114 protein-coding genes, 2 tRNA genes, 1 other RNA gene and 1 pseudogene (2 of these 118 only partly in view) are annotated in these 108,844 nt (G+C 60.6%); 71 read left to right on the top strand and 47 right to left on the bottom strand.

Annotation, left to right across the window (positions count from 1 at the left end; translation table 11 throughout):
• The 4 genes from ACOQOQ_RS15080 to ACOQOQ_RS15065 all read right to left on the bottom strand — a co-directional run.
• A protein-coding gene (locus ACOQOQ_RS15080; protein ID WP_420567808.1) for a di-heme oxidoredictase family protein crosses the window boundary here: on the bottom strand, nt 1-807 show its 5' portion. Its footprint begins 681 nt before the window's first position; only the first 807 of its 1,488 coding nucleotides appear in the window; its start codon is at nt 805-807; its stop codon lies beyond the left edge, outside the window.
• Nucleotides 808-903: 96 nt separating this feature from the next.
• Nucleotides 904-2,175, bottom strand: coding sequence for an imelysin family protein (locus ACOQOQ_RS15075; RefSeq protein ID WP_420567807.1), 1,272 nt, complete (start codon nt 2,173-2,175; stop codon nt 904-906).
• Nucleotides 2,176-2,205: 30 nt separating this feature from the next.
• Entirely contained in the window at nt 2,206-2,367 is a 162-nt protein-coding gene (gene hemP, locus ACOQOQ_RS15070) for a hemin uptake protein HemP (RefSeq protein ID WP_420569781.1), read from the bottom strand.
• A 5-nt stretch (nt 2,368-2,372) separates the two neighbouring features.
• Nucleotides 2,373-2,534: a hypothetical protein gene (locus ACOQOQ_RS15065; protein WP_420567806.1), complete on the bottom strand. Its 162-nt coding sequence runs from the start codon at nt 2,532-2,534 to the stop codon at nt 2,373-2,375.
• A gap of 200 nt (nt 2,535-2,734) precedes the next feature.
• Here ACOQOQ_RS15065 and mnmH point away from each other — a divergent pair, with 200 nt between their 5' ends.
• Nucleotides 2,735-3,787, top strand: coding sequence for a tRNA 2-selenouridine(34) synthase MnmH (mnmH, locus tag ACOQOQ_RS15060; protein ID WP_420567805.1), 1,053 nt, complete (start codon nt 2,735-2,737; stop codon nt 3,785-3,787).
• On the opposite strand, the gene selD is transcribed toward mnmH, so the two are convergent.
• The 12 genes and pseudogenes from selD to ACOQOQ_RS15000 all read right to left on the bottom strand — a co-directional run bounded on the left by selD (nt 3,768) and on the right by ACOQOQ_RS15000 (nt 20,614).
• Nucleotides 3,768-5,942: a selenide, water dikinase SelD gene (gene selD / locus ACOQOQ_RS15055; RefSeq protein ID WP_420567804.1), complete on the bottom strand. Its 2,175-nt coding sequence runs from the start codon at nt 5,940-5,942 to the stop codon at nt 3,768-3,770. The two genes, mnmH and selD, sit on opposite strands and share 20 nt — an antisense overlap.
• A 108-nt stretch (nt 5,943-6,050) precedes the next feature.
• The gene (locus ACOQOQ_RS15050) at nt 6,051-8,711 is read right to left on the bottom strand and encodes a molybdopterin-dependent oxidoreductase (RefSeq protein ID WP_420567803.1); all 2,661 of its coding nucleotides are present in this window, start codon (nt 8,709-8,711) and stop codon (nt 6,051-6,053) included.
• 90 nt (nt 8,712-8,801) lie between these two features.
• Nucleotides 8,802-10,043, bottom strand: a pseudogene (locus ACOQOQ_RS15045) (NAD(P)/FAD-dependent oxidoreductase); the annotation flags it as partial.
• Between the two features lie 53 nt (nt 10,044-10,096).
• Complete coding sequence (locus ACOQOQ_RS15040) at nt 10,097-11,797, bottom strand: ABC transporter ATP-binding protein (RefSeq protein ID WP_420567802.1); 1,701 nt, start codon at nt 11,795-11,797, stop codon at nt 10,097-10,099.
• Nucleotides 11,798-11,802: 5 nt separating this feature from the next.
• Nucleotides 11,803-12,897: an ABC transporter permease gene (locus ACOQOQ_RS15035; RefSeq protein WP_420567801.1), complete on the bottom strand. Its 1,095-nt coding sequence runs from the start codon at nt 12,895-12,897 to the stop codon at nt 11,803-11,805.
• A 75-nt stretch (nt 12,898-12,972) separates the two neighbouring features.
• Nucleotides 12,973-14,340 carry a CmpA/NrtA family ABC transporter substrate-binding protein gene (locus tag ACOQOQ_RS15030; RefSeq protein WP_420567800.1) on the bottom strand — a complete coding sequence of 456 codons (1,368 nt, stop codon included), beginning with the start codon at nt 14,338-14,340 and terminating at the stop codon, nt 12,973-12,975.
• A gap of 261 nt (nt 14,341-14,601) precedes the next feature.
• Nucleotides 14,602-15,774 (bottom strand): CmpA/NrtA family ABC transporter substrate-binding protein, encoded by a 1,173-nt coding sequence (locus ACOQOQ_RS15025; RefSeq protein ID WP_420567799.1) that lies wholly within the window; start codon nt 15,772-15,774, stop codon nt 14,602-14,604.
• Nucleotides 15,771-16,355, bottom strand: a complete 585-nt coding sequence (locus ACOQOQ_RS15020; protein WP_420567798.1) for an ANTAR domain-containing response regulator — start codon at nt 16,353-16,355, stop codon at nt 15,771-15,773. The genes ACOQOQ_RS15025 and ACOQOQ_RS15020 overlap by 4 nt, the downstream gene beginning before the upstream one ends.
• Before the next feature lie 134 nt (nt 16,356-16,489).
• The gene (gene nadC / locus ACOQOQ_RS15015; RefSeq protein WP_420567797.1) at nt 16,490-17,341 is read right to left on the bottom strand and encodes a carboxylating nicotinate-nucleotide diphosphorylase; all 852 of its coding nucleotides are present in this window, start codon (nt 17,339-17,341) and stop codon (nt 16,490-16,492) included.
• The gene (locus ACOQOQ_RS15010; RefSeq protein WP_420569780.1) at nt 17,338-18,912 is read right to left on the bottom strand and encodes an L-aspartate oxidase; all 1,575 of its coding nucleotides are present in this window, start codon (nt 18,910-18,912) and stop codon (nt 17,338-17,340) included. Before ACOQOQ_RS15010 ends, nadC begins: the two co-directional genes overlap by 4 nt.
• Before the next feature lie 30 nt (nt 18,913-18,942).
• Nucleotides 18,943-19,995 carry a quinolinate synthase NadA gene (gene nadA, locus ACOQOQ_RS15005; protein WP_420567796.1) on the bottom strand — a complete coding sequence of 351 codons (1,053 nt, stop codon included), beginning with the start codon at nt 19,993-19,995 and terminating at the stop codon, nt 18,943-18,945.
• 136 nt (nt 19,996-20,131) lie between these two features.
• Nucleotides 20,132-20,614: a MarR family winged helix-turn-helix transcriptional regulator gene (locus ACOQOQ_RS15000; protein ID WP_420567795.1), complete on the bottom strand. Its 483-nt coding sequence runs from the start codon at nt 20,612-20,614 to the stop codon at nt 20,132-20,134.
• A gap of 145 nt (nt 20,615-20,759) precedes the next feature.
• Between ACOQOQ_RS15000 and ACOQOQ_RS14995 the strand changes: the two genes are divergently transcribed.
• From ACOQOQ_RS14995 to rnd, 7 genes are all read left to right on the top strand, one after another.
• Nucleotides 20,760-21,797 carry a cupin domain-containing protein gene (locus tag ACOQOQ_RS14995; RefSeq protein WP_420567794.1) on the top strand — a complete coding sequence of 346 codons (1,038 nt, stop codon included), beginning with the start codon at nt 20,760-20,762 and terminating at the stop codon, nt 21,795-21,797.
• A complete protein-coding gene (locus ACOQOQ_RS14990) occupies nt 21,794-22,492 on the top strand; it encodes a fumarylacetoacetate hydrolase family protein (protein WP_420567793.1) in 699 nt (232 codons plus the stop codon). The genes ACOQOQ_RS14995 and ACOQOQ_RS14990 overlap by 4 nt, the downstream gene beginning before the upstream one ends.
• Before the next feature lie 89 nt (nt 22,493-22,581).
• Complete coding sequence (locus ACOQOQ_RS14985) at nt 22,582-23,013, top strand: hotdog fold thioesterase (RefSeq protein WP_420567792.1); 432 nt, start codon at nt 22,582-22,584, stop codon at nt 23,011-23,013.
• Between the two features lie 33 nt (nt 23,014-23,046).
• Nucleotides 23,047-23,436, top strand: a complete 390-nt coding sequence (locus tag ACOQOQ_RS14980) for a carboxymuconolactone decarboxylase family protein (protein WP_420567791.1) — start codon at nt 23,047-23,049, stop codon at nt 23,434-23,436.
• A gap of 70 nt (nt 23,437-23,506) precedes the next feature.
• On the top strand, nt 23,507-24,553 hold the full coding sequence (purM, locus tag ACOQOQ_RS14975; RefSeq protein ID WP_420569779.1) for a phosphoribosylformylglycinamidine cyclo-ligase: 1,047 nt from the start codon (nt 23,507-23,509) through the stop codon (nt 24,551-24,553).
• A gap of 41 nt (nt 24,554-24,594) precedes the next feature.
• Nucleotides 24,595-25,143 (top strand): phosphoribosylglycinamide formyltransferase, encoded by a 549-nt coding sequence (gene purN, locus ACOQOQ_RS14970; protein ID WP_420569778.1) that lies wholly within the window; start codon nt 24,595-24,597, stop codon nt 25,141-25,143.
• A gap of 96 nt (nt 25,144-25,239) precedes the next feature.
• Nucleotides 25,240-26,397 (top strand): ribonuclease D, encoded by a 1,158-nt coding sequence (gene rnd, locus ACOQOQ_RS14965; protein ID WP_420567790.1) that lies wholly within the window; start codon nt 25,240-25,242, stop codon nt 26,395-26,397.
• An 18-nt stretch (nt 26,398-26,415) separates the two neighbouring features.
• Here the strand turns inward: rnd and ACOQOQ_RS14960 are convergent, their stop codons facing one another.
• Nucleotides 26,416-26,922 (bottom strand): hypothetical protein, encoded by a 507-nt coding sequence (locus ACOQOQ_RS14960; protein ID WP_420567789.1) that lies wholly within the window; start codon nt 26,920-26,922, stop codon nt 26,416-26,418.
• Nucleotides 26,923-27,061: 139 nt separating this feature from the next.
• Between ACOQOQ_RS14960 and ACOQOQ_RS14955 the strand changes: the two genes are divergently transcribed.
• Complete coding sequence (locus ACOQOQ_RS14955; protein ID WP_420567788.1) at nt 27,062-27,469, top strand: SufE family protein; 408 nt, start codon at nt 27,062-27,064, stop codon at nt 27,467-27,469.
• Nucleotides 27,470-27,579: 110 nt separating this feature from the next.
• On the opposite strand, the gene ACOQOQ_RS14950 is transcribed toward ACOQOQ_RS14955, so the two are convergent.
• Together ACOQOQ_RS14950 and ACOQOQ_RS14945 are read right to left on the bottom strand one after the other, a co-directional pair.
• Complete coding sequence (locus ACOQOQ_RS14950; RefSeq protein ID WP_420567787.1) at nt 27,580-28,218, bottom strand: DUF1638 domain-containing protein; 639 nt, start codon at nt 28,216-28,218, stop codon at nt 27,580-27,582.
• A 38-nt stretch (nt 28,219-28,256) separates the two neighbouring features.
• Nucleotides 28,257-28,958 carry a corrinoid protein gene (locus ACOQOQ_RS14945; protein WP_420567786.1) on the bottom strand — a complete coding sequence of 234 codons (702 nt, stop codon included), beginning with the start codon at nt 28,956-28,958 and terminating at the stop codon, nt 28,257-28,259.
• A gap of 208 nt (nt 28,959-29,166) precedes the next feature.
• Between ACOQOQ_RS14945 and ACOQOQ_RS14940 the strand changes: the two genes are divergently transcribed.
• Entirely contained in the window at nt 29,167-30,255 is a 1,089-nt protein-coding gene (locus ACOQOQ_RS14940; RefSeq protein WP_420567785.1) for a PA0069 family radical SAM protein, read from the top strand.
• Here the strand turns inward: ACOQOQ_RS14940 and ACOQOQ_RS14935 are convergent.
• The 3 genes from ACOQOQ_RS14935 to ACOQOQ_RS14925 all read right to left on the bottom strand — a co-directional run bounded on the left by ACOQOQ_RS14935 (nt 30,237) and on the right by ACOQOQ_RS14925 (nt 32,184).
• Entirely contained in the window at nt 30,237-30,668 is a 432-nt protein-coding gene (locus ACOQOQ_RS14935) for an ester cyclase (protein WP_420567784.1), read from the bottom strand. The genes ACOQOQ_RS14940 and ACOQOQ_RS14935 overlap by 19 nt on opposite strands.
• 2 nt (nt 30,669-30,670) lie before the next feature.
• Nucleotides 30,671-31,693, bottom strand: coding sequence for a betaine--homocysteine S-methyltransferase (bmt, locus tag ACOQOQ_RS14930; RefSeq protein WP_420567783.1), 1,023 nt, complete (start codon nt 31,691-31,693; stop codon nt 30,671-30,673).
• A 176-nt stretch (nt 31,694-31,869) separates the two neighbouring features.
• Nucleotides 31,870-32,184, bottom strand: coding sequence for a DUF1476 domain-containing protein (locus tag ACOQOQ_RS14925; RefSeq protein ID WP_420567782.1), 315 nt, complete (start codon nt 32,182-32,184; stop codon nt 31,870-31,872).
• 178 nt (nt 32,185-32,362) lie between these two features.
• Between ACOQOQ_RS14925 and purC the strand changes: the two genes are divergently transcribed.
• From purC to ACOQOQ_RS14895, 6 genes are all read left to right on the top strand, one after another.
• On the top strand, nt 32,363-33,121 hold the full coding sequence (gene purC, locus ACOQOQ_RS14920) for a phosphoribosylaminoimidazolesuccinocarboxamide synthase (RefSeq protein ID WP_420567781.1): 759 nt from the start codon (nt 32,363-32,365) through the stop codon (nt 33,119-33,121).
• A 26-nt stretch (nt 33,122-33,147) separates the two neighbouring features.
• Complete coding sequence (gene purS / locus ACOQOQ_RS14915; protein ID WP_420567780.1) at nt 33,148-33,378, top strand: phosphoribosylformylglycinamidine synthase subunit PurS; 231 nt, start codon at nt 33,148-33,150, stop codon at nt 33,376-33,378.
• 20 nt (nt 33,379-33,398) lie between these two features.
• A complete protein-coding gene (purQ, locus tag ACOQOQ_RS14910) occupies nt 33,399-34,067 on the top strand; it encodes a phosphoribosylformylglycinamidine synthase subunit PurQ (protein WP_420567779.1) in 669 nt (222 codons plus the stop codon).
• Nucleotides 34,068-34,102: 35 nt separating this feature from the next.
• Complete coding sequence (locus tag ACOQOQ_RS14905; protein WP_420567778.1) at nt 34,103-35,872, top strand: sensor histidine kinase; 1,770 nt, start codon at nt 34,103-34,105, stop codon at nt 35,870-35,872.
• Between the two features lie 7 nt (nt 35,873-35,879).
• Nucleotides 35,880-37,217, top strand: a complete 1,338-nt coding sequence (locus ACOQOQ_RS14900) for a sigma-54-dependent transcriptional regulator (RefSeq protein ID WP_420567777.1) — start codon at nt 35,880-35,882, stop codon at nt 37,215-37,217.
• A gap of 167 nt (nt 37,218-37,384) precedes the next feature.
• Nucleotides 37,385-37,963 carry a hypothetical protein gene (locus ACOQOQ_RS14895; RefSeq protein ID WP_420567776.1) on the top strand — a complete coding sequence of 193 codons (579 nt, stop codon included), beginning with the start codon at nt 37,385-37,387 and terminating at the stop codon, nt 37,961-37,963.
• 94 nt (nt 37,964-38,057) lie between these two features.
• Here ACOQOQ_RS14895 and ACOQOQ_RS14890 read toward each other — a convergent pair whose 3' ends face one another.
• Nucleotides 38,058-39,263, bottom strand: coding sequence for a glycerophosphodiester phosphodiesterase family protein (locus tag ACOQOQ_RS14890; protein WP_420567775.1), 1,206 nt, complete (start codon nt 39,261-39,263; stop codon nt 38,058-38,060).
• 547 nt (nt 39,264-39,810) lie between these two features.
• On the opposite strand from ACOQOQ_RS14890, the gene ACOQOQ_RS14885 reads away from it, so the two are divergent.
• The 4 genes from ACOQOQ_RS14885 (at nt 39,811) to ACOQOQ_RS14870 (ending at nt 46,255) form a co-directional block, all read left to right on the top strand.
• On the top strand, nt 39,811-42,723 hold the full coding sequence (locus ACOQOQ_RS14885) for an Rne/Rng family ribonuclease (RefSeq protein ID WP_420567774.1): 2,913 nt from the start codon (nt 39,811-39,813) through the stop codon (nt 42,721-42,723).
• A gap of 114 nt (nt 42,724-42,837) precedes the next feature.
• Complete coding sequence (locus tag ACOQOQ_RS14880; protein WP_420567773.1) at nt 42,838-43,587, top strand: cytochrome c biogenesis CcdA family protein; 750 nt, start codon at nt 42,838-42,840, stop codon at nt 43,585-43,587.
• A 50-nt stretch (nt 43,588-43,637) separates the two neighbouring features.
• Entirely contained in the window at nt 43,638-44,900 is a 1,263-nt protein-coding gene (locus ACOQOQ_RS14875) for a hypothetical protein (RefSeq protein ID WP_420567772.1), read from the top strand.
• Nucleotides 44,897-46,255: a cytochrome P450 gene (locus ACOQOQ_RS14870; RefSeq protein ID WP_420567771.1), complete on the top strand. Its 1,359-nt coding sequence runs from the start codon at nt 44,897-44,899 to the stop codon at nt 46,253-46,255. Before ACOQOQ_RS14875 ends, ACOQOQ_RS14870 begins: the two co-directional genes overlap by 4 nt.
• On the opposite strand, the gene ACOQOQ_RS14865 is transcribed toward ACOQOQ_RS14870, so the two are convergent.
• The 7 genes from ACOQOQ_RS14865 to ACOQOQ_RS14835 form a co-directional block, all read right to left on the bottom strand.
• Nucleotides 46,252-46,470, bottom strand: coding sequence for a ribbon-helix-helix domain-containing protein (locus ACOQOQ_RS14865; RefSeq protein WP_420567770.1), 219 nt, complete (start codon nt 46,468-46,470; stop codon nt 46,252-46,254). The genes ACOQOQ_RS14870 and ACOQOQ_RS14865 overlap by 4 nt on opposite strands.
• Nucleotides 46,467-46,640: a DUF4169 family protein gene (locus ACOQOQ_RS14860; RefSeq protein WP_420567769.1), complete on the bottom strand. Its 174-nt coding sequence runs from the start codon at nt 46,638-46,640 to the stop codon at nt 46,467-46,469. Before ACOQOQ_RS14860 ends, ACOQOQ_RS14865 begins: the two co-directional genes overlap by 4 nt.
• The gene (gene fumC, locus ACOQOQ_RS14855) at nt 46,640-48,034 is read right to left on the bottom strand and encodes a class II fumarate hydratase (RefSeq protein ID WP_420567768.1); all 1,395 of its coding nucleotides are present in this window, start codon (nt 48,032-48,034) and stop codon (nt 46,640-46,642) included. The genes ACOQOQ_RS14860 and fumC overlap by 1 nt, the downstream gene beginning before the upstream one ends.
• A gap of 53 nt (nt 48,035-48,087) precedes the next feature.
• Complete coding sequence (locus tag ACOQOQ_RS14850) at nt 48,088-48,645, bottom strand: class I SAM-dependent methyltransferase (protein WP_420567767.1); 558 nt, start codon at nt 48,643-48,645, stop codon at nt 48,088-48,090.
• A 74-nt stretch (nt 48,646-48,719) separates the two neighbouring features.
• Nucleotides 48,720-49,190, bottom strand: a complete 471-nt coding sequence (locus ACOQOQ_RS14845; protein WP_420567766.1) for an SspB family protein — start codon at nt 49,188-49,190, stop codon at nt 48,720-48,722.
• Between the two features lie 130 nt (nt 49,191-49,320).
• Nucleotides 49,321-49,667: a transfer-messenger RNA gene (ssrA, locus tag ACOQOQ_RS14840) on the bottom strand.
• Nucleotides 49,668-50,387 (bottom strand): FadR/GntR family transcriptional regulator, encoded by a 720-nt coding sequence (locus ACOQOQ_RS14835; protein WP_420567765.1) that lies wholly within the window; start codon nt 50,385-50,387, stop codon nt 49,668-49,670.
• 137 nt (nt 50,388-50,524) lie between these two features.
• Between ACOQOQ_RS14835 and ACOQOQ_RS14830 the strand changes: the two genes are divergently transcribed.
• From ACOQOQ_RS14830 to ACOQOQ_RS14790, 9 genes are all read left to right on the top strand, one after another.
• Nucleotides 50,525-51,040, top strand: coding sequence for a DinB family protein (locus tag ACOQOQ_RS14830; RefSeq protein WP_420567764.1), 516 nt, complete (start codon nt 50,525-50,527; stop codon nt 51,038-51,040).
• A gap of 23 nt (nt 51,041-51,063) precedes the next feature.
• On the top strand, nt 51,064-52,056 hold the full coding sequence (acuI, locus tag ACOQOQ_RS14825) for an acryloyl-CoA reductase (protein WP_420567763.1): 993 nt from the start codon (nt 51,064-51,066) through the stop codon (nt 52,054-52,056).
• Between the two features lie 63 nt (nt 52,057-52,119).
• On the top strand, nt 52,120-52,542 hold the full coding sequence (locus tag ACOQOQ_RS14820; RefSeq protein ID WP_420567762.1) for an HIT family protein: 423 nt from the start codon (nt 52,120-52,122) through the stop codon (nt 52,540-52,542).
• Nucleotides 52,543-52,633: 91 nt separating this feature from the next.
• On the top strand, nt 52,634-54,052 hold the full coding sequence (locus ACOQOQ_RS14815; protein WP_420567761.1) for a cryptochrome/photolyase family protein: 1,419 nt from the start codon (nt 52,634-52,636) through the stop codon (nt 54,050-54,052).
• A 77-nt stretch (nt 54,053-54,129) separates the two neighbouring features.
• Nucleotides 54,130-55,341 carry a class I SAM-dependent methyltransferase gene (locus tag ACOQOQ_RS14810; RefSeq protein ID WP_420567760.1) on the top strand — a complete coding sequence of 404 codons (1,212 nt, stop codon included), beginning with the start codon at nt 54,130-54,132 and terminating at the stop codon, nt 55,339-55,341.
• Nucleotides 55,341-55,784: a TrgA family protein gene (locus ACOQOQ_RS14805; RefSeq protein ID WP_420567759.1), complete on the top strand. Its 444-nt coding sequence runs from the start codon at nt 55,341-55,343 to the stop codon at nt 55,782-55,784. Before ACOQOQ_RS14810 ends, ACOQOQ_RS14805 begins: the two co-directional genes overlap by 1 nt.
• A 15-nt stretch (nt 55,785-55,799) precedes the next feature.
• On the top strand, nt 55,800-56,924 hold the full coding sequence (locus ACOQOQ_RS14800) for an NUDIX domain-containing protein (RefSeq protein WP_420567758.1): 1,125 nt from the start codon (nt 55,800-55,802) through the stop codon (nt 56,922-56,924).
• A gap of 51 nt (nt 56,925-56,975) precedes the next feature.
• Nucleotides 56,976-58,007 (top strand): cysteine synthase A, encoded by a 1,032-nt coding sequence (locus ACOQOQ_RS14795; protein WP_420567757.1) that lies wholly within the window; start codon nt 56,976-56,978, stop codon nt 58,005-58,007.
• A 7-nt stretch (nt 58,008-58,014) separates the two neighbouring features.
• The gene (locus tag ACOQOQ_RS14790; protein ID WP_420567756.1) at nt 58,015-60,345 is read left to right on the top strand and encodes a DUF3772 domain-containing protein; all 2,331 of its coding nucleotides are present in this window, start codon (nt 58,015-58,017) and stop codon (nt 60,343-60,345) included.
• Here the strand turns inward: ACOQOQ_RS14790 and ACOQOQ_RS14785 are convergent.
• The gene (locus ACOQOQ_RS14785) at nt 60,342-61,475 is read right to left on the bottom strand and encodes an AI-2E family transporter (RefSeq protein ID WP_420567755.1); all 1,134 of its coding nucleotides are present in this window, start codon (nt 61,473-61,475) and stop codon (nt 60,342-60,344) included. The two genes, ACOQOQ_RS14790 and ACOQOQ_RS14785, sit on opposite strands and share 4 nt — an antisense overlap.
• 142 nt (nt 61,476-61,617) lie before the next feature.
• Here ACOQOQ_RS14785 and ACOQOQ_RS14780 point away from each other — a divergent pair.
• Nucleotides 61,618-61,707 (top strand) — tRNA-Ser (locus ACOQOQ_RS14780).
• 986 nt (nt 61,708-62,693) lie between these two features.
• Here the strand turns inward: ACOQOQ_RS14780 and ACOQOQ_RS14775 are convergent.
• From ACOQOQ_RS14775 to ACOQOQ_RS14730, 10 genes are all read right to left on the bottom strand, one after another.
• A protein-coding gene (locus ACOQOQ_RS14775; protein WP_420567754.1) for an IS3 family transposase occupies nt 62,694-63,781 on the bottom strand; the annotation gives its coding sequence in 2 pieces (ribosomal slippage) (nt 62,694-63,532 and nt 63,532-63,781; 1,089 coding nt in all).
• Between the two features lie 181 nt (nt 63,782-63,962).
• A complete protein-coding gene (locus tag ACOQOQ_RS14770; RefSeq protein WP_420567753.1) occupies nt 63,963-65,117 on the bottom strand; it encodes an NYN domain-containing protein in 1,155 nt (384 codons plus the stop codon).
• Nucleotides 65,118-65,654: 537 nt separating this feature from the next.
• Nucleotides 65,655-66,650: a 2OG-Fe(II) oxygenase family protein gene (locus ACOQOQ_RS14765; protein ID WP_420567752.1), complete on the bottom strand. Its 996-nt coding sequence runs from the start codon at nt 66,648-66,650 to the stop codon at nt 65,655-65,657.
• The gene (locus ACOQOQ_RS14760; RefSeq protein ID WP_420567751.1) at nt 66,641-67,690 is read right to left on the bottom strand and encodes a radical SAM protein; all 1,050 of its coding nucleotides are present in this window, start codon (nt 67,688-67,690) and stop codon (nt 66,641-66,643) included. Before ACOQOQ_RS14760 ends, ACOQOQ_RS14765 begins: the two co-directional genes overlap by 10 nt.
• Nucleotides 67,691-68,172: 482 nt before the next feature.
• Complete coding sequence (locus ACOQOQ_RS14755; RefSeq protein ID WP_420567750.1) at nt 68,173-69,177, bottom strand: HIT domain-containing protein; 1,005 nt, start codon at nt 69,175-69,177, stop codon at nt 68,173-68,175.
• A 445-nt stretch (nt 69,178-69,622) separates the two neighbouring features.
• Nucleotides 69,623-70,948, bottom strand: a complete 1,326-nt coding sequence (locus ACOQOQ_RS14750; RefSeq protein WP_420569777.1) for a recombinase family protein — start codon at nt 70,946-70,948, stop codon at nt 69,623-69,625.
• A complete protein-coding gene (locus tag ACOQOQ_RS14745; RefSeq protein ID WP_420569776.1) occupies nt 70,948-71,355 on the bottom strand; it encodes a DUF2924 domain-containing protein in 408 nt (135 codons plus the stop codon). Before ACOQOQ_RS14745 ends, ACOQOQ_RS14750 begins: the two co-directional genes overlap by 1 nt.
• Nucleotides 71,356-71,431: 76 nt before the next feature.
• A complete protein-coding gene (locus ACOQOQ_RS14740) occupies nt 71,432-71,680 on the bottom strand; it encodes a hypothetical protein (RefSeq protein WP_420567749.1) in 249 nt (82 codons plus the stop codon).
• 126 nt (nt 71,681-71,806) lie between these two features.
• On the bottom strand, nt 71,807-72,538 hold the full coding sequence (locus ACOQOQ_RS14735; protein ID WP_420567748.1) for a hypothetical protein: 732 nt from the start codon (nt 72,536-72,538) through the stop codon (nt 71,807-71,809).
• Between the two features lies 1 nt (nt 72,539).
• Nucleotides 72,540-73,217 (bottom strand): XRE family transcriptional regulator, encoded by a 678-nt coding sequence (locus ACOQOQ_RS14730; RefSeq protein WP_420567747.1) that lies wholly within the window; start codon nt 73,215-73,217, stop codon nt 72,540-72,542.
• 987 nt (nt 73,218-74,204) lie between these two features.
• Here ACOQOQ_RS14730 and ACOQOQ_RS14725 point away from each other — a divergent pair.
• The 15 genes from ACOQOQ_RS14725 to ACOQOQ_RS14655 all read left to right on the top strand — a co-directional run bounded on the left by ACOQOQ_RS14725 (nt 74,205) and on the right by ACOQOQ_RS14655 (nt 85,421).
• Nucleotides 74,205-74,414 carry a helix-turn-helix transcriptional regulator gene (locus tag ACOQOQ_RS14725; RefSeq protein ID WP_420567746.1) on the top strand — a complete coding sequence of 70 codons (210 nt, stop codon included), beginning with the start codon at nt 74,205-74,207 and terminating at the stop codon, nt 74,412-74,414.
• The gene (locus ACOQOQ_RS14720) at nt 74,414-74,725 is read left to right on the top strand and encodes a hypothetical protein (RefSeq protein ID WP_420567745.1); all 312 of its coding nucleotides are present in this window, start codon (nt 74,414-74,416) and stop codon (nt 74,723-74,725) included. Before ACOQOQ_RS14725 ends, ACOQOQ_RS14720 begins: the two co-directional genes overlap by 1 nt.
• Nucleotides 74,726-74,753: 28 nt before the next feature.
• On the top strand, nt 74,754-75,242 hold the full coding sequence (locus tag ACOQOQ_RS14715) for a hypothetical protein (protein ID WP_420567744.1): 489 nt from the start codon (nt 74,754-74,756) through the stop codon (nt 75,240-75,242).
• Nucleotides 75,242-75,988 carry an ATP-binding protein gene (locus ACOQOQ_RS14710; protein ID WP_420567743.1) on the top strand — a complete coding sequence of 249 codons (747 nt, stop codon included), beginning with the start codon at nt 75,242-75,244 and terminating at the stop codon, nt 75,986-75,988. The genes ACOQOQ_RS14715 and ACOQOQ_RS14710 overlap by 1 nt, the downstream gene beginning before the upstream one ends.
• 23 nt (nt 75,989-76,011) lie before the next feature.
• Nucleotides 76,012-76,512 (top strand): DUF669 domain-containing protein, encoded by a 501-nt coding sequence (locus tag ACOQOQ_RS14705; RefSeq protein ID WP_420567742.1) that lies wholly within the window; start codon nt 76,012-76,014, stop codon nt 76,510-76,512.
• A gap of 64 nt (nt 76,513-76,576) precedes the next feature.
• Nucleotides 76,577-76,939 (top strand): hypothetical protein, encoded by a 363-nt coding sequence (locus tag ACOQOQ_RS14700; RefSeq protein WP_420567741.1) that lies wholly within the window; start codon nt 76,577-76,579, stop codon nt 76,937-76,939.
• Nucleotides 76,939-77,883 carry a hypothetical protein gene (locus tag ACOQOQ_RS14695; RefSeq protein ID WP_420567740.1) on the top strand — a complete coding sequence of 315 codons (945 nt, stop codon included), beginning with the start codon at nt 76,939-76,941 and terminating at the stop codon, nt 77,881-77,883. The genes ACOQOQ_RS14700 and ACOQOQ_RS14695 overlap by 1 nt, the downstream gene beginning before the upstream one ends.
• On the top strand, nt 77,877-79,616 hold the full coding sequence (locus ACOQOQ_RS14690) for a DEAD/DEAH box helicase (RefSeq protein WP_420567739.1): 1,740 nt from the start codon (nt 77,877-77,879) through the stop codon (nt 79,614-79,616). Before ACOQOQ_RS14695 ends, ACOQOQ_RS14690 begins: the two co-directional genes overlap by 7 nt.
• Nucleotides 79,613-79,837: a DUF6511 domain-containing protein gene (locus tag ACOQOQ_RS14685; protein WP_420567738.1), complete on the top strand. Its 225-nt coding sequence runs from the start codon at nt 79,613-79,615 to the stop codon at nt 79,835-79,837. The genes ACOQOQ_RS14690 and ACOQOQ_RS14685 overlap by 4 nt, the downstream gene beginning before the upstream one ends.
• Nucleotides 79,837-82,107: a PriCT-2 domain-containing protein gene (locus ACOQOQ_RS14680; RefSeq protein WP_420567737.1), complete on the top strand. Its 2,271-nt coding sequence runs from the start codon at nt 79,837-79,839 to the stop codon at nt 82,105-82,107. The genes ACOQOQ_RS14685 and ACOQOQ_RS14680 overlap by 1 nt, the downstream gene beginning before the upstream one ends.
• A gap of 393 nt (nt 82,108-82,500) precedes the next feature.
• The gene (locus tag ACOQOQ_RS14675; protein WP_420567736.1) at nt 82,501-82,989 is read left to right on the top strand and encodes a crossover junction endodeoxyribonuclease RuvC; all 489 of its coding nucleotides are present in this window, start codon (nt 82,501-82,503) and stop codon (nt 82,987-82,989) included.
• Nucleotides 82,986-83,183, top strand: a complete 198-nt coding sequence (locus tag ACOQOQ_RS14670) for a hypothetical protein (protein WP_420567735.1) — start codon at nt 82,986-82,988, stop codon at nt 83,181-83,183. The genes ACOQOQ_RS14675 and ACOQOQ_RS14670 overlap by 4 nt, the downstream gene beginning before the upstream one ends.
• On the top strand, nt 83,176-83,556 hold the full coding sequence (locus ACOQOQ_RS14665) for a DUF6362 family protein (RefSeq protein WP_420567734.1): 381 nt from the start codon (nt 83,176-83,178) through the stop codon (nt 83,554-83,556). The genes ACOQOQ_RS14670 and ACOQOQ_RS14665 overlap by 8 nt, the downstream gene beginning before the upstream one ends.
• Nucleotides 83,557-83,964: 408 nt before the next feature.
• Nucleotides 83,965-85,197, top strand: a complete 1,233-nt coding sequence (locus tag ACOQOQ_RS14660) for a DNA modification methylase (protein WP_420567733.1) — start codon at nt 83,965-83,967, stop codon at nt 85,195-85,197.
• Nucleotides 85,194-85,421 (top strand): DUF7220 family protein, encoded by a 228-nt coding sequence (locus ACOQOQ_RS14655; protein ID WP_420567732.1) that lies wholly within the window; start codon nt 85,194-85,196, stop codon nt 85,419-85,421. Before ACOQOQ_RS14660 ends, ACOQOQ_RS14655 begins: the two co-directional genes overlap by 4 nt.
• Here the strand turns inward: ACOQOQ_RS14655 and ACOQOQ_RS14650 are convergent.
• Nucleotides 85,418-85,636, bottom strand: a complete 219-nt coding sequence (locus ACOQOQ_RS14650; RefSeq protein WP_420567731.1) for a hypothetical protein — start codon at nt 85,634-85,636, stop codon at nt 85,418-85,420. The two genes, ACOQOQ_RS14655 and ACOQOQ_RS14650, sit on opposite strands and share 4 nt — an antisense overlap.
• A gap of 5 nt (nt 85,637-85,641) precedes the next feature.
• A complete protein-coding gene (locus tag ACOQOQ_RS14645) occupies nt 85,642-85,854 on the bottom strand; it encodes a hypothetical protein (RefSeq protein ID WP_420567730.1) in 213 nt (70 codons plus the stop codon).
• A gap of 115 nt (nt 85,855-85,969) precedes the next feature.
• Here ACOQOQ_RS14645 and ACOQOQ_RS14640 point away from each other — a divergent pair, with 115 nt between their 5' ends.
• Both ACOQOQ_RS14640 and ACOQOQ_RS14635 read left to right on the top strand, forming a co-directional pair.
• Complete coding sequence (locus ACOQOQ_RS14640) at nt 85,970-86,566, top strand: terminase small subunit, Nu1 (protein ID WP_420567729.1); 597 nt, start codon at nt 85,970-85,972, stop codon at nt 86,564-86,566.
• A complete protein-coding gene (locus ACOQOQ_RS14635; RefSeq protein ID WP_420567728.1) occupies nt 86,481-88,421 on the top strand; it encodes a phage terminase large subunit family protein in 1,941 nt (646 codons plus the stop codon). Before ACOQOQ_RS14640 ends, ACOQOQ_RS14635 begins: the two co-directional genes overlap by 86 nt.
• Before the next feature lie 10 nt (nt 88,422-88,431).
• Here ACOQOQ_RS14635 and ACOQOQ_RS14630 read toward each other — a convergent pair whose 3' ends face one another.
• A complete protein-coding gene (locus ACOQOQ_RS14630; RefSeq protein ID WP_420567727.1) occupies nt 88,432-89,046 on the bottom strand; it encodes a plasmid pRiA4b ORF-3 family protein in 615 nt (204 codons plus the stop codon).
• A 47-nt stretch (nt 89,047-89,093) separates the two neighbouring features.
• On the opposite strand from ACOQOQ_RS14630, the gene ACOQOQ_RS14625 reads away from it, so the two are divergent.
• From ACOQOQ_RS14625 to ACOQOQ_RS14590, 8 genes are all read left to right on the top strand, one after another.
• Complete coding sequence (locus tag ACOQOQ_RS14625; RefSeq protein WP_420567726.1) at nt 89,094-89,309, top strand: phage head-tail joining protein; 216 nt, start codon at nt 89,094-89,096, stop codon at nt 89,307-89,309.
• 5 nt (nt 89,310-89,314) lie between these two features.
• Entirely contained in the window at nt 89,315-90,823 is a 1,509-nt protein-coding gene (locus tag ACOQOQ_RS14620; protein WP_420567725.1) for a phage portal protein, read from the top strand.
• Between the two features lie 4 nt (nt 90,824-90,827).
• Nucleotides 90,828-91,808, top strand: coding sequence for a head maturation protease, ClpP-related (locus ACOQOQ_RS14615; RefSeq protein WP_420567724.1), 981 nt, complete (start codon nt 90,828-90,830; stop codon nt 91,806-91,808).
• 6 nt (nt 91,809-91,814) lie between these two features.
• Entirely contained in the window at nt 91,815-92,186 is a 372-nt protein-coding gene (locus tag ACOQOQ_RS14610; protein ID WP_420567723.1) for a head decoration protein, read from the top strand.
• Nucleotides 92,187-92,210: 24 nt separating this feature from the next.
• The gene (locus tag ACOQOQ_RS14605; protein WP_420567722.1) at nt 92,211-93,224 is read left to right on the top strand and encodes a major capsid protein; all 1,014 of its coding nucleotides are present in this window, start codon (nt 92,211-92,213) and stop codon (nt 93,222-93,224) included.
• Nucleotides 93,224-93,535 carry a head-tail joining protein gene (locus tag ACOQOQ_RS14600; protein WP_420567721.1) on the top strand — a complete coding sequence of 104 codons (312 nt, stop codon included), beginning with the start codon at nt 93,224-93,226 and terminating at the stop codon, nt 93,533-93,535. Before ACOQOQ_RS14605 ends, ACOQOQ_RS14600 begins: the two co-directional genes overlap by 1 nt.
• The gene (locus tag ACOQOQ_RS14595) at nt 93,532-94,173 is read left to right on the top strand and encodes a DUF6441 family protein (RefSeq protein ID WP_420567720.1); all 642 of its coding nucleotides are present in this window, start codon (nt 93,532-93,534) and stop codon (nt 94,171-94,173) included. Before ACOQOQ_RS14600 ends, ACOQOQ_RS14595 begins: the two co-directional genes overlap by 4 nt.
• A gap of 157 nt (nt 94,174-94,330) precedes the next feature.
• A complete protein-coding gene (locus ACOQOQ_RS14590) occupies nt 94,331-94,816 on the top strand; it encodes a hypothetical protein (RefSeq protein WP_420567719.1) in 486 nt (161 codons plus the stop codon).
• A 95-nt stretch (nt 94,817-94,911) separates the two neighbouring features.
• Here the strand turns inward: ACOQOQ_RS14590 and ACOQOQ_RS14585 are convergent.
• A tRNA-Ile gene (locus ACOQOQ_RS14585) sits at nt 94,912-94,988 on the bottom strand.
• A gap of 43 nt (nt 94,989-95,031) precedes the next feature.
• Between ACOQOQ_RS14585 and ACOQOQ_RS14580 the strand changes: the two genes are divergently transcribed.
• The 7 genes from ACOQOQ_RS14580 to ACOQOQ_RS14550 all read left to right on the top strand — a co-directional run bounded on the left by ACOQOQ_RS14580 (nt 95,032) and on the right by ACOQOQ_RS14550 (nt 100,752).
• The gene (locus ACOQOQ_RS14580) at nt 95,032-95,448 is read left to right on the top strand and encodes an acyl-CoA transferase (protein WP_420567718.1); all 417 of its coding nucleotides are present in this window, start codon (nt 95,032-95,034) and stop codon (nt 95,446-95,448) included.
• 25 nt (nt 95,449-95,473) lie between these two features.
• On the top strand, nt 95,474-96,415 hold the full coding sequence (locus ACOQOQ_RS14575; protein ID WP_420567717.1) for a phage tail tube protein: 942 nt from the start codon (nt 95,474-95,476) through the stop codon (nt 96,413-96,415).
• Nucleotides 96,415-96,777 (top strand): hypothetical protein, encoded by a 363-nt coding sequence (locus ACOQOQ_RS14570; protein WP_420567716.1) that lies wholly within the window; start codon nt 96,415-96,417, stop codon nt 96,775-96,777. The genes ACOQOQ_RS14575 and ACOQOQ_RS14570 overlap by 1 nt, the downstream gene beginning before the upstream one ends.
• A gap of 167 nt (nt 96,778-96,944) precedes the next feature.
• A complete protein-coding gene (locus ACOQOQ_RS14565) occupies nt 96,945-97,109 on the top strand; it encodes a DUF7697 family protein (RefSeq protein WP_420567715.1) in 165 nt (54 codons plus the stop codon).
• 48 nt (nt 97,110-97,157) lie between these two features.
• Nucleotides 97,158-99,599 carry a phage tail tape measure C-terminal domain-containing protein gene (locus ACOQOQ_RS14560; RefSeq protein ID WP_420567714.1) on the top strand — a complete coding sequence of 814 codons (2,442 nt, stop codon included), beginning with the start codon at nt 97,158-97,160 and terminating at the stop codon, nt 99,597-99,599.
• Nucleotides 99,596-100,192 carry a hypothetical protein gene (locus ACOQOQ_RS14555; RefSeq protein ID WP_420567713.1) on the top strand — a complete coding sequence of 199 codons (597 nt, stop codon included), beginning with the start codon at nt 99,596-99,598 and terminating at the stop codon, nt 100,190-100,192. The genes ACOQOQ_RS14560 and ACOQOQ_RS14555 overlap by 4 nt, the downstream gene beginning before the upstream one ends.
• Nucleotides 100,192-100,752 carry a hypothetical protein gene (locus ACOQOQ_RS14550; protein WP_420567712.1) on the top strand — a complete coding sequence of 187 codons (561 nt, stop codon included), beginning with the start codon at nt 100,192-100,194 and terminating at the stop codon, nt 100,750-100,752. The genes ACOQOQ_RS14555 and ACOQOQ_RS14550 overlap by 1 nt, the downstream gene beginning before the upstream one ends.
• A gap of 2 nt (nt 100,753-100,754) precedes the next feature.
• Here the strand turns inward: ACOQOQ_RS14550 and ACOQOQ_RS14545 are convergent, their stop codons facing one another.
• On the bottom strand, nt 100,755-101,138 hold the full coding sequence (locus ACOQOQ_RS14545) for a hypothetical protein (RefSeq protein WP_420569794.1): 384 nt from the start codon (nt 101,136-101,138) through the stop codon (nt 100,755-100,757).
• Between ACOQOQ_RS14545 and ACOQOQ_RS14540 the strand changes: the two genes are divergently transcribed.
• From ACOQOQ_RS14540 to ACOQOQ_RS14515, 6 genes are all read left to right on the top strand, one after another.
• A complete protein-coding gene (locus ACOQOQ_RS14540; RefSeq protein WP_420567711.1) occupies nt 101,050-101,466 on the top strand; it encodes a DUF6950 family protein in 417 nt (138 codons plus the stop codon). The genes ACOQOQ_RS14545 and ACOQOQ_RS14540 overlap by 89 nt on opposite strands.
• A 5-nt stretch (nt 101,467-101,471) precedes the next feature.
• Nucleotides 101,472-104,036: a phage tail protein gene (locus tag ACOQOQ_RS14535; RefSeq protein WP_420567710.1), complete on the top strand. Its 2,565-nt coding sequence runs from the start codon at nt 101,472-101,474 to the stop codon at nt 104,034-104,036.
• Nucleotides 104,036-104,266: a hypothetical protein gene (locus ACOQOQ_RS14530; RefSeq protein ID WP_420567709.1), complete on the top strand. Its 231-nt coding sequence runs from the start codon at nt 104,036-104,038 to the stop codon at nt 104,264-104,266. Before ACOQOQ_RS14535 ends, ACOQOQ_RS14530 begins: the two co-directional genes overlap by 1 nt.
• Before the next feature lie 27 nt (nt 104,267-104,293).
• On the top strand, nt 104,294-104,605 hold the full coding sequence (locus tag ACOQOQ_RS14525; RefSeq protein WP_420567708.1) for a phage holin family protein: 312 nt from the start codon (nt 104,294-104,296) through the stop codon (nt 104,603-104,605).
• An 81-nt stretch (nt 104,606-104,686) separates the two neighbouring features.
• On the top strand, nt 104,687-105,619 hold the full coding sequence (locus ACOQOQ_RS14520; protein ID WP_420567707.1) for a TIGR02594 family protein: 933 nt from the start codon (nt 104,687-104,689) through the stop codon (nt 105,617-105,619).
• 195 nt (nt 105,620-105,814) lie between these two features.
• Complete coding sequence (locus tag ACOQOQ_RS14515; RefSeq protein WP_420567706.1) at nt 105,815-106,018, top strand: hypothetical protein; 204 nt, start codon at nt 105,815-105,817, stop codon at nt 106,016-106,018.
• A gap of 16 nt (nt 106,019-106,034) precedes the next feature.
• On the opposite strand, the gene ACOQOQ_RS14510 is transcribed toward ACOQOQ_RS14515, so the two are convergent.
• Nucleotides 106,035-106,718 carry a UPF0149 family protein gene (locus ACOQOQ_RS14510; protein WP_420567705.1) on the bottom strand — a complete coding sequence of 228 codons (684 nt, stop codon included), beginning with the start codon at nt 106,716-106,718 and terminating at the stop codon, nt 106,035-106,037.
• A gap of 87 nt (nt 106,719-106,805) precedes the next feature.
• On the opposite strand from ACOQOQ_RS14510, the gene ACOQOQ_RS14505 reads away from it, so the two are divergent.
• The 3 genes from ACOQOQ_RS14505 to ACOQOQ_RS14495 all read left to right on the top strand — a co-directional run.
• Nucleotides 106,806-107,153: a hypothetical protein gene (locus ACOQOQ_RS14505; RefSeq protein WP_420567704.1), complete on the top strand. Its 348-nt coding sequence runs from the start codon at nt 106,806-106,808 to the stop codon at nt 107,151-107,153.
• 229 nt (nt 107,154-107,382) lie between these two features.
• Nucleotides 107,383-108,498, top strand: coding sequence for a head decoration protein (locus tag ACOQOQ_RS14500; protein ID WP_420567703.1), 1,116 nt, complete (start codon nt 107,383-107,385; stop codon nt 108,496-108,498).
• Between the two features lie 45 nt (nt 108,499-108,543).
• Nucleotides 108,544-108,844: the 5' portion of a hypothetical protein gene (locus tag ACOQOQ_RS14495; protein ID WP_420567702.1), read on the top strand. It continues 533 nt past the right edge of the window; only the first 301 of its 834 coding nucleotides appear in the window; its start codon is at nt 108,544-108,546; its stop codon lies off the right edge, out of view.

Here is a 108,844-nt window from a genome sequence, read left to right as displayed (position 1 = left end):
CACCATATTCGCACGTCCGCTGATGCCATCGCCGTTAGCGTCATCCGGGTCGGCCCCGGCCAGAATATCAGCGACGCGGATGGCGTCGATCAGGCCCATCCCCTGCAAGCTGGGTGCCAGACGGGGGCTGATCAGAATGTCCCTGGGCAGAGTCTGAACCTGATAGAGCGGCCTTCGCATGGGAACTTGGACCCCGTCTGCCAGCGTGACCGAGTGGTGCGTGTACCGGACCTCGGGCCTGCCCTCAGAGGTCAGTCCAGCGGTGGTTTCAGGCTGCAACTGGCCTCCGAATTTCGGATGGTCCTGAGTGGCCAGATAACCCTCGATCTCGGCGCGGTCAGGTCCGCCGTGCACGGACAGGCGCAGCACAAGGCCGACGGGCAGGGGGCCGTCCCCATCCGGGCCTTTTGCACGCCCTTGGCCCGGATGGCAGGCGGCGCAGTTGCGCGCGTTGTAAAGCGGGCCCAGCCCGTCCGAAGCCTTGGTCGAGGAGGGTGATGATACCCACAGCTTTTCGAAAACGGCCTGTCCCAGCGCAAGGTCCAACTTCGCCTCGGGCGTTAGGCCCGGCATGGGATGCGACAGGGCACCCGCGCCCAGATCGCCATGCACGGTGAGTTTACCGCCGGGGTTTGCCTCGAACCTGTTCACCTGACCGGGTGTGATCTTCATCGCCGTCGCGATCCGAGCGGTATCCTGATCGTTACGCTGGCCCTGACCCGCCCCCCCGACCGAGGGCACCGTCAGCACCGCCCCGAAAAGGGCGAACGCACCCCAAAGGGTGCGAAGGGCAAGGGAACAAGGCATGATGCAGGGCGTCTTTCGTCTGGGGCAGCCAAAGGGAAATGTGTCACCCCCGGCCGGTTGACAGACACGGGGTTCCGGGGGTGACGGGGCGCCTTGTTATTCGAACACAGCGTTGGGGTTATCCAAGCTGTCCGATCCTTCGACCGCCAGCGCATCCAGACCTAGGGCAACGACGACGCGCTCGATCGATTTGGTCTGGTCGATCAGGCCGTTCACGCCTCCCATGATCAGGGCCTCGCCCTTTGCGTTGCCGCGTTCAAGCATCTGGTCATAGGCAAATCCGCCGTCTGCTGCCGATTTCAGCGCGCCAAGGGCCTGCATCGTGGTGGCCAGTTTGGTCTTCATCTCGGTGTCCAAGGCCGCGTCAGTGGCGGCAACCAGATCGGTCAGCGCGGGGCCTTCGACGACAGAGCCATCGATGCGGGTATAGCTGCCCAAATAGACATTCTGGATGCCCTGACCATCATAGAAATGGCTGTTGTGGGTGTTGTCCGAGAAGCAATCATGCTCTTCCTCGGGGTCATTCAGCAGCAGGCCCAGACGCATCCGCTCGCCGGCTTGTTCGCCGTAAGAGAGGCTGCCCATACCGGTCAGGATGGCGCTGAGACCAGCGGTTTCGTCGGCCAGAACAGTTTCACGCGCAGCGCCCCCTTCGGACCACTGAGCCACCATCCATTCCAGATCGCTAACCAGCAGGTCGGTTGCGGCGGTCAGGTAGGCGCCGCGGCGGTCGCAATTGCCGTTCGTGCAGGCGTCACCCACTGCGAAATCCGTTGCCGGGCGGTTGCCGGCTCCGGGGCCGGTGCCGTTAAGGTCTTGCCCCCACAGCAGAAATTCAATCGCGTGATACCCGGTGGCCACGTTGCTTTCCACGCCGTCCGCCTCTTGCAGGGCGTTTTCCAGCAGCGCAGGCGTGATGACCCGCGCATCGACCTCCTTGCCACCCAATGTGAATTTCGGCGTGGCGATGACGTTCAGTACGGCATATTCGTTCTCATCCGTGGCCCCGCCATAGGACGCATCCACATAGTCGATCAGGCCCTCGTCCAGCGGCCAGGCGTTCACCTTGCCTTCCCAGTCATCAACGATTGCATTGCCGAACCGGAACACCTCGGTCTGTTGATAGGGGTTGCGCGCGGCCAGCCAGGCGGCGCGCGCCGCGGCCAGTGTCTGATCCGAGGGGGCAGCGATCAGCGCCTCGATGGCGGTTTGCAGCGCCTTCGCGGTGGTCAGGCTGTCCTCGTACTTGGCATGGGCGATGTTCGCGTAGGTGGTCAGAACCGCCGAGGCCGAAGGAGTTTCGGCGACAACGCCGGTTGCACTGAAGCTTACTGCCAGCGCCGATGCGGCCTGGATGGAGCGTTTCATGGGAATGTCTTTCTGTTCGCTAAGTGTTGGTTACTTGGTCAGGATCAGTTTGCCCGCGCGGGTGATCCGCAGGCTGTAAACCTGATCGCCCAGAATGATCCGGGCCTGCGTGCCGCCCTTGGTCAGATCCTGGGCATAGTGCACGGGTAGTCCATCAAGGATGTCGGTCGCGCCTTCGCGGTTCATGCACATGTCTGTCATCGTCCGGCCTCTGAATGTTCAAAGCGGTCAAGCAGCCATTCCAGACAGATGCCAGCGGACATGCCGGCCTCGGTCATCAGGCGACGGATGGATTTTTCATTGGCCAGCCCGCTGGAACGCGGGGGGTGTCCGGCCACAAAGATTTGCGCGTTTCTCATAACGGACGTCCCATTTGTAAGTGTGTCACATTCGGGCTGACCGCAGGCGCGGCTGGCTGGATGGCATTTATCTGACTAAATAAGTCGGAATAGTCAAGTTGAGTTTTTTGATAAGTTATTGAATTCCGCGATTGACGTTGGGTCCTGTCCGAAAATCGGGCGCTCTGGTCTGTGGGCGCGCGCTGGCGTAGAACAAGGGGATGAAACAGACGCTTGCCTCGCTCAAAGACCTGAAAACGCTGCCTTTTGATGACATCATTGACGTGCGCGCCCCGGCCGAATTCGCCGAGGATCACGTGCCCGGCGCGATTTCACTGCCGGTTTTGTCGGATGCCGAACGCGCCGAGGTTGGCACGGTCTATGTGCAGCAGGACCCGTTCCTAGCCCGCAAACTGGGTGCAGCGCTTGTTGCCCGCAATGCCGCGACTCACCTGCAAGGCCCCCTGGCGGACCGCCCCGGATCGTGGCGCCCATTGGTCTATTGCTGGCGCGGCGGGCAGCGGTCAGGCTCGTTCGCATCGATCCTGGCGCAGATCGGCTGGCGGGTTGGGTTGATTGATGGTGGTTACAAGTCCTATCGCCGCTTGGTGGTGCGGGCGATGTATGACGATCCTTTGCCGCTTCGCGTGATTTTGCTGGACGGGGGAACCGGCACCGCCAAGACCCGGATTCTGGGGCATCTGGCCGAGATGGGTCAGCAGGTGCTGGACCTGGAGGGGTTGGCACAGCACCGAGGCTCGCTTCTGGGTGGCATGGCCGGAGGGCAGCCCTCGCAAAAGGCTTTCGAATCGCGGATCGCTATGGCGCTGGTGGATATGGACCCCGCGCGCCCCGTGTTCATCGAGGCCGAAAGCTATAAGATCGGTGCCAGAATCCTGCCGCCGAGCCTGTGGCGGGCCATGCTGGGGGCGGCGCATGTGCATGTCAGCGCGCCGCTTCAGGCTCGCGCCGACTATTTGGTGGAGGCCTATGCGGACCTGATGCAGGACGCTGCGGTACTGGATGACAAGCTGGGCGTTCTGGCACAATTCCATGGCCATGAAGCGATCGCCAAGTGGCGCGAATTGTCTGCCAAAGGCGCCTTTGCCGATCTGGCTGCCGACCTGGTGCAGCACCACTATGATCCAAGTTATCGTCGGTCCTCGCGCAGGGCCGGGGCGCCGCTGCTAGGGCTGAACTTGCCCAGCTTGAAGACGCCCGACCTGAAGGACGCGGCCGCGCAGATCGCGGCGCTTAGCGACAAACCAGCCTGACGGGTGCCTCGATGATCCGTCCGATGCGGGCGGCGTGAATGTTGTGGGCCTGCAGATCGGACAGCAAACGATCGGCCTGATCTGCGGGCACAGCGGCCAAAAGCCCCCCGGCCGTTTGTGGATCATGCAACAGGGTCGCCTTGGGTCCGGTGGCGTTCAGCACTGGGGAGGACTTTAAGTTGCTTTCGTAGAGTGTTGATTTTACGCCGATTTCAGACATTTGAATCGCACCCTCATACGTCAGGATACCGTCCAGATCCAGCTCGGCTCCGACGCCCGAGGCCGCGCAAATCGCCTGCAGGTGCCCGGCCAGACCAAAGCCGGTAACGTCGGTCATCGCGTGGGCTTTGTGCAATATCAGAGCGGCTTGGGTCTGCGGTTGCGCCATGGCCTGCAGCATCCGCGCGACATGGCGGCCATTGGCGCGGGCCTGCATCTCGGCGGCAAGCAGTACGCCGGTGCCCAGCGGGCGGGTCAGGATCAACGCGTCCCCGGGCTGTGCTCCGGCTTGGGTGATCGCGTGCTGAACCAAGCCGGTGACAGTGAACCCGATGGTCATCTCGGGCCCTTGGGTCGAGTGCCCGCCAACAATCTCGGCTCCGACCTGCGCGAACATGTCCGAGGCCGCCCCCATGATTTCGGCCATGGTCCGCGCCTGTAAATCTGGCGACATGCGCGGCAAGATCACGTTGGCCAGCACCGCTTGGGGCTCTGCGCCCATCGACCAGATATCCCCCAGCGCATGTACGGCCGTGATCCGCGCCATCAGGGCCGGATCTTCGGTAAACGCCTTAAGGTGGTCGGTGGTAAGAACTTGTTTTTGCGACCCAATCTGCAGAATGGCTGCGTCGTCTCCGCGCCCGGTCAGAACGTCGGGGCGCTTCACTTGGGGAAGGGCGGCCAATGCACCGGCCAGCGTCTGCGCCCCCACTTTCGAGCCGCAGCCCCCACAGATCGGCTGTCCGTCACCAACCGTCTCGGCAACGCCCAACGTGGTGAGCGACGGCAGCTGAGGCGCCGGCATTTCCGGCAAATCACGGAACATGGTCATGAATTTCTGGTCGATGCGGTTTTTCATGCGCCACAGCCACGGGCCCTGCCAGACGCGCCCCCATTTTTCGGCCAGTGCGGATTTGCGGCCCAGCGAGATCAGCTTGAGGTAATCTTTCTGAGGTTTGAAAGGCCGCATCTGGTGTCCGGTCAGCGCGGCGCGCAGGTTTGCCAACAAGATCGGCGCGGCCCGTACGGCATAGACCCCGGCCTTGGGGCGCGGCGCATGGTCCAGGTGGGCGCAATCGCCCACGGCAAAAAGGTCCGGGTGGCCGCGCACCTGAAGCGTAGGCTCGACGATGACAAAGCCTTCGTGCAAGGGCAGACCGGTGTCCTGCAACCAAGGTTGCGGCAGCGCTCCGGCGACCCCAATGGTCAGACCCGCCGGGATGATCTTCCCCGAAGAAAGCTTGGGGCCTTCGGGTGTAACCTCTGAAATAATAGTTTTGGTGCAGATGGTTACGCCATTTTCTTTAAGTGCTTCTTCAAGTTTCGGCCGCGGCGTGGGATCGGCGGAAAGGATGGTGTCCCCGGCCTCGATCAGTGTGACATCGGCGGTGCCGGTGGCTGCGCGCAAAGCGTGGGCCATAGCCATCGCCAGCTCCACCCCAGCGACGCCCCCGCCGATCACCGCCACCGGCTGGGCATGTCCGTCCCGCTGGGCGGCGTCGATATATTGCGCCCAGGTCTCGGCATAGATATCCAGCGGCTTGGCGCCAATGGCATGCTGGGAAAACCCCGGCAGTTGCGGCAATTCCGAGGTGATGCCCACGTCGATCGAGGCAACATCATAGGCAATTTCCCGTCCGTCCTGCAGGGTTATCGTCTTGGCAGTGGCATCCAGCCCGACCGCGCGGTCCAGGATCACGCGCGCTCCGGCGAAGCGGGCCAGGCGAACCAGATCAATCTCAAGCTCATCGCGCGAGTAGTGCCCGGCGATATGGCCCGGCAGCATCCCCGAATAAGGCGCTGTGGGTCCGGGATTGATCACCGTGACCCGCGTGCCGGGCAGCGGCTGCATTCCCCATTTCAGCAGCACCAGCGCATGAGAGTGTCCGCCGCCGATCAGCACCAGGTCTCGGGTCAGTGGGGTTTGCGTCTGCATGAGCGGCATCCTTGGGTCCGGTGGCGAATTATTCCATTCCCAAGATGTATCGCGCCCCGCTGCGGGTGGCTATGGGGCGCGTGGATTTTTCGGCTCACATGTCTGCGATTACTCGGCGGCTTCCTGCACCTTGACCGAGGCCAGCAGCGTGGCCAGTTCGGGCCGGCACGAGCCGCAGTTGGTGCCTGCGTTCAAGGCGGCCCCGATCTGTTCGACACTAACCAGTTTCTGGTCGTTGATCGCGGTCAGGATGGTGTTCACGCCGACATCGAAACAGGCGCAGACGATCGCGCCCGGATCGGGACGGTCGGCCGAGGGGCGGCCCGCCAAAGCGCCGTTTGGCGGCTCTCCGATCATGCTGGCCATGTGGTTGCGGGCGACCTCGACCGGTGTGCGCGCGGCGAAAAGCGCGCCGACAAGGCGACCGTCTTCGATCAGGGCGATGCGGGCAGTACCCTTGGCGGGGTCCAGCACCGACTGCACCTGGGCGTCGGGCGCGTTCAGCAAGGCGCGGGCGTAGGTATCCCAATCGTCCGGGGTCTGGGATGCTGCCAGCTCGATCCGCCAGCCGGTGTTACTGCGGGCGCTGGCCCAGTATTCGGTTTGCGATTGTGGCTCGTCCAGCGACACGGCAAAGCCGTACCATGCCGCCTGAAAACGGGTCACCTTGGCCACCGAGGCCTTGGATTCAGGCTGACCTGACACCGGGTCAGTGATGGGCGCCACCAGCGCATCCACACGCCCGGCCGAGGCATATTGCGCAGTCCAGTGCATGGGCGCGAAAACCTGTCCGGGTTGCACACGGTCCGTGATCAGCGCGCGCAGCAGCGCGGTACCATGGGTGGTTTCAGCGGTGACGATATCGGCCGGGGACAGGCCAAGGTCTTTGGCGTCATCAGGATGGATCTCAAGATAGGGCTCGCCCATGTGCTGCGACAGACGCGCGGATTTCGCGGTGCGGGTCATGGTGTGCCAGTGGTCGCGCACGCGGCCGGTGTTCAGCCGGAAGGGGTAGTCCGCAGTCGGTATCGACTGCGGATCGCGATAGTGAATGGGCAGCATACGCCCCTTACCCGAAGGAGTGAAAAACTTGCCATCGCCAAAGAAACGGCCCCCGACGCGCAGGGCGGTAACAGGCCAATAGGTGGGCTGCAGGCTGTCGTATTCCTCGTCGCTTAGATTGCTGAGGCCCGAGATATCGAAATCCTTGCCCAACTGGCCGGCAATGCCCGACAGGGCCGCATATTCGCGGAAAATCTCGGCCTGAGTGGAATAGTCGAATGCCTCGGTCCAGCCCATGCGGCGGCCCACTTCGGCCATGATGTCCCAATCGTGGCGCGCTTCGCCGGGGGCTGGTAGGAACCCGCGCTGACGCGAGATGCAGCGTTCAGAGTTGGTGACCGTGCCGTCTTTTTCGCCCCAGCCCGTGGCGGGCAGCACCACATGCGCCAACTTGGCAGTGTCCGTGTCGGCGGTCAGATCACTGACAACAACGAAGTCGCAGCCCTCGATCGCGGCCTTCACCGCGTCGGCATCGGGCATCGACACGGCGGGGTTGGTGCACATCACCCAGAGCGCCTTGATCCGCCCGTCGCCCACTGCCTGGAACATGTCCACGGCCTTGAGCCCGGCAGCCTCGGGCATGTCCGGCGCGTTCCAGAAGGTTTTCACGGCCGAGCGGTGCTGGGGCACCTCAAGATCCAGATGGCAGGCCAGCATATTGGCCAGACCGCCCACCTCGCGCCCGCCCATGGCGTTGGGCTGGCCGGTCACGGAAAATGGCCCCATTCCGGGCTGGCCGATCCGGCCGGTGGCCAGATGACAGTTCAGGATCGCGTTCACCTTGTCCGCGCCCGCGCTGGATTGGTTCACGCCCTGAGAATAAACGGTGACGACCTTTTCGGTGCCAATCCACATATTGCAGAATTTCTGAATCTCGGCCTCGGACAGGCCGGTGACTGCGCTGTCGCAGCTGGAGGCCGCGTCGATGGCTGCCTCGAACCCTTCGACATGGGTGCTGACAAAATCGCTGTCCACGGCGCCTTGCTGGTGGATTTCCACCAGCAGACGGTTGAACAGGGCCGCATCCCCGCCGGGGGCGATCGACAGGTGTAGGTCGGCCAGATCCGAGGTCGCCGTGCGGCGCGGGTCGATATTCACGACCTTCATCTTGGGGTTGGCTTTTTTGGCGGCGACGATGCGCTGGTACAGGACCGGGTGGCACCACGCCAGGTTTGATCCGGTCAGCACCACCAGATCGGCGGTTTCCAGATCGGTATACTGGCCGGGCACGGTGTCGGTGCCAAAAGCACGTTTATGACCGGCGACCGAGGACGCCATGCAAAGGCGCGAGTTCGTGTCGATATTGGCCGAGCCGATGAAGCCTTTCATCAGCTTGTTGGCGACATAGTAATCCTCGGTCAGCAATTGCCCCGAGACGTAAAAGGCCACGCTATCGGGTCCGTGTTCGGCGATGGTGTCCTTGAATTTCTGCGCGACCAGGTCCAGTGCGCTGTCCCAATCGGTGGGGGCGCCGTTCACCTGGGGGGCCAGCAGGCGGTCATCCAGCCAGGTCGTCTCGCCCAATGCCGTCCCCTTGGAGCACAGCCGTCCCAGGTTGGCAGGGTGATCGGGGTCAGGCTTGGCCTGCACGCCGCCCGTGCCGTCTGGGCTGATCAACACGCCGCACCCTACACCGCAATAGGGGCAGGTGGTTTTGCAACTGGGGGTGTTTTGATCCAGAGCTGGCAAGATCCGCACGGTAGTCATGTGTCATTCCCCTTGGCGTCTGGCCGGGTGGGTTGCATGGGCCGACCCGTCGAAGGGCCGGGATGAGTTCGCGCGACCGCGTCAGCCGGTCAGGCTGCAGCGACCGCCATAGGGATCGGCCTCGGGGGTGCCCTGAAAGCCGGGGCCAAAAATCAGCATGTCCCGGATCGCGGTCACGTCCTGTCCGTCACGGATCAGGTTGTAGAACCAGCCCCCATCCGAGGTGTCGCCATACATCACGGCGCCGATGATCTTGTTTTCCTTGAGAATAAGCCGCTTGTAGAAGCCCGAGGCATGGTCGTGCAGGACGATGTCCTCGCGGCCCTCACCGCTGGCGAAATCGCCGGCGCTGAACAGATCGCAGCCTGTGACTTTCAGCTTGGTCGAAACTTGCTTGTTCACGAAGCGCGCCTCAATCCCTTGCAGGGTCTTGGCGACGACCTCGGCCTGATCATAAAGCGGGGCCACCAGACCAAACAGCTGGCCGTTGTGCTGAACGCATTCGCCGACGGCCAGAATATCAGGGTCCGAGGTGACCATGTGGTCATCCACCACCACGCCGCGTTCCACGGTCAGGCCCGTGTCCACAGCCAGCCCGGTGGCCGGGCGGATACCCACGGCCATAACCAGCAGATCGCAGGGCAGGACAGTGCCATCCTCCAGCTCAAGGCCCGTAACATGGCCATCTGCGCCCAGGATCTGCTTGGAGTTCGCGTTGCACAGGACGGTGATGCCCCGTGCCTCAAGGGCCTGCTGCAGAAGCGCTGCAGCAGCCGGGTCCAGCTGACGTTCCATCAGGTGCCCCATAATATGGACGACGGTCACGTCTACCCCGCGCGAGCTCAGGCCCGCAGCGGCCTCCAAACCCAGAAGACCTCCTCCAATCACAACGGCCTTAGCACCAGGTCTCTCCCCCAGGGCGATCATCCGTCTAGTATCTTCCAGGTCACGATAGGCGATCACGCCGTCCATATTGTGGCCGGGCAGGGGAATCATGAAGGGATTGGACCCCATGCCCAACACAATTTTGTCATAAGACACTTTGCCACGTTCACCAATGACCTGTTTGTGAATCGGGTCAATGGACAAGACTTTTTCACCAAATCGGCAGCAAATTCCGTGTCTTGCGTACCAATCTTCGTCATGAGTGACGATTTCGTCATAGGTTTTTTCGCCCGCCAGAACCGGCGACAGCATCAATCGGTTGTAGTTACCGCGCGGCTCGGCGTTGAAAATGGTGATATCATAGGCATCGGGCGCATCGGCCAGCAGGCGATCCAACACCCGACCCGATGCCATCCCGGCGCCTATGACGACAAGTTTCTGTGCCATCTCAGGCCGCTCCTTGGGCAATTTCGAGGATGTTCCGAGAGGCAACCATCAGCTTACTCCGCCGCGATGGGTTTCGCTTTGGGCTTGGGCTTGGCGCCGTGCTCGTATTCCTCGAGGAAATCCAGAACCTCTTGGCGGAAGTTGTAGTAGTCTGGATGTTCCAACAGGGCCTTACGCGAGCGGGGACGAGGCAGGTCCACGTCAACGATCTTGCCGATGGTGGCTTGCGGTCCGTTGGTCATCATGACCACGCGGTCGGCCAGCAGGATCGCCTCGTCCACGTCATGGGTCACGCAGATTGCCGTCACCTTGGTGCGTTCCCAAACCTCCATCAGAACCTCTTGCAGCTCCCAGCGGGTCAGGCTGTCCAGCATCCCAAAGGGTTCATCCAGCAGCAGCAGTTTCGGCGACAGGGCAAAGGCGCGGGCTATGCCCACTCGTTGCTTCATCCCGTTCGACATGGAATGCGCGGGGCGGTCCATGGCGTCGGCCATGCCCACGCGTTCCAGATAGTATTCTACAACGTCCTGACGCTCGGCGACGCTGGCCTTGGGGTACACCTTGTCCACGCCAATGGCGCAGTTTTCACGCGCGCTCAGCCAGGGAAACAGGTTGGGCGACTGGAATACCACGGCGCGTTCGGGATCGGCACCTTCGACATGGCGGCCATCCAGCTTGATTGCCCCCTTCGAGATGTCGTTCAGGCCCGCAGCCATGGTCAGCACGGTGGATTTACCGCAGCCCGAGTGACCGATCAACGAGATGAACTCGCCCCGGTTCATCTTCAGATTAAAGTCTTCGACCACGGTCAGCGGCCCTTTGGGCGTGGGATAGACCTTGTGCAACTGGCTGAAATCCAAGAAGTTTCGGTCGATCATGCCCTTTTGCGCATCCGACACGGCCGAGGGCAGATTTGGGTCCACATCCAACGCGGATTTGGCGTGGATCGGCTCGACATTGGGCAGGATACGGGTGCCTTCGGCCTTGGCCTCGATGCCCACGTCCATCAAGTAGGTGGTGACCTCAGCGCGCAGTTTCTTGAAACCGTCGTGGTGGTTCATTTCCATCCGGTCGCGGGGGCGGGGGATGTCCACTTTAAACGCGTCGCCCAACGTCCCGTCAGGGTTCAGAGGGATGATGCGGTCGGCCAGGATGATCGCCTCGTCTACGTCATTGGTGATCAGAACGCAGGTTTTCTTGTCGGCTTCCCAGATATGTTCGATCTCGTCGGCCAGATTGGCGCGGGTCAGCGCATCCAGCGCGGACAAGGGCTCGTCCAGCAGCAGCATTTCAGGGTTCATGGCCAGCGCGCGGGCCACGTTCACTCGCTGACGCATCCCACCCGACAGTTCAGCCGGACGACGCGTTGCGGCATGCGGCAGGCCAACCATGTTGACGTAATGGGCGACCTTCTCGGCACGCTCTTTCTTGCTGAGATTAGGGAAGATCGTGTCCACCGCCAGCCCCACATTGCCGTTCACCGTCAGCCAGGGCATCAGCGAATAGCTTTGAAAGATCACACCACGTTCAGGGCCGGGGCCCGTGATGGGCTGACCTTTGAAGGTGACGCTGCCCTTGGTGGGGGTGTCCAGACCGGCCATCAGGTTGATCAGCGTGGTCTTGCCCGTGCCGGAAAAGCCCAGGATGACCAGAAATTCGCCTTCCTCTACCTCAAGGTTGATGTTCTTCAGCACGTGGTGCGCGGCGGTGCCCTCGCCAAAGCTTTTGTGGACGTTTTTGAAGCTAATCGACATGTTGATCACCGGTTATTCGAGAAGGTGAACAGCGACTGCAAGGCGTACATCACGCGATCCAGCAGGAAGCCGATGATGCCGATGGTGAACACGGCCACCATGATCTTGGCCAGCGATTGCGAGCTACCGTTCTGGAACTCATCCCAGACGAATTTGCCCAGACCGGGGTTCTGCGCCAGCATTTCAGCGGCGATCAGCACCATCCAGCCAACACCCAGGCTCAGGCGCAGACCGGTAAAGATCAGCGGCAGGGCCGAGGGCAGTACCAGCTTGGTGATCTTGGTATAGGTGTTCATTTTCAACACCTTGGACACGGCGACCAGATCCTTGTCGATCGAGGCCACACCCAGCGCGGTGTTGATCAGTGTCGGCCACAGCGAACACAGGGTCACGGTGATGGCCGAGATCAGGAAGGATTTCGAAAACAGCCCGTCATTGGTGGCAACGGTGGCCGAAACGATCATGGTCACAATCGGTAGCCAGGCCAGCGGCGAGACGGGCTTGAAGATCTGCACAATCGGGTTCACGGCCGCGTTGGCGGTCTTGGACAGGCCGGCGGCAATGCCAACCGGAACGGCCACGATGGTGGCGATCAGGAACCCGAAGAACACGGTTTTGATCGAGGTCCAGATCTGCATGTAATAGGTGGGTTTGCCGGTATAGGACCGGTACTTGACCTTGTCCTCTTTGCCAGCGGCGATCAGCTTGGCGTTGCGCGCGTCCTGACGTTCGAAGAACGCGGCTTCCTTTTCCTTTTCACGCAGGTGATCGGCATGCAGGTTTTCAACCTGTTCCCAAACCGCAGCTGGTCCGGGGATCGCCCCCAGCGAGGTTTGCACCTTGGGGGCCAGTGTGCCCCACAGCATCAGGAACAGCAGGATGGCCAGCAGCGGAACTCCCAGCAACTGCCAGATTTCCTTGCCCTGGGCGCGGGGATTATCGCCTGCGATGGCTTTCAGGATCGGGGTGATCCATGCAAGGCCCAGTACCTTGAACCAGGCATCCATCTTGTTGATGCGGGTGAACATCCGGGCGCGGCTGGCCTCTTTGGCGGCAGCTTTGTCAGCCTCGGAGAGGGATTGGGGGTCGATTGCGGTCATCAGTCTGATCCTGCGTTTTTACGCGTTGGGGGGTGGGGCCGGGCGCAAGGGGAGCAGCCGCCCGGCCCAAGGGCGTTAGCCCTTTACTTCGTTGCCTTCGACAACCTGAGCGCCTTTCAGGCCGATCGGCAGGCTTTCCAGATAGGCGTTGGGGGCTTTGCCGTCATAGGCGATGCCGTCGATGATATCCTCGGCCGGGGTAGGGGCCTTGTAGCCATCGGTGTCAAAGTCGAACATGTCCTCGGTGGCCAGGCCGTCATCGATCAGGCTTTTGGCAGCTTCCAGATAGATCGCGGGCTTGTAGACCGACTTGGCGACTTCATCGTACCAGCTGTCAGGCTTGGGCTCGGCGATCTGACCCCAGCGGCGCATCTGGGTCAGGTACCAGACAGCATCCGAGTAGTAGGGGTAGGTCGCGTTGTAACGGAAGAACACGTTGAAATCGGGCACGGCGCGCTTGTCGCCTTTTTCGTACTCAAAAGTGCCGGTCATCGAGTTTGCGATCACTTCGTAATCCGCGCCCACATATTCCGAGCGGCTCAGGATTTCCACGGCCTCGGGGCGGTTGGCGTTGTCGTTCTCATCCAGCCACATGGCGGCGCGGATCAGAGCTTTGGTGATGGCGATGGTGGTGTTGGGATTTTCCTGCTGGAATTCCGCCGACAGGCCAAAGACCTTTTCTGGGTTGTTTTTCCACAGCTCATAGTCGGTGATGACCGGAACGCCGATGCCTTTGAACACGGCCTGCTGGTTCCACGGCTCGCCCACGCAGTAGCCATAGATGGTGCCGGCTTCCATGGTGGCGGGCATCTGCGGCGGAGGCGTCACGGACAGCAGCACATCAGCGCCGATCTGGCCGGACACGTTTTCGGGGCTGTAAAAGCCCGGCTCCAGACCGCCAGCGGCCAGCCAGTAGCGCAGTTCGTAGTTGTGGGTCGACACGGGGAAAACCATGCCCATATTGAAGGGCTTGCCCTCGGACTTGTACTTCTCAACCACGGGCTTCAGCGAGGCCGCGCTGATCGGGTGGATCGGCTTGCCGTCTGCGTCGTGGGGGATGTGTTCCTTCATCTGGGCCCAGATTTCGTTCGACACGGTGATGCCGTTGCCGTTCAGGTCCATCGAGAACGGGGTGATGATGTGCGCCTCGGTGCCGAAACCGATGGTGGCGGCCAGAGGCTGACCGGCCAGCATATGCGCGCCGTCCAAAGTGCCCGAGATCACGCCGTCCAGCAGAACCTTCCAGTTTGCTTGCGCTTCCAGGGTCACGAACAGGCCTTCGTCCTCGAAATAGCCTTTTTCATAGGCCACAGCCAAGGGGGCCATGTCGGTCAGTTTGATGAAGCCGAACTTCAGTTCGTCCTTTTCGACGTCCAGCATTTCTGCAGCCGCGGGGGTCACCAGCATGGTCGTGGCTGCCAGGATAGAGGCGATACGTTTCATTCTCTGTCTGTCCTTCATTCAACGCTCCGAAAAGTCGGAACAACAAAAAAGCCGCTGACACACTCTGCCTGTGCAGAGGGTCGAGCGGCTTTGCTCATGGTTTCCCGGGTCATCGGGGAATTCATACGACGTAACGCCCTTGTTACGTCTTGGATTTCAGTCTGAGGGGGATTCGTGCGCTGCAGCAAGGGGCGGTGGTTTGATTTTTTACTGTTTTGCTGCAACGCGGCGATGTGAGCGCCGCGTTTGCATAATTTTTAATCACGCGCCTGGGTCGGGGTCGAAAACGCGACCATCGAAAAAACGATCCGGCGGCAGGATCAACGACCCTGATCGCGTGGCGACAGGGGTATCCACACTTAGCGATCCCTCGATCTTGTCCGAGGCGCCGGGCATTTCCGCCGAGGTGCCGCTTAGATAACTGCGGTACAGGTCGGGTCGGAAAACATCGCGTGCGGTCTGCACGGCCTGGGCACGATCCAGCCCCATGCGCCCAGCGATCTGAGCACCGATCCAGCCTGCCTGGCTTTTCCACGGAAAGGTCGCCGCGCCCGAATGGAAGTCCAGGAAATAGGGGACCTCGCGTTCCTCGCCGCGCGCCGTGATCACCAGCTGCCCGGTCAGGGCGCGGTCGATCACCTCGGGTGCGACGGAAAGATATTCACTGCGCGAAAGAATCTCAGCCGCCGTAGTGCGCGACCCCGGATTGCCCAGCCAACGCCCAGCGCGCCAGATACTGCGAAGCAAGCGGGCCGAAAGGTCTGGATCCGTTTGCGTCCACTCGTGCCGCACAGCCAGAACCTTTTCGGGTGCGAAATGCCAGATGGCGGACATGGGCAACAGCAGCTCTCCGGTGCCGTTCTCGACGGTGATCGAGCCCCAGGGTTCGCCCACGCAAAAGGCGTCAATCTCGTCATTGGCGATGGCATTGGCCATCAATGGCGGCGGCACCGTGCGGATGTCCAGCGATTGCGGCGCCGCAAATCCCAAGGAATTCAGCCAATAATACAGCAGCTCGGCATGCATCGAGAACGGGAAGGGCACCCCGACGCGCAACCGCTTGCCGGCGGCGATCAGCGCTTGCCCGGCGGCCTGCGCGTTATCAAAGCCAAACCCGTGCCCCTGTTCACGCAGTTGCGCGGCCAAGGCATTGCTGACCCCGAACACGTTGCCGTTCATCGACAGGACCGACAAAGCATCCAGCCGGGTTTTCACCCCTCCCAGACCCAAAGCCATGGCCACGGGAACAGGGGATAACATATGTGCGGCCTCGATCTGGCCCAGGGCCAGCAGGTCGCGCAGGGTGGACCAGCTGGGCGCGCGGCGCAGTTCCAGGTTCAGACCTTCTTCTTCGGCGAAACCCAATTCACGGGCGATGATCAGCGGGGCGGCATCGACAAGGGCGATGAAACCGGCAGTTAGAGTGACGCTCATGACAAAAGCCCCGCAGCAGTGACCAGAGATTTGGCGACATCGATCAGCTTTTTACCCTGATCCATCGCGGTGCGGCGCAAGAGAGCATAAGCCTCGTCCTCGGAAATGCCGCGGGCCTTCATCAGGATGCCCTTGGCGCGGTCCAGCGTTTTTCGTTCCTCCAGCGCCAGCTTGGTGGCCTCTAGTTCCGTGCGCATCCGCTGGAACATGTGGAACCGGGTGATCGCGGCGTCAAGAATGGGTTTGATCCGATCCGAGCGCATCCCGTCCACGACATAGGCGGACACGCCGGCCTCGATCGCGGCTTTGGTCAGTGCGTCGTCGCTGCGGTCCACGAACATCGCGACGGGTCGGTCCAGCGGCCCCGAGGCGATGGCCAATTCTTCAAGGGAATCGCGCGAAGGGTTGGTCATGTCGATCAGCACCACGTCGGGATCACCCTGCGCGATGCGGCGGGCAAGGCCGGATTCCTCGGCTATGACCGAGATGTCATAGTCGCCCGACGCCTTCAGGCTGTCGACGATCTGCAAAGCTCGGTCGCGGTCTTTTTCCACGACGATAATGGATAGGCGGTTTGGCACGGTGGCTGGTCCCCAGTCTGTCTGCGCCTTCGGTTAAGACCAGAATGAGGGCGTAAAAAGCGAATCTGCGTGATATTCGCGCCAAAAATCAGCAGAAATTTGGGGGTGGATTAAAATTTAGGCGAAAACTGGGGTCAGAAGTCCAGGCCCAGATCCAGTGTGCGCACCGAATGGGTCAGCGCCCCCGAGGAAATATAGTCCACCCCGGTGGCCGAAACCTCGGCGATGCGGTCCAGCTTCATGTTGCCCGACGCCTCAAGCACCAGCGCGCCGTTCACCATTTCCACAGCCTTCTCCAGCGTCAGCGTGTCCATGTTGTCCAGCAGGCAGACATCGGCGCCGCCGGTTTCCAGAACCTCTGTCAGCTGGTCCAGCGTGTCGACCTCGATTTCAACGCGCACCATATGCGAGGCATTGGCCTTGGTTGCCTCCAGCACGGGGCGGATGCCGCCGGCGGCGGCGATGTGGTTGTCCTTGATCAGGATTGCGTCGGACAGCGAAATACGGTGGTTGAACCCGCCGCCATGCAGCACCGCTTGTTTTTCCACGATCCGCAGGCCGGGGGTGGTTTTCCGGGTGCAGGTGATGCGGGTTTTCGTCCCCTTGGTTTCGGCGACAAAGGCCGCCGTCAGCGTCGCGATCCCGGTCAGACGCCCGGCAAAGTTCAGCGCAACCCGCTCGCCCGACAGGATCGAGGCCGCGCGGCCACGGATTTCCATCAGCGTGTCGCCCTTTTTGCAGGGCGTGCCGTCGGTCAGGATCGTTTTCACTTCCAGCTCGGGGTCGGTCAGGCGAAAGGCGATGGCGGCGACCTGCATACCCGACACAACGCCGTCCTCGCGCGCGTTGATGCGGGCGTTATAGGTGGTGCCAGCGGGGATCACGGCGCGGGTTGTGACGTCTCCGTACTGGCCAAGATCTTCCATCAGCGCGTTGCGCACCATGGGTTCCAGGATCAGATCGGGCAGGGGGGCGAATTGGGTCATTGGTCGCTTTCCGTTGCAGCGGCGGCCTCGGCACGGATGCTCAGCGCCTGGTCCAAGGTGATATGAGTGCGCTCGGCCGTGTCCGACACATCGGGGAAGTCGCGGCGGCAATGGGCGCCACGCGATTCCTCGCGCATCAGAGCGGCGGCGGCGATCAGTGTAGCCGTGGCCGTCATGTTCAAAAAGCACAGGCACTCGGGGTTGTCGGTTTCCAGCTTTTGGATCACGCGCAGGGCGCGGCGCAGACCGGTCGCATCACGGACGACGCCAACGTTATTGGTCATGCAGCGGCGCAGCGTGTCAATTGCCTGCGTCGGCGGGGTGGGGCCACCGGGTTCAAAGCTTAGCTGCAGAGGGGCACCGTTCAGGCCCTTGGGCAGCGCGTCCTTGATGCCTTGGGCGCAGTGGCGGGCATAGACCAGCGCCTCGAGCAGGCCGTTCGAGGCCAGCCGGTTCGCGCCGTGCAACCCGGTCGAGGACGCCTCGCCACAGACCCACAGGTTTTTCAGACTGCTGTGGCCTTCAGAATCGGTATCAATTCCGCCCATGTGGTAATGCGCAGCGGCGGCCACGGGAATGGGTTCGGCCACCGGATCAATGCCGGCACGGGCGCAGGCCTCGGCCACGGCGGGGAAGTTTGTCAGAACCTTTGCCCCCAGCACCTCGCGGGTATCCAGCATGGGGCGGTTGCCCGCCTGGGTCTGGGCATAGATCGCACGGGCGACGATATCGCGGGGGGCCAGCTCGGCGTCGGGATGTTCGGACAGCATGAACCGCACGCCGTCGCGATTGATCAGGGTGGCACCTTCACCGCGCAGGGCTTCGGTCGCCAGCGGGGCCGGGTCCTCGCCCATGTCGATGGCGGTGGGGTGGAATTGCACGAATTCAGGGTCGGCGATAATCGCACCGGCACGGGCGGCCATGCCGATAACCTGGCCACGGATGCGCGGCGGGTTCGTCGTCAGCTTGAACAACCCGCCCGAGCCGCCGCCCGCCATCAGGATCGCGGGACCCTGCAGCATGATAGGGTGCGAGCGTTCGTCCCCCGAGGTTTCGATCTGCACGCCGGTGACAGTGCCGTCCTTAACCTCGAGCGCCGAGGCCATCACGCCCTCGAGCACCTGAACCGACGGCGTGGCCCTGACCTGTGCGATCAGCGCTTTCATGATCTCGGCGCCTGCCTGATCGCCTTTTACCCGGACGACGCGGGCAAAGCTGTGCGCGGCCTCGCGCGACAGGACGTAGCCGCCGTTCTCGTCGCGATCAAAGGGGGTGCCCAGCTGCGTAAGATCCCGGATATGCGCGCGGGCCTCGGACGTGACCAGATCGGCGATCTTGCGGTCAACGGTGCCCGCACCGGCGTTCACCGTGTCGGCGGCATGCGATTGCGGGCTGTCCGCGCCATCCATCGCTGCGGCCACTCCGCCCTGCGCCCAGGCAGACGAGGCGCCTTCGCCCAGTTTTTCGGGCGAGATCATCACGACAGGCGTGGGGGCCAGATCCAGCGCTGCATAAAGCGCCGCCATGCCTGCGCCCACGATGATGACGCGATCAGTTGTGACCACCTGCATTGGACGATCCGCCATTGGCCTAAACGGTCCTTAGATACCCAGCTCGCGCGACAGGTCGATCATCCGGGTGACGGCCAGCTTGGCCTTTTCGGCGACGGCCGGGTCGACCTCGACCTCGCCGGTCATGGTGTGCAAAGCGTACAGCACCTTTTCCAGCGTGATCTTTTTCATATAGGGGCACATGTTGCAGGGGCCGACGAAATCCACCTCGGGCAGTTCATCCGAGATATTCGAGGCCATCGAACATTCCGTCACCAGCATGGCCTTTTGCGGCTTTTCGTCAGTGACGTATTTGATGATCCCGCTGGTCGAGCCCGAGAAATCCGCCTCGGCCACCACATCGGGGGGGCATTCGGGGTGGGCGATGATGCGGGTGTCAGGGTTCCATTCGCGGAAATCGCGCAGGTCCTTGGCGGTGTACTGTTCGTGGACGATGCACGAGCCTTCCCACCAGACGATGTTCTTTTCCGGCACCTGGTTGGCAATGTTCTGCGCCAGGTACTGATCCGGGGTCATGATGATCGTGTCCTCGGGCAGGGCGGCAACGATCTGAGCGGCATTCGACGAGGTACAGCAGATGTCAGACGCTGCTTTGACCTCGGCCGTGGTGTTCACATAGGTCACGACGGGCGCACCGGGATACTTGGCGCGCATCTGCTCGATGCCCTCGGCTGTGACGGATTCTGCCAGGCTGCAGCCTGCCTCCATATCTGGGATCAGAACCGTTTTCGCCGGATTCAGGATCTTGGAGGTTTCGGCCATGAAATGCACGCCGCATTGCACGATCACGTCGGCCTTAACTTCGGTGGCCTTGATGGCCAGCTGCAGGCTGTCGCCCACGAAGTCGGAAATGCCGTGGTAAATTTCGGGCGTCATGTAGTTATGCGCCAGGATCACCGCACCGCGCTTTTTCTTCAGCGCGTTGATGGCCACCACATAGGGTGCATAGATCGCCCAGTCGGCGGGTGTCACCACCCGATCCATCTTGGCGTAAATGTCCATGTTTGCTTCGGCAAGCTCCACGGACGGAGCGAGATCATAGTGCTCTGCCAGGTCGGCACGCACGGTCGTAAGATCGAGCAACCAGCTATCCTCCAGCTATGGTGTGCTGTGACATGAAGCTGCTACATAAGGCGATTTTCTCGTGTTTTCCAGCTAAATGCGGCGCTGCGGCGGATTTTTCCAACGGGCGTCGTCAGATCGTGGCGGGCATCAGGGGCTATGTCGGGCGCCGGGGGAACAGCAGCGGCGCGCGCGAGCGTTGATTGCCCGCATCAGCGGCCTTGCGCATCAGCTGCAAAAGCTGCCGGGTTTCTGTCTCGTCCAACCCCGAAAGGATCTCGGACTGAAGCGCCTGAACAATCGGCAGCGCCTTGTCCAGCGCGGTGCGGCCCTTTGCGGTCAGGCTAAGCACACGCGCACGGCGGTCCTGGGGGCTGACCTTGCGGGTGATAAACCCCTTGTTTTGCAGGCGGTCCAGCACCGCCCCCATGGTCACGCGGTCATGGGCGATCAGCCCGGCAAGGGTGGCCTGGTCCACGTCGGGGTTTTGCGCCAGCGCCGACAGCGCGCCGAATTGCACGGGCGTCAGGTCCAGCCCCGCCTCTTTCATGCGGGTCGTGAACACCGAGGTCGAGATCTGGTGCAGCCGCCGGATCAACAGCCCGGCCATGGAATAGATGTCGTTGGTCGCGTCGCTCAAGTGGCGGGTCCTTTTGCACACAGGGTTTAACCGCGCGGGCGTTGGATTTCACTATCACATTGCCTGGATATTGACGAGTGCACTAATGATAAGTAGACTTCCTAAAATTAGGAATCACCCGCATCACCATAAGGAGGAGGGCCAGATGGGCGAGACACTGGGAACGTTGGAAGAGCTGCCGCAGGAGTATCGCGATGCGATGACGGCGGCAGGCGTGGCCCCGCTGTGGCCGATGATGCGTAACGTGCTACCGCATGACCGGCCCAATCCTGTGACCAAGCCGGGATACTGGAATTACCAGGCGCTGCGCCCCTTGCTGCACCGCGCGGGCGAACTGACGCCTGTGGAAAAGGCCGAACGCCGTGTGCTGGTGCTGTCTGACCCCGGTCGGGGGGCAGGGGCGATGCAGGCCACGGCTTCGATCTATCTGGGGATGCAGCTGCTGCTGCCGGGCGAAGCCGCGCCGGCGCATGTTCATACGCCCTCGGCTGTGCGGATCATTGTTGAAGGCAAGGGCGGCTATACTGTCGTCGATGGCGAACGCCTGCCCATGGAAGAGGGCGACCTGGTCCTGACCCCCGGCGGCGACTGGCATGACCACGGCCATGATGGCGACGAACCTGTCGTGTGGCTGGACGCACTGGACCTGCCGCTGTTTTACTATCTCGAAGGCTCTTATGCAGTCGAAGGCCCGCTTCAGGCGCAGCGCAACCGGCCTGATGCCGGGCAGGTGGAATATCTGTCCTCGGGGCTGGTGCCCAGCCGCAAACGCGGGGCAGGGACGCGGAAATATCCCATGGTCCGCTATCCCTGGACCCGGACCGAGGCCGCGCTGCGCGAGCTGATCAAATACACCGATGACACTGTCGCCGAGCTGGATTTCGTCAATCCCGAAACCGGGGCCGACGTGCTGCCGACCATGGGCTTTACCGCGATGATGATCCCGGCCGGCACCAAGGCCGCGCCGCCGCTGCAGTCGTCCTCGGGTGCCTTTCATGTGGTCAAAGGGCGTGGCAAGACCACCATTGACGGCGAAACTTTTGATTGGGGGGACAAGGACACCTTTACCGCCCCCGTATTTGCAAAGATCACTCATGAGGCCGAGGAAGACAGCTTCCTCATCCGCGTGCACGATCGCCCGCTTCAGGAAAAACTAGGTTACTACGAGGAACGCGCAAGATGAGCAGCTACCTGTTCGAGACCCCCGAAATTCAGTCCATTCCCGTTCAGGGAGAGGACGCAAAATACCCGATCAATCGCATTTTCTGTGTTGGGCGCAACTATGCCGCCCATGCCGCGGAAATGGGTGTCGAAGTGGACCGCGAAGCGCCGTTCTACTTCACCAAGTCGCCCTCGGCCAACCTGGCCAGCGGCGAAACGCTGCCGTACCCTCCGGGCACCGACAACTTCCACTATGAAATGGAACTGGTGCTGGTGATCGGTAAACCCGTGTTTCGCGTGCCCGTCGAAGAAGCAAGCAAGGCAATCTATGCCTATGGCTGCGGACTGGACATGACCCGGCGCGATCTGCAACTGGTGGCGCGATCCAAGCAGCGCCCCTGGGATCTGGGTAAGGACGTGGAAGGCTCGGCTGTGTTTGCCCCGCTGACCAAGGCCGCCGAGATGGGCGAACTGGACGACCAGCGCATCCACCTGGAGGTCAACGGCGAGCTGAAGCAAGAGGCCCAGTTGAAGGACCTGATTCACAACGTACAGGAAATCGTGGCAGACCTGTCGAAGTACTATCACCTTGTCCCCGGTGACGTGATCATGACCGGCACCCCCGCCGGTGTGGGCCCCGTTGTGGCGGGGGACGTGATCACCGGCGGCGTTGATGGGCTTCAGCCGATCTCGTTGACCATTGGCGATCCTGAATAGGGGCAAATGACGCGTGGTCACATGGCCTTGCTCTTGCGGCGCTGTCCCTGTCTGGGGACAGTGACCCGCAAAGAACAAGGAGATCCCGCATGACCGACACGATCTGGACCACCCCCATTGACCTGGAAATCATCGAGGCGCTGGGCAAGGATTGTGCCAACGGCCATATGGGGATCGAGGTGATCGAGGCCGGGAATGACTATCTAAAGGCCCGAATGCCCGTGGATCATCGCACAAAACAGCCGATGGGCCTGCTGCATGGCGGGGCCTCGGTGGTGCTGGCTGAAACGCTGGCCTCGATCGGAGCGAACTTTGTGATCGACCGCGAAAAATACGGCTGCGTCGGTCAGGAAATCAACGCCAACCACATCCGCTCGGCCACGGATGGCTGGGTCTATGGCGTGTCCAAGCCCATTCATATCGGGCGGCGCACCCAAGTCTGGGAAACCCGTATCACGGACGAGCAGGACCGGCTGGTCTGTATCTCTCGGATGACGCTGGCAGTGATTGACCGGCCCTAGTATCGTGCCCCAAATCAGAAGGGGTATCCACAGATGAGCATTTTTGACGAAGACCTGTTCCTGCAAGGCATGGAGCAACGCAAAGGCACGCTGGGCGCGGAATACGTAGAAAAAAACCTTGCCGCCGCAGATGACTTCACCCGCCCGTTCCAAGAGGCGATGACCGCATGGTGCTGGGGCTTTGGCTGGGGCGATGATGTGATCGACGCCAAAACCCGCTCGATGATGAACCTGGCGATGATCGGGGCGCTGGGCAAGATGCACGAATGGGAGCTGCACTGCCGCGGTGCGCTGAACAACGGTGTGACCCCCGAACAGATACGCGCCATCGTTCATGTCGTTGCGATCTATTGCGGGGTGCCGCAGGGGCTGGAGTGTTTCCGCGCCGCCCGAAAGGTGCTGGAAGAGGCAGGCCACCTGTAATGCCCGCGCACCCGTGGACACCGGACGCGCAATGGTCTATCGGAAGCGCGAGAAACTCGGGGATATGCTGATGACCACTGGCAAGAACGGCCTGACCTACGCGGATGCAGGTGTTGATATTGATGCAGGCAACGAATTGGTGGACCGGATCAAACCGGCAGCCAAGCGGACCAAACGCTCGGGCGTGATGTCGGGGCTGGGCGGTTTTGGCGCTTTGTTCGACCTGAAGGACGCCGGGTATTCCGACCCGATCCTGGTGGGGGCCACTGACGGTGTGGGCACCAAGCTGCGGATCGCCATCGACACAGGCAACGTGGACACGATTGGCATTGATCTGGTCGCGATGTGCGTCAACGATCTGGTCTGTCAGGGCGCTGAGCCTCTGTTTTTCCTGGATTATTTTGCCACCGGCAAGCTGGAGCTGGATCAGGCCGCGCGCATTGTCGAAGGCATCGCCGAGGGCTGCGTGCAGTCCGGCTGTGCCCTGATCGGCGGGGAAACGGCGGAAATGCCCGGCATGTATTCCGAGGGCGATTTCGATTTGGCCGGTTTCGCGGTCGGCGCGATGGAGCGCGGCACGGATCTGCCTGACGGCGTGACCGAAGGCGACGTGCTGCTGGGCCTTGGCTCGAACGGTGTGCACTCGAACGGCTATAGCCTCGTGCGCAAGCTGGTCGAAGTCTCCGGCCTGGGATGGGACGCGGATTGCCCGTTTGGCGACGGGACGCTGGGCGCGGCCTTGCTGGCACCGACTCGGTTGTATGTCAAACAGTCGCTGGCGGCTGTCCGCGCGGGCGGCGTGCACGCACTGGCCCATATCACCGGCGGCGGTCTGACCGAGAACCTGCCCCGCGTTCTACCCGAGGGCATGGGCGCGACCATCGACCTGGATGCCTGGGAATTGCCGCCCGTCTTCAAATGGCTGGCTGCCACCGGCGGCATGGAAGAATCCGAGCTGCTGAAGACCTTTAACTGCGGCATCGGCATGATCCTGGTGGTGGACGCAGACCGCGCCGCCGCCCTGACCGAGTTGCTGACCGAGGCGGGCGAGACCGTCACCACGCTGGGCACCATCGGCGCGGGCGAGGGCGTGACCTATAAGGGCGCTCTGCTGTGACCAAACGGGTTGCCATCCTGATTTCGGGCGGTGGCTCGAATATGGTGAAACTGGTGGAAAGCATGGTCGGGGATCACCCGGCCCGTGCTGTTCTGGTCGGCTCGAATGACCCGGATGCCGGTGGTCTGAAAAAAGCGGCCGAAATGGGCGTGGACACCTTTGCCGTGGATCATCGCCCCTTCAAAGGCGACCGCGAAGCGTTTCAGGCCGAGCTTCTGAAACATCTGAAGGCCGCTCAACCCGATATCGTCTGTCTGGCCGGGTTCATGCGCGTGCTGACCGAAAGCTTTGTGCGCGAATTCGAAGGCCGGATGCTGAATATCCATCCCTCGCTGCTGCCCAAATACAAGGGCCTGCACACCCATGCCCGCGCGATCGAGGCTGGCGATACCGAGGCAGGCTGCAGCGTGCATCTGGTCACCCCGGCGCTGGACGACGGCCCGATCCTGGGTCAGGCGCGCGTGCCGATTCTGGCGGGCGATACGCCCGATGCGCTGGCCGCGCGGGTTCTGGTACAGGAACACCAGCTATACCCGGCCGTTTTGCGCCGTTTCGCAGCAGGGCAGACCGAACCTTTGATGCTGGGCTAAGGTGACGCGGCGCACCTGCTTTCCATCGCCCTGCCTTTGGCGTATACGCAGAAAACCGCACAGAACCGCACTTAGGCAGAGACGAAACCCGCCCGCATGAAAACACTGACGACGACGGAAGACCTGGCCGCATTCTGCGCCGAAGCCCGCACCCATGATTACGTCACCTTGGACACTGAATTCCTGCGCGAGCGGACGTATTACTCCAAGCTTTGCCTGATCCAGATGGCCATGCCCGGCGAGACGGACGACAATGCCGTTTTAATTGATCCGCTGGCCAAGGGCCTGTCGCTTGAACCCCTGTACGATCTGTTCCGCGATACCTCGGTCGTTAAGGTGTTCCACGCCGCGCGTCAGGATCTGGAAATCTTTTTCATCGACGCAGGGGTCTTCCCCGAGCCGCTGTTCGACACCCAGGTCGCCGCCATGGTCTGCGGCTTTGGCGAGCAGGTGGGTTATGAAACGCTGGTACGCAAGATTGCCAAGGGCAGCCTGGACAAGTCCCATCGGTTTACCGACTGGTCGCGCCGCCCGCTGACGGATAACCAGAAAACCTATGCGCTGGCGGATGTGACCCACCTGCGTCAGATTTACGAATTTCTGGCCAATCAGCTGCAAAAGAACAAGCGCGCGAAATGGGTGCAGGAAGAACTGCAGGTCCTGACCAACAAGAGCACCTATATCGTTGATCCCGAAAACGCCTGGAAACGGGTTAAGACCCGTACCACCAGTGGCAAGTTTTTGGCCATCGTGCGCGAGCTGGCGAAATTCCGCGAAGACTATGCCCAAGCGCGCAATATTCCACGCAACCGGGTGTACAAAGACGATGCACTGGTCGAGCTGGCCTCGACCAAGCCCGCCACGCCCAACGATCTGGGCCGCTCGCGCCTGTTGCTGCGCGAAGCCCGCAAGGGCGACATCGCCGAAGGCATTCTTAAGGCGGTGGAGGCCGGGCTGGCTTGTGATCCGGCGAACTATCCCAAGGTGGATAACAGCCGCGACAAGCTTCAGGTGAACCCCGCGCTGGCCGATCTGCTGCGCGTACTTCTGAAGGCCAAGACCGAGCAGGCGGGCGTGGCCCCGAAACTGATCGCACCGGCCTCGGATCTGGATGCGATTGCGGCGGGGCAGCGGGATGTGCCCGCGCTGAGCGGCTGGCGCCGCGAAGTCTTCGGCGATGATGCGCTGCGCCTGTGCGAAGGGAAAATCGCCCTGGCCGCCAAGGGCAAGGACGTCACGATCGTAGAACTGTAAGGGATAGGCGCCGCCGGATTAGCGGCGCGATTCCAAAGCGTTACCCTTTGATTCGACGCGGATTTTCCGCACGCCGGCAAGCTCGTTATCCGTCAGGAAAGCCGCAGCGGTCAGCTGCCGGCTGCTGGGTGCACCGACCACGCGGTTGCCCGCAGGGGGAACATAGGCATCAAAGCGATAGCTGATGGTGCCATTCACGGCCTGCCCGTCGTTCAGCGGGGTCAGTTGCACATCAAAGGACTGCTGGTAATGACCGATGCCCGTGGCGCGGACGATGGCGCCGCCGGGGACGCGCTCGACCCGGACCTCGGTGACCTGCGCGATCGGGGCGCCCAGATAGGGGGCCTCTTTGGTCAGCGGGCGACCGTTGCGGCCCAGGGGAATCAGCGGGTTCGTCTCTCCGGAAACGGCCACGGGGGCGGCGGGCTGGCCACGCCCGAACCAGTTAAATGGGTTCAGCCGGGAATTGCCGCACCCGCTAAGCACCAGGGCCGCCACGGTCAGGGTCAGAAGAGATTTGCGCATCGCATTCGCCTTTATCACTTTGCACAACGGGTTACCCTATCCGAGGGGGCTTGAAAAGACGCAAGGCGGGGCTGGACCTTCGGCCAAGGGGGCGCTAGGCCATGGACACGCCAATTACCGCCGCCGGAGAGACATGAAAATGGCCACCGAAGCATTCGAAGCAATCGTCGAGGATTTCGAATTCCTGGAGGATTGGGAAGACCGTTATCGCTATGTCATCGAACAGGGCAAGGCGATGGAGCCGCTGGACGAGGCACTGAAAGTGCCCGCCACCAAAGTGGACGGATGCGCCAGCCAGGTGTGGCTGCACCCCAAGATCGAAGGGGGCGTGTTCTCGTTTGACGGGGACAGTGATGCGCTGATCGTGCGGGGACTGATCGCGGTACTGCGCAGCTTGTTCAACGGGTTGAGTGTGGACGAGGTGACGCGGGTGGACGCACAGGCCGAGCTGGCACGGCTGGGGCTGAATGATCACCTGTCGGCGCAACGTTCGAACGGGCTGCGCGCGATGATCGAGCGGATTGGTCAGGTGGCCGCTGCCGCGTAATCCCGCGGAGTGGCTGCGCCACGCATAGGGAGCTTCGGCCTGCGCCGAAGCGGTTTGGGGCGATGCCCCCTGCGCCTGCGGCGCATTCCCCCAAATCCGGATGGATGGGGTCACGCTTGGTTGGCGAGGGCGGTGCTTAGGTCCCCGTAGCCGGTGAAGCGGCGTTCGAACTGGAGGCCGAGGCGGAGGGCGCAGTCCTGGGCCTTGGCGGTAAGCTGCGGGTCGTCGGTCTGGGCCTGGTAGACCAGTTTGGTGTAATGGCCAAAATACATGTCTCGCAGGTCCGGATGGCGGTCCAGCCCAAGGGGTTTCCAGACGAAGGCGTCGAATTGCCGGGTCAGGAAATCGGTGAGGTAGAAGGCGGTGATTTCGTCCTGATGACCGGCGAACTGGTCGAGCCCTTCAAAGAAGGCATAGCAATGCGGGCCGGCGATCATCTGCACATTGTGGCGGTCGCAGACCTGTTGCAAGGCGCCTCCGGTGCCGCAGTCGGCGTAGGCAACGAACAGGTGATCGTGCGTGTGGCGATGTTTGTTGATGGCCTGGTCAACGGCATCCGCGATCCGCTCGGGGTGGTTGTGCAGGATTGCCGGTAGGCAGGTCAGGTCCATGTGGGACCAGCCATTGAGGCGGATAAGGGCCAGGATTTCATGGGCCAGCGCCCCGCAGGCGATGATCAGAACCCGGCCGCTGGCCTGCGCGGGAGCGAGGCCTTGGGTAGTCAGGCTTTGATCATCGGGCAGGCTCATGAAACGCGGGGGCCCGCGCGAGGCGGGCCGTTCTGGGGTTAGGCGCTGAGCTGGTTGTGCTTGCGCGCGATGAAGTCCTTGGCGGTTTCCACGGCGACAGCCGCGTCACGACAATAGGCGTCAGCGCCAATTGCCTTGCCGAATTCCTCGTTCAGCGGAGCGCCGCCCACCAGCACGATATAGTCGTCGCGTTTGCCCTGTTCGGCCAGCGTATCGATCACCGTTTTCATATAGGGCATGGTGGTGGTCAGCAGGGCGGACATGCCAAGGATGTCGGCGCCTTCGGTTTCCAGTGCGGTCAGGTATTCGTCCGCATCGGTGTTGATACCCAGATCGACGACCTCGAAGCCCGCGCCCTCCATCATCATCGAGACAAGGTTCTTGCCGATGTCGTGGATGTCGCCCTTGACGGTGCCGATGACCATCTTGCCCATGCGCGGCGCGCCGGTTTCAACCAACAGCGGTTTCAGGATGGCCATGCCGCCCTTCATTGCCTGGGCAGCCAGCAGCACCTCGGGGACGAACAGGATGCCGTCACGGAAATCGTTGCCGACGATGGTCATGCCGCCAACCAGGGCTTCGGTCAGGATCTTGTAGGGTTCCCATCCGCGCTCCAGCAGGATGTTCACGCCTTCTTCGATCTCGTCTTTCATGCCGTCATAGAGGTCGTCGAACATCTGTTCGACCAGTTCCTCGTTGTTCAGGTCTGCCAGGATGAGGTCGTCTTGATCTTCCGACATTGCGCGTTTCCTTGATGAGGGCGGGGGCCGCCATGATCCTATCTGTATGAAGACTTGGGCCTAATCGCGCGCGCAAGCTGCGCAAATTGCGACAGGCCGTGTTCTGGTTCCGACTTATAGAGAGGAAAGTTCCAAAGGTGGATTGAAAAATCTTCACGATGATTGTGACGATGATTGCAAATGTTCTTGTTTTGTTCATAATTTGCGGATGAACTGGGATGAAACAGATCAGATTGACCCGGTTCGGCGGAGGGCACGGGGCGCTGTCAGCAATCGAACCGGACGGTTCGAGGGGGTCTCGCATGTGCGGGCCCATGATGGCTGGGACATCCCCGAAGAGCTGCCGCCGATCCGAACCACTGTGCGCATGGAGCGGCCACGCAGCGTGATAAATTACATCCGCTCGCCCGATTTGCCGTTCGATCGCACCCTGAATCCCTATCGCGGCTGCGAGCATGGCTGTATTTATTGTTTTGCCCGGCCCACCCATGCCTTTTTGGGGCTCTCTGCGGGGTTGGATTTCGAAACGCAATTGGTGGCCCGGCCCGAGGCGCCACGGGTTCTGGCTCAAGAGCTGCGCAAGCGGTCCTACAAGGTCGCGCCGATTGCCATCGGCACCAACACCGATCCCTATCAACCGATCGAACGGGATCAGGGCGTGATGCGCGCTTGTCTGAAGGTTTTGCAGGCCTTCAACCACCCAGTGGCGATCGTCACCAAGGGCACGCTGATCGAGCGGGATCTGGACATACTGGCCCCGATGGCGGCTCAGGGATTGGTACGGGTTGGGGTGTCGGTGACCACGCTGGACGCCGGTCTGGCGCGGGTGATGGAGCCTCGGGTGCCTTCGCCCAAGCGGCGGCTGGCGATGATCCGTGCGTTGACCGGGGCAGGGGTGCCGGTGCGGGTGATGACCTCGCCCATCGTGCCGATGTTGAATGACCACGAGATTGAGGCACTGCTGCAAGCGGGCAAAGACGCGGGGGCGGATGCAGCCAGTTGGATCATGCTGCGCCTGCCGTTGGAGGTTGCGCCCCTGTTCCGCGAATGGTTGGAGCAGCATTTCCCCCTGCGCGCGGCCCGGATCATGGCGCGGGTCCGCGAAATGCACGGCGGGCGGGACTATGACGCTGAATGGGGCCGCCGGATGCGCGGCTCGGGCGAGTATGCCCGCATGATCGCCACGCGGTTTCGGCTGGTCGAACGCAAGCTCGGGCTGGATCGGGCGCAACCGTCCCTGCGGTGCGACCTGTTTCGCCTTTCACCTCGAAAAGGTGATCAGTTGTCGTTGCTCTGAGGCGCAGTCAGTTGCTGGTAGACCCCCAGGCGGTCTGCGACCTGCCAGTGGCCACTCAGACGGTTGCCCTGGAAACTATAGACGGTCAGCCCGGTCATCTGGATGCGTTTGCCGGTGGCCGGGATGCCGGGCATATCGCCCAGATGAGTGCCCGTCCATGTCCATGCCAGCGCGATCGTGTCATCTTCTTCGATCATGTGCACAGGCGTAAAGCGCTGATCCGGCGCAAGGCTGCGCGATTTGACTAACCTGTCCGCAAACCCTTGATGTGAAAGGGTTTGTCCCTCCCAAGGGTCGCCGGGATCATTGTGGATTGTATAGCTGTCAGCGATAAATTCAGGAATCGCTGACAAATCTTGTTGCGCCCAGATCCGATCCAGGAAATCGATCAGAGCCTGTTTGCGCGGCGACATGATCAACCCCGGCGGCGGCGCGAGCCGCGACGACCGCTGCTTGGGGCCTCGGCTTCGTCGCCCGTGCCATCAGAGGCAGAGGAAAATCCCCCAAGTTTTTCGGTGATCAGCTCAAGCGAGGGGCGGGGGCCGCGTTCGCGGGTTTCCAGCGCCGCGCGCATGGCCGACAGGTGCTCGGGCATGGTGCCGCAACAACCGCCGATGATCGTGGCGCCGGCATCACGGGCCAGAACGGCGTATTCGGCCATTAGCTCGGGCGTGCCATCATAGTGGATGTGGCCGTCATGGTATTTGGGGATGCCCGCGTTGCCCTTGGCAATGATGGGACGTTCGGTGCCATGAGCGGCAAAGCCCAGCACGGTGCGCAGCAGGTCAGACGCGCCAACCCCGCAGTTCGCGCCAAAGGCCAGCGGTGGGTTGGCCAGTTTTTCGACCATATCCACCATCGCAGCCGAGGTGACACCCATCATGGTGCGTCCGGCGGTGTCAAAGCTCATGGTGCCACACCAAGGCATGTCGGCCAGGGCAAAGGCCTCGGCGGCGGCCTTGTATTCTTCGGGGGCCGAGATGGTTTCCAGCCACAGAACGTCTGCGCCGCCCTCTTTCAGGCCCTCGGCCTGTTCGTGAAAAATCTCAACGGCGGTTTCGTGGGTCATCGGGCCCATGGGGGCGAAAATCTCGCCGGTGGGACCAACGGAACCAGCCACGATCACGGTGCGACCCGAGGCATCGGCGACCTCGCGGCCGATCTCGGCGCTCATCCGCGACAATTCGCGCGCCCGTTTTTCGGCGCCGTGCAGCTTCAGACGCGAGGCATTGCCGCCAAACGAGTTGGTCAGGAACAGATCCGAGCCGGCATCCACAGCGCCCGAATACAGTTTCTTGATGCGGTCGGGATGCTCTTCATTCCACAATTCGGGCGCATCGCCCGAGCTGAGACCCATGTTGAACAGGTTCGTGCCCGTCGCGCCATCGGCCATCAGCCAGTCGCGGGTTTCCAGCAGTTTCGAAAGTGCATTGGTCATTTTCGGTTCCTCAGGGTGGGCGAATTTTGCCGCTTCCTGTCATGTTTGGGGGCAAAGCGCAAATTCATATTGCTCACGAAAGTCTTGAGCGTGACCGCCGCCTTCAAGGGTCAGCGCCAAAAGAAAAACGCGGCCGACTGGACCGCGTTTCCCTTAAGTTTTTGAAATCAAAGCCCTTAGACTTCGTTCATGATCTCTTCTTTCGAGATGGCCAGCAGCTCGGCGCGTTTGGCGCGGATGGTGTCTGCGTCGGCCTTGCCTTCCAGATCGGCGGCAACTTTGCGGATCACGTCCTCGTGGCCGGCTTCTTCGAAGTCCGCGATAATCACCGTCTTGGCATATTCTTCGGCTTCGTCATCCGATTTGCCCAGCAGCTCGGCCGCCCAAAGGCCCAACTTTTTGTTGGTGCGGGCTTCGGCTTTGAAAACCATTTCTTCATCATGGGCAAATTTGGCTTCGAATGCGTGTTCGCGATCGTCAAAGGTGGTCATTCCAGTGTCCTCGGCTGACGTTGGTGTTAGAACTGATATGCCTGTATGACGCGCGCGGCGCAAGGGGCAAGCGGGCATCAAACGGGCATTCCGTGCGCGCTCTCTTGCGACAGGGCCTCCCATAGACTAAGAGGGCGCAAAACCCGGGACTCATCCCGGCCACAGCGATGGAGTGGCCATGGCACGGCGCAAGAAAATCTACGAAGGCAAAGCGAAGACTCTGTATGAAGGCCCCGAGCCCGGGACCATTGTCCAGTACTTCAAGGATGACGCAACCGCGTTCAATGCCGAGAAGAAGGACGTCATCGAAGGCAAGGGCGTTCTGAACAACCTGCTGTCCGAATATTTCATGCTGGGTCTGGCCAACGTGGGCGTGCCGACGCATTTCCTGAAACGGCTGAACATGCGCGAACAACTGGTGCGCAGCTGCGAGATCATCCCGCTGGAGGTGATCGTTCGTAACTATGCCGCCGGATCCATGTCCAAACGTCTGGGCATCGAAGAAGGTACGCAACTGCCGCGCCCGATCGTGGAATATTGCTATAAAGACGATAAACTGGGCGACCCGCTGGTCACCGAGGAACATATCGCCGCCTTTGGCTGGGCCAGCCAGCAGGACATGGACGATATCCTGTCACTCGCCTTGCGGGTAAACGATTTTCTGTCGGGCGTCATGTATGGCGTTGGCATCAAACTGGTCGACTTCAAGATCGAGATTGGCCGCGTTTTCGAAGGTGATTTCCAGCGTTTGGTTGTTGCCGATGAAATCAGCCCCGACAGCTGCCGCCTGTGGGACCTGGAAACCGGCGAAAAGCTGGACAAGGACGTGTTCCGCCGCGACCTGGGCAGCCTGACCGACGCCTATACCGAAGTGGCCCGTCGCCTGGGCGTTCTGCCCAAGGGCGCGACCCCCATCAAACCGACCCTGATCAACTGATCTAGCTGCGAGATAAGGAAAGACTGATGAAAGCTCGAGTTCATGTCATGCTGAAGAACGGCGTTCTGGACCCGCAGGGCGAGGCCGTGCGCCACGCATTGGGCCAGCTGGGCTTTGACGGCGTCGAAGGCGTCCGTCAGGGCAAGGTGATCGAACTGGATCTGGCCGAGGGCACCACCGAGGCCACCGTCAAAGAGATGTGCGAGAAGCTGTTGGCGAACACCGTCATCGAAAGCTACTCGATCGAACTGAACTGATCCGGACAGGAGCCCGCGCCATGAAAGCCGCCGTCATCGTATTCCCCGGGTCCAACTGCGACCGTGATCTTGCCGTTGCTTTCGAGCAGGCCGGCGCCGAGGTCAGCATGGTCTGGCACAAGGACACCGAACTGCCCGGCGATATCGACATCGTCGGCGTGCCCGGCGGGTTTTCGTTCGGCGATTATCTGCGGTGCGGGGCCATTGCGGCCAACTCGCCGATCTGCAAGTCGCTGATCGCGCATACCGAACGCGGCGGCTATGCCATCGGCATCTGCAACGGCTTTCAGATTCTGACCGAAACCGGCATCCTGCCCGGTGCGCTGCGCCGCAATGCCAATTTGAAATACATCTGCAAGACCGTGGGTCTGAAGGTGGAAAACGCTGACACGGCGTTCACCTCGGGCTATGAGGCCGGGCAGGTGATCAACATTCCGATCGCGCACCACGATGGCAACTATTTTGTCACCGATGAAAAGCTGGCACAGCTGAAGGACGAAGGCCGTATCGCCTTTACCTATACCGACAACCCCAACGGCTCGGTCGCGGATATTGCGGGCGTGATTTCCAAGAACCGCCGGGTGCTGGGCATGATGCCTCACCCCGAACGGGCAGCGGATGCCCGCCATGGCGGCACCGATGGGGTGGCAATGTTCCGCGCGTTGATGGATCAGCTTGTCACCGCGTGACTTGAGGCTGCCCGCGCCCCGTCGTACCTTGGGGCATGGCTGCCACCGAAGAGACCCCCAATTTGCCTGAACGCACCGGCCCGATTTCGTGGCGGGTGCGTGTGGCGTTGCTGGCTCTGACGGTTCTGGCCGTGGTCACCGTGGTCGTCACCAATAACCTGCTGACGGATCGCTTTACCCAGAATACCCGCAACCGGGCCGAGCTGCGTCTGGCGCTTTATGGCGGCAACCTTCTGTCCGAGCTGCGCCGAAACGCCATCGTGCCGCAATTGCTGGCACGGGACGCGGCGCTGATCGGGGCGCTGAACTCAGCCGATTACTCGCAATCCACGCAGCGGCTGATCTCCTTTGTCGACGAGATCGGCGCCGCCAGCCTGATGCTGCTGGACAAGGACGGGCGCGCGGTGGCGGCGACCGATCGCAACCGTCTGGGCTCGCAACACCGGCAGGATGCGTATTTTCTGAACGCGGTGCGGGCCTCGGACACGGTGTTTACCGTGCTCAGGCGCGAAAGCGGCGGCTACAGCTTTACCTATTCGCGCCGGATCGACAGTCAGTCCGAAGTGGCTGGTGTGATCCTTGTCGAGGTGGACTTGCAGAAATTCGAGCGGGCCTGGGCCGGGATTTCCGACGCAGTCATGGTCAGCGATAGCACCGGTACCATCATCCTGGCGTCCGAACCGCGCTGGCGTGGCTTGTCCGAGGACGAGGCCCTGCGCGTCGATCCCCCCGAAAGCGCGATCCAGCGGGCCATTCAGGCCACCGCCGATTGGACAGCGATCCCCGCGGATGCTTATGTGCAGGGCGAAGCCGTGATGCGCATGGACAGCCGCATCCCGTTCCGCGGCTGGCGCATAACCAGCTTCACAACATACGATAGCGTCCGGGAAAAGGTGAACGGGTTCCTGGCGCTGGAGATCATGGGATTCGCCATCTTCCTGGCGCTGGCCTTCTACTTTCTGTCCCGCAAGACGGCGTTGCGGATGGCCCTGTTCCAGCGCGAGTCGGCAGAACTTCGCGCATTGAACGCCCGTCTGCGGCGGGAAATCGCCGAGCGTGAGCGGGTGCAGGAAACCCTTGCCGTCGCCGAACAAACCCTTGCGCAAAGCCAGAAACTGGCCGCCTTGGGCGAGATGTCGGCCGCCGTCAGCCACGAATTGAATCAGCCCTTGGCCGCGATGAAAACCTATCTGGCGGGGGCGAAGCTGCTGTTGACCCGTAACCGCCCCGAAGAGGCTCTTTCTTCGTTTCAACGCATTGATGACCTGATTGGGCGGATGGGCTCGATCACCCGTCAGCTGAAAAGTTACGCGCGCAAAGGCGGCGATCAGTTCCAAGAGGTCAACATGGGCGATGCGCTGTCCTCGGCCCTGTCCATGATGGAACCGCAGTTGAAAAACAGGCATGTGCGCATCAGCCGATCCATTCCGGAAACGCCGGTGAAGGTAATGGCGGACCGCGTGCGGGTCGAGCAGGTGATGATCAACCTGCTGCGCAATGCGCTGGATGCAACGCAATCTGTGGACCAGCCGGAAATTGACATCATCCTGGCCGCAGGCGAGACGGCAACCCTGACGGTGCGCGACAACGGCCACGGGATTGACGATCTGGACGAGCTGTTCGAGCCTTTCTACACCACCAAGAAACCGGGCGAGGGCGTGGGGCTGGGTCTGGCCATCTCCTCGGGCATCGTCAGCGACCTTGGTGGGCGACTAACCGCCCGAAATGCCGAGGGCGGGGGGGCTGTATTCGAGATGCAGTTGCCTATTTTAACCAGTGACACAGAAATAGAAGCGGCGGAGTAACCCCCCTATGTCGAAAGTGATGAAAATCGCGATTGTGGATGACGAACAGGACATGCGTCAGTCCATCAGCCAATGGCTGGCCTTGTCGGGCTATGACACCGAAACCTTTGCCAGCGCCGAGGACGCGCTGAAGGCGCTTGGCCCGGAATATCCCGGCATCGTGATCTCCGACATCAAGATGCCCGGCATGGACGGGATGCAGTTCCTGAAAAAGCTGATGGGCTCTGACAGCGCGCTGCCGGTCATCATGATCACCGGCCATGGCGATGTGCCCATGGCGGTCGAGGCGATGCGCGTGGGCGCTTATGATTTCCTTGAAAAGCCCTTTAACCCCGATCGCATGACCGAACTGGCTAAAAAGGCCACCAACGCGCGCCGCCTGACGCTGGACAACCGCGCCCTGCGCAAAGAGCTGTCCGATGGCGGCCAGTTGATGAAGAAACTGATCGGTGCCTCTCCGGTGATGGAACGTCTGAAAGAGGATATCTTGGATCTGGGCCAGGCCGACGGCCATGTCCTGATCGACGGCGAAACCGGCACCGGTAAAACGCTGGTCGCCCATGCCTTGCACGCCGTTGGTGCGCGGGCCGGTAAGAAATTCGTGCTGATCTCGTGTTCCGCCTGGGACGAAGACGCGCTGTCCAAGCGCCTCTTTGGCCCCATGCTGCCTGAAGACAGCCAGTTGCCCGCCATCGAAGAGGCGCGTGGTGGCACCCTGGTGCTGGAGGACGTCGAGGCCCTGTCAGACAGCCTGCAAGCCCGTCTGCTAAGCGTGATCAACGATCAGGGCACTCCGCCCGAAACCCGCATCGTCGCCATCTGCAACATGCAGGAACAGGACCGCACCTGCGAGGACGCCCTGCGCCCCGACCTGTTCTACCGTCTGGCCGCCCTGCGCATCACCCTGCCGCCGCTGCGCCAACGCGGCGAGGATATCCTGACCCTGTTCACCCGCCTGTCCGAGCAATTCTCCGAAGAGTACGGCTGTGACGCGCCCAAGGTCAGCGCGCAAGAGGCCGCGCAGCTGCTTCAGGCCCCGTGGCCCGGCAATGTGCGCCAGCTGATCAACATCGCCGAACGCGCCGTGCTGCAATCGCGCCGGGGCAGCGGGACGATCACCTCGCTTCTGATGGCCGATCACGACGAAATGCAGCCCGTGATGACGACCGAAGGCAAACCGCTGAAGGAATACGTCGAGGCGTTCGAGCGGATGCTGATCGACAACACAATGCGCCGCCACAAGGGATCAATCGCCTCGGTGATGGAGGAACTCTGCCTGCCGCGCCGCACCCTGAACGAGAAAATGGCCAAATACGGCCTGCAACGCGCGGACTACCTGGGATAAGGGCTTTGCGGGTCACCCTGACACGCAGTGCCGCTGATCATGCGCGATCAGTGGTGCCACAGAAGTTCGAATGTCTGGTTTGAGCCCAAACTTACCAAGTGTTGCGACTAGATTTGTAGGCTGATGACTATGCTGCTAAAGACCGTCAAATTGATTTGGAGTATGTAATGGGATTTCGCATTTGCTATCTCGCCAGTGAATCGCCGCCAGAGGAACTGATTGAGAAGTTAGGTCTTAACCAAGGTGATCAGGTAGACGAGATGCCCGATGGCGATTGGTGGGCAGCGAAACTTAAGAGTAGCGGTTGGACTATCCTTTGGTCTGAAGATGAAGGCTTCGGACAAAGCGCAAAAGAACAGGTCGTCGAACTTTCTCAAAAGCATCGAACGTATATATGCGAAGTGAACGAAACATGCATGTGGAGTTCCTCGGAGCTTTGGCAGGATGGACACCAGTTGTGGAAAGTGACCCACGCCGGAGATGGTGAAGACAGATTTGATTTGACCGAAGTTGGCGAACTTCCAGAAGCATTTGCAGAGTTGAAGCAAAGCCATTTCCAGACCCAAAAGAATACAGATGAGAACGTGGACTACATCTTCGAAATCCCCTTAGACCTGCCTGCACTTGAGATAGGCTTCAGGCACGAAGATCATTTAGAAGCTGAGGATGTCGAGGTGTTTAATATCATCTTCCCGAACGAGCCTGAGAAAAAGCCAAGCCTGTTGTCTCGCATTTTTGGCAGGTAACTTGCAACGGCAGCTTCGTCCGCTGAACCGACGTTCCCAAAGAAATACACCCCCGCTGATTTCAGCGAGGGTGCTTTCTAAAGACCAGTAACGCTTAGTTCGCCTGCTGGGCCATGCAAGAGGCGTAGTAGGTGGTGGTCGCGGGCCAGTCCGAGAACATGCCGGCGATGCCGACGTCTTGGGCCAGGACGTCCAGCAGCTCGAAATAGACGCCATCGTTGTTGGTCACGTCCTTGATCGATTGGAAGTACCAGCCGCCGCCGTTTGCCAGCGGGCCCGAGCGTTCCAGGGTCCAGGTGATGATTTCCAGTTCGGCCTCTTTGGCTTTGATCGCCAGGGTCGAGGGCACGATCTGGCCGTTTTCGGTGGTCACCAGCATCCACATCGGCGGGGCGATATAGTTCACGCCCATGGATTTCAGCTCGGCCATGGTGTTGGGCCAGGTGGCCTCGTCCATCGCGGAATAGCCGTCGATGTCGTACTCGTCCATCAGGTACACGGCCTGTGCGCCAAACTCGGGCTCGGCCTTGATCCAATATTTCACCACATCCAGGTCAAAGCTTTGCGCCCAGACGTTTTTGGGGTCCACACCAGCGGCCTTGTATTCGTCGATCATCTTCTGGGCATAGTCGTCCATGGTGAAGCCGTCGAAGGGCATCTGAACCGCGGGCGATTTCAGTTCGGGCGTGAACTTGGTGCCCAGATCCTTGAACAGAGCGATGGACTCGGCGTGGGTCATCACGGTGCCGGTGGTGGCATACAGATCGGTGCGCCAGCCAGCAGTGCCGTCCATGTAACCCGCAACGTCGGTCGCGGCTTTGTTGGCGGCGTCCATTTTACCGTTCAGGGTCTTGAACTGCGCCAGGGTCAGCTCGGAGGTGCGGCACTCGGCCGAGGCTTTGCCGTCGGCAACGGTGAAGGGCTGCACGCAGGTGTCCGCCAGGTCCGAGGCCAGGATGTTGGTGGTGGTGTGCAGGTCGTTCTGGGCGTGACGGCAGACCAGTTCCTTGTCCTTGGTAAAGGTCACGTCGCATTCCAGAATGCCAGCACCCATGCGGGCCGCAGCGGTGTAGCTTTCGACGGTATGTTCGGGGAACATCATCGCCGCGCCACGGTGCCCGATCGAGAAGTCCGAACGGATCGGCTCCATGTCGGCGCAGGAGGCCAGCTTGGTTTTCAGCGCGCTTTCGGGCATCGCGTCGATCAGATAGGCGGGGCGGGGGCCCAGCTCGATCCGGTCGGCAAGGGCAGGGGCGGTCAGGGCTGTCAGGGCCAGAACGCTGAGGCTCAGGGTTTTCATCGGGCAGTCTCCGGGTTGGAAATCTCAATGGCTCAGGGGTGCCCGGCCTGTGTGACGCCCGCGCAAAGCACCTGTAACAGGCGTGAAACGGCCCGATGAAGATCACGCGACAGGCGAAATTCGCGAAATTGGTCAGGGATTAGGACGCAAAGGTATTTTGCATATTGTATTTTATCCCCAGCACCCCTTATGTTGATAGAACGGCGATTGGCATGGTTTTGTTATGCCCGCCGCATGAGATTCGCTGCATGATCGGACGACCGTCAACAAAACCGGTCCCACCTTGCAGACCGATTGGCCTTTGACAAGGCATGATAAACGCCCGCGACCTGAACAAGGCCTGACGGGCAATGAATGGGCGGACCGCATCGACAAAGCGGAACCGTCGGAGAAGAAACGCGATGAGGCGCGCGAGACACCTAAGAGTGAGAGCAGGGGCCGAAACCGGCCTGCCCTGCCGCGCGACCGCATTCGCCCCTGACAGACACCTGCCGCAACGCCCCCGCCCACCGGGTCAGGGGGCTGTGCCGCAGTGCAAACGGATAACATGGCTAAGAAAATGCTCATCGACGCCACCCACGCGGAAGAAACCCGCGTCGTGGTGGTGGACGGAAACAAGGTCGAGGAATTTGACTTTGAATCCGAAAACAAACGCCAGCTTGCTGGCAACATCTATCTTGCAAAAGTAACACGCGTCGAACCTTCGCTGCAGGCAGCGTTCGTGGACTATGGCGGAAACCGTCATGGTTTCCTGGCGTTCTCGGAGATTCATCCCGACTATTACCAGATCCCGGTCGCAGACCGCGAAGCTCTGATGGAAGAAGAGCGTGCCTATGCTGAGGCCCAGAAAGCCGAGGACGAGGAAGAAGATCGCAAACCCAAGCGTCGCCGCCGGTCGCGCTCCAAGGCGGCCTCGAGCAAAAACAATGATGCTGTCGCCACCCGCGAAGTAAGCGAAGAGACTGCAGAGACCAAGGAAGAAACCCCCGCGGCCGAAATCGCCGGGATGGAAACCATCGATCTGGACGAGGGTGAAAACGATACCCAAGCCAGTGAAGAGATCGGCGCCGAACCGTCTGCAGACGAAGGTGTCTCACCGATGGAACGCGTGGCTGAAACGCCTGTGGAAGAGCCTGCCGACGAAACTGCGGAAGACGCAGCCACCGAGGCCGAGCCGGAAGCTGCTGAAGCTGCCACTGCCGAAGAAAACGCCCCCGAAGCGGCCGCAGAAGAAGCCTCTGCTGAGGCTGCCGAGGCCAGCGAAGACGCCGCCGAAAAACCGTCGGACGATGCTGAAGCCAAGGACAGTGCCGAAACTAACGGCGACGAAAACGGCGACGAAAACGGCGAAGACAACGGCGACGAAAACGGTGAAGACGAAGACGCACCGACGCAACCCGTCGATAAGGACACCGACATCGAGGACGTGGCTGAACAGGACGACTCGGAAGAGATCCGTCCGCGCCGCAAACCCCGTCCGCGCCGCTACAAGATCCAGGAAGTCATCAAGGTCCGTCAGATCCTGTTGGTCCAGGTCGTTAAAGAAGAACGCGGCAACAAGGGTGCGGCCCTGACCACTTATCTGTCGCTGGCCGGTCGCTATTGCGTTCTGATGCCGAACACCGCCCGTGGCGGTGGTATCAGCCGCAAGATCACCAACGCCGCCGACCGCAAGAAATTGAAGGAAATCGCGAACGAGATCGACGTGCCCTCGGGCGCTGGTCTGATCGTTCGGACCGCTGGTGCCAAACGCACCAAATCCGAGATCAAGCGCGATTATGAATACCTGCAGCGCATGTGGGAACAGATCCGCGAGCTGACGCTGAAATCCATCGCGCCCGCCAAGATCTATGAAGAAGGCGACCTGATCAAACGCTCGATCCGCGACCTGTATAACCGCGAGATTGACGAGGTCCATGTCGAGGGCGAACGCGGTTACCGCATCGCCAAGGACTTCATGAAGATGATCATGCCGTCCCACGCCAAGAACGTGAAGCATTACCAAGAGGCGATGCCGCTGTTCGCGCGTTACCAGGTGGAAAGCTACCTCAGCTCGATGTTCAACCCGACGGTGCAGCTGCGCTCGGGCGGGTATATCGTGATCGGCGTGACCGAAGCGCTGGTGGCGATCGACGTGAACTCGGGCCGGGCCACCAAGGAAGGCTCGATCGAGGAAACCGCGCTGAAGACAAACCTGGAGGCCGCCGAAGAAGTTGCCCGCCAGCTGCGTCTGCGTGACCTTGCTGGCCTGATCGTCATCGACTTTATCGACATGGACGAGCGTAAGAACAACGCCGCCGTCGAAAAGCGGATGAAGGACAAGCTGAAATCTGACCGCGCCCGCATCCAGGTGGGCCGCATCAGTGGTTTCGGCCTGATGGAAATGAGCCGTCAGCGTCTGCGCCCCGGCATGATCGAGGCAACAACGCAGCCCTGTCCCGCCTGTCATGGCACTGGTCTGATCCGCTCGGACGATAACCTGGCCCTGTCCATCCTGCGCCAGATCGAAGAAGAGGGCACCCGCCGCCGCACGCGCGAAGTGCTGATCAAATGCCCGGTGGGCATTGCCAACTTCATCATGAACCAGAAACGCGAACACGTCGCTCAGATCGAAGCGCGCTATGGTCTGTCGGTGCGGATTGAAGGCGACCCGATGCTGGTCAGCCCGGATTTCTCGATGGAGAAGTTCAAGACTGCCTCGCGTAATATCGTGGTGCGCGAAGAGCCCGTGGTGTCCGTCGACAGCACCCTGATGGACGAGATCGACGAGGACGTGCAAGCCGCCGAAGAGGCCGAGAGCACCGTGCCCGAGCCCGAGGCCGAGGACGATAAGCCCAAGAAGCGCCGTCGTCGTCGCCGTCGTCGCTCGCGCAATTCGGAAAACTCCGACGCCGAGAACAATGGTGAGGCGCAGACCGAGGAGTCCGAAGACGAGGGCGAGGCAGGCTCGAACGAAGCTGCGGAAGATGCCGATGGCGCCGAGGCCGAGGACGAAAAGCCCAAGAAGCGCCGCCGCCGTCGCCGCTCGCGCTCGAAGGACAAGGTCGAAGGCAACGAGACCGAGAACACGTCTGAAGAGGCCTCGGATGAGACCCCTGAAGCTGTGCAAGAGGCGCCGACTGAAGAGGCCGCCGAAGAGGTGAGCGAGGCTGCACCTGCAGAAGCGGAAGCAGTTGAGTCCGTCGCCGAGGAAGCGGCTGCCGAAGAGGCCCCCGCCGAGGACGCGGCTGAGGAAACTCCCGCAGAAGCGCCCGAAGAAACGGCCGAAGCCGAGCCCGAGATCGCCGCTGAACCGGCCGTCGAAGAGCCTGCCGAAGAGCAACCCGCCGAGGAGCCCACAGAAGAGCCCGTCGTCGAGCTGGCCACCGCGGCAGCCGAGCCCGAGCCCGTGGCCGCTGAACCGGCCCCTTCTGAGCCGCCCAAGCCCAAGCGCAAGGGCTGGTGGAGCGTCGGCCGCTAAGCAAACAAATGAAAGCGCCGTCCCATCCTTGGGGCGGCGTTTTTTTATCTCGAAAACGCAGTTGTGAACTCGGTCGCAGTGACCGCGCTCGGATTTTCGCCTAAGCCTACACACATGTTCGGAATCGAAATCATCGACGCGGGCCTTTTGCCTGCCATGCTTGTGGCGCTGGTCGCCGGGGTCCTGTCTTTCCTCAGCCCCTGCGTGCTGCCCATCGTGCCGCCCTATCTGGCCTATATGAGCGGCATTTCTCTGGCCGAGCTGAATCAGGGCGAACGCAGCAGATCGGCCTTGGCGCCGGCGTTATTCTTCGTCCTTGGCCTGTCGACCGTGTTCCTGTTTCTGGGCTTCACGGCCTCGGCTATCGGTGCGGTTTTCCTGGCCTATCAAGGCTGGTTCAACACAATTGCGGGCGTTCTGGTGATGATATTCGGCGCGCATTTCGTGGGCGTCTACCGCATCGGATTCCTTGACCGCGAGGCGCGTCTGGACGCTGGCGATCGCGGTGGCAGCGCCTTTGGCGCCTATATTCTGGGGCTTGCCTTTGCCTTTGGCTGGACGCCTTGCATCGGGCCCCAATTGGGGGCGATCCTGTCCCTGGCGGCCTCAGAGGCCTCGATCACCCGTGGCACGCTGCTGCTGGCGGTCTATGCGGCGGGCCTGGGTATTCCGTTCCTGCTGGTTGCTGCCTACTTGCCGCGCCTGACCGGACTGATGGGCTGGATGAAGCGCCACATGGAGCAGATCGAGCGCGTGATGGGCCTGCTTTTGTGGACCATTGGCCTTTTGATGCTGACCGGCGGTTTCTCAAGTTTCTCGTACTGGCTGCTGGAAAAATTCCCGGCGCTGGCCAGCCTCGGTTAAGCCTTACATCAGTCCAATTCCTGCGCTAGCCTGCCGGACAAGAGGGCGTCATGAGTGCAGTCGAGCAAAACAAACAGGTGCGCAAACGTCGGGTATTCTACATTCCCGGCTATGACCCGATTCATCCGCGCCGCTATCGCGAGCTGTATCGCAAAGAAGGGGCCGCCCAAGCAAAGATAAGCGGTTACCAGATTGACCTGAAACCCAAGACCACCAAGGGCCCCTATGGCTGGCACGTTGCCGGCCAGATGGATGGCGCGCAGGTTGAGGCCGATTTCGAAGTGCTGGTCTGGTCTGACATCGTGCGCGATTCCATGAGCCACGGGATCGCAGCGACCTATCTGCAACTGGTCCGCACAGCTTGGGTTTATATCGGCACGGGCGCGCTGGCGCGGTTGATGCGGCTGCGCAAGGGCCCGGTCATCGCAGCGCTTTACCCGGTGTTGTTTCTGCTGGTGCAGCTGCTTGTATGCCTTGCTGCGGGCCTGGGCCTGGCCTGGGCGCTGGGGCTGCTGAGCCAAGCCTTATTGAGCCTGTTCACAAGCCCCCAGAACGGCGCGCTTCTGGGCACGCTGGTGGGGGCGCTGACCTGGCCCCTGATGACCTGGGCGGGCCTTCGGTGGTTCCGCAAGTTGGATAACAAGTTCTACGCCTATTACCTGATGCACGACTATGCCTATTCTGCGCGCTCTAAGGGGTCCAACCCGCCCGAGCTTGAGGCCCGCATGGCCGAGTTCACCGCCACAATCCGTGCCGCGCTGAACGGGGACGCAGACGAGGTTCTGGTGATCGGCCATTCCTCGGGCGCGCATCTGGCCGTGTCGATCCTGTCCGATCTGTTGCGCGAGGGGCTGCCGGATCGCAGCCCGGCGCTGAACCTTCTGACACTGGGGCAGGTGGTGCCGATGGTCTCGTTCCTGCCACAGGCCTGGAGACTGCGCGCCGATCTGGCCTTTTTGTCCGCGCAAGATCAGATCGCATGGGTGGATGTGACCGCCCCCGGTGATGGTTGCGCATTTGCCCTGTGTGACCCGGTCGGCGTAACAGGGGTCGCCGGGCCCGACAAGAAATGGCCGCTGGTGCTGTCGGCGGCCTTCTCTCAGACCTTGTCCCCGGAAACGTGGGCGCGCCTGAAGCGTCGGTTTTTCCGGCTGCATTTCCAGTATCTTTGCGCCTTTGATCGGCCAAACTACTATGACTATTTCCGCATCACCGCCGGTCCGATGACCCTGCGGGACAGGTTTCGCGGGCAAGAGCCTTCGGTGTCCCGGATTGAACGCGCGGTGTCCAAATTCGTGTCGACGAAACCATGAAGCAGCCTCCAAAACCTCCGGCAAGGCCCGGGAATGTCTCTCTGTGGCGCTATATGAAGCTGTTTCGGCAGGATATTCTCTCGGCGCAGCCCGCGCGTCTGTACCGCGCCTGGATGGCCGAGTTTCGCACGCCGTTCTTCCGCTCGTTCCTGTGCAATCAGCCACATCTTGTGGACATCGTACTGCGCGAACGCCCCGATGATTTTCCCAAGTCCGGCCGAATTGGCGAGGGGTTGAAGCCGCTGCTTGGCAACTCGGTTTTCGTCACAAACGGCGAGGTCTGGAAACGCCAGCGCCGGATCATTGACCCCGCATTCGAAGGGGGGCGCCTGCGAGAGGTGTTTCCCGCGATGGTGCAGGCGGGGCAGGCGGCCGTTTTGCGTCTGGCCCACTTGGCCGACGGCGCGCCGCAGGAAATCGAGGCTGAAACCAGCCACGCGGCCGCAGATGTCATCTTTCGCACATTGTTTTCCATCCCGATTGAACATGATGTCGCCGGGCGGGTTTTCTCGGAATTTCGCGAGCATCAACGCGCACAACCGGTGTTGAACCTGGGGGCATTTTTGCCTCTGCCACGCTGGTTTCCGCGGTTTCACTCGCGCCGAACCCGCCAGACAGCGCGCACCATTCGGCGGTTGATCACCCAGCTGACGGTCGCGCGCGCGCAGGATATCCGGTCGGGCAAGGCCCCGGACGATCTGGCCACCAAGATCATGACCACGAAGGACCCGCAAACAGGCCAGACCTTTGCCCCGGACGAGATGGTCGATCAGGTCGCGATCTTCTTTCTGGCCGGGCACGAGACAAGCGCCTCGGCGCTGGCGTGGGCGCTGTATTTGCTGGCGCTTTATCCCGAATGGCAGGATCGTCTGGCCGCCGAAGCGCAGGGTCTGCCCGAGGTTCCGGACTTTTCGGATATGTCTAAGCTGCAGATATCAAGGGATGTTTTCCGCGAAACGCTGCGCCTTTATCCGCCCGTTCCGATGATGGTCCGCGAAGCGTCCTGCCCTGAACAATTCCGCGATCGGCACGTGCCCAAGGGCAGTCAGATCGTGCTAAGCCCCTGGCATCTGCACCGGCATGAACGCCTGTGGGACCGTCCCGATGACTTCGATCCGGGGCGTTTTCAGACCGAGAATGGCAAGACCTGCCTACGCGAGGCGTTTATCCCGTTTTCCGCGGGTCAACGGGTCTGCACCGGGGCCGGTTTCGCGATGATCGAGGGGCCACTGCTGCTGTCGATGCTGGTGCGCGCCTATCGGTTCGAACCCGTCGCGGATCGCCCGGCCATGCCGGTTGCCCATCTGACCGTGCGCGGGGCCGACGGGATCTGGCTGAAAATCACCAAACGTTAACGATCGCGGTAGTAGCGTAGGACGAACAGGCGGATCGCGGTGGCCAGACCCGTTTCCAGATCGCGCTCGGCGTCCAGCTCGGCGGCCAATACATTGATGGGCTTGCCCTGCTCTTCGGCGATGTCGCGAAAGCCCTGCCAGAAATCATCTTCAAGCGAAACGCTGGTGCGGTGGCCGCGTAGGGTGAGGGAGCGTTTGACGGGGCGGTCGCTCATTCGCGCTTCTTTCCGTCCAGATCGCGAGTGGCCTTGTCCGCTTGCGTGCGGTCCAGCTGTTTTTCGGCCTTTGTCCGGCCGAATTTCACCGCGTTCTGGTCAGCGCGGGCCTTCTTCTCGGCCCGCGCTTTGTTCTTTCGAAACCGGTTCAGGTTGACCGGTTCAGCCATCAGTCCTTGGGGCCGATCATCTGCTCGGGGCGGACAACGGCGTCAAAGGTCGCCTCATCCACAAAGCCCAGGGCGATGGCCTCTTCCTTCAGGGTGGTGCCGTTTTTATGGGCGGTTTTCGCGACCTTGGTGGCGTTGTCGTAACCAATGGTGGGCGCCAGCGCGGTGACCAGCATCAGCGATTCTTTCATCAGCTTTTCGATGCGCGGCTCGTTGGCCTGAATGCCGTTCAGCATGCGCTCGGTAAAGCTGTCGGCGACATCCCCCAACAACTGCATGGATTGCAGCAGGTTATAGGACATCATCGGGTTGTAGACGTTCAGCTCGAAATGGCCCTGGCTACCGGCAAAGGTCATCGCGGCGTTGTTGCCCATGACGTGGGCGGCGACCTGGGTCATGGCCTCGGCCTGGGTGGGGTTCACCTTGCCGGGCATGATCGAGGAGCCGGGCTCGTTTTCCGGCAGGATCAGCTCGCCCAGACCCGAGCGCGGGCCCGACCCCAGGAAACGGATGTCGTTGGCGATCTTATACATGGAACCGGCGACGGTGGCCAAGGCGCCCGACATAAAGACCATGGCGTCATGCGCCGACAGGGCCTCGAACTTGTTGGGGGCGGTGACGAAGGGCAGGCCGGTGATTTCGGCCATGTTGGCGGCGACAGTTTCGCCCCAACCATGCTTGGTGTTCAGACCGGTGCCGACGGCGGTGCCGCCTTGGGCCAGTTCGTAAATGCCGGGCAGGGCGGCCTCGATGCGGGCGATGCCCTGACGGATCATGTGGGCGTAGCCGCTGAATTCCTGTCCCAGGGTCAGAGGGGTGGCGTCCTGGGTGTGGGTCCGGCCGATCTTGATGATGTCCTTGAACTCTTTGGACTTGGCTTCCAGACCTTCGGCCAGTTTGGTCAGGCCGGGCAGGGTCACGTCACGCACCATCATCGCGGCGGCGATATGCATGGCGGTGGGGAAGGTGTCGTTGCTGGACTGACCCATGTTGCAGTGGTCATTGGGGTGGACCGGGTCTTTGGAACCGATCACGCCGCCCAGGATCTCGATGGCGCGGTTGGCGATCACCTCGTTCGAGTTCATGTTCGACTGGGTGCCCGAACCGGTCTGCCAGACGACCAGCGGGAAGTTGTCGTCGAACTTGCCTTCGAACACCTCACCGGCTGCCTGGATGATCGCATCGGCAATCTTGGCGTCCAGACTGCCCGAGGCTTTGTTGGCCATGGCGCAGGCTTTTTTGATCACACCCAGTGCGCGCACAATGGCGACGGGCTGTTTTTCCCAGCCGATGGGAAAGTTCATGATCGAGCGTTGCGTCTGCGCGCCCCAGTACTTGTCGCTGGGGACTTCGAGCGGGCCAAAGCTGTCGGTTTCAGTGCGGGTGTCAGTCATCGGTCAACCTCCTAAAGGGAATTGCCGACTACATACCTGACTGGGCGGTGAAATCAATGCTGTATACGACGGAATACAAAGACTCTGGCCGGCGGCAAATTGGCCCACACAGTGGCGCGTTTTTCGACGCTGATACCCAGTTCAGCTTGCATCTGATCCGAGACCGGCGCGTTGGGGCTATAGGTGATCTGCACGAATTCGCCACCCGGAGCCATCACGCGCAGCGCCCGGCCCACGACCTCGCGTTGGATTTGCGGCCGTGCCAGCACCGGAACGCCGGAAATCACGGTATTGATATTGGTCAGGCCGATCTGCGCGATCTCTTGCGCGGGGCGGTTCAGGACTGTCACACCGGGGAATTTTTCGCGCAGGGTCTGGCAGAAGACGGGGTTCATTTCCATCAGCGTCAAACGCTCGGGCGCGACGCCGCGATCCAGAATGGCCTTGGTAAAGCTGCCGGTGCCGGGGCCGATTTCCACGATCGGGCCGGTGGTGTTTTCCAAGCCTTTGGTCATTGCGCGCGCCACGGTGGCCGAGGAGGGCGCGATTGCCACCACTTCGGTTGGACGGCGGATCATCTGACCCAGAAAAACTGCGAAATCGCTCGCCATGTTGGTATCCCCACTCGAGTTCTGACTTTCGAGCAGCGATGCCACAGCTATGTTTCAAATAAATGTCAGTGCAGCTATTTGCGGAACTGGTCCAGGCTGACAACCTCGGCGTCGTGCTGCCGGGCGCCCTCTTCTTCGGCTTCTACAAGGGGGGCCTCGTGGTCGTCCTCGGTCAGTTCGTCGTCGTCGGGGTCGCTGGATTCAAACCTCAGGCCGAATTCGACCGAGGGATCGACGAAGGTCTTGATCGCGTCATAGGGGATATACAGCGGTTCAGGCTGGTCGCCAAAGTTCAGCGTGACCGAGAACCCCTCGTCGGTGACCTCCAGCCCTTCGTACCAGTGCTGCATCACGACCGTCATATCCGAGGGGTAGCGCTCTTTCAGCCAATCGGCCAGCAGGGCATCAGGGTGCGTGGTGTCGAAAGTGATAAAGAAATGATGCGCCCCGGGCAGCCCGTCGCGTTTCACGTCTTGCAGTACTTCTTGAATCAGCCCGCGCATGGCGCGGTGCATCAGCTTGCCATAGTCGATGGAGTCCGACATCACCAGTTCCTTGCTAGTCCGACCCAAAGCATAGGGGATTCGGAACAAAACAAAAGAGCGGGCGCCGAAAATTTTGCGCTGCGGCACGGGCGCGCGATGGGCCGGTATTTCAAGGTCAAAATGTGGGGAAAGTGCAGGTTTCTGTTGCCAGGTACCTGCGAACCCCGCCTTACGCTGCTAGGCGCAAGGACTTAAGTTTCGGTAACTCCGACTGCTTACGCAGCCATTGCGACCGGAGCACGATTGTCATTTGCAATTGTACATTTTGAACCGATAACGGTGGTATCTCACCGAAGCAAAGCTACATCTTTACGCGTTCGTCGATCCTGTTTCGTCCCCATGATCCCCAAATGAAGGATTTTGGTGGAGACGCCGGGTACCGCCCCCGGGTCCGATCCGTTTATTACATGCGCGTTTATGCCCATAGTCCCGAAGGACAGAAGTTATATAGGCATCCCGGCGGCAAAGGAAAAGCCCTTAGTTCGTGGCAGTGCGTCTGGCGGCCAGTTCCTGGGTATAGGTTTGCAGGTCGTTCAGCAGCGCCGTGGCTGTTTCGCCGTCATGCGATTCCAGCGCGTCGGCGATGCCTGTGTGCAGGGCGATAATCTGCGCGCGCGAACGCTGCGAGAAGGTGATCATGTTCATCAGGGGCTGCATCGCCTCGACCGCGCCGGCCAGTTGGTAGGACAGCACGGGGTTGCCTGCAGCATCCACCAGCGCACGGTGAAAGGCCACGTCAGAATCGCAGAAACTTTCGTCGGACAGGCCCGGTTGGCCCTGGCGGTGAATCTCGGCCCGCATAGTGGCCAGGTGATCAGCCGAGCGACGTTGTGCGGCCAGCCCGGCGCAGGCGCGCTCCAATGCGAATCGTGCCTCGCAGGCGGTGTCAAAGCTGACGTCGTTCATGGTCAGCAACAAGGTCGAGGTCGTGACCTGCTGGCCGTATGCCTCTTGGAAACTGATCCGGTTCACGAAGGCGCCCCCGGTGGCCCCGCGCTGCGTGCGAATCAGGGATTGTGCCGCCAGACGCTTCAACGCCTCGCGCACCGTGGGGCGCGAGACCTGGAATTGATCGGACAGTTCTGTTTCCGAGGGCAGGCGGTCATCCACGATCAATTCGCCGCTGACGATGGCATTGCGAATGGATTCAGCGATTTGCGCGGACAGATCGGCCTTGGACTTTCGGTCGGATTTCATTTGTCTGACATTTCTTCTTGGCGGCGGCGCATTTATTTGTCAGACATTTAAAAGAGCCAGGGCCAAATGCACAAGCCCCAACACTTGAAACCAGCCGGGTAACACCGCTAGCCTGAATGCAAAACAGGAGGACACGAATGATTTCGCCCGACTATTGCGTGATGATGGCGCGGTATAACGCCTGGCAGAACAAGCAGATGAAAGTCGCGCTTGAACAGCTGGACCATGAAACGGTGACTGCTGACCGTGGGGCCTTTTTTGGTTCGATACTGAACACGGTGAACCATTTGATCTGGGGCGACAGGATTTGGATGGCACGGTTCGAAAACACGGCCCGCCCTGAAGGCGGGATCGCTGACAGCACCGGCCTGACGCCAACGATTGCTGCCTGGAGCGCTGAACGGTTTGTTATGGACGCGCGCATTCTGAAATGGGCCGAGCGGCTGCACACGGTGGATCTGATCGGCGATCAGGTCTGGTATTCCCAGTCCGCCGACGCCGAGGTCAGCAGGCCCATCGCGCAATGCATCACCCATTTTTTCAATCATCAAACGCATCACCGGGGACAAATCCACGGGATGGTGACAGCGGCAGGCGGGCAGGGATGGACCTCGGACCTGTTCATGATGCCGCAAGAAGGGCCTTGGCTTTAGGCCAAACATCGGAGGAGCAAGGGATGTTCAACGCACTGATTGTCGACAAGGACGAGGACGGCAAAACCCACGCCGCAGTCAAGCAGATCTCGGAGGCAGATCTGCCCGAGGCCGAGGTGACGGTGGCCGTCGAATATTCGACCGTCAACTACAAGGACGGGCTGTGCATTGGGCCGGGTGGCGGTCTGGTCCGCAAATACCCTCATGTTCCCGGCATCGACTTTGCTGGCACGATCGAAGAATCCTCGGATGCGCGCTATAAACCCGGCGACAAGGTCGTGCTGACCGGCTGGCGCGTCGGCGAAGCGCACTGGGGCGGATATTCGCAAAAGGCCCGCGTGCGCGCCGACTGGCTGGTGCCGCTGCCCAAGGGGCTGAGTACGCGTCAGGCCATGGCCGTGGGCACCGCAGGTTTCACCGCGATGCTGTGCGTGATGGCGCTGGAGGACCACGGGATGGAGCCCGGCCACGGCCCTGTTCTGGTCACTGGGGCTGCGGGCGGCGTGGGCTCGGTCGCCACGGCGATTCTGGCCAATCTGGGCTACGAGGTGGCAGGCGTGACCGGCCGCCCCGATACCGAAGATTACCTGCGCGAGCTGGGCGCCACTCAGATCGTTCCGCGCGAAGATCTGACCGAAGTCACCCGCAAACCGTTGGAATCGGAAACCTGGGCGGGCTGTGTGGATGCCGTGGGCGGTGCCATGCTGGGCCGCGTGCTGAAGCAGATGAAATACGGCACTTCGGTTGCTGCGGTCGGTCTGGCTGGTGGTGCCGCGATCGAGGGCGCGCTGATCACGCCCTTTATCCTGCGCGGCGTGAACCTGCTGGGCATCGATTCCGTGATGCGCCCCTATGCGGACCGGGTGCGCGCCTGGGAACGGATTGCCAAGGACCTGCCGATGGACAAGCTGGAGGCGATGGTAAACCCCGCAACCCTGTCCGATTTGCCTGCTTTGGGGCGTGACATCCTGGCAGGTCAGGTCAAAGGGCGCGTCGTTGTCGATGTAAACGCCTGATCGCGCTGGAACCTTTGAGGGCGGGGCGCTAGCCTTGCCCCAAAGCGATTCAGGAGAGCCCAGATGGCCTATGACAATGACAATATCTTCGCCAAGATCCTGCGCGGCGAAATCCCGTCAGAAAAACTCTACGAAGATGACGAAACCTATGTGTTCATGGACATCATGCCTCGCGCCGAAGGCCATTGCCTGATCATTCCGAAAACGCCCTGCCGCAACATGCTGGACGCGTCCGACGATCAACTGACTGCCTGCCTGCGCACCACGCGCCTGATGGGCCATGCGGTGATGAAAGCGTTCGGCGCGGGCGGCGTTACCGTTCAACAGTTCAATGAAGGCGTCGGCGGGCAAGAGGTGTTCCACCTGCATTACCACGTTCTGCCCCGCCACGAAGGTGTCAGCCTGCGCCCGCCCGGCAAGATGGAGGACATGGCCGTGCTGAAAGCCAACGCTGACAAGATCCGCGCGGCCCTGGCCGGGATGTGATCCAAAACGCCGCCCTATGATCGGGGCGGCGTTTTCTTTGATCCGGGTGGCCGTTCAGCCCGTATTCAGGGGGTACTACCTAGGGAAAATTATGACCAAGGCCCCTGTTACTCTTCTGTGGTTACGCCGCGACTTGCGCCTGTCGGACCATCCCGCGCTGACCGCCGCCTGCGCGCAAGGGGTGGTGATCCCGGTCTTTATCCGTGACGATCTGGTGGATGGGCTGGGCGCTGCCCCGAAGTTCCGGTTGAATTTGGCACTGGAGCACTTGTCGGCCCGGTTGGCGCAAGTGGGTAGTCGCTTGATTTTGCGTTCGGGGCCCGCCTTGGCGGCTCTGAGCGATCTGATCCAAGAAACCGGCGCGGATGCAGTGTTCTGGTCGCGCAATTTCGATCCGGCATTTGTTGCGCGGGACACAGCCGTCAAATCCGGGCTGAAATCACGGGGTATCTCGGCGCGCAGCTTTAGCGGTCAGCTTTTGTTCGAACCGCACACGGTGCAGACCGGGCAGGGCGGGCCCTACCGTGTCTATTCACCCTTCTGGCGGGCGGTACAAAGCCGCCAACCAGGGGCGCCCCTGCCAGCACCACGCACGATCCCCGCCCCAGACAAATGGCCCGCCAGCGAGCATCTGGCGGATTGGCAGCTAAGCGCCTCGATGAACCGAGGCGCAGAGGTTCTGCGCCCCCATCAACGCGTGGGCGAGACGGCGGCCCTGGACCGACTGGCATGGTTCAGGGACACGGCCATGCAACTCTATAAGACGCGCCGGGATCGGTTGGCCGAAGACGGAACCTCGGGGTTGTCGCAGAACCTGGCCCTGGGCGAGGTCTCGGCGCGCCAGTGCTGGGCCGCGGCGCAAGATCGGTGGCATCAGGGCTGTTCCGGCGCCGAAACGTACCTTAAGGAACTGGTTTGGCGCGAGTTTTCCTATCACCTGGCCCACCACACGCCCCGCATGCTGACCGACAACTGGCGAGAAGGATGGGACCGTTTTCCATGGCGCACTGACCCGGGCGCCCCCGAGGTTATCGCCTGGAAACAAGGACGCACCGGCATCCCCGTGGTCGATGCGGCCATGCGCCAGATGTATGTGACCGGCCAGATGCACAACCGCGCGCGGATGATCGTTGCCTCGTTCCTGACCAAGCATTTGATGACACACTGGCGTATCGGGCAAGACTGGTTCTCCGAATGCCTGACCGATTGGGACCCGGCTGCAAATGCGATGGGCTGGCAATGGGTTGCTGGTTCGGGGCCGGATGCGGCGCCCTTTTTTCGGATTTTCAACCCTGAAACCCAGGCCAAGACCCATGATCCAGAGGGTGCCTACGTTAAAACCTGGCTGGCCGAGGGGCAGGATTGCCCGCCGCAAACGGCGCTTGCGTTTTTCCAAGCGGTCCCGCGCAGTTGGAATATCTTGCCTAACGATCGCTATCCAGCGCCGATCATACCCCTGCCCGAGGGGCGAAAACGCGCAGTTTCCGCCTATGAAGCCCGTGATTTCTAAGGGTTTTGCACGAAAAACTTGCCCGAACGCGAATTTCTTGCCAGCCTGCACAGGAGAAACCGCAAGGGGAGATGCGGATGATCCTGACGGAGACGAAAAACCAACCTGACTTGCCGCGATATTTTCCCGCGGTGTTCCAACTGGCCAAGGGCATTCGGCGCGGGCGGCTGGATTTTGTGCTGCCCGACGGGCGTACCTTTCGCGCCCAAGCGCCTGAACCCGGCCCCGTGGCAACGCTGAACATCATTAACACAGACACGTTCACGCGCCTGATCCGCGAGGGCGATCTGGGGTTTTGTGACGCCTACCTAGAAGGCTGGTGGGACAGCCCCGATTTGCAGGCGTTCCTGGATTTCCTGCACTCGGACAATGACGAGCTGTACGAGGGCTTTCCCGGAATGTTCCTTGTGCGGGCCTATGAACGGCTGCGGCACTGGATGAATTCGAACACCAAGAAGCAGGCCAAGAAGAACATCAGCTACCACTATGATCTGGGCAATGATTTCTACGGGCTGTGGCTGGATGACACGATGACCTACTCCAGCGCGCTGTTCAAAACCGGACAAGAAAGCCTGGAGCAAGCCCAGATCCAAAAATACGAATCCATGGTCGACCAGATGGGCGCCATGCCCGGCGATCATGTGCTGGAAATTGGCTGCGGTTGGGGCGGGTTCGCTGAATACGCGGCCAAAGAACGCGGGCTGCGAGTGACGGGGCTGACGATCAGCCAGGAACAGTTGAGCTATGCCCAGGACCGCATTGAAAAGGCAGGACTTTCCGACCTTGTCGATCTGCGCTTGCAGGACTATCGCGATGAGACCGGGCAATATGACGGCATCGCCAGTATCGAGATGTTCGAGGCCGTCGGCGAGAAATACTGGCCCGTCTATTTCAACAAGGTGCGCAACTGCTTAAAGCCGGGAAAGAACGCGACGCTCCAGATCATCACGATTCAGGAAAAGCGTTTTGAAACATACCGTAAGGGTGTGGATTTCATCCAGAAATACATCTTTCCCGGCGGTATGCTGCCCAGTCCCAGTGCCCTGCGCGAAGAAGTGGCCAAGGCCGGTCTGCAGGTGCAACACTCGATCGAGTTTGGCGACAGCTACAGCCAGACCCTGCGCCGCTGGTACGACACGTTCAACGACAAATGGGACGAGGTCGAGGCCATGGGCTTTGACGAGCGCTTCAAACGCATGTGGAATTTCTATCTGACCTCTTGTGCCGGCTCGTTTCAGGGGGGAAACTGCGACGTGACACAGATTACGATTAAAAGGCCCTCTCTCTGATGATGCCCACTGCCGCTCGGCTGATCGCCGCCCTTATTCTGGCCGCAACGGCTTGGATTGCTTCGCAAACGGTCAAACCGTATTTGCCCGAGGGGCTGAATTTCGGCTGGTTCGACCAGGTGAATATCTGTTTGGGGCTTGTCATCGGCTGGAGAGTGATCGGAAGCCGCGCGGGACGCGGACGGTCTGCCGCGATCGGCAATGGCCTTACCGGGGCGTTTGTCCTGATGTTCTGGGCGATCTTGCTGCAAGCCATGAACGAGATGCTGCGCATGTCGCTGAAAGGACGGTACGACGGGCCGACCGATGCTATTCTGGACGTGTTTGAAATGTGCTGGGAATACCTGCTGGTTCTGATCAATCCGGATGTAATCGGGCTGGTGCTGATCGGCGGTATCATTGCGGGCGTGACAGCCGAGCTGGCCAACCGAGTTTGGCGATAAACCAAAAGTTGATAGATGAAAAACCTGTTCTTTTACGGCACTTTGCGGTGCGAGTCGTTGCTGCGGACCGTTTTAGGAGGAGACCCGGATTTTCGTCTGGTGCCCGCTGTGCTGCCGGGCCACGGGGCTTTCGTTGCAGCCGGTCAGCGGTTTCCCTTTCTGGATCCCGATCCGACCCTTGAATGCTCGGGCCTGCTGGCCGTCGGGGTGGATGGTGACGCGCTGGAGCGGCTGATCTATTACGAAGGCGGCTTTGGGTATGATCTGACACAGCTTTCGGTGCAGACTGAACATGGGCCGGAGGAGGCCGAGGTCTGGATGACACCCGCCGGCCGCTTTGATCGTGCCGCGCCCTTCGATCTGGAAAACTGGCAGGCGCGCAGCGGGGCGATTGCCGTTCGTGCCGCTGGTGAAGTGATGCAATGGCGTGGGCGCAAGACCGCCGGGCAGGTGGCACAGATCTACCCGATGATCGAGATGCGTGCAGCCTCTTACGTGATGGGACGTGCCGAGGATGTCCCCGATGCGCCCAGCGGTTTGACCCGTGACGATGTACAGGTTGCCGCGCACAGCTATGATTATGCTGAATATTTCGGCGTGGAATCCTATCGCTTCAAATTCCGCCACCATGACGGCAGTTTCAGCGACGAGGTGAACTATGCCTCGTTCGGGGCGACAGATGCGGCGCTGGTGCTGCCCTATGACCCGCTGCGTGATCGGATCATGCTGGTGGAACAGTTTCGCATGGGCCCCTGGACGCGCGGCGATCGTGTGCCCTGGCAGCTGGAACCCATCGCGGGGCGCATCGATGCCTCGGAAACGCCCGAAACCACGGCCATACGCGAAGCGCGCGAAGAGGCCGGTCTGGACCTGACAGGGCTTGAGCTGATCTCGCGCGGGTATCCGACGCCCGGTTGCAGCAACGAATATTTCCATGTCTATCTCGGGCTGGCCGATCTGCCCGATGGAATCGAGGGCACCGGGGGGCTGGCCTCGGAAAATGAAAACATCCGCAGCTATGTGTTCAGCTTCGACAGGGCGATGAAAATGCTGACAGATGGGGAAATCCGGGTTGTTCCACTGCAAATGGCGCTGTTCTGGCTGGCAAATCATCGTGATCGTTTGCGCGCAGGTGCTTGAGTTCCCCTCGCTGGCACCATAGAGCTAGGGAGAACCGGAAAGGGAGAGACAATGCAATTCGCTCGTGATCTGGCCGAGGCCGTCGGCAACACCCCTCTTATTCGCCTGAACAAGGCCAGCGAAGAGACGGGATGCGAAATTCTGGGCAAGGCCGAGTTCATGAACCCGGGCCAGTCGGTCAAGGACCGCGCAGCGCTGTACATCATCAAGGATGCCGTGGCCAAGGGGCAGTTGAAACCCGGCGGAACGATCGTCGAGGGCACCGCTGGCAACACTGGCATCGGCCTGGCGCTGGTTGGCGCCTCGATGGGGTTCAAAACCGTGATCGTCATTCCTGAAACGCAGAGCCAGGAAAAGAAAGATATGCTGCGTCTTGCGGGCGCTCAGCTGATCGAGGTGCCCGCGGCGCCCTATAAAAATCCGAACAACTATGTGCGTTATTCGGGCCGTTTGGCCGAGCAGCTTGCTAAAACCGAACCTAACGGCGCGATCTGGGCGAACCAGTTCGATAACGTCGCAAACCGTCAGGCCCACGTGGAAACCACCGGCCCCGAGATCTGGAACCAGACCGGCGGCAAGGTTGATGGCTTTATCTGCGCGGTCGGTTCGGGCGGGACGCTGGCCGGTGTGGCCGAGGCGCTGCAATATCGCGGAGTGAAAATCGGGCTGGCCGACCCCATGGGCGCGGCGCTTCACTCGTTCTACACCAGCGGCGAGCTGAAATCCGAGGGCGGCTCGATCACCGAGGGAATCGGGCAGGGGCGTATCACTGCCAACCTTGAAGGGTTCACGCCGGACATGTCCTATCAGATTTCAGACAACGAGGCGCTGCCTTATGTGTTTGATCTGCTGCAGGACGAAGGTCTGTGCCTGGGTGGGTCCTCTGCGATCAACGTCGCGGGCGCGATCCGCATGGCCAAGGAAATGGGCCCCGGGCACACGATCGTGACCGTGTTGTGCGATTACGGTACGCGGTATCAGTCGAAGCTTTATAACCCGGACTTCCTGGCCTCTAAGGGCTTGCCGGTGCCTGGCTGGCTGGCCAACGAGCCGCCCGCCGTCCCCACGGTGTTCGAGGACTAACGTCGATATGACCATGATGGCGCGCCTGATCCTGTCCTTTTGGTTGGCGCTGTGTGTGGCGCTGGCCTCTCCGGCCATGTCGCAGGACGCGCCATTGCCGGCCGAAGGCGCCACGCAATCGGTCATCGATTATCAACTGTGGGAGGCCACGGCCGTCCGCGCCGAGGCCGCACTTGAGGCTGGCAAAGCCTCGAATGCGGCGCTTGAAACGCTGCGCGGGGAAATCGCGGACTGGCGCGACACCTTCCTGGCCGCGCAAAACACCAACAAGGCCCGTATCCAGACCATCCAGTCCCAGATCGCGGCGCTTGGTCCTGTGCCGGAAACCGGCGAGGAAGAGGCCGAGATCGCCAATCGCCGCGCCGAGTTGCAGGCGCAGCTGGCCCGCCTTCAGGCCCCCGTTCTGGCCGCAGAAGAGGCACATACACGCGCAGCCGGCCTGATCGCCGAAATTGACCGGATTATCCGCGAACGTCAGGCCGAGGCGCTGGTCTCTCTCAGCCCGTCCCCGTTGAATCCCGGCTATTGGGCGCAAAGCCTTGAAGAGTTTTCCTGGACCTTCCGCCTGCTGTGGACAGAGATTCAGGGCAATTGGGAAAATGACGTTCGTCAGGCCGAATTCCGCGACACCGCACCTGTGTCACTGGGCATGGCCGCGCTGGGGCTGTTGCTGATTGCGCGGGCGCGCCGTTGGTTCACCCGTCTTGGGAAACGCGCGCGCGCGGCCTCGGAGCGGGGCGGGGACGTGTGGCAGTTCCTGGTTTCGCTTGGCAAAGTGCTGGTGCCCATGGGCGGGCTGTTACTGCTGTGTCAGGCGATCATCGAAACCGGCTTTGTCGGGCTGCGTGGCACGACCTTACTGAATTACATCCCGGCCTGGGGTCTGGGCATTATCGTCGCCCGCTGGCTGGCGGATCGTCTGTTCCCCGAGGGCGAGGGTGTTGCCCCCATCCGCGTCGCCCCCGAGCGCCGCGCAGAAGCCCGTAATTACACGACAATCCTGGCCGTTCTGGCGGTGCTCAGCTCGGTCGCCGAGGTGCTGGGATCGATCGGGAATTTCTCGCCCGAGGCCGATGCCGTCATCGGCTTTCCCATCGTTTGCATGACCGGCCTGGTGCTGTTCCGCATGGGGCAGTTCATCGCAGGCCAGATCAGCCTGGATGTCGAGGACGAACACGAAATCGGGTATCGCAACCGCATCGCCCGCGCCCTGTTTCGGGCCGCGCAGATCGTGGCCATTGTCGCTCCGGTGATCTGGGCAGTGGGCTATATGCGGGCGGCCTCGGCGTTGATTTATCCCGCGGTGCTGACCTTTGCGCTGCTGGGCTTCGTGGTGGTTTTGCAAAAGCTGGTCAGCGATATCTACCGCATGGTCACAAGACCCGATGAGGACGTGGCCGAGGCCCTTTGGCCCGTCCTGATCGGCTTTTTCCTGACGCTTTTGGCGATCCCCGCGCTGGCCCTGATCTGGGGCGTGCGCGTGGCCGAGCTGACCGAGCTGTGGACCACCTTCCGTGCCGGGTTCTCAATCGGGGACACGCGGATTTCGCCCACTGATTTCATCATGTTCGCCCTGGTTTTCGCCCTTGGCTATATGCTGACGCGGGTGGTGCAGGGGGCGCTGCGCAGCTCGATTCTGCCCAAAACTAAGATCGACAAAGGTGGCCAGACCGCCATCGTGTCGGGTGTGGGTTATGTGGGGGTTTTCCTGGCCGCGCTGGTTGCGATTACCAGTGCCGGGATTGACCTAAGCTCGATCGCCATCGTTGCCGGCGCGCTGTCTGTGGGCATTGGCTTTGGCCTGCAGAATATCGTGTCAAACTTCGTCTCGGGCATAATCCTGCTGATCGAGCGCCCGGTGTCCGAGGGCGACTGGATCGAGGTCGGTGGCAAGATGGGATATGTGCGCGATATCTCGGTACGCTCGACCCGGATCGAAACCTTCGACCGCACCGACGTGATCGTGCCCAACGCCGATCTGGTCAGCGGCACCGTCACCAACTACACCCGCGGCAATACCATCGGGCGGATCATCCTGAAGGTTGGCGTGGCCTATGGCACCGATACCAAAAAGGTCGAGGCAATCCTGCGCGAGATCGCCGAGGCCCATACTATGGTGCTGCTGAACCCGCGTCCGGGGGTGATTTTCACAGGCTTTGGCGCGGATTCTCTGGACTTTGAAATCCGGGCCATTCTGCGGGATGTGAACTGGTCCTTGACGGTGAAATCCGATCTGAACCATGAAATCGCCCGCCGCTTCGCCGAAGAAGGCATCGAGATCCCCTTCGCGCAGCGCGACTTGTGGCTGCGCAACCCCGAGGCGTTGAAGGGCGATTAATCCCCTTTGGCTTCCAACTCGTCATTGGGTTCGGGCAGTCCCTGGCGGCTCAGCAGCACGGCCAGGGGGCGCAGGGCGGGAACCTGCGAGCAGACGATCAGCATGGCCACCATGATCGGAACCGACAGGAACATCCCTGGAACGCCCCAAACGGCCCCCCAGAAGGCCAGGCTGATGATGATCCCGAACGAGGACAGGCGCAGCGCGCGGCCCATCAGCAGCGGGTCGATGACGCTGCCGTTCATGAACTGGATCGCGGTGACCACGATGAACACGGCCAAGGTTGCCCCCGGATCGGCGGTCTGTACGAAGGTGACCAGCGCCACCAGGATCGTCGCGACAATCGAGCCGACATTGGGGATGTAGTTCAGAACAAAGGTCAGGATACCAAGCGGGCCGGCCAGTTCCAAATCAGCAAGGGTGGCAACGCCGAAAACCATCAGGCCGGTCACCGCGCTGACGCCGGTTTTGACCAGCAAGTAATAGTTCACCCGGTGGATGATGGTCGAGATGATGCGTCCGACTTGACGGGCCTGTGCCTCGTCACCATTGAACAGGTTTTCCAGCTTGGTCGCGAACCAGATACGCTCGGCAAAGAGGAAGCCGACGAACAGGATCACCAGCACCGTGGCCGACATCAGGTTGCCCGCCTGGCCGGCGGCAGTGCGCAAATAGCCCGCGACTTCGATGGATTTGACCGAATTGAACACGGCCATCTGCACATCTTCGCCCAGCCATGCAAACATGGCCGCAATGGCTGACGGTGCGCTTTCGGCATAGCTGACGGTGGTTGCCAGAACCGTGTTGACCTGGCTGAGGATGATCGAGGTCAGCGTTAGCAACGCCGCCGAGATCAGCGCCAGCGCCACGACCGAGGCAACAAAACTGGGAATCCGAAACGGCCCGACCTTCAGGCGCGCGATGAAGTTGATCGCATCCGAGGTCAAGCTGAACAGCACGATCGCCGTGGCCAGTGAAATCAACAGGAACCGCGCCTGCACCAGCAAGAACAGCACCACCGCAAAGGCGATGATCAACAGAGCGCCGGTTTGCAGCCTGTCAAGCTGCGCCGACCGCTGGTAGCCAAGAACCTGCCGCGGGGGTGGGGGGCGTCGAAAGGATTTGTTCATTTTTCCAGACATGATCGCGCGTAAGAAAGTCCAGACGATTATGCGGGATCAGGGGGCGGGTTACAACGGGTGCACAAAGCTTTGATTTCTGCGCGTTTGAGGGCTTGCATTCCCCGCCAAGCTTTGGCTAGAAGGGCCGAACGGAGAGGTGGCCGAGTGGTCGAAGGCGCACGCCTGGAAAGTGTGTAGGCGGGAAACCGTCTCCAGGGTTCGAATCCCTGTCTCTCCGCCACTTGCACATTGCAAACCCGAGATTAGGCCCCAGCGCGGGGCCTTTTTCTTTTTCGTTCAAAGGGGTTTAACGTGGCCATCCGACTTTCGGAGACTGGCCCCTGGCCCGAAATCGGTCTCCGAACGCCCTGCGTCTCTTTCCATCCGCCCTCCACCCAGATTGGGACGGATTTGAAACTGGACGTCTTTTCAGATGCTTGGCGATAATAGACTGCGCCGCAGTTGCGGTGATTTTGAACGCTAGGGGTGCGAACAGAGACACCCGAAGGCGGCGTGATTGTGCGGGCTGATGCGAAAGACCGCGTGAAGTCTCTAATGACAAACAGGCTTTCCATTCGTAGCGTTGACGAGGGAACTCTTAAGGGAGGAGATATGGGTCGACGTCGCCAAAGCGGACTCCTTGAAACGCTATTCAAATCAGCCTTTGGTGTAGGTACCACTGTTCACTACAAAACAGACTGGCTCGGCAGAAAGAAAAAGGTCGTTAAGCATCACGACTCCGGGAAGACCAAGACATACACACACGGCACTGGCTTCTTTGGGAACAAAACGCGGACAAAAACCGTCAAACACGGTAGGGTCATTGAGGAAGGAACTGTCCGCGAGAACCTTTTTTGGAGCGGGGCCACCGAACACGCACGGAAGAGAGACGGTACTGAAGTAAAGCGAAATTATTCACCTGGAGTATTTCGCGATCATGTCTCGACCCGGGAAAGTGGGATTTGCTTCAAATGCGACGGCGCTGGACAGAAGCAGATCACTTGCAGGACGTGCAGCGGCACGGGAGTTTTTACGTTCCCGGAGCGCGAATGCTGGACCTGTGGTGGAACCGGCCGTTATGGGGAAAATCAATGTCGAAGATGTTCCGGTAGCGGTATCTATGCGTCCGGAAAGCAAGCCACCTGCAATCGCTGTAGCGGCACTGGGAAGCGTATGGTGACGTGCAACGGTAATCCCCCCATTTTTAATGGGGCTCAGCCGTAGAACTCATGCGGCTGTTTTCAGTTTCATTGCGGGTGTGATGCCGCCGATGGCCATGTTGGGCCGGTCGTTGTTGTAAGTCCAGAGCCATTTCGTGGCCTGATCCTGCGCCTCCTCTATGGTTTCAAAGATGTTTTGATCCAACCATTCATGCCGCACCGTGCGATTGTATCGCTCGATGTAGGCGTTTTGCTGCGGCTTGCCGGGCTGGATATATTCAATGGCGATGCCACGTTTCTCAGCCCATAGCATCAGCAAGCCACTGACATATTCAGGGCCGTTGTCCACACGGATCGTCTCAGGCTTGCCGCGCCATTCGATGATCTGGTTCAGGCTGCGCACAACACGCATGGCAGGCAGCGAGAAGTCCACCTCGATCCCTAGCCCCTCGCGGTTGAAGTCATCTAACACGTTCAAAGTCCTGAACGACCGCCCGTCCGCCAGCTGATCCGCCATGAAGTCCATCGACCATGTCTGGTTGGGCGCGTCAGGCACGGCCAGTTCATCGGGTTTGGGGCGTTTCAAGCGCTTCTTGGGTTTGATGCGCAGGTTCAGCTCCAACTCGCAATAGATGCGATAGACCCGCTTGTGGTTCCATTTGAAGCCTTTCACGTTGCGCAGATATAGAAAGCACAGACCAAAGCCCCATGACCGACGATTGGCCGTCAGGCGCACCAGCCAGTCCGCGATCTCGGCATTCTCATCACAAAGCTTGCGCTCGTATCGGTAGCAGGTCTCGCTGATCTGGAAGGTCCGACAAGCCATCGCGATGCTGACGCCGTGATTTGACACAGCATTCTCGGCCATCTCTTTCCTTTGAGACGGCCTTAACGCTTTTTTCCCAAAGCTTCCTTCAGCAAGTCGTTTTGCATGCTCATCTCGGCATACATGCGCTTCAGGCGGCGGTTTTCCTCCGCCATGGCCTTCATCTCGGACATCATGCTGGCATCCATTCCTCCGAACTTGGCACGCCATTTGTAAAAACTGGCGCTGCTCATGCCGTGTTCGCGGCAAAGCTCTGACACAGGCACGCCGTTCTCCGCTTGGCGTAGGATCGCCATAATCTGAGCATCGCTGAATTTTGCTTTCTTCATCCGAATTCTCCTCGGTCATTTCTGCCGGAAAAATCCTACTTCTGAACACCACTAATTGTTGGGGGGATTACCCAACAAATGCCACGGCAGCGGTAAGTTTACCAATAACTCCTATCGTTAGCAGAGTGGGTGGTAATGCCTTGTGTTTAAGAGATCGGCTCGTTTCAGGCTTTATTTTTGGTCAGAAGCTTATGGAAATATCGAGCTCATTTGCCATTAACTTGCCGTCGGCTATGAGGAACCTCAGGACGCGGCGTGATTTCACTACGTCATAGTCGTGATATTCCGCAAAACGATCATTACTGAGGATGAAGACGCTCTGATCTTTCCCGGCTAGCTTCAACAGATACTCGTCCGCTGCTGTCTTGGTTGGAGCAACGTGTGTGGCGGCCTTGGGGCCAAGTACCTTTTCAATGCCTTGGCTGTCTGACTTTAGCATAGCGCGAATTGATGCGTCGAACACGACAGTTACCTTGAAGCGATCACCCAGCGCCTCAAGCAACGCGGAAATCCCTCGCAAACCAATAAATGATTGCCCCTCATAGCAGACGTTGTTCCCATCGATCACGAGATGCGAAATTTTTCGATCAAGTTTTTTCAACTCGTCTCGAATACGGCGCTCGAGTTTTGGAATGTTGTTTTCAAGCCGCCGAATTTTTCCTCTTCGATCATTGATTACATGCCTCGGGCTGCCAGAGCCGAATTTTTCTTCGCATTCCTGGTGAATCATTGCCCGTTCGTAACTGTTCTCTGCAGCGGTCAAGTCTCGATCAAGACGATCTGCCTTTGCGATGTCAGAATTGAAAGTTTCTAACTCTGATTTTAGGCGATCAAGTTCCTGCGAATGGGGTCGGATCTTTTCTTCAATCCTTTCGAGTTCGGCCCTTGCCACAGCCAACTCGCTAGCAGTCTGGCGAGCTTTTGGTTGAATAGCTGCAAGCTGCGTTTCTGCTTCACTGAGGTCGAAGCACTCGTGTTCAGAAATACGCTTTTTTGCCGAGCTTAAGTCTGATCTCACCTTGGATAGCGCCTCATTGTCACTAACCATGTTCTCATTTGTTGCAGATATTTCCTTTCGAAGTTGATTGGCTTCGAGGCGTAGCCGTTTCTGTTCTGCTGAAAAAAACTTCCAGAATACAAGAGGATTGATCTGGGTCGCACGGGTATCCTTTAGGAGGTTCTCAAGGTTCGCCTTGTTAACTTCCTCGTCCGCTATCTTTTGAGAGAGGCCAACTGAGGTACTTTCGAAACGTTTAATTTTTTCTAATTCGACTTCCGGTATGAACGCGTTGTAGCTCTCGATAGAATCCCGGAGCCTTCTTTGTGCCTCCTGCATGGCTCGATTCTGTTCGGTCAGCCTTTTTATGCGAGAGCGTCGACGTAGGAGAGGTTCAAGAGGGCTGGTCGCGGTCATTCGCTCGCTCGCAAGTCTATGAAATTTCGTTCATTATATGTGGGCGATGGGCATTGGCAACACGGTGGGCGTTTGTGTTGGTCTGGGAATGTGGGCATCGGTGGAGGTCATCCCAAAGGCATATCAATATCGCTCAGTTATTCCTTGGCGATCAAGCAGACACTGAGATTTGTTGATCCAAACGAATGGCTGACCGCTACACTTCAAGGCCATCGTCCACGGGCACAAACACCCCGGATCGATGAACTCCTACCTTGGAATTGTCAACCGGCCGTGTGATCGGGACAACGCGTACTGTACAACGAAGGTGTGTGATCCAGATAGAATTCGAGTCAGAATCTGATTTTTGTATCATCCTTTTTCGGACACTTTGGATATCCATTTTTCAAACTTGTTCTTCACAAAACTTAGGTAACCCGAGCCGCATAAACTCGATCAGGAGCCAGACCAGAGTTCCATTTAAGAGATTACTTCATCATAGATAACCACGCCCAGGTTAGCTTTATTATCCACCGAATAGCTTAATCGATGACTGCCATCGGTTAAGTAGAGTTCACCATTGCTTCGCCGGACCAAAATTATCGGAGGAATTCTATGCAACTTGCCAATTTGTGAAAGTCGCTCGACGTCCGTTTGAGGCGGATGGCGACCATCAATTTCGGTACTGACTGATCCCCCCAAAGTATAAGACCAATTGACAGGGGCGTTTTTCAAATCGTTTTTTACAAACAACTTAAACTCTCTAATTGATCCAAACTTACGAAATTCGTAATCGGTATCAAATGTTGACTCAGACACTCCTAAATCTGACGCTGTATATTTTGCACTCAAAACATCGTCTCTCATGGGAAACGGCATCCAATTCAACTTCCCTGAATCTACTTTTTCAGCTTTGCTTTTGAATGTGAAAATCACACTAAATCTTGGTTCTTCACCGACAATTGGGGTCACTGCGTGATAAGAATCATCGGTGATTTCGAATAGAAAGCCATTATTTGCCGTGGGTAACCAAGCATCCTGAATATTTTTCGGACTTCCATCTTTCAAAACGAGCAAGACACCGCCCTGAGAGCTTTGCCAGCCTGAATTGAAAGTGACCGTCAACCGATGAGTTTCACCAATCTTGTTTTGGTCTGTATGGGGGCCGATATAGTCACCCGCAATCATCTTGTGTGCAGCTACGTCAAAATCCTCCCCCAACTGCACGTTGAAGAAATTACTCAACTTTGCTGCTATCGATTTACGTATATTCGACGAAAATAGCTCTTGATAATACTCAGAATGTTTCAGGTTGACTTCGCGCTGACGATAAAAGCTTTGTCTCGCCTCCATCCATGGTAAAGATTCAAAGCCCGCATAAAGTGCATTGTAGAAACTGGTTTCAAAGATTCCCTGTAGTGAAGCGCTACCCCAACAATCTTGAGAGAGGCGTACGATGTTGGGCTTCAAGGGCATATTATGCGCTCCATATTCGCAAACAGAAGCTTATAATCTGAGCAGTACAGAGAGGGATTCCGATAACTCACTCCATCAAATCTATGCTGTTCATAACCACCCCCACATACATTGAGATACGCACAGTCACGGCAGTCTCTGACAAGGCTGCTTGTACTCAAAACAAAATCGATGTTCTGTTGAGAATTTGCAGAGTCAAAAATGGAATGTGTAGTGACGTTGGAGCCTGTGATTTGGTCAGCATTGTTTGCATTTACACGGAATGTATCAGTCTGTTTTATCTCTCCATCGGTATCGATTGTCATAGTGCAGGAAAGATGTGTGACCGGCGGGAAAGCCACAGAGCGCTGTTTTTTTAGTAGCCCAACAACCATTTCATCAAACATTTGAATGCGGAACTTCAAATCACTTTGAGCGTAAATGTAGAAAAGTTTTGTTAACCACTCTCCGACTTCAGTTGAGTTCAATGCCTCTTTTCCGGGCGGTAAATTCTTTCGGTCACCATCTTGCAGGATCAAGTTGTAGGTTTGTGCTCCCGCGTCAACCATGAAGGCAAATATCTTGGAGGGATCATTCTTCGTATCTACCACGATTAGGATATTGTCCAATAATCCTGATTGCCTGCTCTTTCGAATGGTTTTCTCAATTTTTGCGAAAACACTTTGGCCTTTCAGGCCTAGTCTGTGTCTGTCATTTTCTTCCCTAAATCCGTCAACTGAAAGTGAAAATGTGAGAAAGTCACGATATTCAAGAAGCAACTTTTCAAGCTGATCGTTGTAAATAGTTCCATTTGTTTGAATGCTTAGCCTTACGCCCGGAATTCTGCCCACAAATTTTTCAACTAGGCTTCGAAACCTTCTGACCCCGAATAGCAACGGCTCGCCACCATGAAATACAACGAGAGGTTTGTGATGCTGCCTCTCGTACAGCATAGACACATTTTCAATCAATGCATTCACGGTCTCATCGGACATAGTTCGTGGCATGTTCTGCCAGCTATCATCCTGATGGTGATAAATGTAGCAATAGTCACAATCCATGTTGCACCGTGATGCAATCTTTACAACAAGGCTATCTACCTCGACGGAAGGTGACGTATTTCTTCCAAAACACTCTGGACGTGGACGATTTAATATTTCCGCTGACCCTTCATTCATCGCCCGGTGTGTTTTGTGTAAGTGCGATCGTACTGACCTTTAGGTCCTCCACCTCTATTATAAGAGGTAAAGGCGTCCTTGGAGCCAAATGTTTTCATACTTAATTCGAATTCCTCTTCCATCTTCTTAAGGAATTCATCCGAAACTACGACCTCAAAATCATCTAACATGCTAGCCTCTTTTCTGGAGCGGGATTATCGCGAAATTTACTAAAACCTGAGCAACTCACATCACTTGCAGTGAGGTTACGCAGCATCTTTTGCGTGGTCAAGCTTGCTTACTAGACTCCTGAGACGACCGCTGGGACCTCTGGGTTGGGCCAATCTGCGAAGGGAAATTGCGGGGTGAACTGATCGCTGTTCATCCTAATACTTCTGCTTCTCCGGAATCACCCCACGCACGCCGCCGCGGGGATCGGCAACGTCCCCCTTACGACGCGGGATCAGGTGAACGTGCACATGGAAGATGGTTTGACCGGCATCGGCCCCGGAGTTGATCCCGACATTGAAGCCTGTGACGGCGGGGTCTGCGGCACGAATTTGCTCGCGCTGTTCGTAGAGCAACGCCTGGATCGCGTTCAACTCAGGCTGATAGAGGTCGAAGTAATCGGCCACATGCCGCTTGGGGATGACCAGCGTGTGCAATGGCGTAACGGGAAAGCCGTCACGGATCGCGTAGCACAATTCGTTTTCTGCGATGATCCTGTCGCTCTCTATCCCACAAAACAGGCAGTCTTTTTCTCGAACGTCGTACGAGGCCAGAATACCACGAAAATCAGTGTCATCCCGGTCGCGCTTGTTCGTATTGCATGTGATGCAGAGCGCCTGGAAATTGCTCAATTCGTCGTTGCCGCCTTTTGCGCGGGGCACGATGTGGTCCACATGCAGGGCTGCCTGCTCTTCATGGGCGCCGCATAGCTCGCAACGATGTTTGGCCCGCTTGAGCACCTCATACCTGACAGAGCCGGGGACATAGCCATCTGCAATCCCCCGGTGCCCCCAGATTCCATCTCCGCGTTGGTTGATGTATGCGGCCAGACGTTGCTGGCAGAGATCAATGAGCGCCGCGATTTCCTGTTCAGACAGATCGCCGGCTGCAAGCTGGTATCCGACAATGCGCCGCCCATCCTTGATCGGTTCGATTACGCCATTTTGGGTGAGAACCTTGCCCACCATATTTTTGGTGCGGATCTCATAGTATTCGACCTGTGAGCGATCGTAGCTCAGCAGTGCTTTCGCAACGTCTTCTGTCGAGGCAGTGCCACCCTTTTCCAGCAGGACCTGAAGCATGACCGGCTGATAGACATGCGACATGCGCATCTGTTCGCGAATGTAGGTCTCAAGCTGTTGAAAGGACAGGTTGCTGCTCATGACCTGAAGGTGGCCGATAAGTCGAGAAAAATCTAGCCTTGGTAATACCTTGGAGCATCTGCCGTTCTGCCAAACACCACCCCAGCCTGGTCTAGCCATGGCATTGCCGCGCATTTATTTAGCTGCACGACTGACACAGCAATGGTCTCCCGCCCGCAAGTCAACCGCTTCAGCACCTCCGGCGCGAGGTATGCAAGCCGGAGCTGGCGGCTGACATGACGCTCAGCCAACCCGACGGCCTCAGCCAGTTCCTGGATTGTGCTGAACTCGCCAGCATCCATGCGCCGCCGCCAGCCCCAGGCCCGGCCAATAGCGCGTAGTATGTGTGGATCTTGGGCTTGGTCGTCGCTTGGCCTGTAATCGGCGGGCGGCATTATCTTGGGCCGACCGTTCTTCTTACGAACCTTCAGGGGGATTAGGACGCGGATAGTGTCGTCGGGCTTTGTCATTCCGCCGTCTCCATTCCGCGTGGGGCGACCATTTCGCGGATGACCCCCGCGATGCCTTCACGGCGAATGTCCACCTCGAGCCCAGCGGTGGTCACGGTGACGCGCCGGACGAGTAGCTGGATGATCCGTGCTTGCTCAGCTGGAAATAGTCGCGCCCAAAGCGCGCTGAACTCCTGCAGCGCTGCGATGGCGTCGGCTTCTGAAACTGCCCCTTGTTCTTTTTTCAGGGCAGCCATCACCTGCGTCACGACCTCTGGCGTCTGAAGAATGCGCCGAACCTCGGTCACGACCGCGTCCTCAACCATTCCAGCCGCCAGCCGCATGGGGGCGGTCTCTTCGCCGGTCTCGCGGTTCCGGATGACGTCCATGGATACGTAGTAGCGGTAGAGCTTCGCGCCCTTCTTCGTGCTGGTTGGCGTCATGGCTGCGCCTGTGTCGCTGAAGATCAGCCCTTTCAGGAGAGCGGGGGTTTGGGATCGGCTGTTGTTGGCGCGTTTGCGAGGGCTTTCTTGCAGGATGGCGTGTACCCTGTCCCAGAGGGATTCGTCGATGATCGCCTTATGCTCACCGGGATAAGCCGTGCCTTTATGGACGGCTTCCCCGCAATAAACGCGGTTTTTGAGCAGTCGATAGAGATAGCCCTTGTCGATCAACTTGCCTTGTTTGTTTCGGTATCCATCGCGACGGAGTTCGCGCGCTAGTATTGTGGCGGACCCAAGTTCGACAAATCTCTCGAAGATATGACGGACCAACGCGGCCTCGGTGTCGTTCACCACCAGTTTGCGATCTACGGCATCGTAGCCGAGAGGCACATAGCCGCCCATCCAGATACCGCGCTTGCGGGAGGCGGCCACCTTGTCGCGGATCCGCTCACCGATGACCTCGCGTTCAAACTGGGCGAAACTGAGCAGGATGTTCAGTGTCAGGCGTCCCATTGAGGTCGTGGTGTTAAAGGCCTGGGTGACTGAGACGAAGGTGACGCCATTGCGGTCAAAGATCTCAACCAGCTTGGAGAAATCCATCAGCGACCGGGACAGGCGGTCGATTTTGTAGACCACAACCACGTCGACCAACCCATCCTCAATGTCCCTTAGAAGCTCTTTCAGGGCGGGCCGTTCAAGATTGCCACCAGAAAACCCGCCATCGTCATAGCGATCGCGGGTGGCGACCCAACCCTCAGACCGCTGACTGGCGATGTAAGCCTCGCAGGCCTCTCGCTGGGCGTCGAGGGTGTTGAACTCCATATCGAGCCCTTCTTCGGTCGACTTGCGGGTGTAGATGGCACAGCGCAGGCGGCGGTTCGGGCGGGCAGGGATATCCATCATGCTTCCTCCCGCTTGCGCTCACGCAGCCCGAAGAAGCGATAGCCATTCCACCGAGTGCCGGTAATGGTGCGGGCCACGGCCGAGAGCGATTTGAACTTTTGGCCTTGCCAGTCGAAGCCGTCTTTCAGCACGGTGACGGTGTGCTCGACACCATCCCACTCGCGAATGAGTTTGGTACCTGTGACGGGATTTCGGGGATCCGCGATCCGGTGCTTCCGCCGCGCATGTCCTTCGACCTCGTCGGCCAGCAGGTCTAACATGCGATGCGTTTCCTGGTCAGGGCCACCGTATGTCAGCTCCTGGATGCGGTAGGCGATCCTGAATTCCAGGAACTTGCGGCTATTGTTCGGCGCGGCGCTGCCGAAAAGCTTATCCCATTCGGCCTTTAGCTCCTTCACCGTCATGAGCTTCAAGGCGGCCAGACGGGCCAAAGCGGTTTGGTCTACCCCAGGGTCTCGCCTGGGCTGAGTTGCGGTTATCTTATTGTGATGCCTCATCAATTCCTCCTAGCGGCAAGCGTTTTGCACGACGACCACCGCTCTTTCGGAGCGAGAAGTCCACGCAACTGTCTCCGATATCGGCAGATAAAGAACTGGACTGCGCGGCGTTCAGTCGAATGACGCCTGCCGCCAGGATGCGACCGAGTTCTTCGAAGCGTGCACGGCCAGACATCTTGTCCGGGCACAAGGGATTGGGGCCCGAAACCGGGGTGGAGAGATCATCAAGCATTGAAGCGCCTTTCGGGTTGCTGCCCTATCTGGGCTGCAAGCGGCGCTGGTATTCAAGTTATAACAATGGGTTGCGGGGCTAGTGCGGGATGCTGCGTGCAGGATCGGGTTTGCGTCGCAGGGCCGTTCAGTGCCGTGTCGCGGATCTCACCATCGAATCTGTTTCGAGTTTCAGGGCGACCTTCCAAAGCGGTGTCTTGGTGAACAGGCTGTCTTGTGTGCGAAAGGACTTGTTGGGCCGGGTTTCCTGAAGCAGGCCTGTCCAGACAAGGGGGCGCAGGATCTGAGTGTAAAGGCTGCCCATCATCTCATCGTAGCGTGGAAAGGCGCTGGGATCGGGTTCGCCGAACAAGATCTGTCGCAGGTAGGCGCCCGATGCGCCGTCCTCAGTCTCGACGTTGAGGACGTTGAGGAAGACGTCCCAGTTGCCCGGAAGCGTTTGGTCCGGGGTCCGTGACCAACCTGAATGATCGATTTCAAACAGATAAAACGGCGTAATGATCCCGAACAGGCGGCCGGGATGATGGGTCAGTTCCGCCCCTGACTTCGTCAGCTTGAAATTTCCCTTGTAGTGCCGACCCATTTTCAGGGTGGTCAGCAGGAAGTGAATATCGCCGAGCGGTATGAAGTCATGTTCGTTGAGCACTTTGTTGACCGCGAAGAGATCCGCCTCTGTATAGCCGGGCCAGTCGAATTTCGCCGCGGCCCAGTGAACGAAATTCCGCTTGAAGGCTTTGGACGGGGTGAGGCCGATGGAGCCATGCTCCTGGATGTAGGCGAAGGTTTTCAGAACTCCGCGCAAGAGTGGAGAAAAGCTTAAGGCAGGTTCATCGTCGGCGAGGGGGCGAAATTCGATCATCTCAAATCTCCCGTGCAAACCAGCGGATCCGCCCCACGATATTGATCTCGTCAGCCGTGCGCTCGTACTCGGGGTAATGCTTGTTGTCAGAGATCACGCGCACCGCTGGTGGCTCGCTATTCGGAACGTGCTGCAGGCGTTTGGCGACAAGTCCCATGCCGTCGTCAAGAACAAAGATACCAGGCGGGCTTGGCGCTTTTCGCGTCATGTCGACCAGAACCGTATCGCCTTCAAGGAGGGTGGGTTCCATGCTGTCGCCTTCGACCTTCATGATCCGCAGTTGCGAGGGCGATGCCTTGAGGCCGTGTTTGATCCACGATCTCCGGAAGTGGTAGGCGCGTCCTGGCGCCTCCTGCTCATCCAGCACAACGGCGCCGCCGCCCATTGAAGGCCTGACGCCCGCGTGGGTGATCGAAACGAAAGCATCGTCCGGGTTCTCGATGAACGGAGGGGTGCCTTCGACATTACCTATGCCGTGGATCAACCAGTCGAGTTCCACCTTCAAGACACGCGCGACCTCCGCGAGGCGGTCGATTCCAGGCCGCGTCGAGCGGCCACGCAGGATGTCGTAGACGAAGGAACGATTGACCCCGGCCATCTCGGCAACATGGGCAGGGCTCAGGCCGAGCTGGTTGGCGCGGGCATGGAGACGATCGGCGAGCGTGTGGTGGACGTCCATATTATCCCCAAGGAAGTGTGGATTAAATAGGATAAGATAGGATTGCACGACGTTGGTCAAGATATTAGAACAAAAAAGGAACGATTGCACGCAAGATTCGGGGGGCAGATGGATATAGAAAAGGCTTACTTCTCTCTGCCTGAGATTCTCGAGCGATGGTCCATTCCAGAGGATGATCTCGTCTATCTTGCTGAGAACGACCAGCTGCGGCTGTCGATCCGTGTCTTCGACCTACCGCTCGAGATCGGGGGATACGAGGAAGATTCCGACGGTGCGCGGTTCCGTGTGCCAGAAGACCAGCGATACTTCAGCGGCCTTCTTGATCTGCATGCCTGCGATGTCTTTCACTTGTTTCGATCGGGCGAAGTGCGCTTGAGTGAGTTTCGCTCGGGCCCTTCAGGCTATGCTTGTCTCCAAGACGACTACGCGCCTCTTTACGTGGTGATTGGGGATCTTCTCCTGCGGCGTAGAGAGCGCGATCTCTTTGAAATAAAATCAGGTTTCACGCTGGCAACGATAGTTGTGAGGACCGGACCTTCATCGCTTCGCGTGACTACAAGGACGTGCGCTGCAACGGCCTTCAGTTCCAATTGGGGCCCATACAAGCGGAAGTCGTGCGCGCGCTCCATGCGGCTGCGCAATCCGGTCAGCCCTGGCAGAGCGGAAAGCAGATCCTGGCAGCGGCCCGCTCGAAGAGCCTCAAGATGGCGGATGTTTTCAAGTCGAAGAAAAACTGGCGGGAGCTGATTCATTCCGATGGGCGCGGTAGCTACCGGTTGAGGGTCGACTAGGCGACCTACATCCCCTCAGGTGGGGGATGGCGGGGGGATCGAGAGGGGGATGAGTGGTGGATGCTCATCCCCCTTTCTAATTCGCCGCCTTGTTTCCAAGGGCCATCCCATCCCCCTCTATATCCATCGCCGATCCCGACGACATCCCACGTCAGGATTTCGCATCTTCGCTCTGTAATCATCAGAGGAGACAGAGATGCAGCAGAAACCCTGCCTCACACAAAAGGAGCTAGCGCGGCGCTGGACGATCTCACACCGCACGCTTGAGCGCTGGCGTTGGACCGGCCAAGGTCCGGCCTTCATGAAAATCGGTGGGCGGATCATTTACCGCCTCGAGGATGTGCTGGCACATGAAGAGGCACATTTACGCCAGACGGCCGACAGCCTGGACGCACGGGTGGCGTGATGCTGTCCGAGGTACCTGATGAAATCAGCTTCTGTGCCTGGGTGGCCCAGGCCGAGCCGGGCGCGGCCGTGATCTATCACCGTGGGTTCCTCGCGGTCGATGCGGCTTCGCTCATCTCAAAGCTGACACCTGACCAGAGACGGGCACTGCAAGATCTCGCTGCGGCGGCTTGGCGTGCCGCCGAACAGGGGTTGGTCCATCTCGTCCAGGAACGGCTCGCCCCTGATCGCTTTGCCTACCTCGCGATCGCCCGATCGAAATCGACCACCCCAATCAAACCCATCGCCGAGCGGCTCTTGCCAGCCGCGTGACACTGAAGCCCCGGAATTGGAGACCTACATGGCTTACCCCGAAAATATCCCGAGCGTGGATGACATGCTCAACATGCCAGTGACAGAACTGGCGCTCATGCCACCGTCGCTGCTTGCCGCTGTTCAGGCGGAAATCGATACCGCTGCTGCACGCATGAAATCAGTGACCGAGCGCTTCGCCCTCGCTCTGGAGGTGCGTTATGCTGACCGTGCTGCTGAACTCCGTCACGACGCGGGCAAGGACACGGGCACGATCCGCTTTGCAGATGGCGGTGTCACCGTGATTGCCGACCTGGCGAAACGGATCGACTGGGATCAGGCGAAACTCGCCCAGATAGCTGAAAACATCGCCTCGGCTGGCGAGGATCCGTCTGAGTTCATCGACACCACGTTAAAGGTGTCCGAGCGCAAATACACAGCACTTCCAGAGGCGTGGCGCAAAGGGTTTGAGCCTGCGCGCACGGTCCGCACGGGTAAGCCGAAGTTCCGTTTGGTGCTGAACGAGGAGGTGCGCTGATGGCCATTTCTCTCTCTTCTCTGCGCACAGCATCGGTACTTCAGCCGCCGCGCATCCTTATCCATGGGGTCGCTGGTGTGGGCAAGTCTACCTTTGCGGCTGGCGCGGGCGCGCCGGTATTCATCATGACCGAGGACGGCCTCGGTAAGCTGCAGGTCCCGCATTTTCCGTTGGCGACCAGCTATGTCGAGGTGGCAGAAGCACTCGAGGCATTGCTTGAGGAAGACCACGACTATGGCACCGTCGTGGTCGACAGCGTCGACTGGCTGGAACCGCTGATCTGGGCGGAAGCGTGCAAACGCAACGGCTGGCAGTCGATCGAAACGCCGGGCTTCGGGAAGGGCTACGCCGAAGCTCTGACCGTCTGGCGCGAGTATCTCGACAAGCTGAACGCGCTTCGCGACCGAAAGGGCATGGTGGTCATCCAGATCGCCCACACGGACATCAAGCGCTTCGACAGCCCAGAGCATGAACCCTATGACCGGTATGTGATCAAGCTGCAGACCCGGGCTTCGGCGCTGCTGCAAGAACATTCCGATGCGGTGCTTTTCGCGAACTACCTGATCTCGGTCGCCAAATCCGATGTCGGCTTCAACAAGAAGGTGACCCGGGCGCTCGGGTCCGGTGCGCGCGTCATGCACACCGAAGAGCGCCCCGCCTTTCTCGCCAAGAACCGTTACGGCCTGCCGGACACTCTACCGCTCGAGTGGTCAGAGTTCCTCGCAGCCATGCCTCAACCTGAATAATCCAGACCTGAAAGGATACGACCATGGCACGTTTTGATACGTCCTTCGACGCCACCAGCGTCGAGCCCACCACCGCCTACGAGCTGCTGCCCGCAGGAAAATACCGCGCCCAGATCGTCGAGAGTGAGATGCGCGTGACCCGCAACGGCATGGGCCAATTCCTCTGGCTGATGCTGGATATTCTGGACGGCCAACATAAGGGGCGGAAGATCTTCGATCAGCTGAACCTGGTGAATCCGAACCCGACCACCGTGGAGATCGCGCAGCGCACGCTGTCGGCGATCTGCCATGCCACGGGCAGGATGCATGTCAGCGACAGCGAGGAGCTGCACCTGATCCCGATGACGATCCAGGTGAAGATCCGCCCGCCGAAGAACGGCTACGGCGAGAGCAACGCGATTGCCTACCTGCCGCCCGAGCGGGGTTCGACCCAGGCCGCCCGTCCGGCGAAGCCTGCGCCCGAACCGGCCAGCTCTTCGGTGCCGCCCAAAATGGCCTCCGCGCCCTGGAACAAGAAAGGCTGAGCCTTCGCGCTGCCCTGCGCCCTGACTGACGGGGCAGCGCGCAACCCCATCTGAGGATACTTCCATGATTGACCTGAACGACGTGGCCCCCGCGGCCGCGAACAACACCGGCTTGCCTGAAGACCAGCGCCGGTTGATCGAACTCGACGACGCCATTGCCAAGATCCGCACGCAGATCGCGACGGCCGACCTTGCCCGGCAGCGCGGACAGAAGCCGATCGACCCGGACTGGTTCCACCGAGCACGCACGGCCCTGCGCCACTTGTGCCGTGAGCGCGCGGAACTGCTCGCCCAAGGTACCGGCCGCCGTCGCCGCGAAAAACTCAAGGACGCGCTGATCGGCATCCTGCGCGAACGCCATGACCCTGAGACCTGGGAGAGCATTCTGGCCGAGGCGCAGGCGCGCAGCGAACGGGAGGGTCTGTGATGGCAGAGCTTCCCGAAGCCCCCACGCCGACACTGACGGCGATATACGCCGATTACGAGGCCCGCCAGGGCGATGGTTTCCGTGATCACCTCGGCGCATCAATCATCGGTAAATCCTGCGCACGCGCGCTCTGGTATGATTTCCGCTGGGTGTCGCCGTCACGATTTTCCGGCCGGCTGTTGCGTTTGTTCGAGACAGGCCAGCTGGAAGAGGATCGTATGGTCCGCAACCTGCGCGCCACCGGTGCGACCGTGTTGGAAGTGGATCCAGAAACAGGGCGTCAAATCCGCGTGGAGGCCCATGGAGGTCATTTCGGTGGCTCGCTGGATGGCGTCGCGCTCGGTCTGCTTGAGGCGCCGAAAACCTGGCATGTGCTGGAGTTCAAGACACATGGCGTTAAGAGCTTTTCTGATTTGAGCGCGAAAGGCGTGGTGCTGTCGAAGCCGCAGCACGCGGCGCAGATGCAGATCTACATGCACCTGACAGGAATCACCCGGGCGCTTTACATGGCGGTCTGCAAGAATACTGACGCGCTGCATATCGAACGGGTTGAGGCCGATCCTGCCGTGGCTGAACGCCTTTTGGAGAAGGCGGGACGTATCATTTTTGCCCAGCACCCGCCTGCACGGATCAGCGAGGACCCGGCTTGGTTTGAATGCCGTTTTTGCGATCATCATGCGGCCTGCCATGCGGGTGGCGGGGCGGCCGTGACCTGTCGTTCCTGTCTGCATTCCACGGCCGTCGAAGGCGGGTGGCACTGCGCCCGCCACGATAGAATGCTGGCTCCGGCCGAGCAGCGTGCGGCCTGCGACAAACACCTCTTCGTCCCCGATCTCGTGCCGGGTGAGGTCATCGATGCAGGAGACGACATCGTCACCTATCGCATGGCCGATGGCTCCTCCTGGTCAAATGACGCCCGTACCACGGAGGCCGCGCCATGCTGACCCTGCGCCCATACCAAAACGCCGCGATATCTTCGATCTACGGCTATTTCCAAACTAACACCGGCAATCCGCTGGTGGTCATCCCGACGGCGGGTGGCAAAAGCCTCGTCATGGCCGCCTTCATCGAAGGTGTGCTGAAAGCCTGGCCTGATCAGCGCATCCTGATCGTGACACATGTCCGCGAGTTGATCGCCCAGAACCATGCCGAGATGATCGGCCTTTGGCCCGAGGCGCCCGCGGGCATCTACTCGGCGGGTCTGGGCAAGCGCGAGGCGCAGGCGCGCGTCTTGTTCGCAAGCATCCAGTCGATCCATCGCCGGGCCCGCGAAATCGGCCACACCGATCTGGTGCTGATCGACGAGGCCCATCTGATCCCAGGCAAGTCGAGCACCATGTATCGGCGTTTCCTCGATGCGCTGAGCGCGATCAACCCCGCGCTGAAGGTGATCGGTCTCACGGCCACACCGTTCCGGCTCGACAGCGGCATGCTGCATGAGGGCAAGAACGCGCTCTTCACCGATATCGCCTATGAGGTGCCGGTCTGGGAGCTGATCGATGCGGGATATCTGAGCCCGCTCGTCTCGAAGCAACCTGTCACCCGGCTCGATGTGTCGAAAGTTGGCATCCGCGCAGGGGACTTCATCGCCCGCGATCTGGCGGCGGCGGTCGACCAGGAGGCGATTACGCGAGCGGCCGTGGCCGAGATCATGGTACACGGCAAAGACCGGAAGTCCTGGCTCGCTTTCTGCTCGGGCGTCGAGCATTCCCAACATGTAGCCGAAGAGTTCCGGCGGCGCGGCATCAGCTGTGAGACGATTTTCGGAGACACGCCGAAGGATGAGCGCGATAGCATCATCGGCGCCTTCAAACGTGGGGAGATCCGGGCGCTGGCCTCGATGGGCGTGCTGACCACCGGGTTCAATGCTCCGGCGGTTGATCTCATCGCGCTTCTGCGCCCCACGAAATCCGCCGGGCTTTACGTCCAGATGGTTGGCCGGGGCACGCGGTTGGCACCGGGCAAGGAAAACTGCCTCGTTCTCGACTTTGCCGGCAATGTGCGCCTTCATGGGCCGATCGATCTCGTCCGCCCGAAGCGTCCTGAAGACGGCGGCGATGGTGAGGCGCCGACCAAGGTCTGCCCGGAATGCGAAAGCATTATTGCGCTCTCGGCGATCGAGTGTCCGGACTGTGGCTATGTCTTCCCGGCCCGTGAGGTGAAGATTACGCCGACTGCAGCCGCGCTGCCGGTCCTGTCACCAAAAGCGTCTCAATGGCTGCAGGTGAGCGGCGTCTCCTACAGCCGTCACGACAAACGCGGCGGGCGGCCCTCGCTCAAGGTCACCTATAGCTGCGGTCTCACCACCTACAGCGAATGGATCTGCTTCGAACATCAGGGCTACGCGCGCCAGAAGGCTGCTGAGTGGTGGCGCAAGCGCGCGCCGGGCCAGCCGGTTCCGCTCACCGTGGACAAGGCCATTGCCCAGACTGAGCGGCTCAGCCGCCCCAGCGAGATCTCGGTCCGCCCGTCGGGCCGCTACTTCGAAATCACCGGCTACAGGTTCGCCCCATGCACCAGATCCAGCCCGGCCTCTGCGCCGTCTGCCACCGTGAACCCAGGGGTTTCGGCTGGTTCAACCCGCTCTTCCGTCTCTCCGACCCAAGGCGGGCTGCAAACCGCAAGCAGCTCTGCAGCCGTGCCTGTCAGGACATCTGCCATGGGAGGATGGGTATGATCGATCCCACCCCGAACGAGAGCGAGGCGATGACCGTCGGCGGCCAAGAAGGCGGCGAATATCTCGAGAGCATCGGTAAATCCGATCTCGCCACCTTGACCGAGACCGAATGGGACCGCTTTCTTGACGCGGTCGTCACCGGCTACTGCGACCACCTGCGTGAGCTTGCCGCCAAGGACCGCACGCGGCTCGACGCCATGACCCCCGAGGTGCCCTTCTAATGACCGACACGTCCTACATGGCGCGCTTCGGCGCGCGGCTCGTCACCAACGGCTATGCCATCCTGCCGATCGCCCCAGGCACCAAGAAGCCCGGGCAGTTCAAGCGCGGGGCATGGGCCGATTATCCGGAATGGAACCGTCATGCCGAGCGGCCAACCACCGAGGTCGAGGTGGCGACCTGGTCGGGCTGGCTTGATTGCGGCATCGGTATCGTCGGCGGCGCGGTTGCGGCGGTGGATATCGACATTGCCGAGGACGCCGAGCTGGCGCTGCGCATCGAGAAACTGGCACGCGAGCGGCTCGGTGACACACTCGCTTTGCGGATCGGTCGGGCGCCGAAGCGCATGCTGGTCTACCGTACGGCTGAACCCTTCCGGGGGATCAAGCGTCATCCGCTGGAGGTGCTATGCCTCGGCCAGCAGTTCCTGGCCTACGCCGATCATCCGGATACGGGCGCGCCCTATGCCTGGCCCGAGGAGGGGCTCGCTGATCTCGATATCTCGGATCTTCCAGAGATCACCGCCGAGGCTGCGACAGCTTTCGTGGACGAGGCCTATGCGCTGTTGCCAGACACCCTGCGCCAGCGTGGTCTCGGTGCTACGGCGTCGGCTATGGAACATCAGCGTGCCCACAGCCAGGTCGGGACATCGCCAGCGATCGAGGCCGCTCTTGAGTGGCTGCCGAACGAGGAACTCGATTATGACAGTTGGATGCGGATTGGCATGGCGCTGAAGGGCGCGCTCGGCGAAGCCGGCGCTGATCTCTTCGCCGAATGGTCGGCGCAGGCTGCAAAGGATGTGCCGGCGGCCACGGCCAAGGCCTGGGCGAGCTTCAAACCCGATCGGATCGGCGCGGGTACGATCTATCACCTCGCCATGGAGCGCGGCTGGCAGCCGGACGCATCCCTGCGCCTCGATGGCAGTCTGGGCGACGAGGGCAACCATCCGGCGGCCGGGCTGCTCTCCAAGCTTGATGCGCATGATGGGGACGCAGCCCAAGAGCCCGCTAATCAGCCGTTTTCCCTCGTGATCCCAGATGGGCTCGTTGGCAATCTGACCGACTACATGCTGTCGACGGCTCGGCGCCCGCAGCCGCTTTTATCGCTCGGGGCAAGTCTCTGCGCCATCGGCGCGTTGATGGGGCGGCAATACCGGACCGAAAGCAATCTGCGCTCGAACCTCTATATCGTAGGCATCGCCGACAGCGGATCAGGCAAGAACCATGCCCGCGAGATCATCAACGAGGTCTTCTTTGAGGCGGACCTTGCCCATCACCTCGGCGGAAACAAGATCGCTTCCGGCGCCGGGCTGCTGACCGCGCTGCACCGTCAGCCGGCGATCCTTTTTCAGATCGATGAGTTCGGGATGTTCCTGTCGGCAGCGGCCGATCGGAAACGCAGCCCGCGCCACATCACCGAGATCCTCGACAACATGACCGAACTCTACACGGCGGCTGGCGGGATCTTCCTCGGCGCGGAATACGCCAATCGCGATGGCTCGAACGAACGGCGCGATATCGTCCAGCCCTGTCTCTGCGTCTACGGCACCACGACGCCTTTGCACTTTTGGGGCGCTCTGCAGGGCGCGAACGTGGTGGATGGGTCGCTCGCCCGCTTCCTGATCCTGCCGAGCGACGAGGATTACCCCGACGAGAACATCGCCGTTGGCATCCGACAGGCGCCGACTGCGTTGATCCAAGGGCTGCAGCTCTTAGCCGCTGGCGGCGGACTTCAGTGCGGCAACCTCACGGGCAAGACCGCGGATCAGAATACCACCGTGAACCCGACCATCGTGCCCATGACCGAGGACGCCCGAGCCCGGTTCAAGGCCTTGAGCGCTGAGCTGACGGAGGAGCTGCGGGCGGCAAGGGGCACGGCCTTCACTGCGATCCTTGCCCGGATCGGCGAGAATGCCCTGAAGCTCGCGCTGATCGTTGCTGTAGGGCACAACCCTAAGCAGCCTGAGATCGACCTGACGGCCGCAAACTGGGCTATCGGCTTCGTGCGCCACTATGCGCAGCGGACCATGGAGGCGGTCGATCGGCATGTGGCTGACACCGAGACTGAGGCCCATGTGAAGCGGCTGAAGGAAATCATCCGCGCCGCCGGGGCCAAGGGGATCACCAAGTCCGAGATCACACGCGCTTCCCAATGGCTGAAAGCACGGGATCGCGACGAGATCCTGCTCACCCTGATCGAGAGCGGCGACATCACCACCGGAATGCGCGAAACCGGCGGCCGCAGGGCCATGGTTTATCGCATTCTCACCTGAAAAAGGGACTTTCTTCAAAATAGGGGTTTCTTCAATTGAAAGAAGTTGGGGTCTAAATAGCTGATTACACGAAGGATTTGGACTTCCTTCACTTCTTTCAATCTTTCAAGAGGAACCATGTGTGTATGTGTGTACGCGCGCGCGAATAGAAATAAGGAGGAGGTACCTATTGAAATAATTGAAATATTGAAAGAAGGTATATTCTTTATATAGATCAACGCCTTAGTGGTCGACTTCTTTCAAATCGGCTCGCTGAAGGAATTGAAAGAAGTGCCGGGCGGCCTGATCGCCCCGCACATGACATGACCAGACCGCCCTTCGTGGCCTGGCGAGACCGCAGCCTTCACCGGCCAGCTCTCTCGCCGAGCTCATCAAACCGAAGAGGAGGTCGTCATGACCCAATCACAAGAACAGGGGTGCAGCATACTTGCGCTCGATCTCGGAACCACGACGGGCTGGGCACTGCGGGGCTTTGATGGCCTGATCACCAGCGGCACAGCATCGTTCAAACCCGGCCGCTACGACGGCGGTGGCATGCGCTATCTGCGCTTCACCAACTGGCTCACCGAACTGGATCGGCTCAGCGGTCCGATCGCGGCGATCTGGTTCGAGGAAGTCCGACGGCATGCTGGCACCGACGCGGCACATGTCTACGGCGGCCTCATGGCGTCGTTGACATCCTGGGCCGAACTCCGGGGAATTCCCTACGAGGGCGTACCAGTCGGCACCATCAAGCGCCACGCCACCGGCAAAGGCAATGCGCCCAAGCAGGCGATGGTAGATGCCGCCCGTGCTCGTGGCTTCAGTCCGGCCGACGACAATGAGGCCGACGCCATCGCCATCCTGCACTGGGCCATCGAAACCCGTGGAGGTGTCGCATGAGCTACTTTCCCAAAGGCTATGGCGGCCAGCGCCGGTCGCCCGAAGAGGTCAAACGCGATGGCTGGCGGGAACAGGGCGTCCTCGCAGTGTCGGTCGATGATCACCGCCTGACCTGGCCCGAGCGTGAATTGGTCGAGCAGTTGGGTACGAAACTCTACGGGCCGCGCCCTGCGGAGGAGGTGCGCCATGGGTGAGAAGAAAACCTGGACCGCCGACGACGTTGCCGATCACTTCGAGGAGGCGTTCCGCACCCTGCGCAAGCTGCCACCCGTGAAGGCGCGTGGCTATTTCAACGCTTGGCCCGACATCGTGCGGTCTGCGCGAGAGGTCGCGGCGATGGACCCCCAGCCGATGCGGGTTTGGCCGTCGGCTGCCGCTATAACCCGACTGGAGCAGACCTTCGACTGGGTGCTTTGGATCGAGGAGGCCGAGCGCAAGCTCGTCTGGTCGCGCGCCGCCCGTGTGCCGTGGAAGCAGATCAGTGGGGAGTTGGGATGCGATCGCACGACAGCGTGGCGGCGCTGGCAACTGGCGCTCACCAAGATCGCCTCTCGGCTGAATGCCTAGCGACTCCAATGTGTTGCAACACTTTTGTGTTCGACACATGCAACATTTCCGTGCTATCCGTAGGGCATGATGGGGAGAGTGCGTTGGAAGACGGCTCTCCCCGTTTTTCGTGGTGGATACCGTACTGGCTTCATGGGCTCGACGACGGGTCCAGTTGATGCCGGATCCGCTAACGCACTGATTTCACGGGTCCTTCCTGGCCGAAAACGTATACGGGGGGGCGAGGCGCAAGGGTTTCCCAGTGACACCCTGGAAAATACCCGTTTCGTTTCGCTTTGACGCGAACCCCAATGAAACAAAGGCCTGAGGGCCCGACACACCACGCCTGAACCGAAACGGGGGGCGGACCCCATTTCGCTTTCGCGGACCAGACCCATTTCGCTTTTGGGCATTCTCAAGGACATTCCCATGGACGTCGTCGACCTGCCGCTTGAGCAGATCATTCCCTATGCGCGCAACCCACGGAACAATGCTGAGGCCGTTGCCACGGTCGCGGCGTCGATCCAGGAATTCGGCTGGCGTCAGCCTATCGTTGTCGACGAGGCGATGGTTGTGCTGGCCGGGCACACTCGGTTGGAAGCGGCCCGCAAGCTTGGCTTCAAGACCGCGCCGGTGCATGTCGCCAAGGGGCTGACCGCGTCGCAGGCGCGGGCCTTCCGGATCATGGATAACCGCTCTAGCGAGAATGCGGAGTGGGACAAGGACCTCTTGAGCCTCGAACTGGCGGATCTGCTGGAGGCGGATTTCGACCTTGGGCTCACCGGCTTTACCGACGACGAGCTGAATGCGCTGATGTCGAGCCTCGAGGAAGGCACCGGTCCGCAGGAGGGCGAGGACGAGGTTCCGGAAACCCCGGAAGATCCAGTCAGCCGTCCGGGCGATCTCTGGATCTTGGGAAACCATCGATTACTTTGCGGTGACAGTACGGTCGCCACGGATGTCGAGAGAGTGCTAAACGGCGTAAAGCCGCTATTGCTTGTCAGCGATCCACCGTACGGTGTGGAATACGATCCCAGCTGGCGTAATCAGGCAGGTGCGGCCAAGACCAAGCGCACCGGCAAGGTGCTGAATGACGATCGGGCTGATTGGCGCGAGGCCTGGGCCCTGTTTCCCGGCGATGTCGCCTATGTCTGGCACGGCGCGCTGCACGCGGCGACCGTGGCCGAAAGCCTCGAGGTCGCGGGCTTCACCATCCGGTCCCAGATCATCTGGGCCAAAGACAGACTGGTTCTGAGCCGGGGGGATTATCACTGGCAGCACGAGCCGGCCTGGTATGCGGTTAAGAAGACTGGCAAAGGCCACTGGGCAGGAGACCGCAAGCAGACCACGCTCTGGCATATCGCCAACAAGGATCAGGACGAAAAGACCGTCCACGGGACGCAGAAGCCGGTGGAATGCATGAGGCGTCCGATCCTGAACAACTCCAGCCCTGGTCAAGCCGTCTATGAGCCTTTTATAGGATCGGGCACCACATTGATTGCGGCTGAAACGACAGGCCGCGTCTGCCTAGGCATCGAGCTGAACCCGTCTTATGTCGATGTGGCCGTCCAGCGTTGGCAGAAGTTCACAGGGAAACAGGCCATAATTGACGGAGGCGATCAGACCTTCGATGCCCTGAAAGCTGAGCGTGAGGCCGCATGAAGCAGTCTCGTCTCATGTCACTGATTGAAGCGATCACCAATGTGGTTATCGGCTACGGCGTTGCGGTCGTGACGCAGATCCTGATCTTCCCGATCTTCGGCCTGCACACGACGCTCGCGCAAAATCTACAAATGGGCTTGATATTCACCGGCGTCAGCATAGTCCGCTCGTTCCTGCTGCGGCGGGTGTTTGAGGCCATCCGCGTTGCGCGGCAGCGAAGTTAGATCAGGCCGAGGTCTTTCAGGCAGCTTGCCGTATCCATCAACTGATGGGTCGGGACTTCGACGGTGATGGTGAAGCTGTCGGCAAAGGTCCTGCCGTAAACGCCCCCATCGTCCATAAGGGCCATTTCGATCTCTTCGAGGACAACGGTGATGCGGCTGCGATCGAAGTGCTCGGGCAGCTTCCGGATGGGCAGCCGAATGCTGGTGGTTTCCATGAGGGTTACTCCGCGTGTTCGCCTTCCTTGAAGGCGCTGTCGGTGATGCGCTTCAGGAGCTCGGCGTAATAGTCGAGGTTGCCGACATGGCCCCAATGCAGGGCGTCAGGGTCGGAGCCGAAGTTCGCGTCGCTCAGCGCCTGTAGCCGCGCGAGCATCGCGTCGATCGCGGCCTTCTTTGCGATAAACGCGTCTTTGGCTGTGGGGTGGTGGCTCATCTCGATGCGTCCTGAATTGCGTTATTTGCTGTCTTTAGCTTCGCTCTGGTGGGCGCACTTATCCAGCGAATTCGACGCAATTACATACGGTTAACTGCACTCTCGAGGTCTGCGAATGTCATCCGCCACCCAACCCATCGGCGTGATCGCGCGGCTGCTCGACCTCTCGGAGCGGCGAGTCCAACAACTGAGCCGCGAGGGCGTGATCCCGAAGGCTGAGCGTGGCCAGTATGATCTGATCGGGTCTGTGCGTGGCTATGTCCGCTATCTGCGCGATCAGGCGCTGAAGGCGCAGGCGGGCGCGCCAGACTATGCCGCGGAACGGGCGCGCTTCATCCGGGCGCGGGCCGACCTCGCTGAAATGGACGCCGAAGAAAAGCGCCGGTCGCTGATCGCCGCCGAACAGATCGAGGCGGCCTGGATTGCGGTGTTGGCGCTCTTGCGCACCCGACTGCTGGCCCTGCCTGACCGGCTGGCACCGCAGGCCTTTGACCAACCCACCGTCGGAGATACCCGGACCCTGATCCGAACTGCGATCCGCGAGGTGCTCGATGATCTCGCAGAGCCAGACATTGACTTCGAAACCGACCCTGAGATTGAGAGGCTCGCCGATCCTGAAGCGGACGGTGGCGAAAGCACTGGCAGTTCTGAAGCCACCACCAGACCTGACGATCAGCGATTGGGCGGATCAGAACCGACGGCTGAGCTCTGAAGCCAGCGCCGAGCCGGGACAGTGGCGTACGAGCCGCGCAGAATACCAGCGTGGCATCATGAACGCGATTTCGGACGCGGCGACTGAAACCGTAGTGATCATGTCATCGGCTCAGTGCGGAAAAACCGAGTTGCAGTTATGTACGGTCGGTTACCACATCGATCAGGACCCGGCGCCGATCATGGTCGTGATGCCGACCGAACGGGACGCAGAAACCTGGTCGAAGGACCGTTTCTCGCCGATGGCGCGCGACACGCCGTGTTTGCAAGATAAAATCGCCAACCCGAAGTCGCGGGACGGGAACAACAAGATCTTGCACAAGCGGTTTCCAGGCGGGCATCTGACCATCGTGGGCGCCAACGCACCCTCAGGGCTTGCGAGTCGACCGATCCGGCTTCTCTTGTGCGACGAGGTCGACCGCTATCCGTTCAGCGCGGGGGCTGAAGGCGACCCGGTCAACCTCGCGAAAAAACGGACGGTGACCTTCTGGAACCGCAAGATCGTGCTGGTCTCGACGCCGACGAACAAGGGCGCGAGCCGGATCGAAGCGGCATTCGAGGAAAGCGACCAGCGTCGGTTCTGGGTGCCGTGTCCCGAGTGTGGACATGAACAAATTCTGACCTGGGGACAGGTCAAATGGGACAAGGACGAAAGCGGAAGCCACAGACCGGAGACCGCGCGCTACCACTGCGCGGACTGCGATGCCGCCTGGAAGGACGAGACCCGCTGGGCGGCAATCTCCAAGGGCCGCTGGATCGCGGATGCGCCGTTCAATGGGACAGCGGGCTTCCATCTAAACGAGATCTATTCGCCCTGGGTGCGGCTCGAGGCGATGGCCAAGGCGTTCCTGTCCGCGCGCGCCGGTGGGGACGAGACGATGAAGACCTTCATCAACACATCGCTCGGCGAGACCTGGATGGAAAGCGGCGAGGCGCCGGACTGGCAGCGGCTGCAGGGGCTGAAGAAAGATTGGCGCGCGGGCACAGTGCCGGTGGGCGGGTTGTTCCTAACTGCCGGGGTCGACGTCCAGAAGGACCGGATCGAGGTTGATGTCTGGGCATGGGGCAAGGGCCTGCAAAGCTGGCTCGTCGATCACATTGTCATCGACGGCGGCCCGGGCGATCCCGCTTGCTGGCAGAAACTGTCTGACCTCCTTGGCCGGACTTGGGCTCACGCAAGCGGCACGCCGATGACCATCGCGCGGCTCGCGATCGACACGGGTTACGAGACTGCGGCCGTCTACGCGTGGGCGCGGCAGGTGGGCTTTGGACAGGTGGCCCCGATCAAAGGCCTTGAGGGCTTCAATCGTGCAAGCCCGGTGACGGGGCCAACATTTGTCGATGCGACGATCGCGGGCAAACGTCTGCGCCGCGGTGCACGGCTTTGGACCGTGGCAACATCGACCTTCAAGGCCGAGACCTATCGTTTCCTGCGGCTTGATCCGCCGGATGAGGCGGGACCGTCGCCCCAGTGGGGCGGCGTAAGCCCGCCGAAACCTAGCCCGGCGGATGTGGAGACGTTCCCTCCCGGCTTTCTTCATCTGCCGGGCTGGGTCGACGCTGAATGGCTGAAGCAGCTGACGGCCGAGCAGCTGGTCACGGTCAAGAACAAGCGCGGCTTTGCCAAACTCGAATGGCAAAAGCTGAGGGAACGCAACGAGGCTCTCGACTGCCGGGTTTATGCCCGCGCGGCCGCTTGGATCCTCGGAGCTGATCGCTGGTCAGATGCGCGGTGGGAGGAGTTGGCGGCGCAGTTGGAGGTCGCTGATGCTAAGGGCATGGCTCCTGCCGGGGGCCTGAAACCTGCTCGCAAAACGCAGGTCCGCCGCGTCGCGCGGTCATCCTATATGGGATAAGCCAATGTAATCAGTGTAGCCGTTTGCGACGGCTGCGCTCGAAGGCCTCAAGGGCGGCCTTTCGTTTCACCGCGATCTCGCGGATGCTTTCGGCGATATGCTCCACGCCGAAATCCACGGGGTTGAAGGGGCCGCCATACCAGCGCACCAGATCTTTACGCTGCGGATGGCGTGGTTTCGCCATGACTTCAACGAAGTCCACGAACCCGGGAGGACCACCCACATCTTCAGGTGGTGCTGTGCGCTCGCCATCGATAAAGAGGGGATAGTCGGTGCCGGCCGTTGCTTCGATGACCTCCTCGAAAATGACGCGGTGCTGCCAGTCATCGCCGAAATCGTAGGTGTAGAGAAGTTCGGTCACACCACGGTCCACAAGTGTGCCGAGGCGCATGCCCTTGGCCTGATAGATCTTGCGGCCCCAGACCACATCCTCGGGATCGGGTTCGCCATAGACACGTTCGCCCACGGCAAACTGATAAAGATGGTAGTTCTCCCAGGGCATGACCGCCTGAATGATCTCGTGCAGTGCGCGAAGATTGGTCGTCAGGCTGACGTCAACGCGCCGCCAGATGAGCGGAGCGATATGTTCGAGTTCAATTCTGATACGGGCGATCTTGGTGGACATGGCGCGGCCTGACGGTGGTTTTGCGCCGAACTTAAAAGGTGATGGCGATGGCTACAATCACGGACCTACGCGCCCGCCGGGAAGCGCTTTCGGCACAACGATCCTCTGGTGTGGCCCGGGTCAGCTATGACGGCAAGACGGTGGACTATCGTTCCGTTACGGAAATCGACCGGGCCATCGAGGCGCTTGACCGCGAGATTGCAGCGGCCGAGGGGCGGAAACTCATCCGCCAAGTTCGCATAACAGCGACCAAGGGTCTCTAACCGACATGGCATTGTTCGACATGTTCCGCCGCCCCAAGCCGGGCGGCCCTGAAGCCATGCGCGCGCGTCTCGAGGGGGCGATGGCCAAGCGCCGCTTGCGGGGCTGGAACCCGCCCTTGGAAAACATCAATGCGCTGGTCGCCTCGGGCGGGCCGCGATTGCTGGCCCGGTCACGCGAACTCGTAGTGACCAACGGCTACGCCGCCAATGCTTGCGAGGCCTTTGCAGCGAACCTTGTTGGTGACGGCATCAAGCCGTCCTCGCTGATCACGGATGCGGCGCTGCGCGACCAGGTCCAGAAGCTCTGGCTGGCCTGGACGGATGAAGCGGATGCCGACGGGCTGACCGACTTCTACGGGCTGCAGGCCATGGTCGCGCGCGAGATGTTCGTTGCAGGCGAATGCTTCGTGCGCCTGCGTCCGCGCCGGGCGGAGGACGGGCTTCTGGTGCCGCTGCAGCTGCAGCTTCTGCAATCCGAGATGCTGCCCTTTGAGAAGACGGAAACGGATCCGAACGGCAATCGCATCCGCTGCGGGATCGAATTCGACCTGATCGGGCGGCGGGTTGCCTATCACTTCCGCCGCTGCCATCCGGGTGACAGCACGGATCAGCGGGTGGCGGTGCCGGACACGGTGCGGGTGCCTGCCGAGGAGGTGCTGCACATTTACCGGCCGATCGATGCGGGGCAAATCCGGGGCTTGCCGCATGTGGCCCCCGCCATGGTGCGGTTGTTTCTCTTGGACCAATACGACGACGCCGAACTTGACCGCAAAAAGACGGCGGCGATGTTCGCAGGCTTCATCACCAAAACGGCCCCCGAGGACCCGATGATGGGCGAAGGTGAGGCTGATCTCGAGGGAGCCGCGATTGCGAGCCTCGAGCCGGGCACCATGCAGGTGCTGCTGCCGGGGGAGGATGTGAAGTTCTCGAGCCCCGCCGATGTCGGCGGCGGCTATGAGGCGTTCCAATACCGGACGCTGCTGGCGGTCTCGGCCTCGCTGGGTCTGCCGTATCACCTCGTCACCGGCGACGTTCGGCAGGCGAACTATTCAAGCCTCAGGGCCGAACTGGTCGAGTTCCGGCGGCGGATCGGGCAGCTGCAGCACGGGGTCATGGCGCACCAGCTTTGCCGCCCCATCTGGCGGCGTTGGCTGGAGACGGCTGTGCTCTCGGGCGCCTTGGATGCAGATCCCGTCGTCGCCCGGCCGGTGCAATGGATCCCGCCGCGATGGGACTGGGTCGATCCGCTCAAAGACATTCAGGCGCAGATCCTGGCAATGGAGGCCGGGCTGACCTCCCGGCGCAAGGTGGTCGAGGCCACGGGCTATGACATCGAAGAGGTCGATCGCGAGAACGCCGCGGATGCCAAGCGCGCAGCAGACTTGGGCCTGACCTATCGCGCCAGCCCCGGCGAAACCCAGGGGGCAAGGGCAACGCCCGTCCAATTGCCCGATCCAAATTCGAGTGACGGACCGTCCGACAATAACTCGGGCACCGACCTACAACAGGAGTAACCCCATGAAATCCTGGTACACGATCCGCGCCCGGGCATCGGGCACGGAAGTGCTGATCTATGACGAAATCGGCGCCTATGGCGTCACGGCCAAGGGGTTCCTCGCGGAACTCGGTGCGCTTCCCGACGATGCGGCAATTGATCTGCGTCTCAACAGCCCCGGCGGCTCGGTCTTTGACGCGGTCGCCATCTACAACGCGTTGAAGCGCCATGCGGGCGAGATCACCGTCTGGATCGATGGCATCGCGGCCTCGGCGGCAAGCTACATCGCCATGGCGGGTGACACCATCGCCATGCCCGAAAACGCCTTCCTGATGATCCACAACCCTTCGGGGTTGGTCATGGGCACGGCTGAGGACATGCGGTCTACGGCTGAGGCCCTGGACAAGGTCAAAGGCAGCCTGATCCAAGGCTATGCCGCGAAATCTGGCAAAGCCGATGATGAAATCGCCACCCTGATGGCGGCAGAGACCTGGCTCGATGCACAGGACGCACTGGATCTCGGTTTTATCGACCGCATTGCCGAGCCTGTGAAACTCGCGGCTTCCTTTGACGTGGCCAGGTTCCGCAACGCGCCACCCGAGTTGGTCGAGGCGGCAAGTGAACCAGAAGAGCCCGCAGCCCCGGATCCCCAGTCCGAGGGTGTTGCAGACGCCAACACCCTGCCTGACCACGAACACCCGGCTGCGGAAACGCAAACCATGGCCGCAAGTGAGCCCGCAATGGCCGACACCGCATCCGTCCGCGCCGAGGCCATCGCCCATGCGCGCGCCGTGATCGATCTCTGCCGCCTTGCCGGTCAGCCGCAAATGGCGGGCCGGTTCCTCGAAGAAGACGTGGGTCTCGATGAGGTCCGCAACCGCCTTCTCGCGGCAAAGGCCGACGTCACCCCCGACATCACAGCGGCCCATGCCCAGCCCGGGCGGGCGGCGACCACCCAATCCTGGGGCGATGTGATCGCCCGCACCTTCAAGACGAAAGGATAAGCGTCCATGACCACGCTCACTGAAGGCAAACACGCGGGCGGCTTCCTCGTTTGGGAAGTCCTGCGCGATTACACCCGAGAAACCATCACCATCGCTTCCGGGGCTGGAAAGCTCGAGCCCGGCACCGTGCTCGGCAAGATCACCACGGGCGGTAAATACACCGGGATCGCACCGGCCGCGACGAACGGCAGTCAGAATGCCGCCGCTATTCTCTGGGCGGGCGTTGACGCGTCATCCGCCGATGCGCCTGGCGTCGTGCTCCTGCGCGGCCCCGCGCTTGTGAACCAGCATGAGCTTGTCTGGCCTGATGGTGCAACCGAGGCCCAGATCACCGCCGCCACCACGGCTTTGGCCGCGCTCGGCATCATCTTGCGTTAAGCCTGAGAGAGAAAGGACATCCCCATGGCAACCATGGACATCTTCGAGGGCGACGCCTTCAGCATCATCGAGCTCACCCGGGCTCTGGAAAACATCCCCTTCAAACCGGCGATCCTGTCGGGTGCAGGCCTGTTCGGATCGCGCGGTGTGCGCCAACGCACCGTGATGATCGAAAGCCGCGATGGCACGCTGTCGCTGATCCCGTTCTCGGAACGGGGCTCTGCCTATGAGCAGCAGGTGCCCGAACGGCGCGACATGCGCGCCTTCGTGTGCCGACAGTTCAAGAAGCAGGATGTGCTCTGGGCCTCCGAGATCCAGGCCATCCGCGACTTCGGCTCGGAAACCGCCACCCAGCAGGTCCAGACCGAAGTCGCCCGCAAGATGGCGCGGCTGCGCAACGATGCCGAGGCCACCTTCGAGTTCCACCTCTTCAACGGCATTCAGGGCGTGGTGAAGGACCCCAAGGACGGCGCCACGGTGATCAATTACTATACAGAGTTCGGCATCACCCCGGCGGCCGAGGTCGACTTCGATCTCGACAACCAGTCGCCTGCATCTGGCGCCCTGCGCAAACGCTGCCAAGCGTTGATCGAAAGCGTGGAAGACAGCCTCGGCGGGCTGGCTGCCGGTCAGGTCCAGCTCCGCGCAGAATGCGGCTCGGCCTTCTTTGCCGATCTTGTTGCGCACAAGGAGGTGCGCGAGACCTATCTCAACACCGCAGCCGCAGCCGATTTGCGCGGCCGCGTCGGCGAAGAGGTCAGCTTTGGCGGCATCACCTTCCGCCGCTATCGCGGGGGCCTCGGCTTCGGCGTGCCCACGGACAAGGCGTATTTTTACCCCGAGGGGGTCGAGGGGCTGTTCGAGATTTACTACGCCCCGGCCGACACCTTCGAGACTGTGAACACGCTAGGTCTTCCGCTCTATGCGCGCATGATCCCTGATCGTGATCGGGACGAATGGGTGCGTCTTGAGATTGAAAGCAACCCGTTGCCGATTTGTACGCGCCCGCAGGTCCTGCGCTCGGCCAAGCGGACCTGATGAGCGCCTTTGCTGACGCTTTAGGGGTGCTCTTCCTTGATGCCAATCTCTCGGTCGAGATTTGGCATCGGGACAGCGAAGGGCAGTTCACCCGTGCCCGGGGCATTCTGCGCCGACCCGACGAGATCACCGAGTTCGGATCGGCGCGGCTCATGTCAGACACCACCCGGATCGATGTCCGGGCGGCGGATATCCCAAATCCCCGCCCGCAGGAGCAGGTCCTGATCGGGGAAGAGACCTTCCTGATCCAGGGCGAACCACGCCGTGACCGCGAGCGGCTCATTTGGACGATAGATCTGACCCCCGCATGAAACTAGGCCTTGATATCACACCGGACCTCGTCGCCGTGATGGCAGCCGAGATCAAGGCGGGCGAAAAGGCTGTCAGTGCTGCGATGCGGGAAGCTGGAAAAGACCTGAAATCCGCTTGGCGCGGGCAGATCACGCAAGCGGGGCTTGGCCGTCGCCTCGCGAATTCGATCCGGAGCCAGACCTATCCAAAGGCTGGTGAAAGCCTCAAAGCGGCTGCGCTGGTTTGGTCGAAGGCCCCGGTCATCGTCGGCGCGCACGACACGGGCCCTTTGATCCGCTCCAAGGACGGGTTTTGGCTCGCGATCCCCACAGCGGCGGCAGGCAAAGGTCTGAAAGGTGGGCGCATCACGCCTGGGGAATGGGAACGGCGGCGGGGGCTACGGTTGCGGTTTGTCTATCGGCGCCGGGGACCGAGCCTCTTGGTGGCCGACGGGCGGTTGAACAGCCGCGGACTGGGCGTTGCATCGCGGTCAAAAACGGGCCGTGGAAAATCGACGGTGCCGATCTTCTTGCTCGTGCCGCAGGTGAAACTGGCGAAACGGCTCGATCTGGCGCGAGATGCAGAACGCGCGCAGGCGGCGGTGCCGGGGCTTGTTGTCGACAAATGGATCTTTGAGAAGATCAATCCGTCGAATTGAGACACGGGTGATCTTACCGTCATGTTGACACGTGAGGCGGGAGCCGGTTCAAACTCTTTCCTTGCTGTGTATAAATGGCGTCCGTGGTCGCTCTCGCTCGTTGCAACGCCTGCACCCGCACGAGAGCGCCCTATACTACCTATCGAGAGGCAAAGATGTGTCGAGCAAGATCCCGCTGAATGAATTTGCCGCTGCAGTGGATCGCCCGGAAAGTTTGATCCGCATGTTGGCTAAAGCTTGGGAGATTCCATTGGATGGGGGCACAGTGCCATTGCCTTCAGCTGTACGATTGGTGCGCCTGTTTGAGAGTCGTCACAATACAGGCATGGATGAGGCGGAGCAGTGTCGCAAATCGCTTGACCGCGCCAAGGACCGTGAATTGGAATTGCACATTGCAATTGATATCTTGAAGCGCGAGCGCGCCTCGCTTGAAGCGCGTCTTGAAGAAAATCGTAGGCATCTTGATCGCGCTGAAGCCCGAGCAGACCGGCTGGAGGGCAAGCTGCATGAAATGTCTCAAAGCCTAGCCTATCTCGTGGATCAACGCGATCGCATCGTTGCTCGAGGTGTCATGCGCAGCCAAGTGCATGAGCAGTTTCAAGATGGTCGCCCTGTTTTGGTTTTGTCGCGTCCGGTTGCTTGACCACGCTTTAGGTACACCCTGCCAGTCACGAACTGGCATGCCATAAGGCAAAAGGTTTTAAGTCATACGCGTCTACTATTCCGCCAAGGGGACTTTGGTAGGCCCGGCAGGACTTGAACCCGCAACCAAAGCGTTATGAGCGCTCTGCTCTAACCAATTGAGCTACAGGCCCGCTGGCTTTCTATTTGGCGGGTTTTACGTCGGAAAACAACCTCATGTCGATCCGAGAAACCATCCTCGCAGCGCTGCTCGCGCGGCTCTCGGCGCTGCCCGCGACTGTCCTACGCGGCGAAGTCCTGCCCGAAAAGGTGCCGCCCAAGGGTCTGTTGATCCTGCGAGACGGCGAGCCGGGGGAGCCGGAGGTGACCCTGTCGCCACTCGCCTATCACTACCAGCATCGCGCCGAGATCGAAGCAGTCGTGCAGGGTGCCGCACGAGACGCCGCGTTCGACGCACTTTGCACTAGCATCGGGGCAGTGCTCGCCGCCGACAGGACGCTCGGTGGACTGTGTGACTGGACTGAGGCAGAGGCGCCGCAGCCCGTTGATTTGCCCGTAGAGGGCGCGGCCAGTCTGAAAGCTGCCGTGATCCCGGTGGTGCTGCATTATTCCACGGCCGATCCGCTCGGCTGACCCCAATCATCTGAGGAGTTGAAACATGGCACGAGCCCAGGGGGCGCGGGCGCTGATGGCGCTTGCGTTCGAGACGACCTATGGAGCCGCCCCCGTGGGTGGCTTTACCAGGATACCTTTTGCGAGCACCTCTTTGGGGGCGGAACAACCACTGCAGACCTCGGAGTTGTTGGGCTACGGCCGCGATCCGCAGGCACCGATCAAGGACGCGGTGACGGCAGATGGTGACGTGGTGATCCCGATCGATGCCGAGGCCTTTGGCTTCTGGCTGAAGGCAGCGTTCGGCACTCCCACGACGACTGGAACTGAAGCACCCTATACCCATGAATTCCGCTCTGGAAACTGGGCGCTGTCGAGCTTCTCGGTTGAGACCGGCATTCCCGAGGTCCCGCGCTATGCGATGTATTCCGGCTGTATGGTGGACAGCCTAAATTGGCAAATGGCGCGGTCCGGGTTGCTGACGGCCACCGCGAGCGTTGTTGCACAAGGCGAGGAAATCGCCTCGAGTACGTCCACTGGAACGCCTGCCAGTATCGCGCTGAAACGCTTTGGTCATTTCAACGGTTCGATCACGCGAAACGGGGCCAATATCGGTAACGTTGTCTCCGCCGACCTTACCTATACCAACAATCTCGACCGGATTGAGACCATCCGCGCCGATGGCAAGATTGACGGCGCGGACCCGTCGATTGCGGCGCTCAACGGTAATGTCGTTGTGCGCTTTGCGGACCAGACGCTGGTCACCCAAGCGATCAACGGCGAGGCTTGCGAGTTGGAGTTCTCCTATACCCTGCCCACGGGCGAGACCCTGACCTTGACCGCCCATGCCGTCTATTTGCCTCGTCCCCGTATCGAAATCTCTGGCCCGCAAGGCGTGCAGGCCACCTTCGACTGGCAGGCGGCGAGTGATCTGGCGGTGGGCCGGATGTGCACCGTCACGCTTACCAATGACCGCGAGGATTACTGATGCTGCGCCTGAACCTGTCGAACGAACCACGCTGGCTCGACCTTGGCCATGATGTGCGCCTACTTGTAGAGCCCCTAACAACCGCCATCATGCTGGCCGCGCGCAGCGATCCGGCGATTGTCGCTGCAGCAGCTGATGCCGAAGCCGGCACGTCCAACGACGACCTCGCGCGCATCGTCGCCAAGGCTGTGGCCCGTATCGTCGTGAGAGACTGGGAGGGCGTCGGCGACGAGGACGGTGAGCCATTGGCGATCTCGCATGACGGCATCGACGCGCTGCTGGAACTCTGGCCGATATTCGAGGCCTTTCAGACGAAATACATCGCAGGCGCGCTTATTCTGGATGCGGAAAAAAACGTCTGACCGCTCTCGCCGAGTGGGAATTCGGCGGGGGCGGTGACTACTGCGCGGCCTGTTCCTTTGCTTGTGCGAATTGCCCGCGCAGTTTGCATAAACCGTTGACCCTCGAGGGCTGGCAGGTCTGGGATCTGGTGCAGCGGCTTGGCGGCCAGGTTCGGGTGGCGGGAGGCATGAGCGGCGGTGCAGTCCTCGGTTGGGATATGGGGGCAGCGCTACAGCTTGGGGCAGCCCTTGGGCTTTCGCCCCTCATCCTCGCTGAACTGTTGCCGCCCATTGAGGCGGTGATGGTGCGCAAGATCAACGAAACCTTGCAGGCCGGATCAGGCCTGACCTGACCTCGTTTCCATTGGGAACGAGGTCTTATGCTCTGAGGACACCTTTCCATGGCAGAAAAGCGCGTTTCCGTCCGGCTCTCCGCGACCGGCGGCCGCCAAGTGCGTGCCGAGCTGGAAGGTGTCGGCGAGGCCGGATCGCGCGGCTTTGGTCGTCTCAGCCGCGAAATGGAACTCGCGAACACCCGCATGGCCGCCTTCGCTCGCCGGGCGCGGATCGCCGCGACCGCTGCCGCCACTGCCTTAGCCGGTGCGGTTGTCGCGATGACCCGCTCAACCGTGGCAGCGGCCAACGAAATCAACCAGCTTTCCCAAGTGGCTAATGCGAACCCGGAGGTCTTCCAGCGCTGGTCGGCGGCCTCCGCCACGGTTGGGATCGAGCAAGAAAAGCTCGCCGACATCCTGAAGGACGTGAACGACCGCGTCGGAGATTTCCTGCAAACCGGCGGCGGGCCGATGGCGGATTTCTTCGAGAACATCGCACCCCGCGTGGGCGTCACCGCTGATCAGTTTGCGCGACTGTCCGGTCCCGAAGCTCTGCAGTTGTACGTCTCGAGTCTCGAGCGCGCAGGCGTCAGCCAACAGGAAATGACCTTCTACCTCGAGGCCATGGCGTCGGATGCGACCCGGCTTATTCCGCTCTTGCAGAACGGCGGGGTGGAAATGACCCGCCTCGGAAATCAGGCGCAGCGCCTTGGTGCTGTGCTCGATGCCGATGCGATTGTGGCGATGCGTCGATCTGAACTGGCACTCGTCAGTATCAGTCAGGTCTTTGAGGGCGTGCGCAACCGGGTGGCCGTGGCACTGGCGCCATCGCTCGAGGCCATGGCCAACTCCTTTGTCGCGTTGGCCTCATCTACTAGCCCGATCAGCCGTGCGTTTGATGCCGTTCTGGCCAACCTTGACCGGCTGGCGATCTACGCAGGCACCTTTGCCACGTTTTTGGCAGGACGCTGGGTCGCAGCCATGGCAGCCGCTGCGCTGTCCGTGCGTGGTTTGGCCACGACGCTCGTCGTTCTGAAAGGCGCCCTCATTCGCACGGGCATCGGCGCTCTGATCGTGGGCGCCGGGGAACTGGTTTACTGGTTTACCCGTCTGGCCTCAGGCGCGGGCGGCTTCGGTGAAGCCATGCGGCTCTTGAAGGATGTCGCAATCGAGGTCTGGGATCGGATCAAGATGGGCGCGTCGGCTGCTGGGGCAGGAGCCACGGCGATGTTCTATGATCTGAAGGCGGACGCCGCTTCCGGCATGGCCTCGGCCATCGAGAGTGTCGTGCGGTTCGGCAATAATACCGCCAACACGTTTGAGGGTGCGCTTCTCGCTGTGCGCGAGATATGGTCGCGCTTGCCGGCAGTGATCGGCGATCTCGTCTTCTCTGCGGCCAACCGCATGCTCGACGGGATCGAGGCCATGCTGAACGGCGCGATCCGCCGGATCGACGCCTTCACCGGCCGCATTCGTGACGCTCTGGCCGCGGTCGGCATCGAGACCACCTTCGGCGAAATCGGCGAGATCAGCCTCGGCGACATTGATAACCCCTATTGGGGAGCGTCGGCTGATGCAGGGACAGCTGCAGCGGAGGCGTTCCGGCGTGCCTTTGAGGACAATCCGCTCGCCGCCCCCGACCTTGGGCTGGACGGCATCGCAGCTGAGGCGCTGGCGACCGCCAATACATATCGGCAAGCGGCGACGGATCTTGCAAATGGGGCGACGGCACCGCTGACGTCTTGGGCCGCGCTGCGTGATGCAGTAGCGGATACAGGAGATGACGGAGCTGCGGCGCTGGATGAGGCCACCACGTCTGCTGACCGCCTCGCTGATGCGGTGAGCAGGGCGGGTGGAGCGGCTGGACAGGCGAAGGATGCTATCGTCAAGGGCTTTGGTGCTGTGTCGAAATCGCTCTCAGACTACGCGAAGTCGGCGCTTGATTTGGGCAAGGGTCTTGGCGAGAGCCTCATGGGGGCCTTTCGAGGGGCGGAGAGCGCCTTTCGCAGCTTCGTCGAGACCGGCAAGCTCGATTTCAAAAGCCTCGTGCGCTCAATCCTTGCCGATCTTGCGGTTCTCGCTTTCAAACGCGTGGTGCTGGGGCCCCTCGCCAACGCGCTCTCCGGCATTTTCGGTGGCGGATCTGTGACGGCAGCCGTCTCGCACACGGGTGGCATCGTTGGATTTTCGGGCACGCAGCGTGCCGTTCCGGCACTCACCTTCGCTGGTGCGCGAAGACTGCATGCCGGCGGTTGGGTCGGACTCAAACCCGATGAGGTGCCAACGATCCTGCAGCGCGGCGAGCGGGTGCTGAACCGGCGCGAAGCTGCCCAATATGCCGGTGCCAGACAGGGTTCGGGCGGGGTCACCGTCAACATTGATGCGCGCGGGGCGCAAATGGGCGTGGCGGAACAGATCGACGCCCGGCTGCGTGCCGCTCTGCCGGAGATCAAGCGTGTTGCCATTCAAAGCGTCGCCGAGCGCCGCGCCAGAGGCTATGCCATATGACCGTTCCATCACTGCCCCTGCATCTGGTTGAGAGCCTCGAGAGACGCTTGGCCACGAGTGTGACGGCCGCCACTTCGGGATTTACTGGCAGCCAGCAAGTGCAGGACTGGGGAGGAGAATGGTGGGAGTTTACCTTCGAGATGGCACTGTCCAAGGGCAGGGATGCGCGGCGGCTGTCTGCCTTTTTCTCGGGACTCGGCGGAATGCGCGGCCTGTTCCTGTTCTGCGATCCCTCGGCCGGTCGTTCAAACCTCCTGGCTGACCCCATCGTCAGCGGCGGCGGTCAAACCGGGAATACGCTTGTCACAAGCGGATGGGCAGCCTCATCGCTAGCGCTTGAGACGGGCGACTTCGTTTCGCTTGGCGGCGATACCGATACGCGGCTGTACCAGGTCACAGCAGATGCCGTTGCGGATGCGGAGGGCGCGGCGACACTGCAGATAACACCGCGACTGCGCTCTTCGCCCCTGAGTGGTACCCCCCTGGAAATCGCCGCACCTGCGGTTCTGTTGCGCCTCACCGGTTCGGTGCCCACACGGATCAACAGGGCCGACAATCACCGCTTCAGCGTGACTGCCCGGGAAGCGCTCTGATGAGCCGTGATGTTACAGCAGGTTTTGCGACGGCGCTGTCGGCACAGTCGTTACGCCCCATTTTGCTCTTTGAAGGGGAGTTTGCGTCGGGTTGGGTGCGGGTCTGGTCCGGACTCGGAGAGCTTGCCTGGGATGGCAAGATCTGGACCGGCATGGGCAGCCTCATCAGCATTGGCGCTGTTGAGGAAACCAGCGATGTGGTCGCGAGCGGAACCATGATCTCGCTCTCGGGCGTGCCGCTGGAGATGGTTGGGATTGCCATCGAAGAAGCGCGACAGGGCAAACCGGGGCGGGTCTGGTTGGGATTGCTCGACGATACCCAGAACGTCATTGCCGATCCGGTGCAGGCCTTCCAGGGACGGCTCGATGTGCCAGAGATCACGGACAATGCACAAAGCTGCACTGTGACCATCAGCTATGAAAGTCGGCTCATCGATCTCAATAGACCGCGCAGTTGGCGCTACACCCATGAAAGCCAGCAAGCCCTTCACCCCGGCGACCTTGGCTTTGAGCATGTCACGACCATTCAGGACAAGGAAGTCACCTGGGGGCGTGGATGACGTTAGGGCTTTGAAGAGATGGAGGCATTGGTGGCATTGATCCGCACCAATTGCGGATAACCGGCCCGGCAGCGTCCCTGCATGTTGGTGATGCTGGGCCGTTCTTCCGGGCAATCTGCAGCGATGATCCCAAGTGCTGTTGGTAGCGGCGTATTAGGGCCTACGATCTCGCAGAAGCGCGTCTTGGAGTAGCGCCCGAACCGGCCGCATTCCGGGCAGGCTATCTCAACTGTCTCGTGGGGAAAATCAAAGGCGCGCATGCCGCAGAGAATGATCTGAACTTCACAGGAGAGCAAGATGCAGCGGGATGCGAGAGTACCCGATTGGGAACGCCGCTTGGTGCAGGCCGTTGAGAGTGTCCGCCGGAAGCCTTTTTCCTGGGGCACTCACGATTGCGCAACCTGGGCTTTTGATATCCGGCGAGACCTGACCGGTGGGGAAGACATCGCTGCGTCGTGGCGGGGCCGCTATCGCACCGCACTGGGCGCGCATCGCGTCATGAAACGCCTTGGCTGGGACAGTCTTGAGGCAGCGGGGCGGGATTTGCTCGGGACGCCTTTGCCCTCAGTTCTGCAAGCTAAGCGCGGCGATTTGGGCTTGGGTGGGTCAGAGCCGGCGTACGGTGTCTGTGTGGGTGCCAAAGTGGCGTTCGTTACCTCGGACGGCCTCATTTTTTTGTCAGTCTCCGACTGCTCGCTCGCCTGGAGGGTTTGAGCTTCATGCCACCAGTCGTTCTTGGGGTTGCCGCATTGGGCGGCGCGGCCCTTGCCGCGGGCGGAATCGGCGCGGCCTTGGCAGCCGGTGGTCTTATTGGGATCGCGGCGAACTTCGGCGCCTCCATGCTGCTGTCGGCGGCAGCGCAAGCGCTCATGCCACAGCCCACGGTGGCGATGCAGGCGCGGACCGTGACGGTACGAGAACCCGTGATGCCTCGGGAGATGGTTTATGGCCGCGCGCGCAAGGGCGGGGTGATCGTCTTTCTTCATGCGAATGGTGACAAGGATCAGTACTTGCATCTGGTCATTGTCCTGGCGGCCCATCGTGTCAAATCAATCGGGGCGATCTACTTCGAGGGCGAACAGGCTATCGACGCCAGTGGCTCGGCGCAGGGACGCTGGTCTGGAAAGGTCACCGTGGAAAAACGCCTTGGCCATGAAGGCCAGAGCGCCTTTGCGGGGCTTGTCGAAGACGTGTCCGAACATTGGACCGAGGATCACCGCTTGGCAGGCTGCGCTGCGATCTATCTACGCCTGACCTATGACGCTGATGCTTTCCCGGGTGGTATCCCAAACATCACTGTCGACATGGAGGGGAAGGACGACATTCTGGACCCGCGTTCCGGAGAACAGGTCTACACAGAAAACGCTGCTCTCTGCGTTGCCGATTACATGGCGCATGCGACCTACGGGATTGGGGCTGGCATCGGCGCTGAGGACGGTATCGACGTCGACACGCTGGTTGAGGCCGCAAATATCTGCGACGAGGCGGTGCCGCTTGCGGTTGGTGGAACGGAACTTCGATACACGTGCAATGGCGTTGTGACGCTCTCGGAAAGCCCGAAAACCATCATCGAGGCGATGCTGACCGCCATGGCTGGGCGCTGCATATGGCAGGGCGGGCGATGGCGACTGCAGGCAGGGGCCTATCGTATTCCAGAAGTCACGCTTGATGCGGACGATCTGCGCGAGGGCGGTCTGCAACTCACCACGCGTCTCAGCCGGGCCTCGAACTTCAATGCGGTGCGGGGACAGTTCGTCAGCCCTGAGAATGACTGGCAGCCGGATGACTTTCCGGCTTATGCCTCGGAGGTCTACCTTACCGAAGATGGCGGCGAACAGATTTGGCGCGATATTGCGCTGCCGTTTACGATATCGGCTGCGGCAGCCCAGAGGTTGGCAAAGATCGAGCTTGAGCGTGCGCGACGCCAAATGAGCGTGAAGTTCGATGGCAAGCTGAGCGCCTGGTCTGTGGCGGTTGGGGAGACCGTGCAGCTTGATTATGCCCGCTGGGGCTTTGCCACAAAGCCTTTTGATGTGCAGTCGATGCGGTTGGACCTGGTGCAGATGGGCGATGCGCCGCTTCTGGTTCCGGAACTTGTTCTGCGCGAGACCTCACCACTGATCTACGACTGGGACGCGTCCGAAGAGCAAATCTACACGGCCGCACCCCGCACGAACCTGCCATCGGCTTTTGCCGTTTCGGCACCAGGGCGCCCGGAGATCTCTGAGGAGCTATACATCACCCGCGACGGCGGAGGGGCAAAGGTTCTGATCCGTGTGACCTGGGCGGCGGCTGCCTCGAGCTTTGTCGGCCAGTATCAGCTGGAGGGGCAGCGTGACGGGGGAGCTTGGCTCGATTGTGGCCGCACCAGTGGCACTGTGCTTGAACTGCGTGATGCGAGCCCGGGGCACTGGAAGTTCCGCGTCAAGGCGATCTCGGTATTAGGTGTGTCTTCCGATTGGCGCACGCGTGAGGCAGAGATCCTCGGGCTCACCGCTCCGCCCGAGGCGCTGCAAAACGTGACCCTGCAGACGGCGGGCGGTCTGGCCATCCTGAAATGGACCAGGGCGGCGGATCCGGATGTGCGTGTGGCGGGCAATATCGTCATTCGCCACAGCACCGAAGGCATCCCCACCTGGGCCAATAGCTATTCCATGGACCGAGTGGCGGGATCGGAAGCCATTGCCGTGGTCCCGCTCAAACCCGGCAGTTATCTGATCCGGGCCGAGGACAGCGGTGGGCGGCTCGGGCCTGTGACCACAGTGAGCACCAAGGGGGCGCAGGCTCTGAGCTTTGCGCCCATCGACAGTTTGCAGGCTGACCCGGGCTTTCCAGGCGGGATGACGGATCTTGCGGTGGTTGGCAGCACATTGCGGCTGGTCACGAGCACGGACGAACAGGGCGTGCCCAGCACCAACACATTGGAAGGCCTTTACGGCTTCGGGGCGGGGCTGGATTTTGGCGTGGTCCGTCGCCTTCGGCTGCGTAGCCAGATCAGCGTGGCGGCGCTGGCGCTTCTGGATCAGATCGATGCGCGGGCGGAGCCCATTGATGCTTGGGCGGATTTTGACGGCACGGAAGGGGCGGAAATCGACGTGGTCGTGGAAGTTCGCGAAACCGATGACGATCCTCTTGGGGCGCCCAACTGGGGCCCCTGGGGCCGTGTCGACAATCATGAAATCGAAGCCCGGGCAATCGAGGCACGGGCCTGGCTCAGGACGGGCGACCCTGCGTTCACACCGGTGGTCAGTGCCCTGCGGCTTCATGCGGACGAGGTGGCTTGATGGCCCAGACCCAAAGCTTTTTGATCGAAAATGACAGTGGTCTGGCGGTGCGCACAAGGATCAACGAGGTGCTGGCCGCGCTACAGTCGGCGAATGCCGGGCCCACCGAGCCGACCGATACACGCCCGGGCATGTTGTGGTTCGACACCAGTGCTTCTCCGCCCCTTCTGAAGATCCGCGATGCGCAGGACAGCACATGGCAGGAGTTCCTTGATGGCGGCACTTACTGAAACGACCAATTCAATCGGAAGACCACCATGAGCGACGGCAGCTTCATCGAAACCATCAACAGCTTCTTTGGAGGCGCGCTGACGACGTTGATCGGCGCTTTTACCGGACGCCTGATGTACCATTCAGGAGAGGTCAGGCTTGGTCGGCGCCGTTTCGTTGGCAAAGAACTTCTTTGGGAAATCCCAGTAGCGGTCGGCATGGCCATTATTGGTGAAGCGGTCGCAAGCTATCTGGGACTGACACAGCCTGTCAGCACAGGACTGGTGGCCATGCTGGCATACCTGGGCCCCCGTGGCACAGAAGCCCTTCTATGCGCTTGGCTCGGGCGCAAGAAGTAAGGCTTCAGCCCGACCTTAAATCAAGAAATCCATTAACCACTTCACCCGCCGCTCTGCGTGCGGGGTAAGGAGGCTATTGCCATGACCCCTTATGACATTGCCAAATCCTACATTGGCGCCACCGAAGGTCCTGGTCCGGCAAACAACCCGGTCATTCTCGAAATGTACGCCTCGGTCGGTCACGATTGGGTGGAGCATGACAGCGTGGCCTGGTGCGCGGCCTTTGTCGGCCACTGCCTGGAACAGGCCGGGATCCGCTCGACGCGGAAACTGACCGCGCGCTCTTATCTTGATTGGGGTGTGCCGGTCGATATCGCTGATGCGCAACCCGGTGACATAGGCGTCATCCCACGTGGATCTTCCAGTTGGCAGGGCCATGTCTTCTTTGTCGATCGGATCGAAGGCGGCTGGGTCTGGGGGCTGGGCGGCAACCAGAGCGATGCGGTCAATGTCAGGCGCTATCCAGTCTCGAAGCTGCTTGGAATTCGTCGAGCAGGCCACGTATCGCCGGCTACGCGCCTGTCCGTGCGCCAAGTTCAGAAACGTCTGAAGGATCTTGGCTATCATGAGGTTGGGGTTCCTGATGGCCTGCTCGGACCACGAACGCGGGGCGCGATCCTTGCGTTCCGAGATGATCATGCATTGCCGTTGCTCTCGATCATCGATGTCGCACTGGAAGAGGCCCTGGTGGCCGCAGAGCCGCGACCTGTCGCACCGGAGCGTGCAGCCGGTATGCCGAAGCGTAGTCGCATTCTCGCTGCCAGTGACGCCCAGATCGGTGTCGGGCTTTTTGGTGTCGTTGGAACCGTTACGGCACAGGCCGCACCGATCCTGTCGGACGCTGAAGCGGCGCAGGACGGGGTGGCGCGGTTTATCGATCTGCTCAGTCTGAACGATCGCCTGTCAGGACTGGCGCCATGGATTGGCCTGCTTTGCTTCGTCGTTGTGATCATTAGCGCCGTGCATGCCCGTCATGCCCGGATCGAGGACCATCGCACCGGAAGGACGATGTGAGCATGCTGGGGTTCATCACCAGCGTTCTGGCAGGGTTGTCGCGACAGGTGGCTCTTTGGCTCAGCTTCGGTCTCGCTCTGGTCTTGGCGTTGGCAATCACTTGGCGGCGGGGCAGGGCGGCAGGCAAGGCCGCCTTTGCCACCCGCCGTGCCGAGGACCGCATTCGCGCGCTCACCACTTCGAGGGATATCCGTCATGATGTTGAAACCTCTGATCCTGCTGATCTCGATCGCCGCCTTGACCGCTGGATGCGGGACTGAGCGCCGCTTCCTGCGCGAGGATTGCGATTGGGCCCAGCCGATCCGTCCGGCGCGCAATGATGTGCTCTCGGTGGACACCAAAACCCAGATCCTCGCCCATAATGAGATTGGCGCGCGCCTGTGCGGGTGGCGCCCATGACGTTGACCCGTGGCTTTCAGTTGCGGCCGCAACACTGCTTGTATTTGCGGCCCGAACCGCAGGAACATGGATCGTTCCGGCCGGGTCGCGGACCTGCTTTGAACGGTTGGCCCGGGAGGTTGGCCGGAACCTGCCCGGCGAGTTCGGGGCGAGATTGGTGGAGGATTGTCGCCACGCAGTTCGGGATCAGATCGGGGGCCTCCCGGTCGATCTCATCGATCTCGTCATCCGTGAAATTGCTTTTTCCGAGGTAGATGTCCTGCAGCGCCATGATGAAGATCATCGTCGCCTGCGTTTCTTCATCTGCTGCATCCAGCAGGTGTGACCAGGTATCCGGCCTGAGGCCCATCGCGCGGGTAAACCCATCGACCCAGGGTTCCCAGAGGGTCTCATCGCTGTTGGGATCGACCTCATAGATAGGCTCAATCCAGAGCGAATGCGTGATCGCGTCGGCCACGGAATTATAATGGGCCATGACGGCACCGATTGTCTCTTCGGCTGTCTTCTGGTCGGGAAACTCGGCTTCTCCTGTTTCCCCCCAAACGTGCGGCAACCATTCGGATGGTGGAATCATATCCGGACAGGCCAGAACGCCGGTCACATACCCATCCAGCTCGCTGATCGTCATGGGCATGTTCTCCGTGGGCAGCGCATGCAGCAACACGCTGAGGCGATCAAGGTTTTGTTCGGATTGTCCCATGCAGTTTCTCCCGGCATTTCCGGGGGTTTCTTAGCTGTGAGTTTGCCAAGTCGCAATCCGGCGCAATACCGGCTTTTGGAGCTAAACATGACGACTATCACTTTGACCGAAGGTCCGGCCGTGCTCGTTGGCTATGAATATCGTCTGCAACTCGAGGCAGAAGGTGCGCTGTTTCCAGACGAGGCGCGTTTTGCCGCGCAGCTGCGGGGCAAGGTCAACGACGAAACCGTGCTGGCCACGTTGAGCAGTGAAAGCGGCACGATCCTGCGGCGCAGCGACAACACGATGGACCTCATCATTCCGGAGACGGTGACGGGCGCGCTCGCACCCGGATCCGTCGTGCTGGATCTGGTGCGAAGCGATCTTGTTCCGCCGCTGCACATGAATGTCTTTCTGGAAATCCCCGTGCTGCTGCCGGTGACCCGAGGGCTGTAATTATGTCCAAGGTTGTCAATCTCAGTGCCGCAACGGGTCCCATCCGGCTCCGCGTCATGTCCCACGAACCGATCACGCTGCGGCTGGGACATGCTCCGATCGGGCTTCGTCTTCTCGGCACTCCAGGACCGCAAGGAATCCCGGGCCCACAAGGCGACAAGGGTGATCAGGGTGCGCCCGGGATCACCATTCTTCCCACCGATACTCCCATCAATGGAGGGCATTTCTAATGGCCAACACCATCCAGCTCAAACGCCGCGTCTCAGGTAACGCCGGTGCGCCCGCCGCGCTCAAATCCGGCGAAATAGCACATAACGAGGTCGACGATACGCTCTATGTCGGCAAGGGCGATGATGGATCAGGCAACGCCACCACGATCTTGCCGCTCGGCGGACGTGGGGCGTTCATGGATCTTGGGAATTCCCAGACCATCGCAGGTGCCAAGACTTTTTCCCTGGTCCCGAAATCTGCGCAAGACGCGGCCGCGGCAACCGATCTTGTGCGCAAATCGCAGTTCGATGCGGGACTTGGGGGAAAGGCAGCGGCCAGCCACGGGCACGCAATCGGGGATGTCAGCGGGTTGCAAACGGCGCTGGATGGCAAATCAGATGAGGCGCATGGTCATGCGATTGCCGATGTGACGGGATTGCAGACGGCGCTCAATGGGAAGGCACCCTTAGCGTCGCCTGCGTTGAGCGGTGCGCCGACTGCGCCGACGCCTACAGTTGGAACAAACACCACCCAGATCGCAACAACAGCCTTCGTACAGTCGGCACTTACGGGTTTCGGGGCGGGCGACATGCTCAAGTCCACCTATGACAGTGATGCCGACGGCAAGGTCGATGCGGCTGAGGCGGCGGACAGCGTGCCCTGGGCTGGTATCACCGGCAAACCGTCCAGCTTCACGCCATCTGCGCACAGCCATGCCATCTCCCAAGTCACAGGGCTGCAAGGTGCTCTGGACGCCAAGGCGCCCCTGGCATCGCCCGCAATGACCGGCACGCCAACTGCGCCCACGGCGGCCAATGGCACCAGCACGACACAGGTGGCCACGACAGCCTTTGTCTCGGCCGCCATCGGTGCACTGATCGATGCCGCACCCGGAGCAATGGACACGCTGAATGAACTGGCCGCGGCCCTTGGGGATGATCCAAACTTTGCCACGACCGTGACCAATGCACTCGCCGACAAGCTGGCCAAGGCATCAAACCTGGCCGACGTGCCGAACAAGGCGACAGCGCGCGCGAACCTCGGACTTGGATCCATTGCCACCCAGGCGGCCAGCAACGTGACCATCACCGGCGGCAGCATCTCCGGGATCGCGCTTGATGGCGGGACATTCTGATCCCCGACAGCTTCGACTTGATAGTCAGACAAGGAGGCAGGCCAAATGGCCCTCAAGATGAAACGCTCCGCCGTGGCGGGCAAAGTGCCCACGACGGGGCAGCTGGATCTCGGTGAGCTTGCGGTCAACACCCACGACGGCAAGCTCTATCTGAAACGCGACGATGGCGCTCAGAGCATCCAGCGGCTAGCCAATGCAGGCCAGGACGAGGACTTCGAAAACCTTAGTGCGCGCAAGCTCACCTTCGACAATCTGGAGAAATCCGGGCTCTCGAGCGATGGCGATCTGGGGTTTGACGCATCGCAAGGGTTGATCATTTACCGCACGCAACAAGGTGTGGATGGCG

Origin of the sequence: Thalassovita sp. (assembly GCF_965218685.1) — a bacterium.
In the GTDB taxonomy this organism is placed as follows: Bacteria; Pseudomonadota; Alphaproteobacteria; order Rhodobacterales; family Rhodobacteraceae; genus Thalassobius.
Note: the sequence above shows the minus strand (reverse complement) of the source record. Positions and strands in the feature narration are given on the sequence as shown.

What these genes read in the sequence shown, in the direction of transcription:
- ACOQOQ_RS14735 (WP_420567748.1), bottom strand. Translation starts at nt 72,538, where the DNA reads ATGATCGAATTTCGCCCCCTCGCCGACGATGAACCTGCCTTAAGCTTT.
- ACOQOQ_RS14670 (WP_420567735.1), top strand. Translation starts at nt 82,986, where the DNA reads ATGAGCTACTTTCCCAAAGGCTATGGCGGCCAGCGCCGGTCGCCCGAA.
- ACOQOQ_RS15010 (WP_420569780.1), bottom strand. Translation starts at nt 18,912, where the DNA reads ATGCAGGTGGTCACAACTGATCGCGTCATCATCGTGGGCGCAGGCATG.
- purQ (WP_420567779.1), top strand. Translation starts at nt 33,399, where the DNA reads ATGAAAGCCGCCGTCATCGTATTCCCCGGGTCCAACTGCGACCGTGAT.
- purN (WP_420569778.1), top strand. Translation starts at nt 24,595, where the DNA reads ATGGTGAAACTGGTGGAAAGCATGGTCGGGGATCACCCGGCCCGTGCT.
- nadC (WP_420567797.1), bottom strand. Translation starts at nt 17,341, where the DNA reads ATGACCCAATTCGCCCCCCTGCCCGATCTGATCCTGGAACCCATGGTG.
- ACOQOQ_RS14575 (WP_420567717.1), top strand. Translation starts at nt 95,474, where the DNA reads ATGGCACGAGCCCAGGGGGCGCGGGCGCTGATGGCGCTTGCGTTCGAG.
- ACOQOQ_RS14885 (WP_420567774.1), top strand. Translation starts at nt 39,811, where the DNA reads ATGGCTAAGAAAATGCTCATCGACGCCACCCACGCGGAAGAAACCCGC.
- ACOQOQ_RS14535 (WP_420567710.1), top strand. Translation starts at nt 101,472, where the DNA reads ATGCCACCAGTCGTTCTTGGGGTTGCCGCATTGGGCGGCGCGGCCCTT.
- purM (WP_420569779.1), top strand. Translation starts at nt 23,507, where the DNA reads ATGACCACTGGCAAGAACGGCCTGACCTACGCGGATGCAGGTGTTGAT.
- ACOQOQ_RS14960 (WP_420567789.1), bottom strand. Translation starts at nt 26,922, where the DNA reads ATGCGCAAATCTCTTCTGACCCTGACCGTGGCGGCCCTGGTGCTTAGC.
- ACOQOQ_RS14520 (WP_420567707.1), top strand. Translation starts at nt 104,687, where the DNA reads ATGACCCCTTATGACATTGCCAAATCCTACATTGGCGCCACCGAAGGT.
- ACOQOQ_RS14750 (WP_420569777.1), bottom strand. Translation starts at nt 70,948, where the DNA reads ATGGATATCCCTGCCCGCCCGAACCGCCGCCTGCGCTGTGCCATCTAC.
- ACOQOQ_RS14860 (WP_420567769.1), bottom strand. Translation starts at nt 46,640, where the DNA reads ATGGCTGAACCGGTCAACCTGAACCGGTTTCGAAAGAACAAAGCGCGG.
- ACOQOQ_RS14515 (WP_420567706.1), top strand. Translation starts at nt 105,815, where the DNA reads ATGATGTTGAAACCTCTGATCCTGCTGATCTCGATCGCCGCCTTGACC.
- ACOQOQ_RS14540 (WP_420567711.1), top strand. Translation starts at nt 101,050, where the DNA reads ATGCAGCGGGATGCGAGAGTACCCGATTGGGAACGCCGCTTGGTGCAG.
- ACOQOQ_RS14785 (WP_420567755.1), bottom strand. Translation starts at nt 61,475, where the DNA reads ATGAACAAATCCTTTCGACGCCCCCCACCCCCGCGGCAGGTTCTTGGC.
- mnmH (WP_420567805.1), top strand. Translation starts at nt 2,735, where the DNA reads ATGAAACAGACGCTTGCCTCGCTCAAAGACCTGAAAACGCTGCCTTTT.
- ACOQOQ_RS14570 (WP_420567716.1), top strand. Translation starts at nt 96,415, where the DNA reads ATGCTGCGCCTGAACCTGTCGAACGAACCACGCTGGCTCGACCTTGGC.
- ACOQOQ_RS14620 (WP_420567725.1), top strand. Translation starts at nt 89,315, where the DNA reads ATGGCATTGTTCGACATGTTCCGCCGCCCCAAGCCGGGCGGCCCTGAA.
- ACOQOQ_RS14565 (WP_420567715.1), top strand. Translation starts at nt 96,945, where the DNA reads ATGAGCGGCGGTGCAGTCCTCGGTTGGGATATGGGGGCAGCGCTACAG.
- ACOQOQ_RS14990 (WP_420567793.1), top strand. Translation starts at nt 21,794, where the DNA reads ATGAGCAGCTACCTGTTCGAGACCCCCGAAATTCAGTCCATTCCCGTT.
- ACOQOQ_RS14645 (WP_420567730.1), bottom strand. Translation starts at nt 85,854, where the DNA reads ATGAGCCACCACCCCACAGCCAAAGACGCGTTTATCGCAAAGAAGGCC.
- ACOQOQ_RS14580 (WP_420567718.1), top strand. Translation starts at nt 95,032, where the DNA reads ATGTCGATCCGAGAAACCATCCTCGCAGCGCTGCTCGCGCGGCTCTCG.
- ACOQOQ_RS15040 (WP_420567802.1), bottom strand. Translation starts at nt 11,797, where the DNA reads ATGTCGATTAGCTTCAAAAACGTCCACAAAAGCTTTGGCGAGGGCACC.
- ACOQOQ_RS14550 (WP_420567712.1), top strand. Translation starts at nt 100,192, where the DNA reads ATGAGCCGTGATGTTACAGCAGGTTTTGCGACGGCGCTGTCGGCACAG.
- purC (WP_420567781.1), top strand. Translation starts at nt 32,363, where the DNA reads ATGGCACGGCGCAAGAAAATCTACGAAGGCAAAGCGAAGACTCTGTAT.
- ACOQOQ_RS15075 (WP_420567807.1), bottom strand. Translation starts at nt 2,175, where the DNA reads ATGAAACGCTCCATCCAGGCCGCATCGGCGCTGGCAGTAAGCTTCAGT.
- ACOQOQ_RS14765 (WP_420567752.1), bottom strand. Translation starts at nt 66,650, where the DNA reads ATGCCCTTGAAGCCCAACATCGTACGCCTCTCTCAAGATTGTTGGGGT.
- ACOQOQ_RS14730 (WP_420567747.1), bottom strand. Translation starts at nt 73,217, where the DNA reads ATGGACGTCCACCACACGCTCGCCGATCGTCTCCATGCCCGCGCCAAC.
- ACOQOQ_RS14935 (WP_420567784.1), bottom strand. Translation starts at nt 30,668, where the DNA reads ATGTCGCCGCGCAAACAGGCTCTGATCGATTTCCTGGATCGGATCTGG.
- ACOQOQ_RS14610 (WP_420567723.1), top strand. Translation starts at nt 91,815, where the DNA reads ATGACCACGCTCACTGAAGGCAAACACGCGGGCGGCTTCCTCGTTTGG.
- ACOQOQ_RS14880 (WP_420567773.1), top strand. Translation starts at nt 42,838, where the DNA reads ATGTTCGGAATCGAAATCATCGACGCGGGCCTTTTGCCTGCCATGCTT.
- hemP (WP_420569781.1), bottom strand. Translation starts at nt 2,367, where the DNA reads ATGTGCATGAACCGCGAAGGCGCGACCGACATCCTTGATGGACTACCC.
- ACOQOQ_RS14945 (WP_420567786.1), bottom strand. Translation starts at nt 28,958, where the DNA reads ATGTCGGAAGATCAAGACGACCTCATCCTGGCAGACCTGAACAACGAG.
- ACOQOQ_RS14815 (WP_420567761.1), top strand. Translation starts at nt 52,634, where the DNA reads ATGACCAAGGCCCCTGTTACTCTTCTGTGGTTACGCCGCGACTTGCGC.
- ACOQOQ_RS14800 (WP_420567758.1), top strand. Translation starts at nt 55,800, where the DNA reads ATGAAAAACCTGTTCTTTTACGGCACTTTGCGGTGCGAGTCGTTGCTG.
- ACOQOQ_RS14835 (WP_420567765.1), bottom strand. Translation starts at nt 50,387, where the DNA reads ATGAAATCCGACCGAAAGTCCAAGGCCGATCTGTCCGCGCAAATCGCT.
- ACOQOQ_RS14745 (WP_420569776.1), bottom strand. Translation starts at nt 71,355, where the DNA reads ATGACGGTGAAGGAGCTAAAGGCCGAATGGGATAAGCTTTTCGGCAGC.
- ACOQOQ_RS14795 (WP_420567757.1), top strand. Translation starts at nt 56,976, where the DNA reads ATGCAATTCGCTCGTGATCTGGCCGAGGCCGTCGGCAACACCCCTCTT.
- ACOQOQ_RS14845 (WP_420567766.1), bottom strand. Translation starts at nt 49,190, where the DNA reads ATGTCGGACTCCATCGACTATGGCAAGCTGATGCACCGCGCCATGCGC.
- ACOQOQ_RS14725 (WP_420567746.1), top strand. Translation starts at nt 74,205, where the DNA reads ATGCAGCAGAAACCCTGCCTCACACAAAAGGAGCTAGCGCGGCGCTGG.
- ACOQOQ_RS14655 (WP_420567732.1), top strand. Translation starts at nt 85,194, where the DNA reads ATGAAGCAGTCTCGTCTCATGTCACTGATTGAAGCGATCACCAATGTG.
- ACOQOQ_RS14615 (WP_420567724.1), top strand. Translation starts at nt 90,828, where the DNA reads ATGAAATCCTGGTACACGATCCGCGCCCGGGCATCGGGCACGGAAGTG.
- ACOQOQ_RS14625 (WP_420567726.1), top strand. Translation starts at nt 89,094, where the DNA reads ATGGCTACAATCACGGACCTACGCGCCCGCCGGGAAGCGCTTTCGGCA.
- ACOQOQ_RS14525 (WP_420567708.1), top strand. Translation starts at nt 104,294, where the DNA reads ATGAGCGACGGCAGCTTCATCGAAACCATCAACAGCTTCTTTGGAGGC.
- selD (WP_420567804.1), bottom strand. Translation starts at nt 5,942, where the DNA reads ATGCAGACGCAAACCCCACTGACCCGAGACCTGGTGCTGATCGGCGGC.
- ACOQOQ_RS14640 (WP_420567729.1), top strand. Translation starts at nt 85,970, where the DNA reads ATGTCATCCGCCACCCAACCCATCGGCGTGATCGCGCGGCTGCTCGAC.
- ACOQOQ_RS14665 (WP_420567734.1), top strand. Translation starts at nt 83,176, where the DNA reads ATGGGTGAGAAGAAAACCTGGACCGCCGACGACGTTGCCGATCACTTC.
- ACOQOQ_RS14695 (WP_420567740.1), top strand. Translation starts at nt 76,939, where the DNA reads ATGGCAGAGCTTCCCGAAGCCCCCACGCCGACACTGACGGCGATATAC.
- ACOQOQ_RS14940 (WP_420567785.1), top strand. Translation starts at nt 29,167, where the DNA reads ATGAACTGGGATGAAACAGATCAGATTGACCCGGTTCGGCGGAGGGCA.
- ACOQOQ_RS14630 (WP_420567727.1), bottom strand. Translation starts at nt 89,046, where the DNA reads ATGTCCACCAAGATCGCCCGTATCAGAATTGAACTCGAACATATCGCT.
- ACOQOQ_RS14660 (WP_420567733.1), top strand. Translation starts at nt 83,965, where the DNA reads ATGGACGTCGTCGACCTGCCGCTTGAGCAGATCATTCCCTATGCGCGC.
- ACOQOQ_RS14955 (WP_420567788.1), top strand. Translation starts at nt 27,062, where the DNA reads ATGGCCACCGAAGCATTCGAAGCAATCGTCGAGGATTTCGAATTCCTG.
- acuI (WP_420567763.1), top strand. Translation starts at nt 51,064, where the DNA reads ATGTTCAACGCACTGATTGTCGACAAGGACGAGGACGGCAAAACCCAC.
- ACOQOQ_RS14905 (WP_420567778.1), top strand. Translation starts at nt 34,103, where the DNA reads ATGGCTGCCACCGAAGAGACCCCCAATTTGCCTGAACGCACCGGCCCG.
- ACOQOQ_RS14690 (WP_420567739.1), top strand. Translation starts at nt 77,877, where the DNA reads ATGCTGACCCTGCGCCCATACCAAAACGCCGCGATATCTTCGATCTAC.
- ACOQOQ_RS14985 (WP_420567792.1), top strand. Translation starts at nt 22,582, where the DNA reads ATGACCGACACGATCTGGACCACCCCCATTGACCTGGAAATCATCGAG.
- ACOQOQ_RS14770 (WP_420567753.1), bottom strand. Translation starts at nt 65,117, where the DNA reads ATGCAGGAGGCACAAAGAAGGCTCCGGGATTCTATCGAGAGCTACAAC.
- ACOQOQ_RS14705 (WP_420567742.1), top strand. Translation starts at nt 76,012, where the DNA reads ATGGCACGTTTTGATACGTCCTTCGACGCCACCAGCGTCGAGCCCACC.
- ACOQOQ_RS14805 (WP_420567759.1), top strand. Translation starts at nt 55,341, where the DNA reads ATGATGCCCACTGCCGCTCGGCTGATCGCCGCCCTTATTCTGGCCGCA.
- ACOQOQ_RS14995 (WP_420567794.1), top strand. Translation starts at nt 20,760, where the DNA reads ATGGGCGAGACACTGGGAACGTTGGAAGAGCTGCCGCAGGAGTATCGC.
- ACOQOQ_RS14710 (WP_420567743.1), top strand. Translation starts at nt 75,242, where the DNA reads ATGGCCATTTCTCTCTCTTCTCTGCGCACAGCATCGGTACTTCAGCCG.
- ACOQOQ_RS14890 (WP_420567775.1), bottom strand. Translation starts at nt 39,263, where the DNA reads ATGAAAACCCTGAGCCTCAGCGTTCTGGCCCTGACAGCCCTGACCGCC.
- ACOQOQ_RS15025 (WP_420567799.1), bottom strand. Translation starts at nt 15,774, where the DNA reads ATGAGCGTCACTCTAACTGCCGGTTTCATCGCCCTTGTCGATGCCGCC.
- ACOQOQ_RS14850 (WP_420567767.1), bottom strand. Translation starts at nt 48,645, where the DNA reads ATGGCGAGCGATTTCGCAGTTTTTCTGGGTCAGATGATCCGCCGTCCA.
- ACOQOQ_RS14830 (WP_420567764.1), top strand. Translation starts at nt 50,525, where the DNA reads ATGATTTCGCCCGACTATTGCGTGATGATGGCGCGGTATAACGCCTGG.
- ACOQOQ_RS14675 (WP_420567736.1), top strand. Translation starts at nt 82,501, where the DNA reads ATGACCCAATCACAAGAACAGGGGTGCAGCATACTTGCGCTCGATCTC.
- ACOQOQ_RS15030 (WP_420567800.1), bottom strand. Translation starts at nt 14,340, where the DNA reads ATGAAACGTATCGCCTCTATCCTGGCAGCCACGACCATGCTGGTGACC.
- ACOQOQ_RS14875 (WP_420567772.1), top strand. Translation starts at nt 43,638, where the DNA reads ATGAGTGCAGTCGAGCAAAACAAACAGGTGCGCAAACGTCGGGTATTC.
- ACOQOQ_RS14950 (WP_420567787.1), bottom strand. Translation starts at nt 28,218, where the DNA reads ATGAGCCTGCCCGATGATCAAAGCCTGACTACCCAAGGCCTCGCTCCC.
- ACOQOQ_RS14810 (WP_420567760.1), top strand. Translation starts at nt 54,130, where the DNA reads ATGATCCTGACGGAGACGAAAAACCAACCTGACTTGCCGCGATATTTT.
- ACOQOQ_RS14760 (WP_420567751.1), bottom strand. Translation starts at nt 67,690, where the DNA reads ATGGATTGTGACTATTGCTACATTTATCACCATCAGGATGATAGCTGG.
- ACOQOQ_RS14740 (WP_420567749.1), bottom strand. Translation starts at nt 71,680, where the DNA reads ATGCTTGATGATCTCTCCACCCCGGTTTCGGGCCCCAATCCCTTGTGC.
- ACOQOQ_RS14790 (WP_420567756.1), top strand. Translation starts at nt 58,015, where the DNA reads ATGACCATGATGGCGCGCCTGATCCTGTCCTTTTGGTTGGCGCTGTGT.
- ACOQOQ_RS14600 (WP_420567721.1), top strand. Translation starts at nt 93,224, where the DNA reads ATGAGCGCCTTTGCTGACGCTTTAGGGGTGCTCTTCCTTGATGCCAAT.
- ACOQOQ_RS15050 (WP_420567803.1), bottom strand. Translation starts at nt 8,711, where the DNA reads ATGACTACCGTGCGGATCTTGCCAGCTCTGGATCAAAACACCCCCAGT.
- ACOQOQ_RS14650 (WP_420567731.1), bottom strand. Translation starts at nt 85,636, where the DNA reads ATGGAAACCACCAGCATTCGGCTGCCCATCCGGAAGCTGCCCGAGCAC.
- rnd (WP_420567790.1), top strand. Translation starts at nt 25,240, where the DNA reads ATGAAAACACTGACGACGACGGAAGACCTGGCCGCATTCTGCGCCGAA.
- ACOQOQ_RS14505 (WP_420567704.1), top strand. Translation starts at nt 106,806, where the DNA reads ATGACGACTATCACTTTGACCGAAGGTCCGGCCGTGCTCGTTGGCTAT.
- bmt (WP_420567783.1), bottom strand. Translation starts at nt 31,693, where the DNA reads ATGACCAATGCACTTTCGAAACTGCTGGAAACCCGCGACTGGCTGATG.
- ACOQOQ_RS14555 (WP_420567713.1), top strand. Translation starts at nt 99,596, where the DNA reads ATGACCGTTCCATCACTGCCCCTGCATCTGGTTGAGAGCCTCGAGAGA.
- ACOQOQ_RS14895 (WP_420567776.1), top strand. Translation starts at nt 37,385, where the DNA reads ATGGGATTTCGCATTTGCTATCTCGCCAGTGAATCGCCGCCAGAGGAA.
- ACOQOQ_RS14925 (WP_420567782.1), bottom strand. Translation starts at nt 32,184, where the DNA reads ATGACCACCTTTGACGATCGCGAACACGCATTCGAAGCCAAATTTGCC.
- ACOQOQ_RS14560 (WP_420567714.1), top strand. Translation starts at nt 97,158, where the DNA reads ATGGCAGAAAAGCGCGTTTCCGTCCGGCTCTCCGCGACCGGCGGCCGC.
- ACOQOQ_RS14605 (WP_420567722.1), top strand. Translation starts at nt 92,211, where the DNA reads ATGGCAACCATGGACATCTTCGAGGGCGACGCCTTCAGCATCATCGAG.
- purS (WP_420567780.1), top strand. Translation starts at nt 33,148, where the DNA reads ATGAAAGCTCGAGTTCATGTCATGCTGAAGAACGGCGTTCTGGACCCG.
- ACOQOQ_RS14500 (WP_420567703.1), top strand. Translation starts at nt 107,383, where the DNA reads ATGGCCAACACCATCCAGCTCAAACGCCGCGTCTCAGGTAACGCCGGT.
- ACOQOQ_RS15065 (WP_420567806.1), bottom strand. Translation starts at nt 2,534, where the DNA reads ATGAGAAACGCGCAAATCTTTGTGGCCGGACACCCCCCGCGTTCCAGC.
- ACOQOQ_RS14680 (WP_420567737.1), top strand. Translation starts at nt 79,837, where the DNA reads ATGACCGACACGTCCTACATGGCGCGCTTCGGCGCGCGGCTCGTCACC.
- fumC (WP_420567768.1), bottom strand. Translation starts at nt 48,034, where the DNA reads ATGACTGACACCCGCACTGAAACCGACAGCTTTGGCCCGCTCGAAGTC.
- ACOQOQ_RS14720 (WP_420567745.1), top strand. Translation starts at nt 74,414, where the DNA reads ATGCTGTCCGAGGTACCTGATGAAATCAGCTTCTGTGCCTGGGTGGCC.
- ACOQOQ_RS14715 (WP_420567744.1), top strand. Translation starts at nt 74,754, where the DNA reads ATGGCTTACCCCGAAAATATCCCGAGCGTGGATGACATGCTCAACATG.
- ACOQOQ_RS14820 (WP_420567762.1), top strand. Translation starts at nt 52,120, where the DNA reads ATGGCCTATGACAATGACAATATCTTCGCCAAGATCCTGCGCGGCGAA.
- ACOQOQ_RS14755 (WP_420567750.1), bottom strand. Translation starts at nt 69,177, where the DNA reads ATGAGCAGCAACCTGTCCTTTCAACAGCTTGAGACCTACATTCGCGAA.
- ACOQOQ_RS14530 (WP_420567709.1), top strand. Translation starts at nt 104,036, where the DNA reads ATGGCCCAGACCCAAAGCTTTTTGATCGAAAATGACAGTGGTCTGGCG.
- ACOQOQ_RS14870 (WP_420567771.1), top strand. Translation starts at nt 44,897, where the DNA reads ATGAAGCAGCCTCCAAAACCTCCGGCAAGGCCCGGGAATGTCTCTCTG.
- ACOQOQ_RS14700 (WP_420567741.1), top strand. Translation starts at nt 76,577, where the DNA reads ATGATTGACCTGAACGACGTGGCCCCCGCGGCCGCGAACAACACCGGC.
- ACOQOQ_RS14595 (WP_420567720.1), top strand. Translation starts at nt 93,532, where the DNA reads ATGAAACTAGGCCTTGATATCACACCGGACCTCGTCGCCGTGATGGCA.
- ACOQOQ_RS14900 (WP_420567777.1), top strand. Translation starts at nt 35,880, where the DNA reads ATGTCGAAAGTGATGAAAATCGCGATTGTGGATGACGAACAGGACATG.
- ACOQOQ_RS14865 (WP_420567770.1), bottom strand. Translation starts at nt 46,470, where the DNA reads ATGAGCGACCGCCCCGTCAAACGCTCCCTCACCCTACGCGGCCACCGC.
- ACOQOQ_RS14510 (WP_420567705.1), bottom strand. Translation starts at nt 106,718, where the DNA reads ATGGGACAATCCGAACAAAACCTTGATCGCCTCAGCGTGTTGCTGCAT.
- ACOQOQ_RS15035 (WP_420567801.1), bottom strand. Translation starts at nt 12,897, where the DNA reads ATGACCGCAATCGACCCCCAATCCCTCTCCGAGGCTGACAAAGCTGCC.
- ACOQOQ_RS14980 (WP_420567791.1), top strand. Translation starts at nt 23,047, where the DNA reads ATGAGCATTTTTGACGAAGACCTGTTCCTGCAAGGCATGGAGCAACGC.
- ACOQOQ_RS14685 (WP_420567738.1), top strand. Translation starts at nt 79,613, where the DNA reads ATGATCGATCCCACCCCGAACGAGAGCGAGGCGATGACCGTCGGCGGC.